At 32.5% G+C, this 115343-nt stretch carries 85 protein-coding genes, 1 tRNA gene and 2 pseudogenes (2 of these 88 cut by a window edge); 36 read left to right on the top strand and 52 right to left on the bottom strand.

Annotated elements, in window-relative coordinates; genetic code table 11:
• Both pta and corA read right to left on the bottom strand, forming a co-directional pair.
• Positions 1-1083 carry the 5' portion of a phosphate acetyltransferase gene (gene pta / locus K5V07_RS06480; RefSeq protein WP_221916841.1) on the bottom strand. Its footprint begins 1011 nt before the window's first position, so 1083 of the gene's 2094 nt are visible here — the first part of the coding sequence; the start codon lies at positions 1081-1083; the stop codon falls past the left edge of the window.
• Positions 1084-1132: 49 nt separating this feature from the next.
• Complete coding sequence (gene corA / locus K5V07_RS06475; protein ID WP_144891913.1) at positions 1133-2203, bottom strand: magnesium/cobalt transporter CorA; 1071 nt, start codon at positions 2201-2203, stop codon at positions 1133-1135.
• Positions 2204-2513: 310 nt separating this feature from the next.
• Here corA and K5V07_RS06470 point away from each other — a divergent pair, with 310 nt between their 5' ends.
• Entirely contained in the window at positions 2514-5078 is a 2565-nt protein-coding gene (locus tag K5V07_RS06470; RefSeq protein ID WP_221916840.1) for a zinc-dependent metalloprotease, read from the top strand.
• A gap of 558 nt (positions 5079-5636) precedes the next feature.
• Here K5V07_RS06470 and K5V07_RS06465 read toward each other — a convergent pair.
• Complete coding sequence (locus K5V07_RS06465) at positions 5637-6362, bottom strand: bacteriorhodopsin-like (protein WP_221916839.1); 726 nt, start codon at positions 6360-6362, stop codon at positions 5637-5639.
• A gap of 107 nt (positions 6363-6469) precedes the next feature.
• On the opposite strand from K5V07_RS06465, the gene K5V07_RS06460 reads away from it, so the two are divergent.
• A complete protein-coding gene (locus tag K5V07_RS06460; protein WP_221916838.1) occupies positions 6470-7369 on the top strand; it encodes a Brp/Blh family beta-carotene 15,15'-dioxygenase in 900 nt (299 codons plus the stop codon).
• A gap of 106 nt (positions 7370-7475) precedes the next feature.
• On the opposite strand, the gene dnaK is transcribed toward K5V07_RS06460, so the two are convergent.
• From dnaK to K5V07_RS06440, 4 genes are all read right to left on the bottom strand, one after another.
• Positions 7476-9359 carry a molecular chaperone DnaK gene (dnaK, locus tag K5V07_RS06455; protein WP_182651308.1) on the bottom strand — a complete coding sequence of 628 codons (1884 nt, stop codon included), beginning with the start codon at positions 9357-9359 and terminating at the stop codon, positions 7476-7478.
• A gap of 253 nt (positions 9360-9612) precedes the next feature.
• Positions 9613-9996, bottom strand: coding sequence for a YchJ family protein (locus K5V07_RS06450; RefSeq protein ID WP_144891923.1), 384 nt, complete (start codon positions 9994-9996; stop codon positions 9613-9615).
• Positions 9997-10024: 28 nt separating this feature from the next.
• Positions 10025-10255 carry a hypothetical protein gene (locus K5V07_RS06445; RefSeq protein ID WP_144891925.1) on the bottom strand — a complete coding sequence of 77 codons (231 nt, stop codon included), beginning with the start codon at positions 10253-10255 and terminating at the stop codon, positions 10025-10027.
• A 6-nt stretch (positions 10256-10261) separates the two neighbouring features.
• Complete coding sequence (locus tag K5V07_RS06440) at positions 10262-10411, bottom strand: hypothetical protein (RefSeq protein WP_167496932.1); 150 nt, start codon at positions 10409-10411, stop codon at positions 10262-10264.
• A gap of 256 nt (positions 10412-10667) precedes the next feature.
• On the opposite strand from K5V07_RS06440, the gene K5V07_RS06435 reads away from it, so the two are divergent.
• Both K5V07_RS06435 and K5V07_RS06430 read left to right on the top strand, forming a co-directional pair.
• Positions 10668-13511 (top strand): PAS domain S-box protein, encoded by a 2844-nt coding sequence (locus K5V07_RS06435; protein ID WP_144891927.1) that lies wholly within the window; start codon positions 10668-10670, stop codon positions 13509-13511.
• Complete coding sequence (locus K5V07_RS06430; protein ID WP_221916837.1) at positions 13508-13903, top strand: response regulator; 396 nt, start codon at positions 13508-13510, stop codon at positions 13901-13903. Before K5V07_RS06435 ends, K5V07_RS06430 begins: the two co-directional genes overlap by 4 nt.
• A 15-nt stretch (positions 13904-13918) precedes the next feature.
• Here the strand turns inward: K5V07_RS06430 and K5V07_RS06425 are convergent, their stop codons facing one another.
• Positions 13919-14461: a hypothetical protein gene (locus K5V07_RS06425; protein WP_221916836.1), complete on the bottom strand. Its 543-nt coding sequence runs from the start codon at positions 14459-14461 to the stop codon at positions 13919-13921.
• 85 nt (positions 14462-14546) lie between these two features.
• Between K5V07_RS06425 and K5V07_RS06420 the strand changes: the two genes are divergently transcribed.
• From K5V07_RS06420 to K5V07_RS06400, 5 genes and pseudogenes are all read left to right on the top strand, one after another.
• On the top strand, positions 14547-14792 hold the full coding sequence (locus K5V07_RS06420; protein ID WP_144891934.1) for a hypothetical protein: 246 nt from the start codon (positions 14547-14549) through the stop codon (positions 14790-14792).
• A 162-nt stretch (positions 14793-14954) separates the two neighbouring features.
• Positions 14955-15395 carry a KTSC domain-containing protein gene (locus K5V07_RS06415; protein WP_086455484.1) on the top strand — a complete coding sequence of 147 codons (441 nt, stop codon included), beginning with the start codon at positions 14955-14957 and terminating at the stop codon, positions 15393-15395.
• Between the two features lie 212 nt (positions 15396-15607).
• The gene (locus K5V07_RS06410; RefSeq protein ID WP_144891938.1) at positions 15608-16372 is read left to right on the top strand and encodes a DUF4369 domain-containing protein; all 765 of its coding nucleotides are present in this window, start codon (positions 15608-15610) and stop codon (positions 16370-16372) included.
• A gap of 18 nt (positions 16373-16390) precedes the next feature.
• Positions 16391-16777 (top strand): annotated as a pseudogene (locus K5V07_RS06405) (TlpA family protein disulfide reductase); the annotation flags it as partial.
• A 173-nt stretch (positions 16778-16950) separates the two neighbouring features.
• A tRNA-Tyr gene (locus tag K5V07_RS06400) sits at positions 16951-17031 on the top strand.
• 146 nt (positions 17032-17177) lie between these two features.
• Here K5V07_RS06400 and K5V07_RS06395 read toward each other — a convergent pair.
• Entirely contained in the window at positions 17178-20306 is a 3129-nt protein-coding gene (locus tag K5V07_RS06395) for a TonB-dependent receptor (protein WP_221916834.1), read from the bottom strand.
• A 180-nt stretch (positions 20307-20486) separates the two neighbouring features.
• On the opposite strand from K5V07_RS06395, the gene K5V07_RS06390 reads away from it, so the two are divergent.
• Complete coding sequence (locus K5V07_RS06390; RefSeq protein WP_182649930.1) at positions 20487-20819, top strand: helix-turn-helix transcriptional regulator; 333 nt, start codon at positions 20487-20489, stop codon at positions 20817-20819.
• Positions 20820-20901: 82 nt separating this feature from the next.
• Here K5V07_RS06390 and K5V07_RS06385 read toward each other — a convergent pair whose 3' ends face one another.
• The 8 genes from K5V07_RS06385 to K5V07_RS06350 all read right to left on the bottom strand — a co-directional run bounded on the left by K5V07_RS06385 (position 20902) and on the right by K5V07_RS06350 (position 32837).
• Entirely contained in the window at positions 20902-21633 is a 732-nt protein-coding gene (locus K5V07_RS06385) for a rhamnogalacturonan acetylesterase (protein ID WP_221916833.1), read from the bottom strand.
• A gap of 7 nt (positions 21634-21640) precedes the next feature.
• Positions 21641-22987: a glycoside hydrolase family 28 protein gene (locus tag K5V07_RS06380; RefSeq protein WP_221916832.1), complete on the bottom strand. Its 1347-nt coding sequence runs from the start codon at positions 22985-22987 to the stop codon at positions 21641-21643.
• Between the two features lie 213 nt (positions 22988-23200).
• Positions 23201-24220: a pectinesterase family protein gene (locus K5V07_RS06375; RefSeq protein ID WP_255577761.1), complete on the bottom strand. Its 1020-nt coding sequence runs from the start codon at positions 24218-24220 to the stop codon at positions 23201-23203.
• Between the two features lie 44 nt (positions 24221-24264).
• Positions 24265-25452 (bottom strand): glycoside hydrolase family 105 protein, encoded by a 1188-nt coding sequence (locus K5V07_RS06370; RefSeq protein WP_221916830.1) that lies wholly within the window; start codon positions 25450-25452, stop codon positions 24265-24267.
• A gap of 20 nt (positions 25453-25472) precedes the next feature.
• The gene (locus K5V07_RS06365) at positions 25473-26432 is read right to left on the bottom strand and encodes a DUF4861 family protein (RefSeq protein ID WP_221916829.1); all 960 of its coding nucleotides are present in this window, start codon (positions 26430-26432) and stop codon (positions 25473-25475) included.
• Between the two features lie 117 nt (positions 26433-26549).
• Entirely contained in the window at positions 26550-28205 is a 1656-nt protein-coding gene (locus K5V07_RS06360; RefSeq protein ID WP_221916828.1) for a RagB/SusD family nutrient uptake outer membrane protein, read from the bottom strand.
• A gap of 11 nt (positions 28206-28216) precedes the next feature.
• Positions 28217-31357: a TonB-dependent receptor gene (locus K5V07_RS06355; RefSeq protein WP_255577758.1), complete on the bottom strand. Its 3141-nt coding sequence runs from the start codon at positions 31355-31357 to the stop codon at positions 28217-28219.
• Between the two features lie 34 nt (positions 31358-31391).
• Positions 31392-32837, bottom strand: a complete 1446-nt coding sequence (locus K5V07_RS06350) for a glycoside hydrolase family 28 protein (protein WP_221916827.1) — start codon at positions 32835-32837, stop codon at positions 31392-31394.
• A gap of 306 nt (positions 32838-33143) precedes the next feature.
• Between K5V07_RS06350 and K5V07_RS06345 the strand changes: the two genes are divergently transcribed.
• Positions 33144-34172: a LacI family DNA-binding transcriptional regulator gene (locus K5V07_RS06345; protein WP_221916826.1), complete on the top strand. Its 1029-nt coding sequence runs from the start codon at positions 33144-33146 to the stop codon at positions 34170-34172.
• 91 nt (positions 34173-34263) lie between these two features.
• On the opposite strand, the gene K5V07_RS06340 is transcribed toward K5V07_RS06345, so the two are convergent.
• The 10 genes from K5V07_RS06340 to K5V07_RS06295 all read right to left on the bottom strand — a co-directional run bounded on the left by K5V07_RS06340 (position 34264) and on the right by K5V07_RS06295 (position 45022).
• Positions 34264-35880, bottom strand: coding sequence for a UxaA family hydrolase (locus K5V07_RS06340; RefSeq protein ID WP_221916825.1), 1617 nt, complete (start codon positions 35878-35880; stop codon positions 34264-34266).
• A gap of 27 nt (positions 35881-35907) precedes the next feature.
• Positions 35908-37353 (bottom strand): tagaturonate reductase, encoded by a 1446-nt coding sequence (locus K5V07_RS06335; RefSeq protein ID WP_370632515.1) that lies wholly within the window; start codon positions 37351-37353, stop codon positions 35908-35910.
• 186 nt (positions 37354-37539) lie between these two features.
• A complete protein-coding gene (locus K5V07_RS06330; protein ID WP_221916823.1) occupies positions 37540-38355 on the bottom strand; it encodes an SDR family oxidoreductase in 816 nt (271 codons plus the stop codon).
• Positions 38356-39036 (bottom strand): bifunctional 4-hydroxy-2-oxoglutarate aldolase/2-dehydro-3-deoxy-phosphogluconate aldolase, encoded by a 681-nt coding sequence (locus K5V07_RS06325; RefSeq protein ID WP_221916822.1) that lies wholly within the window; start codon positions 39034-39036, stop codon positions 38356-38358.
• An 11-nt stretch (positions 39037-39047) separates the two neighbouring features.
• A complete protein-coding gene (locus K5V07_RS06320) occupies positions 39048-40070 on the bottom strand; it encodes a sugar kinase (protein WP_221916821.1) in 1023 nt (340 codons plus the stop codon).
• 14 nt (positions 40071-40084) lie between these two features.
• Positions 40085-40432: a cupin domain-containing protein gene (locus K5V07_RS06315; RefSeq protein WP_221916820.1), complete on the bottom strand. Its 348-nt coding sequence runs from the start codon at positions 40430-40432 to the stop codon at positions 40085-40087.
• An 11-nt stretch (positions 40433-40443) separates the two neighbouring features.
• Positions 40444-41844, bottom strand: coding sequence for a glucuronate isomerase (uxaC, locus tag K5V07_RS06310; protein WP_221916819.1), 1401 nt, complete (start codon positions 41842-41844; stop codon positions 40444-40446).
• 16 nt (positions 41845-41860) lie between these two features.
• Entirely contained in the window at positions 41861-42646 is a 786-nt protein-coding gene (locus K5V07_RS06305) for a gluconate 5-dehydrogenase (RefSeq protein WP_221916818.1), read from the bottom strand.
• A gap of 5 nt (positions 42647-42651) precedes the next feature.
• The gene (kduI, locus tag K5V07_RS06300) at positions 42652-43488 is read right to left on the bottom strand and encodes a 5-dehydro-4-deoxy-D-glucuronate isomerase (RefSeq protein WP_221916817.1); all 837 of its coding nucleotides are present in this window, start codon (positions 43486-43488) and stop codon (positions 42652-42654) included.
• A gap of 88 nt (positions 43489-43576) precedes the next feature.
• The gene (locus tag K5V07_RS06295) at positions 43577-45022 is read right to left on the bottom strand and encodes an MFS transporter (protein WP_221916816.1); all 1446 of its coding nucleotides are present in this window, start codon (positions 45020-45022) and stop codon (positions 43577-43579) included.
• A gap of 847 nt (positions 45023-45869) precedes the next feature.
• Between K5V07_RS06295 and K5V07_RS06290 the strand changes: the two genes are divergently transcribed.
• From K5V07_RS06290 to K5V07_RS06270, 5 genes are read left to right on the top strand one after another with little or no spacing between them, the layout of a single operon-like run.
• Complete coding sequence (locus tag K5V07_RS06290) at positions 45870-46589, top strand: DUF547 domain-containing protein (RefSeq protein ID WP_144891983.1); 720 nt, start codon at positions 45870-45872, stop codon at positions 46587-46589.
• Positions 46590-46630: 41 nt separating this feature from the next.
• The gene (locus K5V07_RS06285; RefSeq protein WP_221916815.1) at positions 46631-47029 is read left to right on the top strand and encodes a toxin-antitoxin system YwqK family antitoxin; all 399 of its coding nucleotides are present in this window, start codon (positions 46631-46633) and stop codon (positions 47027-47029) included.
• Between the two features lie 4 nt (positions 47030-47033).
• Positions 47034-47723: a glycosyltransferase family 2 protein gene (locus tag K5V07_RS06280; protein WP_221916814.1), complete on the top strand. Its 690-nt coding sequence runs from the start codon at positions 47034-47036 to the stop codon at positions 47721-47723.
• 1 nt (position 47724) lies between these two features.
• Positions 47725-49206 (top strand): cellulose synthase family protein, encoded by a 1482-nt coding sequence (locus K5V07_RS06275; protein WP_221916813.1) that lies wholly within the window; start codon positions 47725-47727, stop codon positions 49204-49206.
• A gap of 41 nt (positions 49207-49247) precedes the next feature.
• The gene (locus tag K5V07_RS06270; RefSeq protein WP_221916812.1) at positions 49248-50612 is read left to right on the top strand and encodes a mannosyltransferase; all 1365 of its coding nucleotides are present in this window, start codon (positions 49248-49250) and stop codon (positions 50610-50612) included.
• Here K5V07_RS06270 and K5V07_RS06265 read toward each other — a convergent pair.
• The 4 genes from K5V07_RS06265 to K5V07_RS06250 form a co-directional block, all read right to left on the bottom strand.
• Positions 50609-51460 carry an EamA family transporter gene (locus tag K5V07_RS06265; protein ID WP_221916811.1) on the bottom strand — a complete coding sequence of 284 codons (852 nt, stop codon included), beginning with the start codon at positions 51458-51460 and terminating at the stop codon, positions 50609-50611. The genes K5V07_RS06270 and K5V07_RS06265 overlap by 4 nt on opposite strands.
• Before the next feature lie 49 nt (positions 51461-51509).
• Positions 51510-52103, bottom strand: a complete 594-nt coding sequence (locus K5V07_RS06260) for a 2OG-Fe(II) oxygenase (RefSeq protein ID WP_221916810.1) — start codon at positions 52101-52103, stop codon at positions 51510-51512.
• A 114-nt stretch (positions 52104-52217) separates the two neighbouring features.
• Complete coding sequence (locus K5V07_RS06255; protein ID WP_221916809.1) at positions 52218-53675, bottom strand: magnesium chelatase; 1458 nt, start codon at positions 53673-53675, stop codon at positions 52218-52220.
• A gap of 144 nt (positions 53676-53819) precedes the next feature.
• Positions 53820-54938: a VWA domain-containing protein gene (locus K5V07_RS06250; RefSeq protein ID WP_144891996.1), complete on the bottom strand. Its 1119-nt coding sequence runs from the start codon at positions 54936-54938 to the stop codon at positions 53820-53822.
• A 332-nt stretch (positions 54939-55270) separates the two neighbouring features.
• Here K5V07_RS06250 and K5V07_RS06245 point away from each other — a divergent pair, with 332 nt between their 5' ends.
• The 3 genes from K5V07_RS06245 to K5V07_RS06235 all read left to right on the top strand — a co-directional run bounded on the left by K5V07_RS06245 (position 55271) and on the right by K5V07_RS06235 (position 63273).
• The gene (locus K5V07_RS06245; protein WP_221916808.1) at positions 55271-55687 is read left to right on the top strand and encodes a thioesterase family protein; all 417 of its coding nucleotides are present in this window, start codon (positions 55271-55273) and stop codon (positions 55685-55687) included.
• A 269-nt stretch (positions 55688-55956) separates the two neighbouring features.
• Positions 55957-60915 (top strand): translocation/assembly module TamB domain-containing protein, encoded by a 4959-nt coding sequence (locus tag K5V07_RS06240; RefSeq protein WP_221916807.1) that lies wholly within the window; start codon positions 55957-55959, stop codon positions 60913-60915.
• A 63-nt stretch (positions 60916-60978) separates the two neighbouring features.
• A complete protein-coding gene (locus K5V07_RS06235) occupies positions 60979-63273 on the top strand; it encodes a BamA/TamA family outer membrane protein (protein ID WP_221916806.1) in 2295 nt (764 codons plus the stop codon).
• 54 nt (positions 63274-63327) lie between these two features.
• Here K5V07_RS06235 and K5V07_RS06230 read toward each other — a convergent pair whose 3' ends face one another.
• Positions 63328-65835 carry a M14 family metallopeptidase gene (locus tag K5V07_RS06230; protein WP_221916805.1) on the bottom strand — a complete coding sequence of 836 codons (2508 nt, stop codon included), beginning with the start codon at positions 65833-65835 and terminating at the stop codon, positions 63328-63330.
• Between the two features lie 247 nt (positions 65836-66082).
• Between K5V07_RS06230 and K5V07_RS06225 the strand changes: the two genes are divergently transcribed.
• The 3 genes from K5V07_RS06225 to K5V07_RS06215 all read left to right on the top strand — a co-directional run bounded on the left by K5V07_RS06225 (position 66083) and on the right by K5V07_RS06215 (position 68899).
• Entirely contained in the window at positions 66083-67510 is a 1428-nt protein-coding gene (locus K5V07_RS06225; RefSeq protein ID WP_221916804.1) for an L-serine ammonia-lyase, read from the top strand.
• A 51-nt stretch (positions 67511-67561) separates the two neighbouring features.
• Entirely contained in the window at positions 67562-68548 is a 987-nt protein-coding gene (locus tag K5V07_RS06220) for a fumarylacetoacetate hydrolase family protein (RefSeq protein ID WP_221916803.1), read from the top strand.
• A 135-nt stretch (positions 68549-68683) separates the two neighbouring features.
• Positions 68684-68899: a hypothetical protein gene (locus tag K5V07_RS06215; RefSeq protein WP_221918198.1), complete on the top strand. Its 216-nt coding sequence runs from the start codon at positions 68684-68686 to the stop codon at positions 68897-68899.
• 79 nt (positions 68900-68978) lie between these two features.
• Here K5V07_RS06215 and K5V07_RS06210 read toward each other — a convergent pair whose 3' ends face one another.
• Positions 68979-69422 carry a nuclear transport factor 2 family protein gene (locus K5V07_RS06210; RefSeq protein WP_221916802.1) on the bottom strand — a complete coding sequence of 148 codons (444 nt, stop codon included), beginning with the start codon at positions 69420-69422 and terminating at the stop codon, positions 68979-68981.
• Positions 69423-69521: 99 nt separating this feature from the next.
• Between K5V07_RS06210 and panB the strand changes: the two genes are divergently transcribed.
• From panB to K5V07_RS06170, 8 genes and pseudogenes are all read left to right on the top strand, one after another.
• Complete coding sequence (gene panB, locus K5V07_RS06205; protein WP_144892010.1) at positions 69522-70340, top strand: 3-methyl-2-oxobutanoate hydroxymethyltransferase; 819 nt, start codon at positions 69522-69524, stop codon at positions 70338-70340.
• A gap of 54 nt (positions 70341-70394) precedes the next feature.
• Positions 70395-70745: pseudogene (locus tag K5V07_RS06200) on the top strand (four helix bundle protein).
• Between the two features lie 111 nt (positions 70746-70856).
• The gene (locus tag K5V07_RS06195; RefSeq protein WP_221916801.1) at positions 70857-71546 is read left to right on the top strand and encodes an RluA family pseudouridine synthase; all 690 of its coding nucleotides are present in this window, start codon (positions 70857-70859) and stop codon (positions 71544-71546) included.
• A gap of 140 nt (positions 71547-71686) precedes the next feature.
• The gene (locus K5V07_RS06190) at positions 71687-73015 is read left to right on the top strand and encodes an aldehyde dehydrogenase (RefSeq protein WP_221918149.1); all 1329 of its coding nucleotides are present in this window, start codon (positions 71687-71689) and stop codon (positions 73013-73015) included.
• 46 nt (positions 73016-73061) lie between these two features.
• Positions 73062-73859: a hypothetical protein gene (locus K5V07_RS06185; RefSeq protein ID WP_221916800.1), complete on the top strand. Its 798-nt coding sequence runs from the start codon at positions 73062-73064 to the stop codon at positions 73857-73859.
• A gap of 895 nt (positions 73860-74754) precedes the next feature.
• Positions 74755-78051, top strand: coding sequence for a PAS domain S-box protein (locus K5V07_RS06180; protein WP_221916799.1), 3297 nt, complete (start codon positions 74755-74757; stop codon positions 78049-78051).
• Between the two features lie 64 nt (positions 78052-78115).
• Positions 78116-78976 carry a neutral zinc metallopeptidase gene (locus tag K5V07_RS06175; RefSeq protein WP_221916798.1) on the top strand — a complete coding sequence of 287 codons (861 nt, stop codon included), beginning with the start codon at positions 78116-78118 and terminating at the stop codon, positions 78974-78976.
• A 356-nt stretch (positions 78977-79332) separates the two neighbouring features.
• Positions 79333-80619: a DEAD/DEAH box helicase gene (locus tag K5V07_RS06170; RefSeq protein WP_221916797.1), complete on the top strand. Its 1287-nt coding sequence runs from the start codon at positions 79333-79335 to the stop codon at positions 80617-80619.
• 180 nt (positions 80620-80799) lie between these two features.
• On the opposite strand, the gene K5V07_RS06165 is transcribed toward K5V07_RS06170, so the two are convergent.
• The 5 genes from K5V07_RS06165 to K5V07_RS06145 form a co-directional block, all read right to left on the bottom strand.
• Positions 80800-81753 carry a phosphoribosylaminoimidazolesuccinocarboxamide synthase gene (locus K5V07_RS06165; RefSeq protein ID WP_221916796.1) on the bottom strand — a complete coding sequence of 318 codons (954 nt, stop codon included), beginning with the start codon at positions 81751-81753 and terminating at the stop codon, positions 80800-80802.
• Positions 81754-81854: 101 nt separating this feature from the next.
• A complete protein-coding gene (locus K5V07_RS06160; RefSeq protein WP_221916795.1) occupies positions 81855-84203 on the bottom strand; it encodes a prolyl oligopeptidase family serine peptidase in 2349 nt (782 codons plus the stop codon).
• A 24-nt stretch (positions 84204-84227) separates the two neighbouring features.
• The gene (locus tag K5V07_RS06155; protein ID WP_221916794.1) at positions 84228-85061 is read right to left on the bottom strand and encodes a Cof-type HAD-IIB family hydrolase; all 834 of its coding nucleotides are present in this window, start codon (positions 85059-85061) and stop codon (positions 84228-84230) included.
• 221 nt (positions 85062-85282) lie between these two features.
• The gene (locus tag K5V07_RS06150; RefSeq protein WP_086455520.1) at positions 85283-86233 is read right to left on the bottom strand and encodes a PhoH family protein; all 951 of its coding nucleotides are present in this window, start codon (positions 86231-86233) and stop codon (positions 85283-85285) included.
• 21 nt (positions 86234-86254) lie between these two features.
• The gene (locus K5V07_RS06145; RefSeq protein ID WP_221916793.1) at positions 86255-86770 is read right to left on the bottom strand and encodes a hypothetical protein; all 516 of its coding nucleotides are present in this window, start codon (positions 86768-86770) and stop codon (positions 86255-86257) included.
• 123 nt (positions 86771-86893) lie between these two features.
• Here K5V07_RS06145 and K5V07_RS06140 point away from each other — a divergent pair, with 123 nt between their 5' ends.
• From K5V07_RS06140 to dnaN, 5 genes are all read left to right on the top strand, one after another.
• Complete coding sequence (locus tag K5V07_RS06140) at positions 86894-87721, top strand: S-adenosyl-l-methionine hydroxide adenosyltransferase family protein (protein WP_221916792.1); 828 nt, start codon at positions 86894-86896, stop codon at positions 87719-87721.
• Positions 87722-87739: 18 nt separating this feature from the next.
• Entirely contained in the window at positions 87740-88036 is a 297-nt protein-coding gene (locus tag K5V07_RS06135; protein WP_158729162.1) for a putative quinol monooxygenase, read from the top strand.
• A gap of 85 nt (positions 88037-88121) precedes the next feature.
• Positions 88122-88847 carry a gliding motility-associated ABC transporter permease subunit GldF gene (gldF, locus tag K5V07_RS06130; RefSeq protein WP_221916791.1) on the top strand — a complete coding sequence of 242 codons (726 nt, stop codon included), beginning with the start codon at positions 88122-88124 and terminating at the stop codon, positions 88845-88847.
• Positions 88847-90532, top strand: a complete 1686-nt coding sequence (gldG, locus tag K5V07_RS06125) for a gliding motility-associated ABC transporter substrate-binding protein GldG (RefSeq protein WP_221916790.1) — start codon at positions 88847-88849, stop codon at positions 90530-90532. Before gldF ends, gldG begins: the two co-directional genes overlap by 1 nt.
• A 103-nt stretch (positions 90533-90635) precedes the next feature.
• Positions 90636-91754: a DNA polymerase III subunit beta gene (gene dnaN / locus K5V07_RS06120; protein ID WP_144892040.1), complete on the top strand. Its 1119-nt coding sequence runs from the start codon at positions 90636-90638 to the stop codon at positions 91752-91754.
• Positions 91755-92003: 249 nt separating this feature from the next.
• Here dnaN and K5V07_RS06115 read toward each other — a convergent pair whose 3' ends face one another.
• From K5V07_RS06115 to K5V07_RS06105, 3 genes are all read right to left on the bottom strand, one after another.
• Entirely contained in the window at positions 92004-92447 is a 444-nt protein-coding gene (locus K5V07_RS06115) for a DinB family protein (protein WP_221916789.1), read from the bottom strand.
• A gap of 124 nt (positions 92448-92571) precedes the next feature.
• Complete coding sequence (locus K5V07_RS06110; protein WP_221916788.1) at positions 92572-94344, bottom strand: DNA mismatch repair protein; 1773 nt, start codon at positions 94342-94344, stop codon at positions 92572-92574.
• 309 nt (positions 94345-94653) lie between these two features.
• Entirely contained in the window at positions 94654-95493 is an 840-nt protein-coding gene (locus tag K5V07_RS06105) for a universal stress protein (protein WP_221916787.1), read from the bottom strand.
• Between the two features lie 168 nt (positions 95494-95661).
• Here K5V07_RS06105 and mnmE point away from each other — a divergent pair, with 168 nt between their 5' ends.
• Positions 95662-97065: a tRNA uridine-5-carboxymethylaminomethyl(34) synthesis GTPase MnmE gene (gene mnmE, locus K5V07_RS06100; protein ID WP_221916786.1), complete on the top strand. Its 1404-nt coding sequence runs from the start codon at positions 95662-95664 to the stop codon at positions 97063-97065.
• A 734-nt stretch (positions 97066-97799) separates the two neighbouring features.
• On the opposite strand, the gene K5V07_RS06095 is transcribed toward mnmE, so the two are convergent.
• The 11 genes from K5V07_RS06095 to K5V07_RS06045 form a co-directional block, all read right to left on the bottom strand.
• Positions 97800-98393 carry a hypothetical protein gene (locus tag K5V07_RS06095; RefSeq protein WP_221916785.1) on the bottom strand — a complete coding sequence of 198 codons (594 nt, stop codon included), beginning with the start codon at positions 98391-98393 and terminating at the stop codon, positions 97800-97802.
• A gap of 3 nt (positions 98394-98396) precedes the next feature.
• On the bottom strand, positions 98397-100187 hold the full coding sequence (locus K5V07_RS06090) for a DUF262 domain-containing protein (RefSeq protein ID WP_221916784.1): 1791 nt from the start codon (positions 100185-100187) through the stop codon (positions 98397-98399).
• Positions 100188-100189: 2 nt separating this feature from the next.
• Positions 100190-101032, bottom strand: a complete 843-nt coding sequence (locus K5V07_RS06085) for a hypothetical protein (protein ID WP_221916783.1) — start codon at positions 101030-101032, stop codon at positions 100190-100192.
• Between the two features lie 6 nt (positions 101033-101038).
• Positions 101039-102490, bottom strand: a complete 1452-nt coding sequence (locus K5V07_RS06080; RefSeq protein WP_221916782.1) for a restriction endonuclease subunit S — start codon at positions 102488-102490, stop codon at positions 101039-101041.
• A 26-nt stretch (positions 102491-102516) separates the two neighbouring features.
• Complete coding sequence (locus tag K5V07_RS06075; RefSeq protein ID WP_221916781.1) at positions 102517-104613, bottom strand: N-6 DNA methylase; 2097 nt, start codon at positions 104611-104613, stop codon at positions 102517-102519.
• Positions 104614-105951: 1338 nt separating this feature from the next.
• Positions 105952-106875, bottom strand: coding sequence for a family 16 glycosylhydrolase (locus tag K5V07_RS06070; RefSeq protein WP_221916780.1), 924 nt, complete (start codon positions 106873-106875; stop codon positions 105952-105954).
• 49 nt (positions 106876-106924) lie between these two features.
• Positions 106925-108325 (bottom strand): endo-1,4-beta-xylanase, encoded by a 1401-nt coding sequence (locus tag K5V07_RS06065; RefSeq protein WP_221916779.1) that lies wholly within the window; start codon positions 108323-108325, stop codon positions 106925-106927.
• A gap of 147 nt (positions 108326-108472) precedes the next feature.
• Entirely contained in the window at positions 108473-109576 is a 1104-nt protein-coding gene (locus tag K5V07_RS06060; RefSeq protein WP_221916778.1) for a hypothetical protein, read from the bottom strand.
• Positions 109577-109582: 6 nt separating this feature from the next.
• Positions 109583-111106: a RagB/SusD family nutrient uptake outer membrane protein gene (locus K5V07_RS06055; RefSeq protein ID WP_221916777.1), complete on the bottom strand. Its 1524-nt coding sequence runs from the start codon at positions 111104-111106 to the stop codon at positions 109583-109585.
• Between the two features lie 61 nt (positions 111107-111167).
• A complete protein-coding gene (locus K5V07_RS06050; RefSeq protein WP_221916776.1) occupies positions 111168-114272 on the bottom strand; it encodes a TonB-dependent receptor in 3105 nt (1034 codons plus the stop codon).
• 424 nt (positions 114273-114696) lie between these two features.
• Positions 114697-115343, bottom strand: the 3' end of a protein-coding gene (locus tag K5V07_RS06045) for a two-component regulator propeller domain-containing protein (protein ID WP_221916775.1). Its footprint extends 3514 nt past the window's final position; 647 of the gene's 4161 nt are visible here — the last part of the coding sequence; the start codon falls outside the window, past its right edge — the gene reads right to left on this strand; it ends in the stop codon at positions 114697-114699.

Genomic DNA, 115343 nt, shown 5'->3' with positions numbered 1-115343 from the left:
TATTAGTTTCTCGGATAACGTATCAACATCCATATACTTCTCGAAAGTAGCGATAGAAATTTCAATTTTCTGTTTGTTGTTGGCATAAATTTTAGATTTAATACCGCCTATTTTATTCGTAATATAATACGTTCCTTCCTCTACGGCAATGATCGGCACTACGGTTGAAAGTCCTTCAATTAACTTTAAAATACTTATTTCTGGCAGAATGTTTCCAGTTAATACAATACCGGAGATTGTAGGATAGTTGACCGATTCATTGGCTTGTAAAGCTCCAAGGATTATATCGGCTCTATCTCCGGGAGTAATAACAAGACTGTTTTCTTTGAGATGCAATAAGTAATTCCTTAATTGCATAGCTCCTACACTAAAGTTTCCTGTTTGATTGTTCAAGTGAGCCTCTCCAAAAAGTACTTTTGCATCCAGCTCTTTTACAATTTCTTGTACTGTAGGATTATTTAAATGATGAATCATAGGAATACTACTCACCATCACAGTATTTGGCAAGGTTTTTAATAATCCATTGGTAACTAATGTTATGTTTTCGGGTTGCACTTTATTGGCAATTACGGCAAGAACTTCTACGTCTTTCACCTTGAAAGAATCATAGGCTAGATACAAACTGTCTAATAATTCTTCGAGAGTTTTCCCTACTCCAGATCCTACAATAATGGTGGGAATTCCAAGATTTTTGGCAATAAGCACATTCATATCGAGCTCAATTACGGTTCCTTCACCACTAAACCCCGTTCCTTCTACTAGTATAAAATCAAAACGTTCTTCTAGTTTTTTATATTTTTCGATAATTAAATCTAGGACCTCCCCTATTTTTCCTTTATTTTTTTTCTTAATTAATTTGCTTTTGGTAATAGCAAAAGCATCTTCAAAAGCGATATCAAGACCAAAATGACCTAATACGGTTTCAATATGATTGTCAAAACCTCCTTCCTCGATGTCCTCAATGATAGGTCTAAAATAACCTACTTTGGCTGTTTTCCCTATAAGCATGCTCATAAGTCCAAGAGTAACAATCGATTTTCCACTATTTTGCTCGCTGGTTGCGATATATATTGCTTTGTTCATTTTTTATTTTTTTAATTATCAAAAGGAAAACTAAAGTTATTAAACAGTATTAAAACCAACGTCTTTTTTTAAAATAAATAATCATTCCAATTACTATTAAAAACATGAAACCCATTACGGTTTGATAGCCGTATTTGTACTTTAATTCTGGTAGATTTTCAAAATTCATTCCATATACACCTACAATAAATGTAAGCGGAATAAATATTGCAGATACAATAGTAAGCGTTTTCATAATTTCGTTCATCTTATGCGTTTGAGCCGAAAAAAAGAAATTAGAGGCACTCTCCAATGAGTCCATATCCGAATCAATTTGCTCTAAAAGTTCTAAGCACTTTTGATGTAAACGAGCAAAAAAACTAAAAGTATCCGCCTCAACTACATTAAAAATAGAATCATCTTTTATGCTTTTAATATCGTACAAGGAATCTCGAAGTGGAATAATCGCTCGTTTTAACACATTCAAGTTGTCACGGTGTTTCTCTATTCGCTCTAAAATTATAGGATCGGGATTTTCTTTAGTTAGATTTATAAGCTCTTCTACTTTATCCTCTTCGCTTTCTAGTGTAATGTAAAAATTTTCAATAATGGCGTCTAGCAATATATACAATAAGTAATCAGGACCTTTTACGCGTACAAGACCTGAATGGGTTCTAATCCTTTCTCTAATGTGTGAAAAAAAATCACTTCTTTTTTCCTGAAACGAAATTAGAATTCCATCTTTTAACAAAAAACTAATTTGTTCAATACTAATGTTCTCTGAATTCTCAAGAGGTAAAAGCGATTTAATATTGAAGAATAAAAAATCATGTGATTCTTCAAATTTTGTTCTTCGTACCGTGTTTAAAACATCTGATAAAATAAAATTATCAATATTAAAATGTTTTCCTATGGCTTGCAACCAATCTACATTATTAAGTCCGTGAATGTTGAGCCAGTTTATTTTAGAAAAATCAATTAACTGATTTAATTGTTCCACTTTAAAATCAGTGTACTCTGTAAAATCAATATCATTATAAACAAACAATTGCATCTCAGACTGCATGTCCTTGTGAATACCGGTATATTCAAGATGATACGGTACTAATTTCTTGCCCTTTTTGTATTTAATTTTTCTCATTAGTATTCAGTAAACTTCTTGTATAACGGTTTGGGGTTGTTGTAGTGATTTTAAGTAAAATCGCCACTATTTCTCACTCAAAACAAAAGTAATGAGAATTAAATGACTAAGTAATAAAATGACTCTCGAAAAATAATAAAGTTTCAAAAATCAAACGAATGTTAATTTATGTTAATTATTATCGTTTGGAAATTTTAAGAGTTCATTATTAAAAATATATCAATAGATTTGGAAATTAAAGATGAATAAATACGAATGCGCTCTATTTATTTACATAAAACTAATTATTAACTATAATATGTAGAATTACATGCTTAAAAAAAAACTAACTCTAATTATTGCGTGCATCGCACTTTTTGCTGCTCCTGAGACATTTGCTCAAAGCAAAAAAAAGAAAAAAAATGACAAGACAGCTATTACTCAACCAGTAGCTAAACCAGCAGAGGCTAAAAAAGAACCTAAACCTTATAAAAAAGTTATAGACTCCACAGCTGTAACCCAAAAAGGATTAATTGATGTTCATAAAACAGATAATAAGTACTTATTCGAAATTCCGGATAGCTTACTTGGTAGCGAAATTATGACAATTACTAGATATTCTAAAACACCTGCGGGTGGAGGAATTTTTGGTGGTGAAGAAATTAACAGACAAGTAGTTCGTTTTGAAAAAGGAATGAACAACAACATTCTTTTACGATCAATTACCTACGTAATTATGTCACCAGATGAAGATAAACCAATGGCACAAGCCGTAAAAAATTCTACATCTGATCCTATAATTGGGAACTTTGACGTACTTGCGTACAAAAAGGATGAAGCTGGAAAAATTACAGGATATGTACTTGATTTAACTTCAACTTTTGATGCTGATGTACAAACTTTTTCACTTGATCCCATCAAGAAACAGTTGTTAAATATTCAAGCTTTTCAAAAAGACAGATCTTATATTTCTAAAATAAGTAGTTTCCCGATTAATACAGAAATTAGAACTGTAAAAACATTTACAACAGTACCACCTAGAATTAATCTTACTCCTACTCCACAAATTGGCGTGAACCTTCCATCAGCACTTGATGCAGGTGTAGTAACTGTAGAGATGAATACTTCTATGCTTTTATTACCAAAAAAGCCCATGCGTAAAAGAGTTTTTGATGCGCGTGTAGGTTATTTTGCAAATGAATACAGTGTTTTTGAGGAAGAATCTCAAAAATCAGAAAATAAAGTATTTGCTGTAAGATGGCGTTTAGAACCAAAATCTCCAGAAGATGCTCTAAAACAAAAAAATGGAGAATTAATTGAGCCTTTAAAACCAATAGTATACTACATTGACCCTGCTACTCCTGAAAAATGGAAAAAGTTTATCAAACAAGGTATTGATGACTGGCAAGTAGCTTTTGAAGCTGCTGGATGGAAAAATGCAATTAGAGGAGAATATTGGCCAGAAAATGACCCGACAATGAGCTTAGAGGATGCTCGTTTTTCAGTACTTCGCTATTTTGCTGCCGACATTCAAAATGCTTATGGACCAAATGTACACGATCCTAGAAGTGGAGAAATTCTAGAAAGTCACATCGGTTGGTACCATAATATCATGAGTTTATTGCGTAACTGGTACTTAATACAAACGGCAGCGGTAGATCCTGCAGCAAGAGCAAAGAAATTTGATGACAAATTAATGGGCGAATTAATCCGTTTTGTGTCTTCGCATGAAGTAGGTCATACTTTAGGATTACGTCACAATATGGGAGCTAGCTCAGCAACTCCTGTAGAAAAATTGAGAGATGCAGCATACCAAGAAAAAAATGGTCACACATCATCTATAATGGATTATGCTCGTTTTAATTACGTTGCGCAACCAGAAGATGGTGTAAAACATTTGTTCCCTAGAATTGGTGATTATGATAAATGGGCAATAAAGTGGGGTTATTCTTATTTTGAAGACAACAAAACTGAAGCACAAGAAAAAACAGTTTTGAACGATATGACTAAAGAAGCCTACAAAAACAATCGTTTATGGTTTGGAACTGAATCAAGTCCTTATGATCCAAGATATCAAACAGAAGACATTGGAGACAATGCTATGAGAGCATCTGACTATGGTATTAAAAACTTAAAAAGAATTTTACCAAACTTAATAGAATGGTCCAAAGAAGATGGAGAAAGCTATGCTGAATTAGATGAACTTTACGGAGCACTTACTGGACAATTTAGAAGATACATGGGACACGTTACTAAAAACGTGGGTGGTATTTATGACAACCCTAAAACCTATGATATGTCAGGAAATCAATTTCAAGTAGTTCCTAAGAGTATTCAAAAAGATGCAGTATCATTTCTTAATACGCAGTTATTCACCACTCCAAAATGGTTATTAGATCCAAACGTTCTTTCAAAAATCAATCCTGATAGTGGTGTTGAAGCAATTAAATCAATGCAAGATGCTACGTTGTCAAGCTTAATGACAGGAGATCGTATGGTAAGACTAATGGAAAGTGCTACAGCAAGTAAAGACAACTACAGCGTAGACGAATTATTATCTGACTTGAATAAAGGAATTTTCTCTGAACTTAAAACAAGTAGCTCTATTGATATATTTAGAAGAAATATTCAAAAAATTTATGTAGATAAAATGATTGAACTTTTAAAACCTGGTACTACAACAGTACGATCTGTGCCTGTGGGAGTTACTTACGGATTTAATTCAAGAAGAGTAAACCTAGCGCAAACTGATTTACCATCTATTGCAAGAGGTCAATTAATTGCACTGAAAAATGAATTAAAAATGTCATCTTTAAAAATGACTGACAAAATAAGTAAATACCATATTCAAGATTTAATTTATCGCATAAGTGATGCTTTAAATCCTAAACAATAAATACTAGAGGGAAACTGTGTTAATGACAGTTTCCCTTTTCATATTAGATATGAGACAAAATTGCTCATAAAGCACCAATTTTGCTCATAAAATAAAATAAGCCCATTAGTATCCCTAAAATACTTTTGGGCTTTTTTTGTGCTTTATACCATCCCTAATTAAACCATAGTGAGAAAGTAGATTACCTATAAATAACCCATCATAAACTTATATAAACGCAGTTTTAATTTTCTTAAACAGACAAAATAGCCATCAACATCATATAAAAATATACTGAAATTACATTCAATAGCGAGTTACAGTTTAAACTAAAAACTAAAAGAAATTGAATATGCTAAATATTGAGAAATCAAGTTCAAATTGTACATAAATGATCAAAAATACCAATTACATATAATTAACTATTTTTGTTAAAATAGCAAAAAGGGCAACTTTGCATGAAAAATGCAATTTTGTTTAATAATTTTCATAGAAAACTAGCACATAAAACTTATAAAAACAAAAAAACCGAGCTATTACAAGCTCGGTTTACTAACATTAAATATAAAAAAAAGGAAATTAATCTTTTGAAGATTTTACGGCAAGGTTGTAAATTACTAAACCAAATCCAATTTTATTAATTGCATCAGCAATGTTATATGCAACATCTATGTTCCCTTCTGGGATGATTCCGTTGTACCACCCTGTAGTTCCCATCATGTATCCTAATGGATAGATTGACCACCCTACAAGTACGAACCAACATAAAATTTTGTGTGCTTTTTGCACCTCAACTCCAGCTGCTGCAGCAAGTTTTGATGCCTCACCAAACCAAATTTCATACACAATAGCAAAGTATGCCGCTCCTGAAACTGCACCCCAAAAAGCAGCGCTATCTGGTGCTACAACTTCTCCTAAATAACCTGTAAATAACATGATTACAGAGTAAATAATCATTTTCCATAATAAAGACTGTTTTGCTCCAGCTACCTTTAAAATTAAGTAAAACTCTAAACACATTAATGGCACCGTCAATACCCAGTCAACATAACGGAAGAATGTTGGTGATTCACCAAATGAAGCCCAATAATCTCTCATGTAAAAATAATGCACTGCTGCAATGAAAGTAATTAAACCTGAAACTAAAACTGATGTACGCCATTTTTTATCAAACTGGCTCAGTGATAAGAAGAAAAAAGCTGATGCGGCCATCATAGCCATACAGCCTACAAAAAAAGTAAACCCTACATAATCTGTTGGTAGCATTTTTCCAACTAGTCCTGAAATAAACATAAAATTTGTCATAAAATAAGTTTTTGATATTTTGTTCAACCAAATGTAATAAAAGTTAAACGAATAAAATGATTTTTTTTAATATTTTTTTAACTATTTTTAGACAATAATTAAATTTTATGAAAAATTATTCAAATATCGTAATTGTAGCAAGCTTTTTCGGACTATGGATTGATTCTTACCTTACAAGCCAATTTCAAATAATTCTGGGTTTTTTCTTAATATTTACTTTTGGAATTTTGCATGGTGCCAATGACATTCTTTTAATTCAGCATCTAAATCCTGTCCAAAAAAAGAATTCTCAACATAAAACGCTTCTATATTATGTTGTAGTTGTACTTGTGGGTGTTCTATTATTCTATACTTTACCTCAAGTTGCCTTACTTCTATTTATTATAGTTAGTGCCTACCATTTTGGCGAACAGCAATGGCATAGTGTTAAAACCAAACTCAATAATTTGGTTTGTATTTTATTTCAGTTTTTATACGGTTTAATTTTACTGTTACTTTTATTCTATTTTCACAGCAACCAAGTTCAAGATATTGTACATAAAATTACGCATGTGACTGTTCCTTTAGCTGCATTCACTATAGTTTTACAAATCACGGCTATATTATTTGGACTTTTTATCTGTTACCTATTTTGGAAATTTGAATCCTTAAGAAGTAAAATTGCTCTAGAAGTATTCTTTTTGATATTATTTGCAATACTTTTTAAGGCTTCTAGTTTAATTTGGGGATTTGCATTATACTTTGTGCTCTGGCATAGCATTCCGTCTATTATAGACCAAATTATTTTTTTGAATGGTACTTTTACATTTAAACATTTTAAAGCGTACTGTAAAGCCGCTTTCATCTATTGGTTTGTTTCAATTGTAGGGATTGCTATTTTGTTTTTCATTTGTAAAGATGAACATTTTTTTAATGCACTCTTTTTCTCCTTTTTAGCGGCAATAACGTTTCCGCATGCAGCAGTCATTGCTAATATGTCTAATGAGGAAAAAAACAATACTTTATAAAACAAAAAAACCGAGTAATTGCTTACTCGGTTTTAATATTAGTATAATTTCAAATCAATTTGATATAACATCTAATTGATTTCCATTCATGAAATGGAATTTAAAATTATTTTACTTCTTCAAATTCTACGTCTTCTACGTTGTCTCCTTGAGTAGCTTCGCCTTGTGGTTGTTCTCCTTGTGGTTGTTCTCCTTGAGCATACATAGCTTCAGTAGCTGTTTTCCAAGCTGCATTGATGTTATCAAGAGCTGTTTGAATTGCTGGAACATCTTGAGACTGGTGAGCCATTCTCAATTCAGTTAATGCATATTCTACTGCTACTTTGTGATCATCAGCTAATTTAGAACCTAATTCTTTCAATTGAGTTTCTGTTTGGAAAATCATAGAATCAGCTTCGTTGATTTTCTCTGCTTTCGCTCTTAAAACTTTATCAGATTCAGCGTTAGCTTCAGCATCTTGTTTCATTCTTTCGATTTCTTCAGAAGTTAATCCAGAAGAAGCTTCGATACGAATATCGTGAGATTTACCAGTTCCTTTATCAGTTGCAGATACTTTGATGATACCATTAGCATCAATATCAAAAGTTACTTCAATTTGTGGAACTCCTCTTGGTGCTGGTGGAATACCATCTAAGTTGAAACGACCGATAGTTTTGTTATCAGCAGCCATTGCTCTAGCACCTTGAAGAACGTGTAATTCAACAGTTGGTTGAGAATCAGCAGCAGTTGAAAAAACTTGTGATTTTTTAGTTGGAATAGTTGTGTTAGCTTCAATTAATGTAGTCATAACACCACCCATAGTTTCGATACCTAAAGATAAAGGAGTAACGTCAAGTAACAATACATCTTTTACATCTCCAGAAAGAACTCCACCTTGAATAGCTGCTCCAATTGCAACAACCTCATCAGGGTTAACTCCTTTAGACGCTTTTTTACCAAAGAATTTTTCAACTTCGTCAGCAATTCTTGGCATACGAGTAGAACCTCCTACAAGGATCACTTCGTCAATATCAGAAACAGATAAACCTGCATCTTTTAATGCTCTAGCTACAGGAGCCATAGAACGTTTTACTAAAGAATCTGATAATTGCTCAAATTTAGCTCTAGATAATTTTTTTACTAAGTGTTTTGGTCCAGAAGCAGTAGCTGTTACGTAAGGTAAATTGATTTCAGTCTCTGCAGAAGAAGACAATTCAATTTTAGCTTTTTCAGCAGCTTCTTTAATACGCTGTAATGACATTGGGTCTAAACGCAAATCAACACCTTCTTCTGATAAAAATTCATCAGCTAACCAGTCAATGATTGTTTGGTCAAAATCATCTCCACCAAGGTGAGTATCACCATTTGTAGACAATACTTCAAATACTCCGTCTCCTAATTCAAGAACAGAAATATCAAATGTACCTCCACCTAAATCGTAAACAGCAATTTTTTGATCAGTACCTTTTTTATCTAATCCGTAAGCTAATGCAGCAGCAGTAGGCTCATTGATGATACGCATCACTTTAAGACCTGCAATTTCACCAGCTTCTTTTGTAGCTTGACGTTGTGCATCATTAAAGTAAGCAGGAACAGTAATAACTGCTTCAGTAACTGTTTGACCTAAATAGTCTTCAGCAGTTTTTTTCATTTTTTGAAGTGTCATAGCTGACAATTCTTGAGCAGTGTATAAACGACCATCAATATCCACACGTGGTGTATTGTTGTCTCCTTTTACTACACTGTAAGGAACTCTTTTTGATTCAGCCGAAACTTCACCAAAACCTTGTCCCATAAAACGTTTGATAGAAGCAATAGTCTTAGTTGGATTAGTTACTGCTTGTCTCTTAGCAGGATCTCCTACTTTGATCTCTCCACCTTCAACAAAAGCGATGATAGATGGTGTTGTTCTTTTACCTTCTGCATTAGGGATAACAACTGCTTCATTACCTTCCATTACAGAAACACAAGAGTTGGTAGTACCTAAATCAATTCCGATTATTTTACCCATTTTTATTATATTTAATTTTACTTTATACTTATTTAAAGGCTCGAAAACCAATAGTCAATCTTTGTGCCAACACTTTGTCAGTATGTAAAATGTCAGTTTAACCACTTATTGGCGGAAAAATTGCTGACAACTTGACATTTTACTTTCATTTAACCATTTATACAATAAATTAGAAGATAAACATAAGAGTCTAAAAAATTATTCACTAATAAACTTTTAGTTTAAAAATTACGAACAAAAAATGGTGCCTTTTTTAATCAAAAAAAACACCATTTTCGTAAAACCAATCTCCATTTTCATTTACAAATGTAGATCGTTCATGATGAATATGACTTTTATTATACGCATCTTTATAGTACGCCTTAAACTCTACAATAGTAGGCGTAGATTCAATTATTTCTAGTTTAAGCCAAGTATTGCTTTTAGCCCACTGCAAAATATCATTAAAAGGATGCAACACTCTTACATGAGGTACAGTAGTTGCAACGAGATAAGTAGCATTATGAGTGGCATAAGCGCTGTACCTAGATCGCATTAACTCTTCGGCAGAAATAGCTTTAACACTTTTATTCAGTATTGGTCCACAACATTTTTCAAATGATTGCAAAGTTCCACAATGACATTTAATTGTACTCATAAATCATTATTATTAAACCTCGTGAAATTTAAAGTTCAAGAGAATTATTAATTTTTTGATGCAACTGATTCAGTAAAACTTGATATTTACTAATCTCTATTAAGTCCTCGTCATCATCTGAAAAATCAAGAAGATCATCAAGAGCTTCACTTACTTCTACTAATTTGTTTTTGGCGTCAAGCATATTCTTAGCAGCAATACAATCTATAATTTCTTGAACACTTAGTTTCAAGCTAGAAAATTTATTTATGTTCTCCATGACACCTTATTGCTCTGTTGTTTTATCCTCATTAAATTTTTTGGCAATCAATTTAAGCTTTTCTTTTCGCAATAAAACAGCTTGTTTGGCTTTATCTTGTGCTTTATGCAACTTATCATTGTGCTTTTTTATATTTTTCTCGTTGTTTCTACCCATAACAATTTGTATTTTGTAAATTACAATACAAAGGTCGGATATATTTGTTAAATCAAGAATTCTTTCTTTTAAATATAACAACATCAAAATTTCGATCTCTACATTTATCTTTCAAAAAAAAAAAAAAGATTTTACTATTACTAAATATTTGGTAAGTATATTAAAGACATGTTTTTTTACTATCTTAAAATTATTTCATAATTTATTGTTATATTTATATTTTTGTTAATCATTACTTAAATTACCATATTATTAGATGATTTTAAAAAGGAAACACATAAAATTTTTAAGATGGTTTATAGTACGTCCTAGAACCAGTGGTGTTTTATCCTTTTTATTTTTGTGTGCTGTTACAATAATAATTACCATTCAACAATACCAATTAGTTAAGGAGCAAGAACAACGTGAAATGAATAATATCCTAAACGTGGTTCATCAAAACATTGATCAATCCCTAAAAAATTATTATACTGCTACCTTAACCCTTGCCTTAACAATAAATGATGAAGGCATTCCAAAAAACTTTGAGTATGTAAGTAAAAGATTGATTGAATCAAACAAATCCATTTTTTGTGTTCAATTAGTTCCGCAGGGAGTTATTAAATATGTGTATCCGCTTGCCGAAAACAAACCAGCATTAAACCTCAATATTTTAACCAATCCTTACTTAAAAAAAGAAGCCTTTAAATCTATTGCCGATAAAAAAATATATTTTGCAGGACCATTACAATTAAAACAAGGAGGATTAGGAATTGTGGGACGCTACCCTATTTATAGACATAATACTTTCTGGGGATTTTCGGCAGTGATCGTTAAACTTAACACTTTTCTAGCTACATCTGGCATTCAAAATATTGATAATTCAAAATATTACTTTCAATTTTCAAAGTACGATAGTGACAAAAAAAAGGAAAAATTTTATCTCAACTATTCAACTGATTTAAAAAGTAAATATTATATATCAACAGAAATATTAGATGGCGACTGGAAATTATATTTAATTTCAAAAAATAAATATTACCTGTATTCTGCTATTTTAATCCCATGTATTTTAGGCTTTATTCTCGCAGGTATATTAGGATTACTGGTAACTACATTATTAAAAATACCAAACGAACTTCAATCATTAGTTAAGCTTCAAGCCAATAAAATTTTGGATACCGAAATGAAGTTCAAAACAATTTTTGATCAAGCCGCTCTAGGTATAGCAAGTATAGAACCTGTAACTGGAAATTTCTTGGAAATCAATAGTAAGTTTTGTGAGATGCTAGGATATACTGAAAAAGAAATGAAGCTTAAAAACTTTCAATCTATTACCCATCCAGATGATCTTGAACAAGATATAACTAATGTAGATCACTTAAAAAATGGACGTATCAATGAATATGCTATGCAAAAAAGATATTTTACAAAAAAAGGTGATATACTCTGGGTTAATCTTACGGTAACACCTTTATTAGACACCAACCAAAATAGAGAAAATCTTATTGCTATCGTTGAAGACATCACACTAAAAAAAACTACCGAAAAAATTATAAAAAAAAGTGAAACTAGATTTAAAAGCTTATTTGATGACAGTCCGCTACCGCTCCGCGAAGAAGATTTTTCAGAAGTAAAAAAATACTTAGAACAAAAAAAATTAATTCATAAAAGTACCGAGACTGTTTTAGAGTATTTTAATCAAAACCCAAATGATGTTGATGAATGTCACTCGTTAATAAAAGTGATCAATGCTAATAAGGCATGCTTAAAACTTTATAAAGTCAAAAATATTGACGAACTAATAAGCAATAAAAACGAGCTATTTAATTTAAAGTCTAGAAATGATTTCATTAATAATTTAGTAGCCATCACTCAGGGAAAGAAGCAATTTATTATTGATACACTGATTCGCAATGGAAAAGGGGAATTTAGGGCTATTAATTTAAGATGGAATCTAGTGCAAGGATACAAAAATACATTTGAACGCGTTATTGTATCAACAGAGGACATAACTAATAGACTTGAATCTGAAAGAATTATAATCGATACAAAACAAAATGTAGAATCATTAATAAATACTATAGATGGAATTGTATGGGAATGTGATGCAACTACTTATAATTTTGGTTTTATTAGTGATAAAGTAACTAACATTTTAGGTTACACACCAGAAGAGTGGGTAAATGATCCGCATTTTTGGAGCAATCACATTTATCCAGAAGATAAAGAATGGGTACAGAGTTACTGTAAAATAAAAGTAAATGAAAATCTAGATCACGATTTTGAATACCGCATGATTGCTAAAGACGGAAAAATTGTATGGCTTAGAGATATAGTCAATATAATCTATGACCATGGAAAACCCAACATGCTACGCGGAATCATGATTGATATTACCCATAGTAAAGAAGCTGAAAATGAACTTAATACCTCTTTTGAAATTGTTAGCGAACAAAACAAACGCTTGCTCAACTTCTCCTATATTGTATCTCATAATTTAAGGTCTCATACCAGCAATATTGCCTCCATTGTTTCATTTCTCGAAAATACAGACTCTCAGGAAGAGAAAAATGAAATGCTTCAGTTATTAAAAACGGTATCAAACTCTCTAAATGAAACCATGCTTCATTTGAACGAAGTCATTAATATAAGAACTAATATTAGCTTAGTTTTAGTGCCATTAAATCTAAATGAATACATTTCAACAGCGCTAAATGTTCTAACTGAACAAATTTCAAAAAATGATATTTCAATATTAAGCCACGTTCCACTTGACACGATCATAAATTACAATCCGGCTTATTTAGAAAGTATTCTTTACAACATAATTTCAAATTCCATTAGGTATAGACACCCAGATAGAACAGCGATTATAAAAATAAGTTACCATATAGAAAATAATTTAAAATTTCTTGAAATATCTGATAACGGAATAGGAATCGATCTTATAAAAAACGCAGACAAACTTTTTGGAATGTACAAAACCTTTACTACAAATTCTGAATCTAAAGGGATTGGATTATTCATTACAAAAAATCAAATAGATGCAATGGGCGGAACCATCACTGTTGAAAGTGAACCTAACATAGGAACAACATTTAAAATTTATATTCGATGACAAATAAAACGATATGGATTGTTGATGACGATCCTATTTACCAAATAATTGTTAGTAAAATAATAAACAGATCAGCTATGTTCTCAAAAATTATTCCATTTAAAAATGGAAAAGAGGCAATTGATCAACTCCAGGAAGTTATTAATAACAATGAAGCAGTACCTGACATCATTTTATTAGATATAAATATGCCAATTATGGATGGATGGGAATTTATGGAGGAATTTAACAACTTAAAACCAAAATATCTTGATAAAATCCGTATCTATATTGTAAGCTCATCGATAGCTGTTGAAGATAAAACAAAATCAAAAAAATTTAAAACAATATTAGGATACATTTCAAAACCGGTTACAGTAAATGATATAGTATTAATTGCATCCGATGAATAATTAAAATTTCTAAAACTACTTGCACTCTTTCTTTATTTCGTCAAGTGTTTTCTCACTGTATATTAATTGCTCTACAATGTGCTTTCTCAAATCATCAATATCCGAATCAAAATATTTAGCCCATGAAGATAACTGCAGTACATTTCTAACTTGTTTGATTCGTTTTCTAGTTTCAGAGCTAGTTCGTAAAACTGCTTTTTTATCAAAATCCGGATTGTTTTTATGCTGATATTGAACAAGTTTCTTACCATAATTTACTTCAAGATAATACAATAAATCAATGTCATTATCTGGATAAAAACTTTCCCACGCTGCAAATCCTAATTTAAATTTAGAGTCCGTTTCTTGTTCCAATGACTCTAGCCTCCATTTACAATTTGCCAACCTTCCCCAATGATTGGATAAGCGATACATTCCTTTTTTAGTATAATAATACTTACTACCTGATTTGCTATCATATTGAACTTTTAAATCATTTATAGCGTCCAGTGAAGTTTCTTGGAAAACACAAAAAGTATTTTTAAAAGAATTAGGGCTAGGTCTAAAGTTGTTTTGCATAGTGCAAATATAATCAAGAAGAGTATTTACTGATAATTCAAATTAAAAATGATTAAATTTGCTCACTTAAATAAAATAGATAAAGATGACAAAAGCTAACGAAGAAAGAATGTTACAAAAAGGAATCTACACGGGAGTTATTGAAAAAGATGAAAATAATAACTTTTTTTGTGGAGAATATTTGTTAGACTACAAAATGGCAACAAAATTCAATGTAGGTGATATGGTTACTATAAAATCAATCATTGAAAACCCAAGTGACATTAGCCATAATAAATACCCAAAGAAGTCAAAGAATTTTGATAAAGCAAATTACAAGCCACAACAATAAAGATATTAAGCAGAGCTTAAAATATTTTTCATTAAAACTATTCGAAGATTTTTTTTAGACAAAATCGCAAAAAATAAAAAAAAGTGTACCTTTGCAAAAAATTTGTCCATTTAAAACAAAATTGTATTCCTTATATACAAAAAGACAAGTAGTTACATATTTATGAAAAAAATAGTTGAATACCGCAAATTGCTAAATGTAGATAAAACTGCTGAGCTGAAAGATTTGAAGACCATTTATCGTAATGCGATGAAGGAAGCACACCCAGATAAATTTCAAGGTGATGAAGCTGGATTAAAAGCAGCTGAAGAAAATAGTAAAAAAATTATTGAAGCCTACCATTTTTTGGTTAGCATCAATCCTGAAACTATCAAAGCAAACTTACCTGAATATACTGAAACTATTTCAACATCAACAATTACAGATTATAAATTTGTTGAGGGTAGATTGATTATCAATTTTTCAAATGGTAGCGTATATGAATACATTAGTGTTCCTAAAGCTACTTATGTAAAAATGGTAAATGCAGATTCTCCTGGAAGATTTGCAAAAAGACACATATTAAATGCTTTTACTTGGAGAAAAACAACCAATCAAGACTAAGCACTTATAATAAACATTCAAGCACTCCTTATGGGGTGCTTTTTTTTTAAAAAAATTGAAAAGTTGTAAAATATACCTTCTTTATTGATTACTAAACGCTATGTTTATACATAATAAATAGCACTTTATAACAAAAAATTAGGTAGTTATTATATTTGTAATTTATTATTTTTAAATACTTTTGCAGATATAACTATATTAACTAATTTATAATGAAAAAAATAATTTTATTACTTTCTGCTACTGTCGTATTAATTTCTTGTAGCAAAGTTGGGAAAGATGAATACTTGATTACAGGTACAGCAACAGGTGTTGATAATGGTAAAACAATTGTTCTAGAAACTCAAGATGCTACTGGAATGATGCTTGCAAAAGATACTGTTAAAGTTGAAAATGGTAAATTTGAAATGAAAGGTAACATCACTGAACCTGCTTTTTATACCTTACAATTAGAAGGAGCTCAAGCTAAAATACCATTTATCTTAGAAAATGCTGAGGTAACTATTGCAATAAACAAAGACAGCATTCAAAAATCTAAAGTTTCAGGGACATATAATAATGATGAGTATATGACCTTTAATGAAGAAATCACTAAGGTTCAAAAGAAACTTATGGATTTTCAAACCAAAAACATGGCAGCTATGAATACTGCTCAACAAACAAAAGATACTGTTGTGATCAATAAGTTGATGCAAGAGTTTTCTAAAATTCAGGAAGAAGTTAATACTGCTTCAAAAAACAAATATTTGACTTATGCTGAAACACACCCTAAATCATTTATTTCAGCTTTGATTATCCAAGGAATGTTAAATGATCCTTCAACTGATGTTGCAAAATCAGAAAAACTATACAATAGTCTTGAAGAATCATTGAAAAAAACAAAACCTGGAATAGCAATTAAAACTAAAATTGCTGAAAGAAAAGCTCCTGCTGCTGTAGGTGCTGCTCCTGCTCCAGCAATGCCAGGAAGTAACTGAAGAGCAGATTTTTCAGCACCAAATCCACAAGGAAAAATAATTTCTTTGAAGGAAAGTTTAGGTAAAGTTACAATTGTAGATTTTTGGGCCTCATGGTGCGGACCATGTCGTCAAGAAAACCCTAATGTAGTAGCTTTATACAAAGAGCTGCATACTAAAGGACTTAACATTATAGGTGTCTCTTTAGATAAAGATGCCAAAGCTTGGAAAGATGCAATTGCAAAAGATAATTTAACTTGGAACCAAGTTTCAAACTTAAAATTTTGGGATGAACCTATAGCTGCACAATATAAAGTAGAATCTATACCCGCTACTTTTATACTAGATGCATCTGGTAAAGTAGTTGCAAAAAACTTGCGTGGCGAGGCTCTACGAGAAAAAGTACTAGAACTTTTATCCAAATAAATATACTTTTTTGAAAAAATAAAAAAATCTCCTTTATGGAGATTTTTTTATTTAATTCACTACCAAGTGATTAAAAAAATTAGTAAAATTAAGTTCAAAATATGTTTGGAAACTTAAAAACTGTTGCTATATTTGCACCCGGTTAACACAACGAGTTATACTTGTTAAGTCTTGGGGAGATACTCAAGCGGCCAACGAGGGCAGACTGTAAATCTGCTGTGTAAACTTCGCAGGTTCGAATCCTGCTCTCCCCACTAAAGCGTTGCATTTGCAACGCTTTTTTTATGGATTGTTTTAATGTATTATTTCCTGCCTAATTTTACAATTCTTAAAAAAAAGAATTATCCATAAGTTACATGAATAATTCTGTTGGCTCATTTTAGAGTTTAAAAAATCACTCTTACAAGAAATGATAACTCACACTAAGTTGACCCTGCCATCTTGAATTTAAATTATCAACTAACCAAGGAGTACCTTTTGGATTTTTAAATTGAAAAACGGGCTGTTGATTTTCTATTCGAACAAAATCAAGCAAAGCATAACCTGAATTGTTAATATTAGGAACATAGACTTGAGTACCCCAATTTTTTGAAACTAGGTTGCCTACATTAAATAAATCAAGCGCAAACTCTACTTTATTTTTAAAAAGTTTTGTCTCATACATGAGTTTTAAATCTACTTGATGATTCCATGGTGTTCTTGCCGCGTTTCTATTGGCGTATTTACCTCTGTTTTTACTCAAATAATCATTGTCGTTGATGTATTCATTAAGCTGCTGCCATTGCTCAGCTGCTGATACAATAATAGTATTATTCCTATCTACTATATTTTGAAGTCTAATTTCCGATTGATCTCTGGGAATATAAATAATATCGTTCTTGGCTGATCCATCTCTATTAATATCTCCTTCATAAACAAATGTAAATGGACTCCCTGATCTACCGTTGTATAATAATCCTACTTTAAAACTGCTCGATTTAAAATGAATATCATAAAAATGATAGGAAACAATTTTATGACGCAAATCAAAATTTGAAGCAGTAAGTTCTGGTGAATTGGCTACTAAGGCTTGGTTCCATTCAAAATTTGCCGCATGTGAATTCCTATTGGTGCTTGAAATGTCTTTACTCACTCCATAAGTATACCCTAAAAATCCATTGTAATTGCTTTCCGTTTTAGTAAGCCCTAGAGTGAAGTTGTATCTATATCCTTTAGAAGTATTAGTCAATAAAAAAACATTTGTGAAATTAGGATTGATTTTAATACTCTCTGCTGAGGTATTGTAATACGGACGTTGATCTGCTCCTGTAAAATTACTTTTTTGATCCTCCCTCCTATTTATAGATTGAAATAACAACCCTTCTAAAGTTTTAGTATAAGTTGCCTCCAAGTTTAAGGCAAAATTATTTTTTAAAGCTACATCAAGCGCAATGTTACTTTTCCAATCACGTGGTAAATTGAAATTAGTATCTACTAAATTTACTTCGGTCAACTTTCTATTTTGCAAAGGCGCTAACTGACTTAAATCTTCGTTGATATCTAAATTTGTTGTAGGGCGGTAATCAATGTTAAAATATTTAGTTCCTGAAATGTAATATTCATAAGCATACCACACAAAAGGCATTCTTCCAGTAAACAAGCCAGAACCGCCTTTTAAAATGTATTTTCCATCTTTATCTATAGTGTAATTAAAACCAAAACGCGGATTAATTATTGGTGAACTATTAATTTTATTTTGATAACCTGCAAACTCTGGTGTACGTTGAATTTCATCAGAAACAGGAAAAGCGGTAGGCGTATTTTGCCAATCTAAACGTATTCCAGCTAAAATAGTAAACTTTTTTGAGAGTCTAATTTCATCTTGTAAATAAGCACTACCTAATACAACTCCATAATCTGCTGATGGTGTCTTTTTATTAAACTCAAAATCGTTATTCTCAATATTGTACACTCCACGAACACGATTGGGTTGATCTGCCAGGAAACTAGCTACAGAGTTGTATTGCCACCTACCATTGAAAGCAGTTAAAAAACGATATTCAATACTATTAATTTCAGATGAAACTCCAGCAGTAAATTTATGATTTCTGTGATAATAAGTAAGATTATCTGTAAACTGAATAGTATTTAAACTTAAACCGTAAATAGAAGCTTCTCTATACGTTCCTGCAAAAACAGTATTTGAGGTATTGTCAATAATTTCTAAATGCGGAAAAACACGACCTTCATAAGTCCGATCATCATTTACCGTTGATAAAGAAACTGTCATTTTATTTGAAAGCTGATTTGTGAATTTACTTTTTAGCTCTGCTACAATACTATTTGTAGTAGAATTGTGCCTGTATCCTTGATTTGTAAAATTAAAAACAGTGGGAGTCCATTCTAGATTATCAGCATAGCCTTTAACAAAATTATTTCTCAACGTTAATTTATGATCATCACTAATATTGTAATCTAACCTTAAAAAAAGTTTGGTATTCTTGCGCTCTATTTGGGCATTGAGTGCAGTTCCTGGATCATAATTATATTTTGTTTTAAGTCTATCAGCTATAAGGGCAACCGTTTCAGCAGAAATATTGGAAGTTATACTTCCAGGAGCATTAAATACCGTTTCATTTCTATCGGCCAATTCTGCATTAAAAAAATAAAACAATTTGTTTTTAACTAGGCTTCCGCCAATACTAAAACCGTAGGTATAGTCATTAAAAGCTGCTTTTTGTTTCTTAATACCATCAGCGTAAGTACCTACTAAATTTCTATTTTTCACAAAGGTGTAGGCAAGACCAGTTGTTTTATTCGTTCCACTTTTAGTAACTGCATTGATGCTTGCACCTGTAAAATTCCCAAAAGTTACATCAAATGGGGCAGTTTTTACAGAGAGTGCACTTATGGCTCCAAAACCTATCGGTTGCGTACCTGCTAAACCCCCAGGCGTTCCGGAAGCAGTTGATCCTGCTGCACCACTCGCTGGCTCTTGAAAGCCCAAAACATCATTTGTGGCGCTCCCATCAATAGATAAATTATTAAACCTATAGTTAGCCCCTCCAAATGAATTTAGGTTTGCCTCTGGTAGTAATCGCGTAGCATCTTGAATACTTCTATTTGCCGAAGGAAGGTTCGTAATTACATCTATTTTTAAACGCTTTTCATTTCCTTTTTTAGACTCAGCATTGTTTACAACTACTACTGATTGCAATACTTCTGCTTTTGCAAAAAGTATAAAATCAAGTTTGGTAGTTTTACCTAGTTGTACTTGAATAGCATCTGAAAGTAAGGTATTAAACCCTTCCGCCACAATTTTAATTTCATAATCATACGCTGGCTGTAACTGATTGAATTCATAATACCCATCTGCTTGTGATTGCGTTGCATATTTTATTCCTGTTGACTTTTGAAGAATAGAAATAGTAGCAAATGGCAAGGTATTATTTTGCTCATCTGTTATGGTTCCTTTTACTATTCCAGTAGTTTCTTGAGCGAATAATAATCCTGAACAAAACAGAATTAAAAAAGTGAAAATGTACTTCATTTTTATAAAATATAGATTTTATAAAACTACGTAACTAAATGTGTTTAAGTTTTAATAATTTATCGTATTTTTACGATTATACTTTGTTAAAATCAACATAAAATACTGAATAATAAAAACTTACACTGAATTAATATTTTTTATAATGTCCAAACTAATTATCTATAAAACACGATTAATATGAAAGGAAATAACAATTTTAACAGTTTAGATCTAGAACTTTCACAATTGGCAAAATGTTTATCCCATCCTGCAAGAATCCAAATTATAGCCATACTCTCAAGACATAAGGATAGAACCTGCAAGGAAATTGTGGCCGAGTTACCCTTGTCTCAATCTACCGTTTCTAAACATTTAAAAGATTTGCTTGAAGAAAATCTAATATGTAGAAAATTAAGTGGGACACAATCTTTATATACTCTTGAATGGAATAAGCTTGAACGTGTTTTTACCATTTTTGAACGATTTAATAAAAAAACGATGGTTCACCGCCCAAAAAGAAATTGTTGTTAAAATAAATCAAACTAATTTTTAACATCAATTCACAAGCAACACTTACTGTTATATGGGATAAAACATTACGGTTTTATCTGGTTTATTTCACTTCTTTGGATAAGCGAATGTCGAGTGCTTTTATTTGTTGCGCAGCAATTTTAGCAATTTCTGTGGCTCCTTTTACAGACAGATGCGTATTATCCTCAATTCCTTTTGGGATATAGCTATTTTCTCCCGCGGCAAAGTGTAGATGTAACTCTTTTGATTTTTCCACTCCGTAGGATTCTTCCAGAAGTTCTGTATAGTATTGCATGTCGATAAAAGGAACTCTATATTCTTGTGCAACGAGCCTTAATTCTTGTGTATAATCGCCGTGTGAATCAATCAAAACACCTTGTTCATTGAAAGTTCTTCGGGTAATAGAGGAAAACAAAATAGGAGTTGCACCTTTTTTTCTTGTTTCTTCTACAAAACGAATCAAATTGTGTCTATAGCTTGTGTGCGGGTTGGTATAACGGGTTGGGTCGGTTACTTTGCCATCGTTGTGACCAAATTGGATAAAGACATAATCCCCTTTTTTAAGTGAATTGTACACAGCGTCCCATAATTTTAGATCAATGAAACTACGCGTGCTTCGGCCATTGACGGCATGGTTTTCTATCACCACATTATCTGAAAAAAAAGAAGGTAGCATTTGTCCCCATCCTCTTTCGGGGTTTTGTTCTGGGGCTACTTTGTTGGCCATAGTCGAATCGCCAATGGTGTAAATGGTCGTTTTTTGTGCCCAACCGCTTAGGGTGATGAACACAATTACTAGGAAGTACTTTTTCATTTTAATGTTATTTTACAGAGGTTGGAACTGTAGCTTTATCTCCAATAGTGACTTCATTCAAAACAACATTTTCAGCGTTTTGGCTTGAAATGCCGTTTTTGGCCCATTGAATATGAATGTTGTTAAAAAAAATGTCTTTTATTTTTAAATCGGGATAGCCTTGAATCACAATGCCGGTTTGTGTGGCTTTGTTGCAAACGATATTCGAAAAATTGATGTTGCTAATGCTTGAAGCAAAACCATTCCCTTCGCCGTGGTAGTTGGAAGTTATATGCAAGGCATCTTCTACCTCGTCGAGTTGTAAATTGTTTACAAATACATCTTTGATATAGCCACCACGGTCTGCATTGGTTTTTAGGTAAATGCCTCTTTTGAGGTAGCCAGTTGTCTTGCAATTTTCTATAAAAATGTTTTGAATTCCAGCCGACATCTCGCTGCCCAGCACAACACCATGAAGTCCCTTAAAGTTGCAATTTCGGATGACAATGTTTTGGCTTGGAGTGACACTATTGGCTCTTCCTTCGTGGTCTCTTCCTGATTTTATGGCAATATTATCATCGGCATTATCAAAAGAAATATTTTCGATTAGGACATCACTAGCATATTCGGGATCAATTCCGTCGTTATTGTTATTGAATGCTTTGAATTTTAAACCTCGAACCGTAATGCTTTTACTTTTTAACAAATGAATGCACCAAAATGGTGAATCTTCGATTTGAACATTTTCGATAAGTATATTTTTCGAGTCGATGAATTGAATAAGTTGCGGTCTCAAGTAATGTCCTTCTCCAAAAACTCGGTCTTTGACGGGAACATTTTGATGATTCATTTCTCTACTCAAAAGTTGGTCTTTCTTTTCGAGAGGTTTCCATTTGATCCAAGTGTTTTTGGCTTCTCCATCGATAATTCCGTTTCCGGTAATGGCAATGTTTTCTATGCCAATTCCATAAATCAATGGACTGTAATTGTATAGCATTGTGCCTTCCCAACTGGTTAAAACTAGCGGATAATCTTTTGGATTAGAGCCAAATCTGATTTTGGCACCGTCCTCTAAATGCAAGCGAACATTGCTCACAAAATGAAGCGGACCTTGTAGTGTATAGACACCTTTTGGGACAATGATTGTTCCGCCGTTTTTCTTTTTACAAAGCGCCATTGCTCTATCAAAAGCGGGTTTTGCATTGCTTATTGAATCTCCTTTGGCTCCCATTGCAGTCACTTTTATGGTGAATGGAGGAATGATGGGTAAAACGATACGATTTAGGATAGCATTGACTTTTTCTATGGGAAAAGGCGCGTTTTGTGACCAACCACTTAGGCTGATGCAGACAAAGAATAACAGATATTTTTTCATTTTTGGTGGTATTTATTATTATTTTTTCACGCTGAAACCAAGAGTACAATTTCTTGGCTGCTAGCCCCTATTGCTTCGCCAGTTCGCTATCGCTAGGGTGTCGTGGAAATCTTTTTGTGCCGGTCCCGAAACTTCGGGATGGCACAAAAGATTATAACGGATAGCGGGACTTTATTTCCTGAAAAGCCCTTTGTTACCGCTCCTAGAAATTAATTATTTAACGGTTAGGTACCAATTTTTTATTTTGTCACTAAGAATGGTTTCAATAGTATACTTTTTAGCTTCTTTTTTGGTGAGTTGATGCGACCACGGGACTCTATTTTGAGGTTGAAAGCCAGAACCAGAACAGTTGTATTCGGCATAAAAGCTGGTTTTTTCGGCTACGGGTTTTGACCAATTGTGCCATCCTTGCGGGAGAATATGGGCATCCATCGTGCAATTGATGAAAACGGTTTTCGCATAGATGCGCCAAGGTCTGCCTAAATAGACTTCTTTGACACTAGCGTCGGCGGTGAGTTTGCAGTTTTTGAAAACGTAGCCAAAAGTACTGTCCTGAGGCGTTGAAGCTGCGGTGATATAGGAATCTTTTTTGCTGTGCAGCGTGCAGTTTTCGAACAAAACCGTGGCATCGCCAAAAATAAAATCGGTGGTGCCCTCGATGTAGCAATCTTTGAAATAGTTTTTGGTTCCCTCGCCTGAGGTGTAAAGCGTGTCCTGGTTTCCTAAGAGATTGCAATTTTCAATTTTTACCCGATTGGCGTTTACATGGAGCGCAACCGCTTGCCCGACCTCGCCCGAACTATTTTCGATGGTTAAATTTTGAGCCATAAAATCGTTTCCTTCTACCAAAACGGTGTAGGTGTGAAAGGTGCTGTTGCGTCCCACATTCACTTTTTTGAAGTGATCTTCAAAAGTAATGATAGTGTTCTCTTTGCTTTCGCCAATGAGGGAAATTTTGGTATTCCAAGCGTGGATTTTTACTTTTTCGTAGTATTTTCCGTTTTTGATATAGATTATAATGCGTTGGTCGGGATAGGAACGAGCCGCATTAATGGCATCTTGAATCTTGGTGAAATTGCCAGATCCTTTAGCATCTACCACAAAATAATTCTCATTGATTTTTACTTCTACCTTTACTACTGTAATCATATTTGGGATCTCGCTGGAGCTTTGAGCCAGAATATTTATATTAGAAACAAAAATACAAACCATAACATTTATAATTCTTTGCATGTACCTCATTTCAAAAAGCATTATAAAAGATTAATATGATGAACTTACTTATTCAACTCTATTGCAGCTAAAATAAAAGGCCCAGTTGCTTTTGGGTCGTTGTCTTTTTTCTTTTCGTTTACATAGTACTCAAAAGAGCCATCTCGGTAAGGATTTCCACCAAGTCCAGCCACTGCGCAGGCTTGAGTGATGATTACTTCGCCATTTGAACCAATTTTAACCAATTTTCCTGTAAGACCATTAAAGGCTTTTTGAGCAATCTTTTTGTATTTTTTAGGTAAATATCCCTTATTTGCTCCTTTTGCAAAAGCATAACTAAACATGGCTGTTCCAGAGGCTTCTAAGTAATTTCCGCCTTGATTTCCCTTATCTGTAACTTGATACCAAAGTCCTGATTCATCTTGAAAAGGAACCAATGCTGAGGCCAATTGGTTCAAATAACTTACTAATTCTTTATGTTTTGGATGATTTTTGGGCATATAATCTAAAACATCCACCAATGCCATGGCGTACCAACCCAAAGAACGAGACCAGAAATTTGGAGATGTTCCAGTCGTTTTATTGGCCCAAGGCATTTGTTTGCTTTCGTCCCAAGCATGATAAAGCAATCCAGTTTTAGGATCGCGATCATTTTTTTGAATGAGTTCAAATTGTTTAGCGATGTCATCTAAACTTTTTCCATTTTCAAAGGTCGTGGTGTATTGGATATAAAAAGGCTCTCCCATATACAATCCGTCCAACCACATTTGGTTAGGATATATTTTTTTGTGCCAAAATCCACCACTAGCAGTTCTGGGTTGTTCTTCGATTTGTTTTCTGAGCGTTTGTAATGCTTTTAGATATTTTTCCTCTTTGGTTTTATCATAAATATCAAATAATAATCTACCAGCTACTACCATATCAATATTGTACGAATCAAATTTGTAGCTATCGATAGTCCCATCGTTTTGGATGAGTTTGTCTACATATGATTTTATGTATTCGGTATATTTTGGATTGGGATGTTTTTTATTCAATTCTTCCATTGCAGTCAAAACCAGTCCGTGAACATAATCCCATTTTGGAGAAGTCGCATGATCTATCATATACGATTCTTGGTGTTGTAGCATTACGGTAGCGGCCATGCGCTCTGACCATTTTAGTTTTGGTGATATGGTTTGCGCATTCAAAATACTAGCTTCGCATACTCCTAGAACAATTATTAAAAGGGTGATAAAACTATTTTTTGTCATGATTAAATTGTTCTTTATGATTAAATTTTGCCTTTTTTGTTGAGTCCGATTAGTTTTACATCCAAGTATTTTACAAAAGCTTCTTTGTTTTTAATTCCGTCTTTTTCCTGTTCCCAAGCACCTAAAAAATAAAACGTTACGGGTTGAGTTGAAGGATTAAAAATTAAAAGATGATCAAATTCTGCATTTACTTCAGATTCTATTGTACTCACTTCGTAGAAAATGGCCATTCCTAACTGATCAGGAACAAGAGATTGTTTACCATAAGTAGCTAAATAAGCCCATCTTTTGTTTTGACTTACTTTTTTGAAGACTTCTGTGTTTTTTTGTTTAACAATTCCAGTACAAATTCCACTTATTGCTTTAGAAGCTTGGATAGTATGTTGAGTATGACGTTGATTTGGAGCAATAGTTAATCGAGAAGTGAAATCTATTTTTTCTCCCGCTGTTTTCCAACCATAGTATTGAATATATACGCCAGAAGATTTGGATTTATTCTCCACATTAGCAAGTGTAGAATCGACTTCATAAAAGTGTAATCTTTCGTTGTTTAGATATCGATCTATAGATCCTATACCGATACCTTTACCTGCTTTTAAAATATCTGAACCCCAATCACTCATTTCGTGATAAGAGTCAAAACCATCTTGACCCACTTGAGGTAAAACGACAGCATCTGTTTTTTTTCCAAAAATATCAATGGCATTTCTCCAATCTAGATACAAACGGTATCCAATTTTGTTGCTTTCCCAACCTGGACCTTCGTAACGAATATCAAACGAATGATCCGTATGTTCTGGCGCAAGTTTCAACTTTTGAACGTTTTTAAACGTACCACCGATGTATTTTCGACATTCCCATTTTCCGCCTTCTTTCACAGATATTTCAGCGTATGTTTTTCTATTTTTATGAGGATTTTGTGCTAGTGTAGAAAGGGAACTCAGTAAAAAAACACCTAGTATTATTTTTATATTTTTCATAACTGTCTTTAACTAAAAAAATGATGAAATGTAAGAGAAAAAGGAGCTTGATACAAACATCAAACCCCTTTTTTTAACAAACTCAAAAAAAATTATTGAACCAAAATCTTTAAATTATTAATAAGCTGGATTTTGTGGATAATTGGTACTTCTATTTAAATCTAATACCGATTGTGGTATTGGTCTTAAAACTTTCAAATTCCCATTTTTTCCATTAAAAACAGCAGCACTAGTTATTTTTGGGTTGTATAAAACCGTTCTAGCTACAAGAGTACCAGTACGTTTTAAATCAAACCATCGGTGGTACTCACCCAGTAATTCACGACCTCTTTCGTCAAGAATAGTATTAATATCAATAGTTGTAAGCACTGGAATTACTCCTGCAGTTCCTCCACCAGCTCTTCTTCGTACTTCGTTAAGTCGTTGTAAAGCTGTTGCAGGATTACCCGCTTTCAAATACGCTTCGGCAGCAACTAAATACGTTTCACCTAAACGCGATATGATAAAATCTCGGGTACTTACTCTGTTATTAGTAGCTGTTCCGTAAGGTGCCGTTGGATCATCAAATTTACGAACTGGAATTGTCGCATAATCCGCACTAACATTAGATGAAGATGCGAATGTTCCCCAATTGTGGTATCTAAATGTAGCTGCATTTTGATATCTTGGAGTATTCGCAGTTTTCCAAGCAGCTCTGTCAGCTAATGTGAACCAGCTAGGCTCATAAAAGTCAGTTATTTTTAAAGTTGATTTATCAGTCACCTCATAAAAAGCATAGTATCGCGTATAAATTTCGGTCATAAAAGAACCTTCCCAACGACGATCGCCTTTTTCGAATAAAGATAATGCATATGGTGTAGGTAACAAGGTGTAGCTTCTGTTAGGATATGGATTCCCAGTTGCTGCAGGTCCTAAATAAGGTCCAAAATAATACCCTTGGGCATTTCCTAAAGTTGTAACTCCTGTTGAATTTGCAAGTGGTGAAAATTGAACCGAAAAAATAGTTTCAGCATTCATTTCATTTCCTGGTCGAACAACGTTATCAAATGACACATTTAACTGTTGACCACTAATTACTTGGTCAGCTAATGATGCAGCTGTTGCAAAATCATTTGAAGCTCCAAAAGTTTCATAACCTCGTGTCAAATATACTTTTGCAAGCAAATTTTGAACTGCTCTACGATTAACCCTTCCTGTGTATCCGCCAGTAGCTACTGCAGGCAAAGCCTCTGTTAAATCCTTTAAAATTTGTGTATATACCTGTTCAGCAGTATTTCTATCAAATGATTGAACTGGACTTTTAAAATAGTTAAGAACAAGAGGTACACCACCATAGGTTTGAACTAATAAAAAATAAGCATTAGCACGTAAAAACTTCAATTCTCCTACTCTAGCATTTAAATTTGTGTTTGGAGCAGTTAATGGAGCAAAGTATAAACCTGCATTGGCTTGCTGTATTGCGGCATAACACGTTTTATATAATTGATCTACTCCATCCGATGTCGAATCTAAATTAGCATATTTACTCAAACCATCAGGTTCCATATTTCTTCCTTCAGAATATAAGTCGGTACCCGCTTCAAACAACCACGGATTACCCCCATAAATATCTTTTAGCATGAAATAATTGGTATTTACTAAAGCTTCAAATCCAGGATTGGTTAAGTAAAACTCTTCTGGATTTCCCAAAGATCTGTTGTCTTCCTCAATAAATGAGGAACAAGAATTCATTGATAATGCTAGAATCCCTATAATTACTATAATTTTTTTCATTTTAATTTAATTTAAAATTTTAAACTTACTCCCATTTGAATAGTAGTAGATGCTACACGATTGATTGCTTGTGACGCTGTAGCCCACTCTGGATCATATCCCTCATAATTTGTAAACACAAATGGATTTAAAACATTTACATACAATCTTAAATATTTAATTTTCAATTTTTCTAATAATTCATCATCAAAACTGTAACCAAATGACATGTTTTGGATTTTAACAAATGAAGCGTCTTTATAAAAAGCAACATCATTATTAGTATAATACACACCAGCAGCTCTTGGCAAAGGATTCGTATTTGAAAATTGTTGAGGAATACCCGCACCGTTTGCTGGTACGTACCAATCTTGAAGATCTAATTTTTGGCGACCACGATCATTCACATCTGCAAAGTTGTTGTGAAAATCACTAAAAACAGTCATCCCTTGATTTGCTATTAAAGACAATCCAAAATCAAATTGATGCACTTTTAATGAAGTAGAAAAACTTCCTGTCCACTTTGGATCAAAATTACCTAAAATCGCTCTGTCATTGTTCCCATCTATTCTTCCGTCATTATTTAAATCTTTTACACGTGCTTCACCCGGCAATTGATTGTAAATTGCTGCTTGAGCTCTTTCGCTCTCTTGCCAAACACCATCAAAAACAAAATTATAATATGAATTAATATTTTCACCTATGAACAAATTATTTCCCACATCACTCACCTCTTTTTGGTTGTAAATAGAAACCAATTTGTTTACGTTTTTAGTGAAAGTAAAACTTGTCTCCCATGTAACATTTTTAGTTTGAATATTTTTAGTAGAAAGAGCAACCTCTACACCTTTATTGCTTACAGATCCTACATTTGAAGTAATGATAGGAATTCCCATTTCTAAAGGAAGCGCTTGTTGAAACAACAAATCATCCGATAATCTATCATAAACATCTACACTTCCCGAGATTCTGTTTCTTAAAAACCCAAAATCCAAACCAAAATTAGTTTCTCTTGTTCTTTCCCAAGTAAGCTCTGGATTTCCTAAACTTGAAGGAATAAAACCATTGCTTAAAGTGGTACTATTGTAATCATAAAAAGTTGAATTTCTTAGTACACTCAAACTTGAATAAGGTGTAACATTATCGTTACCTGTGTATCCTAAACTGGCTCTCAATTTTAAATTACTAATGAAAGAAACATCTTTTAAGAAACTTTCTTCATTTACCTTCCATCCTACTGCAACCGATGGGAAAGATGCCCATTTGTTACCTTTGGCTAATACTGATGAACCATCGGCTCTTATAGTACCAGTTAATAAATATCGTCCTTTGAAGGTATAATTCAATCTCGCCGCATACGAATTCAAAGTGTTTTTAAAGAAGTTTGAACGAACATTATACGTGTTTTGAGGACCTGATCCAAGATTGTTAAAATCAGTATCAAATGGGTTTTCACGAGAAGATAAAAAAGAAGTTTCGGTTGTATTACTGTATAAACTTTGCAATCCTAAAAAGTTGAAAACATGATCCTTATTTAAGGTATAATTAATATTGAATTGATTATCCCAAGTATAATTGAAATTTTGAAGATTGTCAATTTCTCCTGAAAGTAAATTTTTATTCGCTATTCCAATATTAGTTAATGGACCAAAAGCTTTACCTCTTTTTGAATCTAATTTACCAGCTGAGAATGTAGTTTTGAAGGTAAGCCAACTAGTAGCTTTGTACTCTGCAAAAACATTACCTATCGTTGTCCAGTTAACACGTTGATCTGTTGAATTTTCAATTTCAAGCAATGGATTTATAGATCCTGTTTTATTGATAGCCAAAGTACCGTTTGGATATCTTAATGTTCCTGGCTGTAACGCCAATGTTCCAATGATTTCATTACCTGCCGCATCAATTGCCCAAGGTGAAGTAAATGGATTTTGTCTAAAAGCTTCTTGCATAGCGGTTGGGCTACCTAGTTGCTCATCTGTTTTTGATAAAGTTAAATTTACCCCTAAACCAAATTTGCTATTAACTTGATGATTTATACCTGCTTTGAACGTATATTTATCAATACTTTCATTTTGAACGTTTCCTGTTTCTTTTTGTTGTCCTATTGCTAAGTTGTAAGCCATCCCCGACTCTCCTCTACCTGAAATAGATAAGTAATTATTTTGTGTCATAGCACCTCTCAAGACCGCATCAGTCCAGTCAAAAGTTTGGTTTCTAGCAACTCTTTGTAATAAAACATTGTTTGTCCCAGTAGCTCCTACATTAGCAGTCAATAAAGCTGGAGTTATACTAGCATAGTTAGGTACTGTTGAGGAAAGTGATGTAGGCAAAAAAGCCGCTTGATGGTAGCTCCACCATTTTTCCCCACTCATAAATTGTGGTAATCGTGCTACTTGCTTGTTTCCATATGAAGTTTCATAAGAAACATTGATTCCTGATTTTGCACTAGCGCCACCTTTTGTAGTAACAATAATTACTCCACTAGCTCCTCTTGAACCATATATTGCTGCAGAGGAAGCATCTTTCAAAACATCCATTCTGGCTATGTCCTGTGGATTCAAAAAATCCATATTGTCAGTAGGAACACCATCAATAACAAATAAAGGCTTTGAACCGTCTTTATTAATAGAATTAGAGCCACGAATAACAACATTAAAACCATCCCCTAATCTACCTGAGTTTGATGTTACTTGAACTCCTGCAATTCCACCTTGAATAGCCTCTAGAGGATTAGTAACATTTCTTTCAGTAATTTTAGCCGATGATAGAGTGTTTACTGCACCTGTTAAATCCGTTTTTTTTACGCTACCATACCCCACAATCACAACTTCTTTCAAAGATTGAGATTCCTCAACTAGAGTGATTTTAACAGTACTTTTTCCTTTTACATTTACTTCCTGAGTAACAAAGCCTACAAAACTAACCTGCAACACTGCAGTTTCCTTAGTTAATTTTATATTGAAATTTCCAGAAAAATCTGTACTTGCGCTATTACGTGTTCCTTTTTCAACCACATTTACACCAGGCAATGTCAATCCAGCAGCGTCTGTAATAGTTCCTGAAACAGAGGAAGGTTGCTGAGCCTTCATCTCCTGAACTGTAAACAAGCTCAGTAATAAGAAAAAGGCAACATAACATGCAGAGCCTTTTTTTAATAAATGTCTGAAATTCATAATTTAATAATTTGGTTAGTTAGTATAATAAAATTTAAATCTTTGTTGGTGTGTTTACTTTTACACCATTGATATAGGTATTGGTTAGTTTAAGCCCCACCAGATTCTCTATGGAAAAAGCTTCTTTTACTTTTATAATTTTTACATTTTTAAAAGTCACATTTTTTATAGGAGATTGTTCATATCCTTTGGCAAGTATACCATACATTCCACCGTTTTGGACTATTATGTTTTCTAAATGTATATTTTGAATTTGAGGAATAAAAGTGCCTGGTTTAGCGCCATAAACCTCATAAAACATGTTTAATTTTAATACTGCCTCTTTAACTTGTCCTATTTTTAAGTTTCTTACAAAAACATTTTCAATAAGTCCACCACGATTTGAATTCGTTTTAATTCGGATTGCTCTGTCTAAATTTGGACTGTCCATCACACAATTTTCAACAAAAACATTACTCACTCCTCCGGATATTTCACTGCCTATAACTACACCACCATGTCCATCAATCATCTTACAATCTTGCACAATTATATTTTGACTTTTCATTGCTACACGCCTACCATCAGCATCTCTTCCTGATTTTATTGCAATACAATCATCTCCTGTATTAAAAACACAATTCTTAATTAATACATTCTTAGAATATTCAGGATCACAACCATCATTATTAGGACCATCACTCTCTACCGTAATTCCATCAATGGTAACATTTACTGATTTTATAGGATGCACAATCCAGAAAGGAGCATTTATTATTTTCACATCTTTTAAAAGCACATTTTTACAATCAAAAAATTCGACAAAACTAGGTCTTAAGTAATGGCCTTCGCCAAAAATACGCTCTTCAACAGGCACTCTTTTTTCAGCTAAATCAATCAATCGCAAACGGTTTAGAGGATCGTTTTGATTGGGTTTTCCTTCTTTCCATCCATATTCTTTTTTAGAACACCACCACCACCAATTTTCATTATTGGCTTGACCATTTAAAACTCCTTTACCCGTCACGGCAACGTTCTTTTTTTGATATGCATAAATTAATGGAGAATAATTAATTAATTCAGTTCCTTCCCAAGAGGTATGCACCAGCGGATACTCTTTTGGGTTTGTACTAAACACTATTTCTGCACCTTGCTCTAAGTGTAAATTAACATTATCCTCAAGATGAATAGGCCCCGTTAAAAATTTACCCGCAGGTACAATTACTTTCCCACCACCATTCTTTGTGCAAGCACCAATTGCTTTTTTAAAAGCCTCACTTGCATTCATTACCCCACCAGATTGAGCACCAAAATCAGTAATACTGTAATTTTTATTTGGAAAATGAGGAACCTGAATACTATCTAATATAAAAGCCATTTCTTTCCATGGATTTAAACCTTCAACTTCTTTTGTTTTAGTTGTGGAACAAGAAATTAACACTATACTCACTAAAACGATAGATAAGAATAACTGAACTGTATAAGAGTGTTTTACTGTCATTTTATTTTTAAAAATTAAAAAATGCGTATACTTATTAAATACTGCAATCAAGTAATGCAATCGATTACACAAACGTATATATTTATTTTCATTTTACCAAAATTAAAATCATAAAAATAGCAGTACTATAAAAAAAAGATTGTTTTTATTTACTTAATGCAATATATTATCATTTAAATTACATTATAAACAGGTGTACATTCGTGAAAATGAAACTAAATTTGGATTTATACAATCGATAACATAGCTGTATTATTAACAAAAAAGTATTAGTTTTACAGCATCAATATAAACTACTGATTCCCAATGAGTGAGAAAATAACAATTTACGATATCGCAAAAGAGCTCAACATATCAGCAGCCACTGTATCAAGAGCGCTAAATAAAAACCCAAAAATTAGTGAGTCCACCATTATGCTTGTTCTAGATACTGCCGAAAAAATGAACTACAAGCAAAACCGACTTGCACTTGCTCTACGAAGTGGAAAAAGCGGAAATATTGGTGTAATTGTTCCTCGTATCAATACTAATTTTTTTGGATCTGTTATTCGTGGTATCGAAGAGGAGCTTCACCCTAATAAATACAACGTCATCATTTGTCAAACTCATGAAGATGAAAATAGAGAAATTGAAAATATAAACACCTTACTTGACGCACAAGTAGATGGGATTATGATTTCTATTACAAATGAATCAAAGAAAAATGAAAAAATAATTCATAGGGTTTTAGAAAAAAATGTTCCGCTAATCTTTTTTGATAGAAAGAAAAATATAGATGGCGTAAGCTCCATTACTATTGATGATTTCAAAGCGGGTTATATGGCTACTAAACATTTAATAGATCAAGGCTGTACGAAAATTGCACATTTGAGTGGTGATCAATCTCTTGAAATTTATGAAAATCGTTTTAAAGGATATCAAAAAGCATTACTAGACCATGGATTTCCTTTTATAGAGGAATATGTTATTCGTTCTAAAAGTAATTTAGAAGAAGGAGCATTGGTAACCAAAACATTATTACAACTAGAAACACCTCCTGATGCTATATTTTCGGCGAGTGATTTTGCTGCATTAGGAGCCATACAAGAGTTAAAAAGTCAAGGTTTTACTTTGCCACAAGATTTTTGTGTGGTGGGTTTTGGAAACGAACCCTTTACAAAATTTATGGAACTTTCTATCACAACTATAGATCAATCCCCACAAGAAATGGGAAAAATGGCTGCAAAAGTATTTTTAGAACAAATGAATTCTTCAGATAATTTTAAAATTGAAAAAAAGATTGTTCTCAATCCAATATTACACATCAGAAAATCTTCCTTAAGAAATCCAGAATAAAAAACGGGTCTTGCTATTGAGCAACACCCGTTTTTAATTAATTCTATTTAGTATTCAATTAAAAATAATTGAATAAAATTTATACTTTGATTTACAAGGAAACGCCTCTCTTCCAAGGTATAAAATCATTCTGATTTAGTAAGGCAGCTTTTGTTTTTATGTCGCCGCTTGCCACTTGAATAATAAATTCCAGCATTTCATCGGCCATTTCATCAATTGTTTTTTCACCTGTTATAATACCTCCCGTGTCAATATCAATAATATCAGACATCTTTTGTGCTAAATCAGTATTAGAAGAAATTTTTACAACTGGTGCAATAGGATTCCCTGTTGGCGTTCCTAAACCTGTGGTAAAAAGAACCATATTGGCTCCAGATCCTACCATAGCAGTAGTACATTCAACATCGTTTCCTGGAGTGCAAAGTAAATTCAAACCTGGTTTTGTAATATATTCTCCATAATCAGAAACACCAACAATAGGTGAAGTTCCACCTTTTTTGGCTGCTCCAGCAGATTTCATTGCATCTGTAATCAAACCATCTTTAATATTACCAGGTGACGGATTCATATCAAATCCTGAGCCTGCATCAACTACTGTTTTTTCGTACCATTTCATTAGTTCCAAAAATCGAACTCCAGCCTCATCATCAACACAACGGTTCACTAATTCTTGTTCTACTCCACACAATTCTGGAAACTCTGAGAGTATGGTAGTAGCACCAAGAGCCGTCAACAAATCTGAGGTAACTCCCAAAGTTGGATTTGCTGATATACCTGAAAAACCATCAGATCCACCGCATTCTAAACCAATAGAAAGTTTAGACAAAGGAGCGGGTTTTCTTTCCAATTCATTGGCTTTTTTTATTGCTTCAAAAGTATCTTTAACAACGCTACTCAACATAGCTTCAATAGTACCTATTTGTTGCTGATCATAAATCAAAACCGGTTTTGTACTCGTAGGATTTATTTCGTGTAGCGCATCTTTAAAAATTTGGATTTGTAAATTTTGACACCCTAAACTTAAAACAGTTGCACCAGCAACATTAGGATTATTTACATAACCAGCTAATAATTTAGCTAAACTATGTGAATCTTGACGAATACCACCGCAACCACCCTGATGAGTTATAAATTTCACTTCAATATTTTGAAACAAATCTGAATTTTGTGTCTTTGAAATCGTTTCGTTTTCCCCGTTTTCAGCACTTACTAATGACCTTAATAACAATTGATAATCATTCTCTTTTGGCTTCATAAGTTCTTTTTCAAAAATATCTTTTAAGATTTCAATATTTCTGTTTTCACAAAAAACAAGCGGAAAAAACAGCCACACATTTTCGGTCCCTACTTGACCGTCTTCTCTGTGGTACCCATTAAAAGTTCGACTTTTCCATTTATCAATATTAGGAACTTCCCAACCAATAGTTTCTGTTTTTCCAGATACAGCGTCACTTTCATGCTTAACATTAGCAGTAGAAAGTAACCCACCTTTTTCTATAAATGCACTCGCTTTACCAACTAAAACTCCGTACATGATGATTCTATCCCCTAAATTTAAATCATTTAAAGCAATTTTATGCTTCATTTTTACTGCAGCAGTAATGGTAATTGTATCATTTTCAAAATTGATATTTTCACCAGCTGTAAGATTAACTAATGCAACTGCTACATTATCTGATGGGTTTACTTTTATTAATTTCTTTTGCATAATAAAAAATGTAGTTCGTTGATGAAGTTATTTTTTTTGACTGAAATTAGCATAGCCCTTTTCAATCCCATTTTTTTCAATTTCCGTCAATGCTAACACTAAATCATTGGATAATCCATTAATTGCATTTAGATCTTGCCCCCAAAAACCAATATTTGAAAGCGTTTTTTGAACTACTTCCTCTAAACTATTTGTTTTCCAAACATCCTCAAAAAAAGTTATAATTTCGGGATTGTCATCAAGGGGCAGTTTTTCTCCGTTCCAAGTTCCTTGATAAAAACGAATGAGACAAGCAAAAGAAAACGTAAGATTTGTAGGTGTTTTATCAAACTTTTTAACATATCCCACAATACTTGGTAGCACTCTAACTTTAAATTTATCAATAGAATTGAGCGCAATACTTGATAAATTATGTTTTATGAATGGATTTCTAAAACGGTCTAAAACGTCCTCTGCAAAAAGATCAAGTTCAACCTTGTCCATTGCTATGGTTTCATTTATTTCTTTAAAAATAGCATCATTGACAAAAGAGCCTGTAAAAATATGGTCTACAGTTTGTTTTACAGTTTCATTACCAAATAGCAATGAAAATGGAACCATTGCAGTATGAGCACCATTTAAAATACGAACTTTTCTCGTTCTATACGGCTGCATATCATCTACAATTTTTACATCTAAACTGGTTTTGTGAAAAGGTAATTTAGCTCTTAAAGCGTCACCACCTTCAATAACCCACAGAAAAAAGGTTTCAGCAGTTACAATTAAATTGTCGGTATACTCTAATTGATTGTTGTATTCTTCAATTTCAGTTCTTGGATAACCAGGTACAATCCTATCAACTAGCGTATTATGAAAACTATTATTTTGGTTTACCCAATCCATAAAATCAGTGCCTAAATTCCAATCATTACTGTATTTGATAATGAATTCCTTAAGCGTATCTGCATTATTATTAATTAATTCACATGGAATAATACACAAACCTTTACTAGGATCACCGTTAAAAAACTTAAATCTTTCGTATAAAAGAAGTGTTAACTTAGCGGGATAAGAACTAGGTGGTTGCATTGAAGGAGTGTCTGATGAGACATAAGCAATTCCAGACTCAGTAGTATTAGAAATCACAAATTGAAGCTCCTTTTCTTTGGCTAAAGCCAAAAAATCCTGAAAGTTTACATATGGATTAATCCCTGTAACCAAGTTTGTAATTAATTTTTTCTCTTGGATTTCTTGTCCTTTAGTTAATCCTTTCAAGAATAGCGTATACAAACCATCTTGATTATTAAGCAAGTCGACCATACCATTCTCTATGGGTTGAACAACTGCAATTCCTGCATTAAATTCTAAAGAATCATTAAGCTCTTGAAAAGCATAATCAACAAAAGCTCTTAAAAAATTACCTTCGCCAAATTGCACCACTTTTATAGGATTTAAGACCTCTAGGTTTGTATTTTTTCTATTTAAATTCATGATTTTAAATTATTTAAAACTCTTTTACGACACTTGTAATACCCCTAAAAAAGTAGAAATTTTATGAAAGAGTATTATAAACGACTTACTTTTATGCTTACATCCTTTTATTCTCTATGAGGAGTTAAGAATAACGATCAAAAAAACACGGTATAAGTCGCTTATTATACCTTTACTATAATACTATATTTATACTCCACTAAAAATTGTAAAGCCACCATCTACTGTAATTTTAGAACCGGTGACAAATTTTGAGGCGTCACTTAACAACCATATTAATGCTCCTGCAAGTTCATCAGGATGACCAAAACGTTTGAAAGGAGTGCTTTGCAATACTTGATTTCCTCTATCAGTAAGAGTTCCATCTTGGTTTGTAAGTAAGGTTTTGTTTTGTTCTGTTAAAAAAAAACCTGGCGCAATAGAATTCATTCTGATGGCATCTCCATACCGTTTGGCAAGTTCTGTTGCAAACCATTTAGTGTAACTGTCTATTGATGATTTAGCTAAACTATACCCTAAAACTTTAGTTACCGCCAGTTGAGATACTACAGATGAAATATTAACTATACTGCCCGATCCTGCTTGTTGAATACTTGCACCAAAAACCTGTGTAGGTAAAATGGTTCCCAGTAAATTTAACTGCATCACTTTTTCTAAGGCATTGATGTTAAGACTAAAAATATCCTGATCTGGTTGCACAACGGCATCTGGAATATTTCCTCCTGCAGCATTTACTAAACCATCAATCCTACCAAAAGCATCTAAAATTTTATCCCTAGCCAAAAGCAATTGGGCTTCATTTGTAACATCTGCAAGTAAGGCAATGGCACTTCCACCTTTATCTTGTATTTCTTGAACTCTTTGATTTGCTATTTTTTCATTTCTGCCTAAAATACCAACAATACCTCCTGCGCCAACAATACTTTTTATAAATGAATACCCTATAATTCCAGTTCCTCCAGTGACTACAATCACCTTCCCTTTTAATGAAAAATTAGTTTCCATTTACTTTTTATTTTCGTCTCGAATTTGTTTTATATTTTCAAGGGTATTTCTTACTTTGTTTTCAAGTCCAATAAAATCTTGATTTTCTATAACAACTTGTGATATTAATTGAGAACCAATACCCACACAAGTCACACCTGAATCAAACCAACTTTTTAAGTTTTCTTTATCTGTAGTTACACCGCCAGTAGGCATAATACTAGTCCAAGGACAAGGACCTTTGATTCCTTTGACAAATTGAGGACCGTATACATCTCCAGGGAAAAGTTTTACAATTTCACATCCTAATTCCTCTGCACGAGCAATCTCTGTAAGGGATGCGCAACCCGGTGACCATAGCACTTTCCTACGATTGCAAATAAGTGCAATATCTTCCCGCAATACAGGCGTAATAATAAAATTAGCTCCAAGTTGCATATACAGCGATGCTGCAGCAGCATCAGTAACAGAACCAACACCTAGAATCATTCCTGGCAGTTCTGATAATGCGTATTTACTCAAGGCTCCAAAAACTTCAAAAGCAAAATCACCACGACTGGTAAACTCCATCAATCTGGCACCACCATCATAACATGCTTTTATAATTTTTTTTCCAAGTTCTACGTCATTATGAAAAAACAATGGGACTAAACCCGTTGATTCCATTGCATTTGCTACTTCAATTCTAGAATATCGTGCCATATATTACTATTTTATCGTGAAACTAAACCAGATCCGTCTCCATCTAGCATGTTTTCTATTTCTTTTATTGTAACCAAGTTATAATCTCCAGCAATGGTATGTTTTAAACAACAAGCTGCAACTGCAAAATCTAAAGCACGTTGATTACTTAATGGAAAATTCAATAATCCATAAATTAAACCACCCATAAAAGCATCCCCACTACCCACTCTATCCACCACAGGCGTTACTTCTTTTACCGCTGCATTACTTATATGCTCACCATCATATAATATCCCTCCAATTCTTTGGTGAGATGCACTCACAGAATAGCGGAGTGTTGTAGCTGCAATTTTTAAGTTAGGACATAGCTGAAATAATTTACCGTATAAGGACGGCAACGAAACTAAGTCTTGATAATTAGGTTGCACTTTAGATAAACCCAACATAAAATATGCTGTATCAATATCACCTAAAATTACATTACTGTATTTAAGAATTTCTGGCATAACTTCACTAGGAGTTTTACCATATTGCCACAATTTAGATCTATAATTTAAATCACATGAAATAGTTAATCCCAATTTATGAGCCACAAGAACAGCCTCTAAGCAAGCTTCTGCAGCACTATTAGAAATTGCTGGAGTAATACCACTCCAGTGGAACCATGTTGCACCCTCAAAAACCTGTTCCCAATTAATTAACCCTTTCGTAATTGTAGCCATAGCACTGTGTGCCCTATCATAAACCACATTACTACCTCTTGTTCCTGCTCCAGTTTCTAAAAAATAAGTACCCAAACGTTCTCCACCACGAAGAATGTTTTTAGAACTTACGTTCATTTTTCTCATTTCTTTCTCTGCACAAACTCCTATCTCATTATCAGGAATTCTAGTAACAAATTCAGCTTCAATTCCATAATTTGCCAATGATGCCGCTACATTAAATTCACCTCCACCGTAAGATGCTGTAAAAGTTTTGGCTTGTTCAAAACGCAAATGTCTTTCTGTTGAAAGTCTTAACATTATTTCGCCAAAAGTGACTACTTTACTCATTCAATATTCCTTTACTATTTAATAAAATCAGCTCTCATAGGACTAAAAACATCAATCAAAATACCTTCTTCTAAGCATAAAACACCATGCAAACTATTAGAAGGAACCTGAAATGAATCCCCTTTTTTTAAAACACAGGTATCAGATTCAATGGTAACCTCAAATTTACCCTCGGCTACATATGTCAGTTGTGTATGTGTGTGCTTGTGCATAGGTCCTATAGCGCCATCTTTAAACCTAACATTCACCATCATAACACGATCATCAAATCCTGTTAGCTGTCTTAAAACACCAGTACTAGCAATTTCCCATTGCATTTCATCTGCCAAGAAAAATAATTGATTGGAACTATTTTTAGACATAAGCTTTTGAATTACAAATTAAAATACTCTTTTGCATTGTGATAGCTAATGTCTGAAACCATTTTACCTATCCATTCCATATCTGGTGGTAACTCTCCCCTTTTAATTTCATCACCTAACAAATTACACAAAATTCTACGGAAATATTCATGTCTTGGAAATGATAAAAAACTTCTAGAATCAGTCAACATACCTATAAAACAACTTATTAACCCCATATTAGAAAGTGCGTTCAATTGTTTTGTCATTCCATCCTTTTGATCTAAAAACCACCATCCTGAACCAAATTGCACTTTTCCTTTTACGCTACCATCATTAAAATTACCAATCATCGTAGCCATAACTTCATTATCAGCAGGATTCAAATTATAAATTATCGTTTTAGTTAATTTATCTTGGCTATCCAAAGCATTTAAAAAACGAGAAAGTTTTAACGCTTGCGGATAATCTCCTATAGAATCCCATCCTGTGTCTGGCCCTAAAATACGGTGCATTCGCTCATTATTATTTCGTAATGCTCCTAAATGAAACTGTTGAACCCAGCCATACTTGTGATACGTTTCGGATAAAAACAATAAAATCGCTGATTGAAATTTAAAAGCCTCCTCAGTAGTTATAGACACGTTTTCTCTTTTCTTTATAAAAATACGATTTACTTCAACCTCAGTAAAATTTTCGAAATAAATCTGATCCAAACCATGATCACAAAGTTTACAACCGTTCTGATCAAAATAATCAATTCTTTTTTCTAAAGCTACGCACAAATCAGCATACGAATCAATTGAAATACCTGCAGCGTCACCTAATGAATTCATATAAGCATTATACCCATCGTTTAAAATAAGAATAGCTTTATCTGGTCTAAAAGCGGTACTAACTTTAGTTTCAAATGGGTTTTTAGTCAAAAACTGATGGTGTTCTAGAGTGTCAATTGGATCCTCAGTTGTACACACAAAACTGGCATTTACTTTTTTTAACAAGTTTTGAGTACTGTATTCTTTTGAAGCTATTTTTGCCGATGACTCCTCATAGATTTTTTCGGCTGTTTTTTCATTTAATAGCTCATGAATATCAAAATATCTAGCAAGTTCTAGGTGTGTCCAATGAAACAATGGATTACGCATAGTATAAGGAACCGTTTTAGCCCATTGTAAAAACTTATCTTTATCGGTTGCATTTCCAGTAATAAATTGTTCCTTAATACCCAGAGTTCTCATGGCACGCCACTTGTAATGATCTCCATTTATCCAAACTTGAGTTATGTTTTCAAAAATTTTATCTTCAGCAATATACTGTGGTGACAGGTGATTATGATAATCTATAATAGGCTGATTTTTAGAAAAATCATGATACAACTCTTCTGCATATTTATTTTCTAATAAAAAATTATCGTGTATGAATGGCGCACTCATTTTTTTAATTTTTGAATTAATTTTCGTTTGTAGGTTTCCCAATAGTGGCCAAAATTCCACCATCTACATATACAATTTGACCATTTATAAAGTCACTAGCTTTTGAAGCCAAAAAAACAGCTGTACCTGCTAAATCTTCAGGATTTCCCCAACGTGCAGCTGGCGTTCTATTGATTATAAAATCGTTAAACGGATGACCATCTACGCGTATAGGTTCTGTTTGTGTAGTGGCAAAATATCCTGGACCAATCCCATTAACTTGAATATTGTACTTTGCCCATTCTGTAGCTAAATTTCTAGTAAGCATCTTGAGTCCACCTTTTGCAGCAGCATAAGCAGATACGCTATTGCGTCCTAGCTCACTCATCATAGAACAAATGTTGATTATCTTGCCTTCTTGTCTTTCAATCATTTGTTTAGCAACAAGTTGAGACATAATAAACGGACCAACAAGATCTACATCAATCACCTTTCTAAAATCAGCAATAGGCATATTAACAGCTAATTCTCTCTTAATAATACCCGCATTGTTTATTAAAATATGAATATCACCTTGCTCTTTTGTAATGCGTTCAAGATTTTCTGCTGCTGCATTCTCATCCGTAACATCAAATAAATAACCCGAAACGGTATATCCTTTTTGTGAATAATAAGCAAGAGCTTCTTCCATTTTTGAGGATGTAGTTCCTGTGATAACAAGTGCTGCACCAGCTTGAGCGAGACCTTCGGCCATAGCCAAACCTAATCCGTGGGTTCCACCGGTAATCAAAGCTCTTTTTCCTTTTAAATCAAATAAATTCATAGGTATTATCTTAGTTCATTAGGTGCTACAATATCCATATCTCCATAATCTAAATTCTCTCCAGCCATACCCCAAATGAAAGAGTAATTACTTGTACCCGCACCTGAATGTATAGACCATTCCGGTGATAAAACTGCTTGGTGATTTTGCATAAAAAGATGCCTTGTATTTTGTGGCTCTCCCATAAAATGACACACTGTTTGCGGAGCTTGAATATCAAAATAAAAATAAGCTTCCATTCTGCGATCATGAGTATGAGCGGGCATGGTGTTCCAAACATTACCCGGTAACAACTCTGTTAGTCCCATTTGAAGTTGACAGGTTTGTACAATACTATTTACTATCAACTTATTTAGAATGCGTTTATTAGCTGTAATTTCATCTCCCAGCAGAATGATTTCTGCATTTTCTCTACCAATTTTTTTAGTTGGATAACAAGTATGCGCTGGTGACGAATTAATATAAAACAAGGCTTGTTGTCCATCAGCATTTGCAAAAAAAACCTCTTTACAACCTTGACCTACATAAAGTGCTTCCTTAGTATTCAATTCATAGACAACTCCATCAACGGTTACAACTCCGGCTCCACCTACATTGATTATTCCCAATTCTCTCCTATCTAAAAAGTTTTCAGACTTTAAATATGGAATTGTTTCTAATTTTAAGCTTGATTTTACTGGCATAACTCCACCAACAACATACCGATCATACATGGAATACGTAAGCTGAATTTCATCAGGAACAAATATATTTTCTATTAAAAACTGTTCTCTCAATTCATCGGTTCCATACTTTTTAAAATCAGTAGGATTGGTAGCGTATCTAAAAGAAAAATTTGTCATGTATTATTTTTTTATGTAATCGATTGCACAAAGGTACTTGATAATATAAAACTTTGGCAACATAGTTTATAAATATTTTGAATTTGAACTACAGAGAGGTAATAGGACTGTATTTAGGAACCAACGACTTCATTACTATCCAGCCCGTTAAATAACACACAGCACAGATTGAAAAAATAATAAAATATCCAGCCTCAATACCTTTGAAACCCATAAAAATCATATTCGTTTCTTTTGAGTAATCAAATAAAACTCCAGAACCTTTATTTATTAATGTCGATCCAATTCCACCTGCAAGACCACCTATTCCTGTTATGGTAGCAATGGCTTTTTTAGGAAACATATCTCCCACAGTTGTAAAAATATTAGCAGACCACGATTGATGTGCCGCTCCTGAAATCCCAATAATAATTACTGGAAGCCAATAACTAATATGCCCAAGTGGTTGCGCTATGAGTGCTAAAAGTGGAAAAAAAGCAAATATAAGCATGGCTTTCATTCTGCCCTCATAAGGATTCATTCCTTTCTTTTCTACGAAATAAGTAGGCAACCAACCACCAATAATTGATAATAATGTAATCATATAAAGCACAAACAATGGCAATGCTGATTGTGTTGAATCCATATTATAAACAGAACTTAAATAGGCTGGTGTCCAAAATAAGAAAAACCACCAAACTCCATCAGTCATGAATTTGCCAAAAGCAAATGCCCAAGTTTGCTTGTATTTAAAACAATCACTCAAAGAAACTTTTGTTGTAGTCTCAGGAACATAGCCCGCTAGTTTACTATCGGCAATATCATCTTGTTGAATGTATTCTAACTCTGATTGTGAAACTTTAGGATGCTTTTCAGGTTTATCATACATAAAAACCCAGAAACCCATCCATATAAAACCAAGTGCACCAATAATTATAAAAGCCATTTCCCAACCAAATGCTTTAGCAATAAACGGAATTGAGATAGGAGCTGCTAAGGCACCTACTGTTGCACCAGCATTAAAAATACTGGTCGAAAAAGCTCTATCTTTCTTAGGAAAATACTCTGCCGTAGTTTTTATTGCAGCAGGAAAATTACCAGCCTCACCCACCGCTAAAACAAATCGGGCAAAAATAAATAAGGTTACACTAACATTTATAATTAATCCCGTGTCATTGACTGTTTTTAAAGTTTCTTTTGCGCCTTCAAAACCCACAAACCAATTGCCAGTGATAATTCCCGAAGTGGCAATACCACAAAATGCATGCAAGCAAGCACCAAATGACCAAATCCCGATTGCCCACAAAAAACCTTTTTTGGTATCCATCCAGTCTACAAAACGACCTGCAAACAACAATGAAACTGCATAAAAAATAGAGAATAACGCAGTTATGTTTCCGTAATCATTATTAGTCCAATGAAATTCTGGTGCTATAAATTCACTCCAAGTTAAGGATAAAACTTGTCTGTCTAAATAATTGATTGTTGTTGCAAAAAATAGCAATCCACAAATAGACCAACGATAGCTTCCAATTTTATTACTTTTTTGATTCATATTGTTGTAGATATGATTTATTATATTAATTCCTGACTATTGAGCGATGAAACATTTTACCAATAACTATTTAAACTTAAAAAAAGATAAAAATATAAAATGTAATCGATTGCACAAATATAGATGTAAAAAATGATTATCCAAATTAATTACATATAATTTTAAATAAACAACTCAAAAAAATGTATTAATTAAAAATAACAATAAACAAATACATATTTTATAAGTTAACTGTTAATAAAGGTAAAAAACAACCCTTTCAGCAACATCAATATGCTTTAGAAAAAAACCAAATAGTGATATTTTATTTGAGTATTTTTATAACTGCCCAATACATTAAAATACAAAGCAATAGCGTACTAAATACTTTAAATAAATAAGTATTTGCTATCACAAATAGAAAATGAAAAAAACTAAAAATGTCAAACTCTCGTAAATGAACCTATAAAGTGAAACAGTAATGTCCACTTTGTCAAATTGGATCCATTAGTACATGTTATCATTTAAAGAAAGTGAATGTATTGATAAATAAATGAGTATTTGATTACTATAAGTTCATTGAAATATTGGGAATTGTCGAATTAAAAGCTAAATGAACAATATTTTAGATTGTCTATATAATTATTATATCTTTGCGCAAAATTTGGAATAGAGTTTGAAGTACTGAATTCTAAATTGTAAAATGAATTGCATCTTCATAGTATTATTTTTTAGTTATATATGTTAAAACATTTATAATTAATAAGTTAATAATAACACGTTATTGATGAAAATTCACTGACAACATTAAAAATTAAATTTTAAACTAAATAGATTTTATAACCAATACTAATTAAAGAATTTCAAAATGAAAAAAATTATTTTAACGCTTTGTTTTTTTGGCTTGACATTGATTTCAAAAGCTCAAACAACAGAATTATTTTTTGAACAGGCAACGATGTTCTTGAAGAAAAATGTAACTCCAGAGGGTAAAGTAGATTACTTTTCAATCAAAAAAAGTCCTGGAGAACTTGTTTATATTTTGAGCAATATAGAAAAACTAGACACTAAATTTAGCGATAAAAAAGTAGCAAAAGCATTCTGGATTAATGTATACAATTTACGTGTCATTAAAAGTGTAGTTGATAAATTCCCAATTGAGTCAGTTGAAAAAGTTCCAGGATTTTTTAGTACTGAAACTTTTTTAGTAGGTAATCAAGAACTAACTCTAGATGATATTGAAAATGTAATCTTGAGAGATTTGTTTTTTGACCCTGCTATTCATTTTGCATTAACAAGTGCAGCAAATGGTGGAGCGCCACTATTAAACACTGCTTATTTACCTACAACAGTAGACGAGCAAATTAAATCAAGAGCCACATTAGTAATTAATTCAAAATATTACTTTTATGTTGACAAAGAAAATAAAACAATTGAGTTACCAAAAATATTCGAATGGTACAAAAAAGATTTTGCAGTAAACTATTTTAATGAAATTGATTTTATCAATCTATTTTTAGAGAAGAAAATTGACAATAAATTAACTGTAAAAACTTACGATTTTGATTGGAATTTAAATAAAATATAATCCTATATGGCCCTACCGCTGTGTAGGGCAAATAGAATTATATGAAAAAAATATATTATATTATTTCAGTACTTTTTTTACTATGTTTAACACCTGTACAAGCACAAAAAACATATTTAAAAATTTATTACGATAATGGAAAAATAAGTTCTGAAGGTTGGATCAACCTAAATAAAAAAACAGATTACTGGTTCTTTTACCATAAAAACGGTAACAAAAAAGAAGAAGGACATTACTTTAATGATAAAAAAACAAAGTGGTGGATTGTATATGATGTCAACGGCAAAATTCAAAGAAAAATTGAATTTAATAACAATCTTGAAAATGGTTTAAGTATTTTTTACAACGATGGTAAAATTTACAAAGCAGCAAGATACAATGCCGGAGTAAAAATAAAAGAATGGACATCAATAGCGAGTTATAAAAAAGACAATCCATAAAACAATGAAAATAATTAAAGTAATCATACCCGCATATAATGAGGAACATGCTATTGAACATGTTATTAATGAAATTCCAAGTTATGTGTCAGAAATTATTGTAGTCAATAACAACTCCACTGATCAAACAGTAGCGGTAGCCCAAAAAGCTGGCGCTACTGTATTATCAGAAAACAGAAAAGGATATGGTCATGCCTGTTTAAAAGGTCTTGATTACATAAATACTACTCCCAACACACCCGATATAGTTGTTTTTCTTGACGGTGACTACTCAGATTATCCTGAAGATCTTTCAAAATTAATTGCTCCCATCTTAAATAACACAGCTGACTTTGTCATTGGCGCAAGAGTCCCTGAGTTAAGAGAAAGTGGATCGATGACACCGCAACAAATTTTTGGAAATAGACTAGCCACTGTGTTAATGCGTCTTTTTTTTAGATCTAAATTTACTGATTTAGGACCGTTTAGAGCCATAAGATATGATACTTTACAGTCACTCAACATGGTAGACAAAACCTATGGTTGGACTGTTGAAATGCAATTGAAAGTGCTTAAAAAAAATATCCGTTATACTGAAATCCCTGTTCGCTACAAAAATAGAATTGGAGTTTCAAAAGTATCCGGTACTGTAAAAGGGACTATTATGGCAGGAGTTAAAATTATTAGTTGGATCATTAAATACGCTTTCAAATAATATGTTAGTACTATCTTACATCATCCTATTTTTTTATAGTGTATCTATTATATTGATCTTCTTTTACGGCCTTTCTCAATTGAACTTATTGGTTAATTACCTTAAAAGTTCCAAGAAAATTTTAAAATCGAATCAATTTGATTTTAATAACCCAAATGAAATTCCAAAAGTTACCATTCAACTACCTATTTATAATGAAAAATATGTGGTAGAACGCTTGTTGCATACTATTTCTAATTTAGAATATCCAAAAGAAAAATTAGACATTCAAGTATTAGATGACAGTACTGACGAAAGCTTAACCGAAAACATACATATTGTAAATGAATTAGCTGCAACTGGTTTAAATATAAAACACATTACCCGAATCAATAGAATCGGTTTTAAGGCAGGTGCATTAAAAGAAGGTTTAAGAACTGCTGAAGGCGAATTTATTGTGATTTTTGATGCTGATTTTGTGCCACAAAAAGAGTGGTTGTTGCAAACTATTCCGCATTTTAAAGATCCAAAAATTGGAGTGGTACAAACTAGATGGGGACACCTAAATAGAGATTACTCCATATTAACAAAAATTCAAGCCTTTGCACTTGATGCACATTTTACATTAGAACAAGTAGGCCGAAATTCACAGTCTCATTTTATAAATTTTAACGGCACTGCAGGTGTATGGCGTAAATCTTGTATTATTGATGCTGGAAACTGGGAAAGTGATACTTTAACCGAAGATTTAGATTTAAGTTACAGAGCACAATTAAAAAACTGGAAATTCAAATATTTACTTGATGTTGTAACTCCTGCAGAGCTTCCAGTTATTATAAGTGCTGCCCGTTCTCAACAATTTCGTTGGAATAAAGGTGGTGCTGAAAATTTTGTAAAAATGAATCAGCGTATTATTAGCGCAAAAAATATCAATTTTAAAACAAAAATTCATGGATTACTACATTTGCTAAATAGTTCTATGTTTTTATTTGTTTTTACAATGGCACTGTTTAGTGTACCGGTTTTGTTTATAAAAAGTTGGTTCCCGCATTTGGAAGTATTTTTTAAAATTTTAGCATTTTTTGTATTTACCTCAGTTGTTTTTTTTACATGTTATTGGTTTACTTACAAAAAAATATATGGTGGAGGATTTGTAAATTTCATCAAATACATTGGTTTATTTTTTACTTTTTACAGCATTGCCATGGGTTTTACGTTTCACAATACCATTGCTGTTGTTCAAGGACTTATTGGAAAAAAAAGTGATTTTATCCGTACCCCTAAGTTTAATATCGAAAATTTAAAAGAGAAATGGAAACAAAACAGTTATATCAATAAAAAAATATCAAAAAATATAATCATTGAAAGTCTGCTACTCCTCTATTTTCTTTTTGGAATTTACAGTGGAATTCAATTAAAAGACTATGGATTACTTCCGTTTCATATTATGCTGTCCTTTGGATATGGGTTTGTGATTGTTAATTCTTTCCGACTTGGAAACTAAAAAGTAATTCCATTATTTAAAATTTTATTCGCTTACGCAAAATGAAAGCACTTAGTAACTCATGTAAACTTTATACACTATTGAGCGCTGTATGCTATACCTACATAGGCTATTTCATGGAGCGAAAAGATTTTGTTGTTTTACTTTTATTATTTGGTGTTTTATTTTTCTCGTTTGTAAAAATCATCCAGGAGCAAAAAGAAAACACCAGCTATTTACTTGGTTTAGGCCTTTGTTTAAGAATCATATTTGCATTTGCCTTACCTAATCTTTCTCAGGATTTCTTCAGATTTATTTGGGACGGGCGCATACTCTTAGAAGGATTTAATCCTTACACCAATTTACCCAATGATTTAATTGTTAACCCCAATTTTAATATTGCTCAGGCACAGGAATTAATTAAATCTATGGGGAGTCTCAGTGCGTCTCATTTTTCAAATTACCCGTCTATTAACCAACTTTTTTTTGTGATAGCCGGGATCTTTGGTAACCAATCCATAGTTGTGGCAACCGCTGTTTTGCGATGCATTATCATTGCAGCCGATTTTGGTACAGCTATTTTTGGAGCAAGATTATTACAATCAATGGGTTTCGAAAAGTATAAAATATACTGGTACATATTAAATCCATTGGTACTTATAGAACTCACAGGAAATTTACATTTTGAAGGTGTTATGCTGTTCTTTTTTATATGGGGCATCTATTTATTGCACGAAAACAAGTGGAAAACGGCTGCAGTAGCAATAGCCTTATCAATTGCAACTAAACTCTTGCCACTTATACTACTTCCATTATTTTTTCAAAAATTAGGATGGAAAAAAAGTTTTGTATTTTATGCCTTAGTTATTGGCATTAACATACTGCTTTTCTTGCCGTTTTTATCAACCGCAATGGTTGCGAATTATTCAAATACAATTGCTTTATGGTTTGTAAATTTTGAATTTAATGCCAGTTTCTATTACATCATCAGAGAAATAGGTTTTTACTATAAAGGGTATAATATCATTCATAGCACCGGAAAAGTAATTCCAATTCTAATAGTATTCTTTATCATCGTACAGTCCTTTTTTGGTAAAAACAAAACCACACCAGACTTACTAAAAAGTATATTACTTGTGCTAAGTATTTACTTTTTTGTATCTACAACAATACATCCGTGGTATGTGATAAATCTTGTTCTAGTCTCGGTTTTCACAAAATATAAATTCCCAATTGTATGGAGTTTTACAGTTGTATTGAGCTATTTTGCTTACTCTGGTCAAATATTCAAAGAGAATTTAATGCTTATTGCTATTGAATATTTAATTGTTTTTTGGTTTATGTTTCGTGAATTAAACATTAGACCCTTAGAAGTTTATAAAAGATTACAATCTAAATTTTCAAATTCATTTTCTATAAAAGCTTAAGATTGCTGGGATAACACAATTAAGAGTATCGCAATTAAAGCAATAAGTAAACCTAGATAATTTTTTACAGACAACTTTTCTTTGAAAAAAACAACACCTATAACACTTCCTAAAATTATAACTCCTAAATTCATTCCTGCAAAAACAGTAGATGGATTTGCAGTAAATACTTGGTGCGCCTTGAGATAAAAAAGGATGTTCCCAAAATTAAACACCCCCACGAGACCACCTAACAAAATGTTTTTTAGAGTTATTTTAGATGAGTTTACAACTGTATCATAACATACCACCAACAGCATAATAACTAATGCTATCGAAAAAACGACAACCAATGAACTGGTAAAAGGCATCGTTGTATAAAGTGCAATTTTCTTGAAAAGAATATCGATGATTCCAAAACCTAGTAAAACTAATAATGGGTAAGTCCAATTTGTTTTTTCTTTTGATACAGGTTTCATCAATATCATAAGTATAGCTGGGAAACCAATTATTAGCGCTACAAGTTTGTACATATTAAAAGTTTCCTCAAAAATCAACCACGCTGCCAAAATAGGAATAAATAAAGAAAGTCTTTGAGCTGCATCTGTTTTTACAATCCCCACTTGTTTTATTGAGGTTGCCAAAAACAAAAAAACTGTTGGCAATAAAAAACCGATACTAACATACAATGCCCATGGAGCAGTGGATAAAGAAGTAAATTTAAAATCGAAAAAAAAGAAACATAAAAGTATGGCAACCGCATAGTTGGTTGCTACCATTTGTATAGCACTAGAGTTGTATTGTCTAGATAATTTAAAAATCACACCTACAGTAACACTACAAACTACACTAAGTAAAAGATAAATCATGTTTTTTCCTCAAAATTACTATTTAAGTACCAATTTTAAAAATAGCAACCTAATCTCTTTTGAGCCATCCTGTAATACTCATGCGGGGACAGTTTGTTTCCAATACTTCATGAACCAACTCATCACTCTTAAAAAAAACTGTTTTTCCCAGAGTAGGAGCAATTTTTTGAGGAATATCGTTTTGATGTATCATTAGCTCGCCGCCATCTGTAAGTTTCCAGTCCGCATTTAAATAAATGATCATGCTGAATTTTCGGCTAGGATTGCTTTTAAATTGATCCAAGTGCTTTAAGTAAAAATCTCCTTTTTCATACAGGGAATAATGAAATTCATAACCTGTAATTCCAGCATAGCAACTTTGATTCAAGTATAAAATGAAGGCTTCAATTAATTTAAAAAATTCATTCTCAAAAACATTATTGTGCTTTTTATCCAACCAATAAATAGAATCGCTCCGTATGGCACCATCATAAAGCAGTTTATCTGAGTTGCCAATGCCAGCAGCCGTAAGCAAACTTCGTTCATTTAAGTTAAGAATGTTTTGTATTAAATGATCTGAAAGTTCTGGAGTCAAAAAATGCTCTGCTATACCTACTTTATTTTCAACATAACTTGATATCAAATTCTCAAAGGAATTTTCCATTTTAATTTTGGGAAAGACTGAAAATACAGTCAACGTAGCAAGGTAGATGAAATAAAATTACAAAGGCTGTTTTTATAAAAAAAAGGGTTTAGTAAAAACTAAACCCTTTTGCATTTATAGTTTACTGATAAAACTACCGTAAATATCTTTGAACTGATATCCTTCGGAAAAACGATCTTTACTTAGTTTCTTGTATTCTACCAATCCCCAAAGTATAAATTCCATCATGAAAAATTTATCTTCTGAACTTACTTGCGGTTGGTATTTTTTTATCAAAACTTCCAATGGTGCTATTCCGCCTAGAATTTTTTCATACTCTTCATCTGAGCAATCATCAAGTAATTCAAAACCACTTTCGGCAAAGAACCATTCTATGATATCGGTGTACGCATTTTTGACACCTTCTTTTTCTAGTTTTTCAATTTTAGGAAAATAAGCTGGAAAGAAAGTATGAATGGCATCACCCAATAAGTGTTGTGCTACGGCAGCGGCTCCCTCCTGCTCTCCTTCATAAACCAACTCTACTTTTCCAGTAATAGCTGGAATAATTCCCATAAAATCAGACAAACGCAAAGTAGTTTTGTCTGCACCAGCTTTTAATGCTCTTCTTTCTGCAGTGCTTAGTAAATTTTCAAAAGCTGTTATACTCAATCTAGCACTCACCCCACTTTTATTATCAATATATTCACTTTCTCTAGCTTCAAAACTTATTTGTTCTAATAAATCTCTTGCTAATGAGGGTACATAAACCATGTCATTTTGCGTAGCATCCAGTTTTGCTTCTTGCTCTGTGATAGTTCTGGCAATTTTGATGGTTTCAGGATAATGCGTTAGGATTTGTGAACCTATTCTATCTTTTAATGGAGTTACAATACTACCACGATTGGTATAGTCTTCAGGGTTTGCAGTAAAGACAAATTGCATGTCCAGCGGCATTCTTAATTTAAATCCACGAATTTGAATATCTCCTTCTTGTAGAATATTAAACAAGGCTACTTGAATCCTGGCTTGTAAATCAGGTAACTCATTGATCACAAATATGCAACGATTCGCTCTTGGAATCATTCCAAAATGAATCACGCGATCATCAGCATACGATAATTTTAAATTTGCTGCTTTTATAGGATCTACATCGCCTATTAAATCGGCAACCGTTACATCTGGAGTGGCTAGTTTTTCAAAAAAACGTTCGCTTCTGTGCAACCAAGATATTGGGGTTTCATCTCCTTTTTCGTCGATAAGATCTTTGGCAAAACGTGATATCGGCTGCAACGGATCATCATTGATCTCAGAACCTGTTACAAACGGAATGTACTCATCTAGCAATTCAATCATCTTGCGAGCCATTCTCGTTTTGGCTTGACCGCGAAGCCCTAATAAATTGATGTTATGACGGGATAAGATAGCCCGCTCCAGCTCTGGAATTACGGTATTCTCAAAACCATGAACTCCTTCAAAAGTGGGTTTCCCTGATTTTATTTTTTCTCTCAAGTTCGATCTCAATTCATCTTTAATGCTTTTGCTTTCGTATCCTGATTTTTTTAATTCTCCTAATGTTTTTATAGTATTCATCTATTTTTCTATTGAAATTGATATTGATTATTTGTTGAGGTTTGCGTTAGGGATAGCAGTGTAAATCCTTTTTTGAGTCCCGAAATTATCGGGACTTAAAAAAGATTGAAACGAATAGCCCGACCCGCAGGGAAACGCCCAAAATTACTTTATTCTCTTTTTTCTATTGGTCTCGTAGTCTTCAAAAATCATTTCGCCCAATCCTTTTAATCCTGTATAAAAGGCTTTTCCTTGATTTGACTCTGTAAACTTGTTCACAAATTTTTGCAAATAAGGATCATTAGCAATCATAAAAGTAGTGATGGGGATGTGTAATTTTCTGGCTTGTTGCGCTTGATTGTAACATTTATCCACAATATATTCATCAAGACCGTTGCTGTTCATATAATACGAACCATCTTTTTCACGAACACAACTTGGTTTTCCGTCTGTAATCATGAAAATTTGTTTGTTTGTATTACGCTTTCTGCGCAGAATATCCATGGCTAGTTGCAAGCCCGCAACCGTATTGGTGTGATACGGACCCACTTTTAAATAAGGTAAATCTCGTATGGCGATAGTCCAAGCATCGTTACCAAAAACAAGAATATCCAGGGTGTCTTTAGGATAACGCGTGGTAATCAATTCAGCCAGTGCCATGGCAACTTTTTTAGCGGGCGTAATTCTATCCTCGCCATACAAAATCATACTGTGACTGATGTCAATCATTAAAACCGTACTCATTTGCGACTTAAATTGAGTTTCCTCAACTACCAAATCATTTTCGGTGAGCATAAAATCGCCAACACCATTATTGATTTGAGCATTACGTAAACTCTCCGTCAAAGAAATGCGTTCGAGTCCGTCACCAAAATGAAATTCTCTAAACTCTCCTGTATGCTCATCGCCATTACCTACATGCTTAGTTTTGTGATTGCCACTGCCAGAGCGTTTAAGATTTCCAAAAATGTTATCCAGAGCTTGCTGCCTAATGGCGCGCTCCGTCTTGGCTGTTATCCCCAATCCAGAACTTCCATCCTCTTTCAACTCTTCCCGGATATAGCCTTTCTTCTTTAAATCTTCAACAAAATCATCAATGGTATAGGACGCATCAGTAAGTTTATACTCTACATCTAATTCTCGCAACCAGTCAATTGCCTCATCAAAATCTCCCGAAGTATGCGTGATTAATTCCTTGAAAATACCAAAGAGTTTATCAAACGGAGACTGGAAAGGTGCTTCGTATTGCTTGAAATAAAATCCTTTTTTATTATCGTTTTTCATAGAACATAAAATTACATCATTTTCAAAGGACAGCTTACAAACGTTTATTAATTTTTAGTTAAAAGCAATTTCAAGAATATAAACGTTACAAAAATGATTTGGGCGTGCCCTCACCTCCACTGTCGTTGCGGTGAGGTCGTGCTGTACGTTCTCAATCTCCCGAGAAAAACGGGAGGATTTCCACTACCATCACTCACGCAAAACCACTTAAAAAGAACGTATTTCCTAAAAAAGTAAATTCAGAGTGTAATTGTAAAATAAGAATATGAATACTCTAAAAACTTTTTCGCACCTTAGCAATCCATTTTAAAAACAAAAACCCCCGATTAAAAATGAGCGTATTTATAAAAGAATTGTCCTTTCGTTGGTCTGATCTTGATCCTAACTTTCATGTAAGACACAGTGCATATTATGATTTTGGAGCACAACACCGTATTGAAATACTGGAAAGTCTAGGCTTAACCATGAAAGTAATGCAAGCACAGGGCTTTGGTCCAATTTTGTTTAGAGAAGAATGTGTTTTTAGAAAAGAAATCAAACTTTCAGACAAAATTGTCATGCATACCAGAAGCTCACAAGTCAATGAAGATGCCTCAAGATGGTCTATTATTCACGAGTTTAGAAATGATGCCGATCAAGTTTGTGCAACCATAACCGTTGATGGTGCTTGGATGGATATTAAACTGAGAAAACTTGCTTTGCCTACACCTGAATTGGCCAAAAAAGCTTTGAGTGTTTTTCCAAAATAAGTATACATTCTTATCAAACACACTTATTTTTACTTTGGGTGAAATACATTCTTAAAATATTTCACCCAAAGTATTTAAGCATAACGAATTACTTCTTCTTCTTGAAAATAAAAATAAGAACAATTGCCATACTATTTTTTTGAAAGAATTATATAACTATTTTATACAATTATATAATGGTAATTGTTGTTTTGTAGCGATATTTGTAGACATTTATGTTTCTGCATTAGCACATACATCACATGGTTTTGATAGATAAAAAACTTCGTTTGAAAAAATATTTACAGCTTCTTTTAAAAGTGTTCCTCTGGACAGTTGGCTCCTTGATATCCCTATTTTTAATACTGTTTTTGGTGATACAAATTCCATCCGTTCAAAATTATGCCAAGAACAAAGCGGTGAACTATCTTGAAGAAAAAATCAAAACAAAGGTTGTGATTGACAGTCTAGAAATAGGGTTTCCAAAGAAAGTTATTTTAAAGGGCGTATACTTTGAAGACCAAAAAAAAGACACTCTTTTTGCTGGAGATACTCTTGCTGTAAACATCAGTTTATTTCAACTTATAAACAATAAAGTAGCCATAAATAGTGTTGATTTATCAGGTATTACGGCGCACATAAAAAAAGACAGCAAAGGAACTTTTAATTTTGACTACATTATTAAAGCCCTTGCATCTCAAGAAAAACAAAAGACTGATTCAGCCCCAATGGAATTCTCAGTAGAAGAAATTCAGTTGGATAGAATTAATTTTCACTATTCTGATGCTATTTCAAATAATGAAATTGCAACCTATCTCAATCATTTCAAAACTAGCATTAAAACATTTGATTTAAATCAAATGAACTTTGACATTCCTAAAATCAAGGTTAATGGTTTGCAATTCAAATTAATTCAAGGCATTGCTTCTACAAAAAAATCAGGCAAAGTAACAGAGAATAATGCAACAGAAAATCCTTTGAAATTAAAATTTGGTGATGTAGACCTTGGTAAAATAAAAATTGAATACAAAAGCCATGAATCTAAATTGGCTACCAATATCTACGTGAAAAAATTGATCACCAAAGTAGATAAAATAGACTTGAACAATCAATATGCTATTTTAGAAAACTTAGAGTTAACTGGTGTTGAAGGTGCTTTAGAATTAGGTAAAATAAAAAAAATAGTTACCCAAAATACAATGCCTTCAAAAACCGCAAACAATTGGGATATTAAAGTAAAAAAGAGTGTTTTTAAGAGAATCCATTTTAAATATGATAACAATAACGTTGCTTTTACTCCAAAAGGATTAGACTACAATCATTTAGATATCAAAAACTTGAATCTAGACTTAGAGGTTCTCAATTACAACGCTGAAAACATATCAGGCGAACTCAAATCTTTTTCTGCAAGAGATAAAAGCGGATTGAATATTACGGCGCTAAACGGTGACTTTTTCTATGGTAATAAAAATGCTTTCATCAAGAATCTGTATTTAAAAACTCCTCAAACCGAAATAAAGAATGAAATACAAATAGGATATACATCTCTTGCTACTATTTCAAAAAATATTGGAGATCTGAGTTTGATAGCAAACCTTACCAAAAGTAGTATTGGTTTTCAAGATATTCTGTTATTTGTTCCTAATTTAGCTTCTACAAATCCATTTAAAAGTAATCCAAAAGCAGTCATTTCTATAAACGGAAAGGTAAAAGGAAAAGTAAAAAATATAATAATTCCGTCAATGGAAATCAGCGGAATAGGCTCAACCTCACTGGCAGCAAGCGGTACAATAATTGGTTTACCAAATGTTGATAAAACCTATTTTGACATTAATATTAAAAAATTTCAGTCTGGTCAAAAAGACATCAATAATTTTGTACCCAAAGGAACTATTCCTAACACCATTCAACTACCTGCAAGAATGACTGTTACAGGAACTTTTAAGGGAACTATTGCTACTTTCCTGACTGATTTAAAATTAGTTAGTAGTTATGGAAATGCGAATATTAAAGCTAAATTTGATCAAAGTCGCAAAAACTTTGAAAAATATGATGCCAAAGCTGATTTTGTAAACTTTGATCTAGGGAAATTTATTAAGAACGACTCCATTGGTAAAATTACCCTAAAAACCACTATCAAAGGCACTGGTTTCAACCCAAAAACAGCTACAGTAGCTCTTAATGCAAGTATTCAAAAAGCGTATTTTAACAAGTATACGTATAAAAATATAGCTGTAAAAGGAACTATCCAAAAAGGTAATTTTAACGCTACTGCAGTGGCTAGAGACCCTAATTTGACATTCAATTTAGTGGGTAATGGTAGATTTCAAGATAAATATCCATCCGGAAAAATAAAATTAAATGTAGATATAGCTGATTTAGAAAAACTGAATTTACATGCTGGACCTTTAAAAATTCGTGGTATTGTAGATGCAGACATCCAATCGGGGGATTTAGATTATCTAAATGGTTCATTAACTGCTCATCACATTAATGTTACCAATGCCAAAGAAAACTGTACTATTGATTCTATTCAAGTTCATGCAATAGCAACCGCTCAAAAAAATTCTATTGAAGTTAAAGCACCTTTCATGGATGCGTTTTTAGAAGGGAAATACAAATTATCAAAAATAGGAACTGCTATTACCAATTCGATTACTGCTTATTACGATACTACTCCAAAAAAAGCGAAAAAGAAAACTAAAGAAAATCAGCAATTTGATTTTAAGGTTCAAATCAAGGATAGTCCTATTGTGATGCAATTGATTCCACAAATTAAGAGCTTAGAACCTATTTCTATTACAGGTAATTACAACAGTGTAAATGATTCTATTGTGCTAAATGGTGCAATTCCAAAACTAGTTTACGAAAGTATAACGGTTACTAATGCTACCTTAAAACTGGATACACAAGATCAAAAGTTGCTTTATAATTTTATTGTTGATGATATTCAAAACGAACAGTTTGAACTTCCGCATACAGAACTAACCGGGGATATTCAAAATAACATCATAACGTATGCACTTCAGTTAAAAAACACTAAAGAAGAAGAACGCTACCTCATTGCAGGTACTGTTCAATCTCAAAATGGTGGTACCGAAATACGATTGAATCCTGAGAAATTAATATTAAATTATGAACCGTGGACCATTGATAAAGATAACGTAGTTAGCAGTTTAACTAAAGGCTTGTTTATTAATAATTTTAATCTTAAAAACAACGGAAGTACTATTCAAGTTCAATCAGAATCAAATTTGACAAACGCACCAGTGAAAGTCAATTTTAAGGAGTTTGATATCAACACTATTACAAGTTTTGTGGAGAAAAAGGACTTACAACTTAGTGGAAAAATCAATGGAACGGCAGAAATAAGAAATTTAAACACATCACCCCTTTTCACTTCTGATTTAAGTGTAGAGAATTTTACCTTCAAAAAAGATACTATTGGAAATGTAAAACTCCAAGTAAAGAACACTATTACAAATCAGTATGATGCCATCGTAGAAATCACAGGTCAAGGGAATCAAGTAAATCTAGAGGGGAATTATAAAACTACCAACAGTAGTTTTGATATGAATTTAATTATTGACAGGTTAAACCTTAAAAGCATACAAGGATTTACTTTAAATAATCTAACGGAAAGTACTGGTTTTTTAAACGGAAAATTATCGATTACGGGAAGTGCAAGCCAACCTAATGTACAGGGGGAAATCGGTTTTAACGATGTTGGTTTTAAGGTAACCCCTCTTAATGCTAGATTCAAATCTATTAATGATAAAATAGTTTTTCAACCCAACACAATTGTTTTTGAAACCTTTACCATAAAGGATGAAAATGACAATGATTTGAACGTTAACGGTACAATTGACACCTCCACTTTTAGTAATTTCGGATTTAATCTAACCGTTGATGCTAAAAATTTTAAAGCAGTAAATTCAAAAGCAAAAGACAATGATTTATACTACGGTGAATTATTTCTGGATAACAACATCAGGATAGCTGGTAGTATTGATAATCCAATAATTGATGGTACAATAAAAATCAATAAGGACACCAAGTTTACCATTGTATTACCACAATCTGATCCATCCATTGCTGATCGAGAGGGAATTGTTGAATTTATAGATCAAGATAATCCTCAAATAATTACGAATACAAATCTTGAAACTATAAGCAGTGAATCAACCGTAAAAGGTATTAATGCATCAGTAAATATTGAAATAGATAAAGATGCAGAGCTTTCACTGGTTATTGACAAAGCAAATGGAGATTATCTAAAATTGAAAGGCGAGGCTCAATTAACTGGTGGTATAGATGCATCAGGGAAAACGAACTTAACAGGTCGATATGAGTTGAATGAAGGAAGCTACGAAATGAATTTTAACGGTATTAAACGAAAATTCAATATCAAAGAAGGCAGTTATATTTTATGGACCGGCGAACCAACTAGTGCAGATATTAACATTACAGCTATTTATAAAACTAATGCTGCGCCTATTGATTTAGTAAACGATCAATTGGGTGACATAACACCTACGGTAAGAAATACATACAAAGAAAAAATTCCTTTTGAAACAGCCCTAAAAATGAATGGCGAACTAATGAAACCAAACATTTCATTTGATATCATTTTACCTGATGGCAACAACAATGTTTCTACTGAAATTATTAATACCACTCAAGCTAAACTTAGTCAATTAAGAGAACAACAAGATGAGTTGAACAAGCAAGTTTTTGCATTGTTATTGTTAAATCGTTTTATTGGGGAGAATCCTTTTACTAGCGAAAACGGTGGTACAACCGTTTCTTCATTAGCTAGAGAAAGTGCTAGCAAAATTTTATCGCAACAACTCAACAACTTGGCAGGAGATTTAATTCAAGGAATCGAATTGAATTTTGATTTAAACTCAACTGAAGATTTCACATCAGGACAACGTCAAAACAAAACTGATTTGAGTGTAGGTGTTTCCAAAAAACTACTCAATGACCGACTCAAAATTACCGTAGGAAGCAGTTTTGGTATTGAAGGTTCTCAACAAGCCAATCAAAATGCAAATAATATTGCTGGTGATGTTTCTATTGATTATCAACTTACAAAAGATGGAAGATATAAAGTAAGGGCTTATCGTGTCAATAAATACCAAGTAGCACTTCAAGGTGAAGTTGTAGAAACAGGAGTTGCATTTGTAATCACAATGGATTACAACAAGTTCAGTGAATTGTTTCGAAAAAATGCATCAAAAAAATAATTTCAAATAATAAATAAAGCTGATTTATTTCAAATGACTTTATTTACTTCATACCCTATCACAATGAAAAGCAAAGGTGTTTTTAACTTAATAATTTTATTTTTTTTACTTCAATCGTGCAGTAACACTCGCTTTTTACCCGAAGGTGAATTGTTGTATACAGGTGCCGATGTTACTATTGAAAAAAATGACAGTACTAAGAAATCCAGAAAAGAACTCAAAAACAATTTAGAAGCACTAGTAAGACCCAAACCCAATAAATCTTTATTAGGATTAAAACCAAAATTATACATTTATAACCTTGCAGGAACTCCAAAAAAAGAAAAAGGCTTGAGATACTGGCTTAAAAATAAAGTGGGAGAACCGCCTGTATTATATAGCCAAGTTGATTTAGAGTATAACAAAAGTGTCTTGCAAAACTACATTGAAAATAATGGATACTTTAACGGAAAAAGCAGAGCCGATTCAACACGTGTTGATAAAAAAGCTAGCGCTACATACACGGTAACTACAGGAAAACAGTATACAATTAATGAAGTTAAGTTCCCAATAGACTCCTCAAAAATAGGAATTGAAATACGCAATACGCAACGACGATCCTTATTAAAAAAAGGAGATCCATACAGTTTAGAGGTCATAAAAGAGGAAAGAATTAGGATAGATGCAAGATTAAAAGAAAAAGGTTTTTTTTACTTTAATCCTGACAATATTATTGTTCAAGTAGACTCAACTGTTGCAAAAAATAAAGTAGACCTCATAGTCAAAATAAAATCTGATGCATCAAAACTTGCAACAACACCTTACAAAATAAATAAAATAGTAGTGTTTTCTAATTATACTCTTGATGCTGAAAACAAAGCCCTAAAAATTGATACCATTAAAAAACAAAATGGACTAGCTATTATTGATCCCGAAAATTTATTTAAACCCCGCATTTTTGATAGAGCTTTGTATTTTAAAAAAGAGGATTTATACAACCGTACCAATCATAATCTATCCTTAAACAGACTAGTTAATCTTGGTGTTTTTAAATTTGTAAAAAATCAATTCAAAGTTTCGGATACTACAGGAAATTATCTCGATGCTTATTATTATCTAACACCATTACCTAGAAAATCTATTCAATTAGAGCTTTTGGGTAAAACCAATTCAGCCAATTATACCGGGACAGAATTAAACCTAAACTGGAGCAATAGAAACACTTTTAGAGGTGCTGAATTGCTAACTATTTCAGCATTTGGTGGTGTTGAAGTGCAAGTATCTGGACAAAATAATGGCTTTAATGTATATCGTTTTGGTACTGAAGCTAATTTAATTTGGCCCAGAATTATCGCTCCTTTTAAATTTAAATCCCCTTCAGGTTTTGTACCAAAAACGAAAGCAACATTAGGCTATGAGTTTCAAAACAGAACAAAACTATATTCTTTGCAAACCTTCAAAGCATCTTTTGGATACCTTTGGAAAGAAAATGAAAGAAAAGAACACCAACTTAATGTTAGTGAAATAACATACGCAAGTCCTCAGAATGTTACCGAATTGTATTTAGAAAAAATTGCAGAAAATCCATCTTTAAATAAAGTAATCGAAAAACAATTGATTTTTGGTCCTACCTATTCGTATACGTATACCAATACTACTCAAAAACGTAGAAAAAATACGTTCTACTACAAAGGTACCGTTGATTTAGCTGGAAATATTGCAGGATTAGCCACAGGTGCAAATACAAAAAAAGAAGACCCAATCACCGTATTTGATGTTCCTTTTAGTCAGTTTATCAAAATAGAAAATGACTTTAGGCACTATTATAAATTTTCAGAAAATTCCCAATTGGCAACCAGAATCATTGCGGGCGCAGGTATTGCATACGGAAATTCAAGAGAAATGCCTTTTATTAAACAATTCTTCATTGGCGGAACCAATAGTTTACGTGCTTTTAGAGCTCGATCTGTAGGACCAGGAAGTTTTAAAAATGAAAACCAAAATACAAATTCTTTTTTACCCGATCAATCAGGTGACATTAAGCTCGAATTTAATACAGAATACCGTGCACAAATTTACGGACTCGTAAAGGGAGCTTTATTTATTGATGCAGGAAACATTTGGTTATTACGTGAAAATACAGAAAAACCAGGCGCTAAATTTTCGAATAAATTTATGAGTGAAATGGCCGTTGGAGCGGGTGCCGGATTACGCTTCGATTTGTCTTTTTTAGTATTGCGTACGGATCTTGCTTTTCCTTTACGAAAACCAAATTTACCTTCAGAGAGCCGTTGGGTTATAGACCAAATCAATTTTGGTAGTGGCCCTTGGCGAAAAGAAAATTTAATTTTCAATCTAGCCATTGGTTATCCATTTTAAAAACAAAAAAAGCACGAATTAACGTGCTTTTTTTGTTAAAAGAAATTCTTATAATTAATCCACAAGAAATAATGCATTACTAAATAAGAGAATTCCATTTTCCCAAAAACCTCTAAATAAGGGATTATCAATCATGTAAACAACCGATCCAGCCCCTTTTGATTCTACTGCAAAACTTACTGTATTATTTAGTTTTTTCTTGATTTTACTACCTACAAATCCGTAACTTTTGTAATCAGTAGGAACATATATTACATTAGATGCATTTTTTAATAATGAATAGCGTTTATCATCTGTTTTTAAACTAAAATAGCGATCTCCTAGTCCAAAACTTAAAGGATGTGATTGATCTAATTTATTTTCAATAATTGCTCCTGGAATTGCTTTAGAAATAAACCTACGCTCTGCATTTTGATAATCAAGTGTTCTTTCTAATAAAACATCCTCATCAGCCTCTTTTTCTGCTAAAAGTTTTTCTTCTTCTGAAGCAAATGGCGTCAAAGCGTAACCTTCTTTTCCATCAAAAAGGGAAATAGCATTATTCATGGCAATCACTTTTCCGCCATTGTTAATCCATTCTGATATTTTTTTCTGCTGTGCCTCAGTAAAATCATAATAGCCATCTGCTAAAATCAATGTGTTATATGAAGCTAAATTCAATCTGTTAAAATTATTGGTTTCAACTACGCTTACCGGATAGCCCAGTGTCTCTTGCATATAATACCAAGTGGCTCCAAACTCTGTAGGACTCACTCCTTTTCCAGAAAATAATACCACTTTCGGAGCTTTTAAAAGACTAAAATTTTCACCGCCAACATCTCTAGCATTCGATGAAAAACCAGTTGAAATAGTATTAAAATCAGATTTGTCTTTGATTAAATTAGAAATGGTTTGTTCAAAATTTGGTATTTGAGGATTGTCCGTTTTGGTCACTATTAATCCTCCTGGAGCTACAGTAACAGCGCCAAAAATGGCTTCTTTTGCAGCTGTCCTAACTTTAATATTATTTTGATGTAAAACTGATAAAACTTGCGCTGAAACTCTATTATTCCAAGGAATATGAAAAGCATATACATTTTTTGAAACTTCACGAACTGGAGTTTCTACAGATGTCTTAGTTGAAATGGCAACCTCATTTTTTACAGCATAACCCTGAACTCCGTATGCAAGCGGTAAAGCCCAAGCGGTAATGTCATAGGACAAACTATCATTTAATTTTTGATTGGGTTCAAAAAGAATTTGTGTCAATACCGCCTTTGGTTGGTCTACTTTTACAATTAAATCATTAGGCTCTATTGTAAAACTGGTTTCCTTCTTTGTGGAATAATTGTAACCTGATGTTTTTGCACTTGCTGCAGCAAAACTAAACTCAATTTTGTTTTTTGAAAGTAAATCAGTCATTTGAACTAATTTCGGATTGCTTTTCATGACATAGGTTTTGTAAGCTCCCTTAACTGTTTTTCTGGAATTGTTCATAAATCCACGAAAACCATTGAGCAATTCTTCTGCTTTGTTAGAAGCAGACTCAACCACTGTTAGAACCGCAGTTGCATGATGCGCTACTCTATCTTTAATGGTCAATATAGATCCATTACTCATTTGTACCGCGCGCCCAGCTCCTATTCCGCCCTGTTCTAGCGTCATACCCACAGCTCCGTTGTACGTAGGATAAGTATCGCCGTAACTTGGGTAAAACAAGTCAAAACGTTCTCCGGTGTTGTACATCCAGTTTTGCGCATCAAATTTTTTAGAAATATTTTGACCTAAAGTTTGGTGAAAATCCCGCTGATATTTTTCAATAAATTCATGCAAAGGCTCAGCTGACGGAGGAAAAAAATAAGGAGAGTCATACCCCATTTCATGCACATCAGTATGAACTTGAGGCATCCACTGGTGGTACAAAGCAATGCGTTGTTGCGACTCCAGCTGAGTTTGCCAAGCCCAATCTCTATTCAAATCAAAAAGATAATGATTGAATCTTCCGCCTGGCCAATCCTCCATATGTTCTCTATCGGATAGTTCAGGATGTGTTTTCTTTCCGGAAATTTCTCTTAGCCAATTCCCGTATCGAGAATATCCATCGGGATTAATACACGGATCTAGAATTACAATGGTATTCTCTAACCATTTTTTGGTTGTTGTATTGGAAGGATTTAGCAATTCATAAGCAACAGTCATCGCACTTTCTGTTCCAGCAAATTCATTGCCATGAACATTAAAACTCAACCAGACAATTACTTTATCACCTACAGTTTGATTTTTCTTTGGCGAAAGCCCAATTGATGCCAGATTATTTGTCCTGATTTCTTCAAGATTCGCTAAGTTTTCTGGGGTTGAAATATAGTAAACATTTAAATCTCTTTGCTCAGCCGTTACTCCGTATTTATGTTTTACAATGGCAGAAGAATTATCAATAAGCTGTTTGAAATAGTTTTCAACTTGATGGTAATGCGAAATTTGCTTGCCATAGTTAGGTAAAAATTGCTCAGGAGATTGAATTTGAGCATACGATTGCAGCACCATTGCTGCGCTGAACAAAACTGAAAAAACGATTTTTTTCATAGAGTTAAAATTAGTTATGCTCCAAATTTAACTATAAAATTGGTTTTCTACAATGCACCTTTAATTAAGGAAATGAAAAAATTGAAAGTACTATTGCTCCAAAAGATATCGAAATTTAGGATGTTTCAATTTTAATAAAAATGAATAAAAACTACATTCTCATTGTTAAAAAAGCACTTTTAGGAGTTCAAAAATTCGTTTCGTTGCAACATTCTATTATATTTGCAGTAAACAAAATTAAATCTAGATGGAAGAATGTATCTCTGTTTTTGACATGCTAAAGATTGGTGTTGGTCCTTCAAGTTCTCATACATTAGGGCCTTGGAGAGCAGCTGAACGCTTTTTAGAAGAACTAAGAACTGAAAATTTACTCTCAGCTGTGACTCGTGTACAAATAGATTTATACGGTTCACTTTCCTTAACAGGAAGAGGCCATGCAACAGATTTAGCAGTCATGCTAGGATTAAGTGGCCAAGATCCAGAATACATTCCCGTTGAGAATATCGATAGCATCATTAAATCCATCGAAAATAAAAACGAAATCAATTTAGGGAACGAAAAAAACATTCCTTTCTATTTTTTACAAGACATTGTTTTCAATAAAAACTTCCTTCCCTTTCATGCGAATGGATTGACCTTTACAGCATTTCTTACTAACGATTTAAACTACACAGCTACATTTTATTCCATAGGTGGTGGTTTTGTTGTAAAAGAAGAACGTACCAATGCTAAAAAGAAAACACAGGTAAAATGTGCTTTTCCCTATCCGATTGATAAGGCATCTGAATTGCTAGAAATTTGTACCAAAGAAAAAAAATCAATCTCAGAAATAGTATTTGAGAATGAGAAATCAATGCGTACTGAAGAGGTAATTGATCATGAACTCATGCGTATTTGGAAAACCATGCTAGAATGCATGTACATCGGTTGCCACTCTGAAGGGATTCTCCCAGGCGGACTCAATGTGCGTAGACGCGCCTTTGATATGCATCAAAATTTAATTGGATTGGCAAATTATGATTCGCCACAATCTTGGTTGGAAGAAATCAGAAAAACGGAGGTGAAATTTAGACAAATTCTAAAATGGGTTTCTTGTTTTGCACTGGCTGTTAACGAAGTTAATGCAGCTTTAGGTCGCGTAGTTACTGCCCCTACAAATGGTAGTTCTGGAGTAATTCCTGCAGTTTTAATGTACTATTTAGTAATTGAAAATCACAACGCGGGCAATAAAGAAATTAAACAATTCTTGATGGTAGCTGGCGAAATAGGCAGTATTTTCAAGAAAGGTTCCACAATATCAGCTGCTATGGGTGGCTGTCAAGCAGAAATAGGAGTATCATCAGCTATGGCAGCGGCGGCACTTTGTGAAGTAATGGGTGGCACACCTGAGCAAGTACTTATGGCTGCCGAAATTGCAATGGAACATCACTTAGGTTTAACTTGTGACCCAATAGGAGGCTTGGTTCAAATTCCGTGTATTGAGCGCAATACTATGGGAGCCATAAAAGCCATTAATGCTGCTGAACTAGCTCTTGAAACTGATCCAAAGAATGCAAAAGTTCCATTGGATAAAGTAGTTGACACGATGTGGGAAACTGCCAAGGACATGAATAATAAATACAAAGAAACATCTGAAGGTGGACTTGCCATTGCGGTAAACATGGCCGATTGTTAACCTTGAAATAAATATTTAAGCTACAATAATAAACTCATAAACAAAATCTAAATGAAATTAGCTTCAATTGACAATAATACCAGAGATGGACAATTAGTTGTTGTAAATAAAGATTTAACAAAAGCAGTTACAGTACCAGAAATTGCAGCAACAATGCAATTCGCAATTGATAATTGGAAAGAAACAGAAACTAAATTAGAAAGCGTTTATAATGACTTAAACTCTGATAAGTTGCCTAATGCGTTTCACTTTTCTTCTGTTAGAGTCTTAGCGCCAATTCCTCGAGCGTATCATTGGGCTGACGGGAGTGCATATGTAACTCACGTAGAACTAGTCCGCAAGGCTAGAAATTCTGAATTACCTGAATCTTTTTGGACAGATCCTTTAATGTATATGGGAGCTTCTGACGCATTTATTGGAGCGAATGATGACATTGAAATCGAAAATGAAGATTGGGGTATTGACTTTGAATCCGAAGTAGCTGTTATTACTGATGATGTTCCGGCAGGAACTAATTCAGAAGATGCTTTAAAACATATTAAGTTAATCACCATTATTAACGATGTGTCTTTACGTAATTTAATACCAAATGAGCTATCCAAACAATTTGGATTCTATCAATCTAAACCTTGGACATCATTTGCTCCCGTGGTTGTAACTCCAAATGAACTTGCTGATAGCTGGAAAAATGGAAAACTTCATTTGCCACTACATTCAACCTTAAACGGCAATCTTATTGGTTCGCCAAATGCTGGGATTGATATGACTTTTGACTTTGGTCAATTAATTGCACATGCTTCGAAGACTCGTTCATTAATGGCTGGAACAATTATTGGCTCAGGAACAGTTGCAAATCAAGGAAGTCTCAATGGTTCAAGCTGTTTAGCAGAGGTTAGATGTTTAGAAATAATAAAAGACGGAAAAGCATCTACTCCATTTATGAGTTTTGGGGACAGAATAGAAATTGAAATGAAAGATAATGATGGAAAGTCAATTTTTGGTAAAATAAATCAAATTATAAAAGAGTATAAAAAATAACTGTTGTAAAAAGGCATTTGGCAAGTTTGGGTTTTAAAGATGATTTTTTCTTTCAAGTTTAGTTTTTCATTTTAAAAAACAGGTTTTCATAATTCCAAACTTGCCAAGCGCCGAAACAGTGCGTTACTTTTTGTGATGATTTTAATTATACTTTCTCATAAATTAATCCCTATCAAGATCATGAAAATCAACTGGACAATACTTATTGGATTAGCTATTGTGATTCTAGTTTTAATTTGTTTTTTGATAAGAAAAAACAATAAAGACAAAAAAGACTATACTGATTTCTTAAACCAAGATTTTAAAAAACAAGAAGAACAAGAATCAGACTTAAACGATGAAAGTTACTAAGTTTTAAAAAAAAAAAATTTAATTGATACTACTTTCTATTTGAGTACCATTCGACCAGAAAAATTCTCAAAAATATCTGTTATTTTCGGCGAGTATCAATTAAATGAATGATTTTCCAATTTGAAGTTTCTTCAACCTGATCTTTAAACAAGGTGAATGAATTAACTCCTTTGTGACTCAGTTTGCCGTTAATATAAAATTCATAAGGTGTCCACACGTGCGCTAAACTTCCTTCTATTTGAACTGCATAAGTCAATATTTTTTCATGAAATACTGTTCCTTTTGGAATACTAGCTATTGATTTAAAAAACGTATCTGGATCACTATTTTCTAATTTAGCACTTCCTTCTTTTTCTGAAATGGTTTGTAAAATCATTTTTTTATCACAAAGAGATTTCAACGTCATCGTATCTTTGGCATGAAAAGCCAAGAAAAATTTTTCAATTGCATTTTGCGCTTCCTTATTTTGTGCTTGAATACAGTTACTTACAACTAGAAAAAATAATACAATAATAGTTCTCATAGCAGATGATTTAAGAGTTTTTGAATAGAAAAACTTTAGTTAGACATTAAAGAATAAAAATATTCATTTTAGTACCTTTACAAACTTAAATATAAAATTATGTCTGTAGCTAAAAAAGATTATAAAAGAATTACAACTAAATCGTTGATTGAAATGAAAGCCAATGGCGAAAAAATTTCAATGCTAACAGCTTATGATTTTACAATGGCAAAAATTGTAGATACAGCAGGAATTGATGTGATTCTTGTAGGTGATTCGGCATCAAATGTAATGGCGGGTCATGAAACTACATTGCCAATTACACTTGACCAAATGATTTACCATGCTTCATCTGTAGTGCGCGCCATAGAAAGAGCACTTGTTGTGGTTGATTTACCTTTTGGAAGTTATCAATCAGACCCAAAAGAAGCCTTACGATCTGCTATTAGAATCATGAAAGAAAGCGGTGGTCATGCCGTAAAACTTGAAGGTGGTAAAGAAATAAAAGACTCTATAAAAAAAATATTGAATGCTGGGATTCCGGTTATGGGACATTTAGGTCTTACGCCGCAATCTATTTATAAATTTGGTACATATACCGTTCGAGCAAAAGAAGAAGAAGAAGCAGATAAACTAATAGAAGATGCTCAATTACTTGAAAAATTAGGCTGTTTTGCATTAGTTCTTGAAAAAATACCAGCTCATTTAGCCGAAAAAGTAGCGCAAAGCATTTCTATTCCTGTAATAGGGATTGGTGCTGGTGGTGGTGTAGATGGCCAAGTACTTGTAATTCATGACATGCTAGGGATGAATAACGAATTTAGTCCACGTTTTTTAAGACGCTATATGGATTTATACAAAGAAATGACAGCTGCTATCGGGCAATATGTTGCTGATGTAAAGTCAAGTGATTTCCCTAATGCAAACGAACAATATTAAGTAGAGACCACATAGATTATCAGACTATTTAGATTGTTAGAATAAAAAAATGAAATGCATCGATTTAAAGATTTAGAAATCTGGAAAAAAAGTAGATTTTTTTGTTCAAAAATTTACGCAGTGACTTCGTCTTTTCCTAACGAAGAAAAATTTGGACTAACAAATCAATTAAGAAGAGCTTCTGTTTCTATTCCTTCAAATATAGCCGAAGGATCGTCTAGGTAATCAAATAAGGACTTTGCACGATTTTTAGAAATTGCCATCGGTTCAGCATATGAAATTGAAACACAAATTCTTATTTCATCCGATTTGGGTTTCATCACTCCGCAAGATTTAATAGAATTAACAAATATGTTAGAGGAAATTATTAAGATGACTTCAAGGTTTAGAGCAACTATATTATAGTCTTTCTTAATTTTTATTGTTTTTAGACGGTAAAAATTGTTTAGAATCTAAACATCTAACAAAGTCTAACCTGTCTAAAAATCTAATAATCTAACAATCTAAAAAATCCAAATGAAAATAGTTTCTGATAAAAATAACTTACAAATTCTACACGAAGACAACCATTTAATTGTGGTGAACAAACGTGTAGGCGATATTGTTCAAGGAGATAAAACGGGTGACAAACCATTATCTGATGTGGTTAAAGAATACATCAAAGACAAGTACAACAAACCAGGTGAAGTATTTCTAGGAGTGGTACATAGGCTTGACAGACCTACAACAGGAATTGTAGTTTTTGCAAGAACCAGCAAAGCATTGACTAGAATGAACGAGCTTTTTAGCAATCGAGAGACTCAAAAAACCTATTGGTGTGTGGTAAAAAACAAACCCTTACATGATACGGATAAACTCGTGCACTATCTTAAAAGAAACGAAAAAAACAACAGCTCAAAAGCACATTTAAAAGAAGTTCCTGACAGCAAACTAGCTAGTTTAGATTATAAAATCATCAAGGAACTCAATAATTATTATGCGTTAGAAATAAATCTTCATACCGGCAGACACCACCAAATTAGAGCGCAACTCGCTGCCATAAATACACCCATAAAAGGAGACTTAAAATATGGTTTTGACAGGAGCAATCCAGACGGTGGAATTCATTTGCACGCCCGAAAATTAGTATTCACTCACCCAGTCTCTAAAGAAGTAACCACTATTATTGCTCCCACACCAAATGATGTAATTTGGAATGCCATTTAATGAGTACTTCATGAAATTTAAAGCGTAACAAATTTGATACTTATGCTACTAACACAAAGAGAAGAATTTGTAGATTTCTATGGTAAAGACCTCTTGCGATATTTTGTTTCTAAAATAATACTGTAATATTTAAAATCTAAATTGTGAATCAATCCGACATAAGTACTCGTAAAGAATCTTTGAAAAAATTATTGCAAGTCATCATAAACCATGAAGAGGCAATAATAAAAGCTTTGTATGATGATTTTAAAAAACCAGCTTTTGAGGCCGTTTTAACAGAAACAAATTACGTTATCAGCGACTTAAAAGAAACTATTAAAAATATTGATTCTTGGGCTAAGCCAAAAAAAGTTAGGTCCTCTTTACTTAATTTTCCTTCATCAGATTATGTATATAGTGAACCCTATGGACATGTTTTGATTTTGGCTCCGTGGAATTATCCTTTTCAACTCGCATTGTGTCCTCTTGTAGCCGCTGTAGCCGCCGGAAATAAAGTAACACTAAAACCCTCTGAGCTTACTCCTAATACTTCACACATCATTTCAAAAATTATTAGCGAAACTTTTGCCGCAAAAGATGTCGTTGTCATAACAGGTGACGCCACCGTGGCAACACAATTATTGAGCAAACGTTGGGATTATATCTTTTTTACAGGAAGCGTTGCAGTGGGAAAAATCATAGCACAAGCCGCAGCAGTTCATCTTACGCCGGTTACCTTAGAATTAGGAGGGAAAAGCCCTTGTATTGTAGATGAAACGGCTGATTTACAACTTAGCGCACGCCGAATTGTATGGGGAAAAATCATCAATGCTGGACAAACCTGTGTAGCACCCGATTATATTTTAGTTCACCAAAAAGTAAAAAAAGAATTCACAACTTTCCTGATTCAAGAAATTGAAAAAGCATTAGGTTCAAATCCTGAGGAATCACGAGACTTTGCTCGAATTGTAAATTTAAAAAACTGGCAACGTTTAAAAGATTTATTAGATAACGAATCCATTATATTCGGAGGACAAACAAATAAAGATTCCCTATACATTGCCCCTACTTTACTAGATGAACCTAAAAGTACAAGTCCAGTAATGAATGAGGAAATTTTTGGTCCAATATTACCTATCCTATCTTACCAAACTACTTCAGATATGGAAAGAGTAATAAAAAGTTATGAAAAGCCTCTAGCTCTTTACATTTTTAGTACTAATAAATCATTCACTGATGAAATACTTCAAAAATATTCATTTGGTGGAGGTTGTGTCAATGACACCGTTGTACATCTGGTAAACAATAGATTGCCATTTGGTGGTGTAGGTCATTCAGGAATGGGTGCCTATCACGGTAAATTAAGTTTTGATATTTTTTCGCATAAAAAAGCAATTGTAAAACGAGGAACATGGCTTGACTTACCTTTGCGCTATGCTCCTTACAATGAAAAACTAAAAACGATTCGGAAATTTTTAAAACTGATGTAAAATTTTTAAACTTTAAACTAATTAATAACCAATAACCTATTTTAAAATGAATGCACCTGTTAAAAAACGTATGGACGAAATTAAATCACAAGGCTACAACATTGATTTTGGCGATGTATTTAATCAAACTATAGAAAACTATAAAAAAATTGCTATGTATGGCGGTCTAGTACTCTTTATGTTTTTTGTTGTTTTTATATTGGGACTTGCTGGAATTTTCGCAGTAATTTTTGGAACCGATGAAGCGTTAACGATTTTAAAAGCCGAAGATTTTAAACCTGAAAACTTAGACCTTTACGGGTTATTGATTTTATCCTTAATAAGCATTGCAATAGGTACACTAATAAGTCCTTTTATAGCTGGATTATTTAAAATGGCTCACAACGCAGATATAGATGAAGAATTTCATGTATCAACTATGTTTCATTATTACAAAACACCTTATGTTCAAGAAATTATAATTGCTACATTTTTAATTGCTGCAGTAGATAGTTTCATTCGTGGAGTAATAAACTATGCAGAAATACCCGTTTTAGGCGCCGTATTATCAGCTATATTATCATTTTTCACTTTTTTAACTATTCCTTTAATAATTTTTGGAAATTCAAAAGCGTTGCACGCCATAGAAACTAGTATAGTTATTGTTGCTAAACAACCATTTATATTGTTTGCACTCTTAATTGTGGGTGTTATAGCAGTTTTCTTAGGATTTTTTGCGTGTTGTATTGGGATTCTTTTTACTATTCCGTTTATTTATTCCATGAGCTATATCATTTACAAATACATCATTGGTTTTCCAGAAAATAAAGAAGAGGAAGTATCTACAAATTTTGAAACTCTGTAATAAAAAATAAAGCCAAAATTGATTTTGAAATTGATTTTGAAATCAATTTTGGCTTATTCAAATAAAAGTAGTAATTTGTTGTTTTTTATTTAATAAAATAACTAACTCAATTTAAGAAAATTTGAATCATTACTGCGGATACTTACCCTCAATCCCATTAAGCTACCTTTCAACAAGTTGGTTCACAACAACTATTTCAAGTAAATTAATGATGCTTTTTGATAAATTAGCAGTAGATAATAATTTATTTCGGGTAATCAATCCATTTATTTTTTTATTGTTTTTTTTGCTAATTTTTAAATTCTCAAAAATTAGAACTTTATTGTATCCGGGATATATTAAAAATTACCCTCTTAAGGATTCAAAGAGTGAAGAATACCAACTGTATTTTTTATTTTTGGGTTTAGTCATACCCGTTTTAGAAATTGTATTCGAAATATTTAAAGTAAGAACAAAAAGTCTTTTAATACCTAACTTAATATTAGGAATCCTTTTATTTTTGATTTATTTCCTAAGTCTTAAATCAAAATATATTTACCAATACATCCAAAAAATTTTTCGAGTAGTTTTCCTAATTTCATTTATTTTCATTTCTCGAAACTTAATCGCATTTCCAAATGATAAAATTCCGTTTGTTGCTTACATAATTACATTCTTTTTCTCCTATTCTATTATAAAATCTCAAAAATGGTATTGGTTTTTTATTAGTTTAAATTTTATCTATATATCTACTCTTTTATTATTTGAAATCATCCCTTTTGACTCAGCTGTTCTACTCTTTAATTATTGCATTATAGTTGTTATGATTAATTATATTAGACATCTTTCAATAATCAACTTAAAAAGTAAACTGTCATTTCACAATCAAATTATAAACAAGGGAAACTCTCTGGTTTTGGCAACAAATGTAAAAGGAGAGGTTGTTTTTTGTAGCGAGAATATAGTTTCTATTTTAGGATATACTGTAGAGGAAGTATTGGGTTATGGATATTGGGAACGCACTGGTGACTATGATTTATATAATGAAAAAGAAATTCAAGACTTTATAGATGATAAAATATTTGTAAGAAAATTAAGATGTAAAAATGAAGAATACAAATACATTCAATGGAATGATAAAAAATTCTCAAATAATTTAATCATAGGAATTGGCCAGGATGTTACAAAAGAAGTTCTGATTCAAGAGCAATATAAAAATGCAATTGAAGGGGCTATTGATTTAATTTATGAAGTGGATTATAAAGGTTATTTAACTTTTGTTAATGATTTCACAATCAAAGCTCTGGGTTTTGATTCAAATGAACTCATTGGACAGCATTTTTCCAAATTCATACATACTGACTATTTAAATGAAATAGTTCAATTTTACTCTAGATTAGATAAATTTGAAAATCATTTTCCTACTATCGAGTTTCCTTTATTCAAAAAGAATCAAAAAAAAATATGGATCTCTCAAAAAGTAACAGTCCGAAAAAATAAAGATGGAAGAATAGTAGCTTTCTCTGCAATTGCGCGAGACATTACAATACTAAAAAACATTAAAAAAAATACAAAAATAAGACATAAAAAAGTAAACGAATATAACAGAACAATTACACAATTGTCTACTACCAATTTTAGCAGCTATGTCAATTTAGAAACTCGATTAATGAAAGTACTAGAAACTGCATCTATCGTGTCTAAATGCGATCGCGTGAGTTACTGGAAATATGAAAAGGACCAAATTAAGTGTCAAAATTTATACAATTTAGAAAGCCAAACTTTTGATAAAGGTACTATATTAGAAAAAAAAGATTATCCTATTTACATTGATTCCATTCAAAGTAAGAAACAAATTTGTGCATCTAATGTTTTTAAAAAGCATGAATTATCAGAGTTTATAGAAGAGTATTTTTTAGTATTAAATATAAAATCTGTACTCGATATTCCATTTTTTATTGATGGTGATTTAATAGGAATAGTATCTTTTGAAACCATAAAAAATAAAAGAAAATGGGATAATGAAGATATAAATTTTGCAAGAGCAATTGCAGACATCATATCATTAACATTAATATCACAAAGTAGATTTGAAACAGAAAAAAAATTAGAGTATAAAAGTGAATTACTATCTGCAATGACACTTTGTACTGAAAAGTTTTTAAAAAGTAATAATATTGATGCTATTTTCTCTGATGTTTTAGTGATTATGGGGAAAGCGACAAAATCACACAGAACTTATTTTTATGAAAATAATGATATAACAAAAACGATCAGTCAAAAATACAGATGGATTATAGAAAATGACACATTAAATGAAGTCAATCAAAAACTACAGCACCTGCCTCATGAATATTTTGAAGAATTACTAACTCCCTTGTTATCCAATAGCATTTACACTGCTGTAGTACCCCAAATTGAAAACACATCTCTCCGACAGAAATTAGAAAGTATTAACGTTTTTTCCATCATTCTTTTTCCAATTTTTGTGCGGGATAAATTTCACGGTTTCATTGGTTTTGATGATACAGAGACTGAAAGATTTTGGTCTGATGATGAAATAAATATTTTGCAAACATTAGCTCAAAACATTAGTTTTTCATTAGAGAGAATTACAAATGAAAATGCAATTTATGAAAGCGAAGAAAAATTTAGGTTGCTTGCCAATAATATTCCAGGAACTGTTTACCTCTCTAATTATGATTCTAAAAGTACAAAAATTTATATTAATGATGAAATAGAGAATCTTACAGGTTATGACAAGTCAGATTTCTTAAGCAATAAAGTTTTATTTATAGATTTGATTCATCCAGATGATAAAATTAAAACTATTGAAGCCCAAAAAAAAGCAATAGACTCAAAAAAACCAATTCACCTTACCTATAGAATTATTCATAAAAAAAACCATATTGTATGGGTTGAAGAGTTTGGCGATACTATTTATAAAAACGGAAAAATTGCATTTATTGAAGGTATATTTATTGATATCACCGAAAGAAAACAAGCAGAAACAATTGTTAAAGAAAAAGAACTTGCCGAAGCAGCAAATAAAGCTAAATCCGATTTTTTAGCCAATATGAGCCACGAAATAAGAACTCCCTTAAACGGTATTATAGGTTTTACTGATTTGTTAATGAGTACAAATCTAGGTGAAACTCAGGGAAAATACATGACCACAATAAGTCAATCAGCACATTCATTACTAAATATTATCAATGATATTCTTGATTTTTCTAAAATTGAAGCTGGAAAACTCGAGTTGTATTTTGAAATTTGCAATTTAAAAGATATGCTTTTGCAAGTTTTTGATTTGATACACTATGAAGCAAACCAAAAAAAACTACACCTAGATTTAATTTTAGACAAAGATATTCCTTTACATTATTTGATAGACAGTGTTCGATTAAAGCAGGTACTTATCAACTTACTTGCCAATGCAGTAAAATTTACTGATACTGGATCAATAAAATTAATTGTTTCTGCAGTAAAACCTATAAGTAACGGATACGCAACAATTCGTTTTGCAGTAGTTGATACTGGTATTGGGATATTAGAAGAAAATAAAAAGAAGATCTTTAAGGCTTTTTCACAAGAAGATGGATCCACTACTAGAAAATTTGGAGGTACAGGACTTGGATTAACAATATCCAATCAATTATTAGGTCTTATGAACAGTCAATTAAAGCTAGAAAGTGCTGTCAATGCAGGAAGTACTTTCTATTTTGACCTGAAGTTAAAAGTTACTGATAACGTCATTAAACATAAATATTTAGTAAAAAACAGCCCTAATATTAATAACAATCCCAAATTAGTAAACGATTTAAATATTAAGGTAATACATATTTTGATAGCAGAAGATAACAAAGTAAATATGTTACTCTTAAAAACCATTTTAAAAAATGAACCCTATCAAACTCAAATCCATGAAGCAATCAACGGTTTAGAGGCTGTTAAAAAATTTGAAAACACTCCAATTGATATTATTTTTATGGATATACAAATGCCTATCATGAATGGATACGAAGCCTCTCAATGCATTAGAAACTTACAAAATGGAAAAACAGTTCCTATAATAGCCATAACTGCAGGTACAGAAAAAGAAGAAAAAGAAAAATGTATTGCTTCTGGGATGAATGATTACATATCAAAACCAATTATAAAAGGAATAATAGGCGACACTATTACAAAGTGGATAATACAAAATAAAAAGTAATGTTGATAATGTTAAAATAATATGTAATTTTAAATTTTAAATCAATTAATTAAAAAAATAATTTATGAAATGGAGTGGCAGACGTTCAAGCGAAAATTTTGAAGACAGAAGAGGAATGTCTTCTGGTGGAAAAACTATAGTAGGCGGGGGAATAATAGGTATTGTTATCCTTTTACTAAATACTTTTGGTGGAGAAAATGCTCAAATGATAACACCTATTCTTGAGCAAATGAATCAAGGACAAAGTGCACCCACAGAAAAAAGAGCCTTAACCGCTGAAGAAATAGAAGAAGGAAAATTTGTTGAAGCTGTATTAGTTGATTCAGAGGATGTATGGGATAAAATTTTTAAGGAAAATAATATGCAGTACAAAAGACCTAAATTAATTTTATTCACACAAGGAGTAGATACAGAATGTGGAAGCGCAACCTCGGCCTCTGGACCATTTTATTGTCCTGCAGATCAAAAAGTGTACATGGATTTAACATTCTTTAATGAGTTGAAAACTAAATTTGGTGCTCAAGGTGGTGATTTTGCAACAGCCTATGTAATTGCGCACGAGATTGGACATCATGTACAAACCTTACTAGGAACTTCGTCTAAAATGAGACAAATGCAAGAAGGCAAAAGTCAAGCTGAAGCAAATGCATTATCTGTGGCTCTAGAATTACAAGCAGATTTTTATGCTGGCGTTTGGACCCATTACAATCAAAAAATGAAAAATATTCTTGAAGAAGGCGATCTAGAAGAAGCATTAAGCGCCGCTCACGCTGTAGGTGATGATGCTATTCAAGCAAAAATGCAAGGCCATATTGTTCCGGAAACCTTTACTCATGGGACATCGGCTCAAAGAAAAGCTTGGTTTATGAAAGGTTACAAAACTGGCGATATCAAACAAGGTAATACTTTTGAAGAAATTAATTAATTTATTGTGGCATGTAGTATTACAACTGCATGCCATATTTTTTTTATTGGACTTGATCCAAAAATAAATTGGCAGGTTTGACTCAAAAATGTTCTTATTAGTGAAAAGAGCATCATTTTTAAGGAATTGTTATCTAATTATTGTTTTCATTTTCATCATTATATAGTGTTTTCACAAGCAACAAAGTGATTAAAAAGCCTATAAAAAACCCTCTTTGTACTGTAAAACAGTACTTTACACAAGTATCTTGAACAAAGAAAACCTATCAATCAAGAGATATCCAAAATAATGACATACCTTTGCACCAAATTAAAGGAGCAAAATATATAAATGTGTTTGCTTCGTAAATACAATTTATGTCATTCAATTCATTAGGTTTATCTGATTCTTTGCTCAAAGCAATCAGCAAAAAAGGGTACACTACCCCATCTCCAATTCAACAAAAAGCAATACCTCCAATACTTAAAGGCCAAGATGTTTTAGCATCTGCTCAAACTGGAACAGGAAAAACAGCAGGTTTTACGCTCCCAATATTGCAATTGTTATCTCAAACACAACCCGTTCGCAATCGTCCAATTCGATCGTTGATATTAACACCTACAAGAGAATTGGCAGCTCAAATATTAGCAAATATCAAAGAATACAGCGAATTTTTAGATTTAAAAAGTACGGTTATTTTTGGTGGAGTAAATCAAAATCCACAAGTAACACAATTACGTCAAGGCATTGATATTCTGGTAGCAACACCAGGAAGACTTATAGACTTACACAATCAAGGTTTAATTTCACTTGCAAAAGTTGAAATTTTAGTACTTGATGAAGCCGATAGAATGCTGGATATGGGATTTTTACGTGATATTGAAAGAGTATTGAAAGTTTTACCTCAAAAAAGACAAAACTTACTTTTCTCTGCAACTTTTTCAAAAGATATCAAGAAACTAGCAATGGGAATTCTTCAAAATCCTATTCAGGTTGAAGCAACTCCTGAGAACACTACTGTTGATGCCATAACCCAACTTATTTATCCTGTTGCCAAAGAGAAAAAAACGGAATTAATCATAAAACTGATTACCGAAGGTAACTGGAAACAAATTTTAGTGTTTACAAGAACCAAACAAGGCGCTAATAAACTAACTGAGTTTATGAACGATGCTGGTATTAAAGCTGCCGCAATTCACGGTAATAAAGGTCAAGGCGCTAGAACAAAAGCTTTGGAAGGTTTTAAAAATGGAAGTCTTACAGCTCTTGTTGCAACAGATATTGCAGCTCGTGGATTAGACATTCCTTTATTACCGCATGTTGTAAATTTTGAACTACCTAATATCCCAGAAGATTACGTTCATAGAATAGGTAGAACTGGTCGTGCTGGTGCAAATGGAAAAGCAATTTCATTGTTTAGTCCTGATGAGACTGTTTTTTTAAGAGATATCGAGAAATTAGTTGGGTTAACAATCCCAAAAGAAAGTATCAAAGGTTTTGAGCCGGATCCCAACGCATCAAAAGAGCCTATAAAACAAGGTCAAGGTAGAACACAACGTTTTTCTGCACCCAAACAACCTAAACTAGATGCAGCCAAAAAAACAAATAATTTTGGAAGTAGACGTACTACTAACTCAACCAACGAAAGACGAGTAAATAGGTAATTAATATAGATACAAACTATAATTACTAAAAACAATAGAGACCGTAAATCAAAACATGATTTACGGTCTTTTTATTTGAGTAAGCTGATAATCTTTAAGAATGATCAAAAATGATTTTTTATAAAAATTATTGATACAAAAAATCCGCTATTCAAAACAGCGGATTTTACATTTTGATCGTTATTTACGAGACAAATAGTCTATTACATTAGCTTCAATTCTTGCATCAATGTTAGTGATATCTGCTTTTATAAACTTTTCACCTAATATATTTTCGTATAATTCGATATACCTTTCAGATACGGATTCTATATACTCATCTGTCATTTCAGGTATTTGTTGTCCTTGAAGTCCTTGAAAACCATTTTCTATCAACCATCTTCTTACAAACTCTTTTGACAATTGTTTTTGCTCGTCACCATTATTTTGACGGTCTTGATATCCATCTGCATAAAAATAACGAGATGAATCTGGTGTATGTATTTCATCAATCAACACAATTTTACCTTCTTTAGTTTTACCAAATTCATATTTGGTATCAACCAAAATAAGACCTCTACCAGCTGCAATCTCTGTCCCTCTTTGGTACAAATCTCTAGTGTACTTTTCTAAAACAAGGTAATCTTCAAGAGATACGATACCTTTACTTAAAATTTCTTCTCTTGAAATATCGGCATCGTGCTCTCCGTTATCTGCTTTGGTAGTAGGTGTAATTATTGGTTCAGGAAATTTATCGTTTTCTTTTAAATCATTGGGCATTGAAACACCACAAATTTCTCTTTTACCAAGAGCATATTCACGAGCCGCATGTCCTGAAAGATAACCTCTAATAACCATTTCTACCTTAAAAGGATCACACAATTTCCCAACAGCTACATTTGGATCTGGTGTATCAAGCAACCAATTTGGCACAATATCCGATGTTAGTTCCATAAATCGGGTAGCAATTTGATTTAAAATTTGACCTTTGTACGGAATTCCTTTTGGTAAAACCACATCAAATGCAGACAGCCTATCAGTAGCAACCATAACCAATAGTTCATCATTTATAGTATATACTTCTCTTACTTTACCGCGGTAAACTGCTTTTTGATTGGGGAAATTGAAATTTGTAGTTGTAATTGTGTGGCTCATTTTTTTAGTTGTGTGTGTTTATATTGTAGCTGCAAATTTAAAACTATTTCATAAAGTATAGCAATGAATACCTCATTCAATTCTTTGATATTACAGGAAAACTATTTTTTGAGTAAGGTTTGATTGAATAAATCTAATATCCTGCTGTACTCATCAACCCATGAATACGTTTCTTTGAATCCGTGTGCTTCAACGGGAAAACTAGCTAAACTCCATTTTTTCTTACCCAATTCTATAAAACGCTGAGACAAACGAACAATATCCTTATACTCTACGTTATCATCAACCATTCCGTGCAACATCAATAAATCTCCTTGAAGATTATCCGCAAAATATATTGGAGAACTTTTTTTGTACGCATCTGGATCTGTTTCAGGAAAATTTAAAATATTACCTGTGTAGCCATGGTTATAGTGTGCCCAATCTGTAACTGATCTAAGTGCTGCACCTGATGCAAACTCTTTTGGCGCTGTTAACATTCCCATTAAGGTAATAAAACCACCATAAGAACCTCCATAAATACCCACTTTTGAAGCATCTATACCATGATTTTCTACTAAGTATTTTTTACCATCCAAGTGATCTGATAAATCTTTACCTCCCATAAAACGGTATATTCCGGTTCTAAAATCGCGTCCGTATCCATCACTGCCTCTGTAATCAATATCAAGAACCGTATATCCTTGATCTACTAACATGTTGTGAAACATATACTCTCTATGGTAGCTACTCCAATAATTGTGCGCATTTTGCAAATAACCTGCTCCATGTACAAATAAAATAGCTGCTTTATTAGCATTTGCTTGTTGAGGCTTGTACAATCTGGCATGAACCGTTGTTCCATCTTGAGCTTTAAAGGTAATAACTTCGGGTTCACGCCAAGAATAGGACTTAAAACTTTCTGTTAACGATGCTGTAATTTGGTCCAAAGAGGTATTGGTCTTGTTACTTGCAACATATAATTCCCAAGGTTTGTTTTTATAGGAATAGCGTACCAACAACGAACTTTCATCCGGAGATATATTTACTTCATGAGCACCATCATTAGTTAAAATAGGTTGCATTTTTTTTGTCGAAATATCAAGCTTGTAAAAACTTCTATTTCCTGGATGTGTAGTTGTGGTTGTTAGGTAAAATGCTTTTCTATCTTTAGCCAAAGCTACTGATCGTACTTCCCAATTGCCTTGCGTCAATTGAGTTTTAAGTTTTGATTTTAAATTGTATGTGTACAAATGAGAATAACCTGTCTCTTCAGATTGGAAATAGACAGTCTCATTATCAGCTAAAAAACCAAGAGTTCCTCTCCCGAAAGAACTTGATGGAATTCCTGGACCACCAATCCATGCTTCGTCATGCTGATAATCAATTTCTTCAAAAGTATTTTTTTCAAGATTCAAACGTACTATCCAACGGTCTTTGTTATCTTGACTTCTTATCTCAGAAACAGCATAGCTACCATCATCATTATATATTGGCTCTTGAACAATAATTAATTTGTTCTTTTTCTCCACATTTTTATTTTTCTCATACAATTCAAAATATTTTGGTAAATCTTGAATGTGGGTCAAAGTAGAAAAATTGATAAAATAAACAGAGTCTTTAGCAACATTATAAACACCAAACTTTGAAGGAATCAAATTATTTACAGAAACTTTTTCTTTAGTGTCAACAATATCATTGTAGCCACTTGCGGTAATAAAAGCCTCCATTTTTTCTCTTTTTCCCTCTACTTCTTCTAGTAATCTAAAAGTGGCATAACCCCCTTTAGGATCCATTTTTAAACCTCCAAAAGTATTTTTTCCATAAAAATAAGGTTTTGGAAAATCCGACTTAGAAAGTTTAGCTTTTTCAGCATTCCATTTTTTTAACGCCTCTTGATCTCTTACAAATTGGAATAGTTCTTCTTGCTGGGTCTTTAAAAAAGTTTCTTTTTGAGAAGCAACCTCGTCCGCTTTTCCTTTTCGGAAATTTGTAAGCTGAATCAAAGAACCTTCGTTGATGTTGTATTGAAAAATATTGTCATTCTGTCTAAAAAACAACAAACCCGCTGTTGCACTTACTTGCAAATTTGAAATTGGACTGCTGTGCTGAAACAACTTTTTAGAAATTTTATTTTTCAATGAATACGAATACAAACGGCCTTTGTCAAGATAAAAATACACATCTGGATTAGATGATTTTCTTAAATCTAATCTTGAAAAAAGAGCTTCACTAGCAGGTGCAAGTTCTGGTTTCGGCATGCCTTTTTTCCAGAAATACGTACTATTTCCTAATTCATTATTTGGGTTCCAGTCAAAATATACTTTTTGTCCATCTATTGACCATCTTTCATTTTCTGGTTGCGCACCAATGAAAGCATTTCCTTTCATGATTTCCTCTAGCTTTAAGGTTTGGCTGTAAATGGTTACCGAAAAAAATATACAAAGAAGAAGTATTACATTTTTATTCATTTTAATTTCATTTAAGTTTAGTAGTTATTGTTGCAGTTCTAGTTTAGAGTTGATTATTTTGTTGGTGATGTAGTTTGCAACTCCGTCACTATCATTGGTCGATGTGATTTCAAGTTGCGGTAACAAGTCTTTCAAACTTTGAGGAGCATTCTCCATAAGTATGCCTATTCCTGCCTCACGGAGCATGTTTTCGTCATTAAAGCCGTCCCCAAAGACTAGCGTTTCTTGAAAACTAAAATTCTCAAGTTCGAGAATCTTAGCAATAGCCACACTTTTATCAACTGATTTATCCATGAATTCTAAACAAAAAGGCAAACTAAAGGCGTGATTAAATAATCCTTCATGGTTTTCTAAAATCTGATCTCTAACTGCAAGTAGTTTTGAGTGATTGTCGTGAGTAAACAATAATTTAATCCCAGCATAGTCCTCTAATTCATTAAAATTTACTAGCTCAGGACGATACATGATTTCAGGTTGAAAATCATTTAACTTCTTGTTGTATTTATTGGTAAACCAAATATCCTCTTTGAATAAAACCGTTGTAATATCTGGATCGATGTCAATGCTTAGTACTGATTGAATGTATTCACTTTTTAAATCAAACGAATAAAGTAACTTTTTATCAGGGGAATGAATTCGAGCACCATTCGAAGAGACCAAATAAACGGGAAATCCTAGTGAATCAAGTATTGGCATAGCATCAAGATGATGACGCCCTGTTGCAACAATGATTACATAATTATGCCGGTGAAGTTTTTGAAAAACAGAAATGGTTTTATCTGAAATTGTATGATTTGAGTTGAGTAGAGTCCCATCTAAATCACTAATTATAACTTTAATATTCTTGTTTACAATCATTTTTTTTCTAAAAAATTCATACCCTCAAAACTATTCTATTTTTTAGACAATGAAAAGAGAACGTACTTTTTTTTGGTGTAGCATTATGTTAAAATTAAATGCCAATTTCAATACAAATCCTTTTACAAACTATTCTTTCAAAAAAAAGACAGATTCTTTAAAAATTAAAAATCGGGGATGGCATTGTATTGCGATCCCCGATTTCAATATTAAATAAAGTTCTAGTCGTTATTTTCAATCATTTTGTAAGCATCAATAACTTTCTTAACCAGTCTATGACGTACAATATCTTTATCATCCAGGTAAATAATTCCTATTCCATCAATATCTTTTAAAACTAACAAAGCTTCTTTAAGTCCAGATATGGTTCGCCTTGGTAAATCTACCTGACCGGGATCACCTGTAATCATAAACTTGGCACTTTTACCCATACGCGTTAAGAACATTTTCATTTGGGAATGTGTTGTATTTTGAGCTTCATCTAAGATTACAAAAGCATTATCAAGTGTTCTACCCCTCATGAAAGCAAGTGGAGCAATTTGAATAATACCTTTTAAAATATAATCTTCTAATTTTTCATTAGGCAACATGTCTCGTAGTGCATCATACAATGGCTGCATGTATGGATCCAGTTTTTCTTTCATATCGCCGGGTAAGAAACCTAGATTCTCTCCAGCTTCAACCGCAGGTCTAGTCAAAATGATTCTTTTTACCTGTTTTTCTTTCAACGCCTTCACAGCCATGGCAACGCCGGTATACGTTTTTCCAGTTCCTGCTGGACCTACTGCAAATACCATGTCGTTTTTTTCAAGAGTGTCAACTAGCAATTGCTGGTTAGGAGTCATGGCTTTAATTATTTTGCCCCCCACACCATGTACTAAAATTTTGTCACTCCCTTGAAATTTGCGATCTTCTTGTGCATCTCCCATAATAACTCTTTCAATGACATTATTATCTATGTTGTTGTAACGCGTAAAATGAAGCATCAATCGTTGAAATCGTTTTTCAAATTCGTCTAAAACTTCCTTTTCTCCAAAAGCCTTGAGTGTAGTTCCTCTTGCAACGATTTTTAATTTTGGATAATATTTCTTTATGGATTCAAGATGAGTGTCTTGAGCGCCCCAAAAGTCTTTTGGAGCGATGTCTATGAGCTCAATTATTCTTTCGTTCAAATGATAGTATGTTTAGTTGTTTTATTTTAAAGTTAATCGAAGTCCTACACCGTTTGAATTGGTTATCAAATCTACTTTGGTGCTTTCAAACTGCTTGTTACCTATAGCGTTCTGGTTGTTATAGTCAGTCACTACATTTTTAATTTTCTTTGAGAAACCAATTTTGACAGGAATGGTTATTAAAAGAGCTGCAAGACCTGTTCCCATAATTATTATAGGAATACTTTTATTGGGTTTACCCTCAAATTCTGGATTCATACCCTGATCAAATCCTGAAATTACGTAAGCCATTGTACCTGTAAATAAAAGCACCGGCCCCGAAATAAGCAATATGTTACCTACTGTTTTCTTTGTTCTCCCAATATTGTAATCAGCTAATAATTGTTGATTATCTTTTAACAATTCTCTTACTTGATTGGGTGTGATTTTTTCCCTTTCAGAATCTAAAATATTTCCGTTAGACTTATAAACTATTTTTTGAGAATATGATTGAAAGGTGCTAAAAAAAATAATAAGAACAAAAATGCGTTTGATCATAAGTTTTGTTTTAACTCAAATTGAAATTTCTATTTAATTTAAAGCTTAAAATACTTTAGCTTTGCGTTTCTCAAATTTAGTGAAAATTAGGTTTACAAAACAGCAATAGTTATAAACAAATTTATGTCAATAATTACCCTTACTACCGATTACGGCTTGAAAGACCACTTTGTAGGTGCGTTTAAGGGAAAAATTTTATCTCAATATGCTGAGGCAACAATTATTGATATCTCACATGAAATTGACCCCTTTAATACCGTAGAGTCCAGTTATTGTGTAAGTGCAGCATACAGCAGTTTCCCTAAAGGTAGCGTACACCTTATAGGAGTAGATATGGAGCGTAATAAAGAAAATCAACATGTTGCAATGCAGTGGAATGATCATTATTTTATTGCTGCTGATAATGGTATTTTGAGCATGCTTTCGCAAAAAATAAATCCGCAAGAAATTGTAGCCATAGACATTCATGATCAATTAGACCAAGATGCTGTTGACCTTGACGCATTTGTATTCGTAGCATGTCATTTAGCTAAAGGTGGCGCTCTAAAAACCATAGGCACTCCCATTGATACACTAAAAGAAGTAACAGATTTAAATGCGGTTTTAGCTGTTGATGGAAATTCGTTAAAAGGGCATGTAGTTTATATAGATCATTTTGGGAACGTTGTTACTAATATATCCAAAGAATATTTCAATCAAGTAGCACAAGGAAGATCTTATGAAATTGTTTTAAAAACTAAAAATATTAAAAACATATTGCCAAATTATTCTGCTATTGCAAAAAATGACAAATATCCCATTAAATCCTATGAAGGTGAAAAACTAGCTATCTTTAATGAAGCAGGCTACTTAGAAATTGCTATTTTTAGAAGTAATCCTTCAAAAGTTGGATCGGCAAGTAGTTTGTTAGGACTTAATTATAGAGATGTTATTATTATAAAATTTATATAAAGTTTAAACCAAAATCTAATGTTTGTACGCATTGTAAAATTAAGTTTTCATGAAGAGCATATTCCGGCATTTTTAGAAAACTTTGAGTTAATGAAAGATAAAATACGAAATGCGCCTGGAAATCGTTTCTTAGAATTGTATCAAGATAAAAATAACAAAAGTATTTTCTTTACTTACAGTTATTGGGAAACCGAAGCCGATTTAGAAAATTACAGAAATTCTGAACTATTTTACGAAGTGTGGACTTTCACCAAAAAATTATTCAACGACAAACCCGAAGCGTGGAGCGTAGATAAATTAGTAACTTTAGAGTAAAAAATAGTTTAAAGTTTAAGGTTTAAAGTTGTTGGATTTGGAACTTTAAACATTAAACATTTAAAACTTTAAACAAAAAAAATAAATGAAATCAATAGTTTTACGAGAAATAAAATCCTTTTTCGGTTCGCCAATAGGTTATTTAGTAATTGCCATTTTTTTAATCATTAACGGATTATTTCTTTGGGTTTTCGAAGGAGAGTACAACATCCTTAATTCTGGTTTTGCTGATTTGACTCCCTTTTTCACTTTGGCACCTTGGATTTTAATTTTCCTTATTCCAGCAGTAACCATGCGCAGTTTCTCTGATGAGAAAAAACAAGGAACCTTAGAATTATTACTAACAAAACCATTAAGTATTTGGCAAATTGTAAACGGGAAATTTCTTGGAGCCTTACTTTTAATTCTAATAGCCATAATTCCAACCTTTATTTATGTTGCCGTAATTTATGATCTAGGAATGCCTGAAGGCAATATCGATATGGGAAGCACAATAGGTTCGTATTTTGGGTTAGTGTTCCTAATCGCAGCTTATTCTTCGATAGGGATATTCACCTCTACATTATCAGACAACCAAATTGTTGCTTTTATTTTGGCCGTTTTTATTTGCTTCTTTTTTTATTTTGGGTTCGAAGGTATAGCAACAGTGGTTCCAAGTTTATCTCAAATTATTGCTTCATTAGGTATGCAGGATCATTTTAAGAGTATGAGTCGCGGAGTACTAGACACGAGAGACATTCTTTATTTTACAAGTATTACCGTTGTCTTTCTTTCATTTACTGTTTATAATCTAAAATCTTTCAAATCGTAATGACTACTTCTAAGAAAAAAAACCTGAAATCAGTATTGATTATTCTTGCCATTGTATTGGTTGTAAATGCAATAGGAAGTTCCGTTTTTCATCGTTTTGATTTAACAAAAGATAAGAGATACACCCTTTCCCCTACCTCATTAAAAATTATTGATCAGGTTCAAAATCCGCTTGTTATAAAAGTATACATGCAAGGCGATTTACCTCCAGAATTCAGACGCTTACAACAAGAAACAAAGCAACTTTTAGAAGAATTTCAAGCTTACAATTCTAATTTAGTGTTTGAATTTGTAGATCCTTTGGAAAACAAGGACGCAAGTATGGACAACATCAAAGAATTATATCGAAAAGGCTTAACTCCTGTAAACATAACTGTTGACGACAAAGGAAAACAGTCACAAGCTATGGTTTTCCCGTGGGCAATTGCTGTTTATGATAACAAAGAAGTCAACATTCCTTTGCTAAAGAATATCATGGGAGCCTCAACTACTCAAAAAGTGATAGGATCTGTCCAACATTTGGAATATTCTATTGCCGAAGGTTTGAATAAAATTACGAAAGCCAAGCAGAAAAAAATTGCTGTTATCAAAGGGAATGGCGAGCTACAAGATATTTTAATGGCTAAATTTTTATTACAAGTAAGAGAGAGCTACTTTATTGCTCCTTTCACACTTGATTCAGTAGCAAAAAATCCGTTGAAAAGTTTAGAATCTCTTAAAGAATATGACCTAGCACTCATTGCAAAACCAACCGAAACGTTTACCGATCAAGAAAAACAAGTACTGGATCAATACATAATGCATGGCGGTAAAACGTTATGGCTTGTAGACCAAGTTGCTGCAGAAATGGATAGTTTGTACAATCCAGCGGGAGCTACCCTAGCCTACCCTAGAGATTTGAACTTGAATGATATGTTTTTTAAATATGGCTTTCGTATTAATCCAGATTTGATAAAAGATGAACGAGGAAGCCCTATAAAACTTGCAACTGGCGAACAAGGAAGTGCAACTCAATTTCAGGAATTCAACTGGAAGTTTGCACCGCAAGTTTATCCTACAAGTGTACACCCAATTGTAAAAAATCTTGGAGGTATCAAATTTGACTTTGCTAATCCTATTGATACTTTGAAAAACGGCATCAAAAAGACAGTACTGCTACAGTCCTCACAATATTCAAAAAAGATAGGAACGCCATCAGAAGTAAATTTAGAAAGTGTTACCGAAGAAACTTCGCCTGCTGATTATGCTGCAAAAGGTAAACTTCCTTTATCAGTATTACTCGAAGGTAGTTTTGAATCGATGTATAAAAATCGAGTTTTGCCTTTTGAACAAAAAACATTTTTAGACCAAGGAAATGCAAATAAAATGATTGTCATAGCTGATGGAGATCTAATCAAAAACCAATTGGATAAAAACTTTCAACCTGTTGAACTAGGTTATGATCAGCGTTCGGGAAATTTATATGACAATAAAGATTTTTTAATAAACTGTGTTAATTACCTCCTAGATGATAATGGACTTATTAACATTCGAAGCAAGGATCTAGATTTGCCTTTATTAGACAAAGAAAAGGTTTATGAAAACTATAGCAGTACCCCAATACTAACTATCGGGTTACCAATTCTTATTTTAGGGATCTTCGGTTTTGTGTTTACTTTCATTCGTAAAAGAAAATACAGTAAATAGATGTTAATAAAAAAGTTTCCAAACTAGAATAGTTTACGATATATTTGTAACATGTAACGTATTTCACAAATAAAGAAATACCTTAAAAAATAAAATAAAACAGATGAAATTTATAGTATCGAGTTCATACTTATTGAAACAATTACAAGTTTTAGGGAATGTAATCAACAGCAGCAATACATTACCTATTTTAGACAATTTCTTATTTGATCTAGATCATAATGTATTGACCGTATCTGCCTCTGATTTAGAGACTACTATGTCTGCAACCTTATCAATCGATTCAGAAAGTAAAGGTAGCGTTGCCGTTCCTGCAAAATTACTTTTGGAAATTCTTAAAACATTTCCAGAGCAGCCCTTAACATTTACTATAGAAGATAATAGTACCATAGAAATAAGTTCTAACTCAGGTAAATATGCTCTTGCGTATGCTCCTGGTGAGGAATTTCCAAAATCAGTAAACCTTGAAGATCCATCTGTAACACTTGTTCCTGCTGATGTTTTAGCTACAGCTATAAGCAAAACTATTTTTGCTGCAGGTAATGATGATTTAAGACCTGTAATGTCCGGAGTGTTTTTTCAATTCTCGCCAGAAGGTTTGATTTTTGTGGCAACTGATGCGCACAAACTTGTAAAATATGCTCGAACTGATGTGACAGCCTCTCAAGTTGCTGATTTTATTATGCCAAAAAAACCATTGAACATCTTAAAAAATATTTTAGGATCTTCAGATGCAGAAGTTAAAATTGAATATAACGATTCGAATGCTACTTTCTCTTTTGACAATTACATCTTAATGTGTCGTTTAATTGATGGAAAATATCCAAATTACGAGGCCGTAATACCAAAGGAGAATCCAAATAAGTTAATGATTGATCGTACTCAATTTTTAAGCTCTGTGCGTCGTGTAGCTATCTTTTCAAACAAAACTACTCACCAAATTAGATTGAAAATCGCTGGTGCTGAGTTAAACGTATCTGCAGAGGATATCGATTATTCAAACAAAGCCGAAGAAAGATTGACTTGTGATTACCAAGGTGATGATATGCAAATAGGATACAACTCTCGTTTTTTAACTGAGATGTTGACCAACTTACAATCGGATATGATTATGCTTGAAATGTCTTTACCTAACAGAGCTGGAATCTTAACTCCAGTTGATGGATTAGAGGAAGGTGAAACTGTTACCATGCTTGTAATGCCAGTAATGCTTAACAGCTAAGATTACCATTTAACATACGCTATTAACCAAACCATTTTTATATTGAAAGAAACCGTCTCTATTTGGAGACGGTTTTTTTTCTTACGGCTGTTTCTGATTTTTATGAGTTTACTTTTTCACTACTTATAGATGTGGAGGATTAAAGAAGTCTAAACTTTCAGTTAAGTATTGACTTTACATATATAAAATCAATATTTAATTAAACCAAGATCCCAATCGCAACAAACTCCTTTTGGACGATTGATTTTCTTATTCATATTCAACTATTTGTTTTAAATGATGTTCTAAATGGTCAACATAGTCTGCAATCAAAAATTTTAAGGTGAAAATATTTTCCCCTATTTTTATTTCTCTTTTTAAGTTGTCAATAGGTATTCTTTTAATAATTTCAAGAAGTTGTTTATTATATATTGTCCAAAATGAAATTATCTGTTCTGCATTTATTTGTTGGTAAAAACTAAATTCATTCCACTTATTTTGGTTGTAAATAATTTCAGGAGTTATTTCAAATTGTCCACGAACAAATCTTTGATGATTATTTGTTGCACTGTCAATTAAATGGCCTATAATTTCTTTTTTACTCCATTTATCTTTTGATATTTTTAAAGAAAAACTTTCTTCACCCATTTCAGTTATAAGACTTGGAATTATATCAGTTAAATATTCTAACCTTTTTATTGATTGCTCCACCATTTTATTCTGTTTTAGTTTCCATTAGTACAAACTGTCGCCAAACTTTGAAATTATCAAACTTAAAATCAAATTTAATTGATTCTTTTGTAAGACTGGTTTTAATCTCGAGTAGATACTTTTAATTTTAAATCACTCCCATTTTTTTCATTAAAAAAGTAGCGCTTTTGTTTTTACAAATTCCGTCACGAAGTTTGTAATCAAAATTGAGCTCATCATTAACAATCTCTACTTCAAAACATTTATTTACTAAGGTTTCAGGATATTCATTTGTAGTAAGGCAAACTTCAATATCATGCGTAGCAATAGCACCAATAGCATTTTTAGCAATCACTTTCTTAACTACTTCTATGGTACCGTTTCGCTTGTCATCAGAATTTGTACCGCGCAAAATCTCGTCTAGTAAAATAAAAGCTGGTGTATGATGCAATTCGTCCATGATTTGTTTTAAGCGTTTTATTTCAGCAAAAAAATACGATTCACTATCAGCTAAAGAATCAGACAATCTCATGGATACTAGTACCGGTAAGGGATGAATATTAGCTTGTAATGCGCATACAGGGGAACCAATTCCTGCAAGAACCATATTGATACCTAGACTTCTTAAAAAGGTACTTTTGCCTGACATATTTGATCCAGTCAATATCATAAATGATTGTGGATAAAAACAAACGTCATTGCCAATTCTAGTTTTTTTGTTCAACAAAGGATGACTTAGTCCTTTAAAATCAACTTCATACTTGCTATTTAAACTTGGATAAATAAAATCTGGATTGTTGTACCCAAAATTTGCTAAACTGTTAAGCATTTCCATTTCGCCAATAACGTTTAACCATTGCTCTAGCGCGGCACCATTGTTGTTTTTCCATTTTAATAAAGCTTTAAAAACATGCAAATTAAAAAGAAAAGTTCCGTTAAAAACGGTTGCAGTTACAAAATTTCCAATACTATCCATATTAGAAAACAATTCAGATAATTTTTTTAAATGCGCGCTGGCATTTCCATTTTCAATTTTTAATTGCTGTTGCAACTGAATTAGTTTTTGAGATGTAAACGGCTCCTTTTCAATTTTTTCTAATAGTAAACTGTATTGGTGAATTGTAATATCAATATTTGTTGAGGTGGCTACTTCGGCTAGAATTCGTTTGACAAACCTTCCTAAAACCATCAAATTAAATATAAAAACATAACCCAGAATTGAGGCGAAAATAAGTTTTGAAGTGACAGCATACAATATCAAAAAAGTAATAAAAAGTAGCGGTGATAGGTATGAAATTAAAACAGTAATTCGCGAAAGCGGTGTACTATTAAATGTAGTCCAACGCATTAAATTTTCGTAACTAGTTGCCGTGTCCTCTCCTACTTTGGCCACAGCCAAAAACTCTTGACGCCACTCTATTTTAGAAGACAACTCCTTTACTGCCTCTTGATTTTGCTCAATCTCAGTATTGGGTGCTATAGATAACAATCGTTTTGCAAACGTTTTTTTTCCTATGTAAGTTGCTGTTCTATTTAAATTTTGGAACAAAGAATGCGCACCAAAAATATCCAAATCATACGCATACGGATGATGAAAATCATTAAATTCAATTCCATTTTCAAACGGAATAGCTTTACCCTCTAAATAAGAAATCTCATTAGTATTAATGTCAATTAGGGCCTTATTTATCTTTCTTTTAGTATTTATAGACGTATGCAAACGCATTAAAATAATAAACAAAACCAGAAAAAAAACAGCTGCCAGACTGTACAGTAAAGCATTCGTTTTTAAATAGTAATAAATTGAAACAAAAAAAAGCACCATAGCCAGTAATCTACTTATACTGATGCTATTGTACTTTTTTGTTAAGGTTGATGCTACTTGAAAAAATTGAGCAACTCTTGATTTATAAATTTCCATATTTTAATTGATGATTTACAAATATAGTAAATTAGTTCCCTATCCATCTCAATTAAAAGCAATGGAGCCGCTATACTACAAGTCGCGCAATATCTATAACTTTAGAAGCTCCATTGCTGCATTATTGAGTTGATTTCAATTGTAATTTATGTAAACGTTTATAAAATCAAAAGGCTTTAAAATATGATACTCTCATAAACTGCTTCGTTTTTATAACTTTCATTGGATCAAACAATTCCTGTCGAACCATTTTAAATTCGAAAAACAATACAAGCAACTATTAAAATTATACCACAAAACCACTCTTTTCTATTCTATATCAGCAGGAATGGCTAAAATTGGTAAATCAGTATAATTGGCCATTTTTCGGGTTAAACTCGAATTGAAAATACCCGCTAAAAAGCTTCTTTTGTAATGCAACAAAGTGAGTATATCAATGTCTTTTTGCTGAATAAAATCGTAAATAGAACCCTGAACGTCATCGCTAATCATAACGTGGAATTCTACTGGGTCGGCACTAAACTCATCTTCCCACGCTTTAATCGTATCTTTGGTAACATCAGAATTAGCTGTTTTTACATACAAACATTTTACTTTGGCTCCTGTTTTGCGCGCTATAGCTAAAACTTGTTTTAAAGCTTTTTTGTCTTTTTTTCTAAATCGAGTAGTAAAACAAATTTGGTGAATGGGTCTGTATTCAGCATCCCCAGGAACGCACAATACGGGAACAGTTCCGTTTGTAATAATGTTTGCCGTATTGGTGCCCGCAAAAAAATCGTCCCAACCTTGCACTCCATTTGTTCCCATGACAATAAAATCAATATCTTCGTCTTGAGTAATATCAAAAATACAAGAAGTCAAATCGCCTTCAGTCAATCTATGCGATAATATAATGTGCTGCAAATTGAGCCCTTCTGCAATGGCTCGTAATTTAGGAACCTCATCCTTAAACTGTTCAAATTTACTCAACTCTACTGAGTTGTATAAAATGGTATAATTAGGAGGAAAAAACGAACTGTCATAACTAGGCGCATCAAAGGTGTGCAACAATACGATTTCAGCTTTTACTGTATTTGCAAACTTTAAGGCATGTACAAAAGCATTTGTGGCAACAGGAGAAAAATCGGTAGGGAAAAGAATTTTTTTCATAGCATGTGTAGTTAAAAGATTAGTTGTTGTAACAAAGATAAGCTCTTACTTGCGCTAGAAGTATGATATTTGTCATACTAGCATCACTATTTTCAATTTTTTTTTCAGTAAGGCAGTTGTCTTGCGCTCCCACCAATTTTGGTTACTTTTGTATAAAAATAAATCAAAATGATTCCTCAAGACTCCATTGTTGCCCTTGCCACACCATCTGGTGCCGGAGCAATTGCCATAATACGAATTTCTGGTCAAGATGCTATTCCTATTGCTGATAGTGTTTTTAAATCCATAAAAAATAAAAACTTAGTCACTCAAAAAACCCACACCCTACATTTAGGTCATATTGTAGATGGTTCCAAAACGCTCGATGAAGTATTGGTTTCTGTTTTTAATGGACCAAATTCCTATACCGGCGAAAATACCATAGAGATTTCTTGTCACGGATCAACGTATATTCAGCAGCAAATTATACAATTATTGCTCAGAAAAGGATGCCGAATGGCTGATGCGGGTGAGTTTACCCTACGTGCTTTCTTGAACGGAAAACTCGATTTATCACAAGCCGAAGCGGTAGCCGATTTGATTTCGTCAGACAATGAAGCCAGCCACCAGATTGCGATGCAGCAAATGCGTGGTGGTTTCTCGAACGAAATTGCCAAATTGAGAGAGGAACTTTTAAACTTTGCTTCGCTTATTGAACTCGAATTAGACTTTGCCGAAGAAGATGTAGAGTTTGCAGACAGAACCCAGTTTCACGAATTATTGAATCGAATTGAGTTTGTCCTAAAACGCTTGATTGATTCCTTTGCGGTGGGTAACGTTATTAAAAACGGAATTCCTGTTGCCATTGTGGGTGAACCCAACGTAGGAAAATCGACGCTTTTGAACGCTTTACTTAACGAAGAACGCGCCATTGTATCTCACATTGCGGGAACAACGCGTGACACCATCGAAGACGAGTTAGTCATTGGCGGCATTGGTTTTAGATTTATTGACACAGCTGGTATTCGAGAAACCAAAGACTACGTAGAAAGCATCGGTATTCAAAAAACTTTTGAAAAAATAGAGCAAGCGCAAGTGGTTTTGTATTTGAGCCCGCTAACCCCCAAAGGAGGAACTCTTGATGCTGAAAATATCAAAGAGGTTCAGATTGAATTTGAGAAAATTAAGAACCAATTTCCCTTGAAGCCCTTGATTATTATTGGAAATAAAAAAGATTTATATTCTGATAATGAGATTGAGCATATTAAGAAAGAAATTCCAGAAATACTACTTTTGAGCGCCAAAAATAAAGAAGGGGTTGACGAACTCAAAAACCAATTGCTTTCCTTTGTCAACACCGGTGCGTTGCGTAACAACGAAACCATTGTGACCAACACCCGTCATTATGATTCCTTATTAAAAGCTCTTGATGAAATTAGCAAAGTAAAATACGCACTTGAAACCAACCTTTCTAGTGACTTGATGGCACTTGATATCCGCGAAGCATTATACCATTTCGGGATGATTACCGGTCAGGTGACTAATGATGAATTGCTGGGGAATATATTTGCTAATTTCTGTATTGGGAAATAATTTCATCAACACTTTACTCCCAATATTCTGGCTGCCTATTCCTGCTATTCACTACAAGTCCGCGGGAATCGCCTTAAAAACATAAACCCAAAACGAGCTTCCGTTGGTCGCTCTTTTGGGTTTTGTTTTTATTAGGCTCCTACCCTTGCGGGCTTTTCGTTGCTATCATGGGCAGGGAGAGTTAACTTCGTTAAGAAATTGAACTAGAGATGACGAGTAGCCTTAGCTGATGATATTGGATCTATAGTCTCATTCCTTTGTTCAGATGAATCTCAGTGGATCAACGCACAACGCATAGAAGTTTCGGGTAGATTTGAATTGACTGTTTCAAATGTAAATTATAATTAAATCCCAATGAACTAATTCTAATTAAAAATAATTTTAAAAATGAATCCTGTTAATTGTTTTCTTTCTATTTCCCATAAGTTTTTTCTACTTTCTTAAAATATTTATCTACAAAATCTTCTACTTTTGACCATTCATAAACGCCTACATCATCTAAAATGGCATTAATTTCTTGTAACACATTTACATCTGTGGCTTTGTTTAATGATATTGTTTATGGCTAAAATATCGATCTCCAATGGTAAGTGGTTTTATATTTGAAAAATAGCGACGTTTTTAAGCTACAAGGTTATCGGCATTAATCTACAATTTTTAGTTAATGTTCATTTGCAACATACCATTTACTGTTTTCATTCTCTATTATTAGTACTTTTAAACCTAAATTATAACTACTCAATTAGTAGATAATACCAGCCATTGTTGCTAACCCAATTGCAAACGACATCTTTTTTAAAAATAATTGGTTTATCTCTTTTTACTTTCCATTTACCTGTCCATAATGGGACAATTTCTTCGTTTACTTTATAAATAGTCCCATTTCTTAATGTGACAGAACTGGCCATCCCTTTTTGTACTGTTTCTGAATAATATTTATTATCTGTTAAACAAAAGAATTTTTTAATGTCAAATTCTTCAAATGATTCTAAACGTTCTATGTCAATTAGCGCATCATACATATCTAAATCTTTTGCTCTATTAGAAGATTTCATAAAACATTTCAATTCAATGGCAGCTTTTACTTCTCCCAAATGGCAAGTGATATCAATATTTTTTCCATTATGACCTGTTTCAAGTTCTAATTGAAAAGTCTCATTTGGTAAAATACAATAAGCGTTACCTAAATCATTAAGAATACGGGCTAATTGTAATTGTAAAGAAGCCTCTTTATTGATTAATTGTTTGCCCGAAACTATTCTTTGAAAAAGGATTTGCCAAGATTCATTAATTAAATAGGATAGTCTTTCTTGTGGTTCAAAAATCATTCATTAATAATTAAAATTCCATATATCATCAATAATACTCCTTATCAAACTTTCTCTTTGTTCTAAAAACTCAAAGGGATTTAATGAAAATTTATATTCCATTTCAGGAATGTAATAATTAGATTGAAGGAAATTAATTTTATCTTCTGCATTTAAGCCTATATAATGCAAATGTCTATTTCTATTAATTAAAAAATGATTTGCTACCGAATATAGACTTGGATAGTATAATTGGTCATTTTCAAAATCTTTTAAATCCTTCTCCTCAAAAACTCTAACAAGAATTAAAGATGATTGCTTTCTACTTCTCAATAGATTTTCAAAATCTATGTCATTGTCTCTTGTAAAAAAATGAATAATTCTAGAATAAAAATAGTGATAATATCCCCAATTATTCATCATATGTAATCTTGATAATTGAAAATGACGGCCTTCTGAAATTTCATCAATCTTTTTTGATAAGACATTATGAAGTTCATCTATTGAAAGATTTCTGATTTCTTTTATTAGATCATAAATATAGTTTCTTATTGTACTTTGAGTAATGGTTTTGCTTTGAAGTGACCTAAAGTTTGTAAAAATATCAATGAATTTATTTATAATCTTTATCTTTTTATCTATTGTATATATATCATCAATTTTAGATATGGGAGATAAAAACAATGGATAAGAAAGTGAATCAGCAATAGTAAAAAAACTTGATACATAAAGATTTTCAAAATAAAAATCACATTTATTTCTGAGTCTAAATATTTTTAAATATAAATCCGAATAGAAGTCAAAGTCTGAACGAATGAACAAATAATAATCATCTGATTTATGAAGAAACAATCTATTTGAATTGTTTTTTACCCATGAATGAAATTGAGTTCCGATTTGTTCAAAATCTAAATTCTCAGCACCTTTGATTGTAGCTCTTTTAGATTCTGCATATTTTGAACGTAACCAATTTCTAAAAAATTCTAAATCACCATCTGAACCAATTTGAGACTTTATATCGAATATTCTATCTTTCCAAAATTCATTCATCTCTTCACTTTTCTTCTCATCTTCAATCATAGAAAGTAGATAACCTTTAAGTATTTCGGTAGGATTAAGACTCATTCCTCTATCATTCATGGTCTCAAAAATTGTATAGGCACTTTCCATACTAAACGCCTTAATTTCAACTAAGATAACATTGTTTAATAACCATTCTATAAATATTGGTAATTTATCGATTGTTGTTAAATTATCAGGGAATAATTTTGTTATATCTTCATATCGCTCAATGATGTTGTGAATTGATTCATCTTTAGTTTTTAAAGTAATACTATTTTCCAGTTCTTCAGCCTCAGAAAATATTGTTTCAGGATTTTTAATGAGATGCTCAATAATTTTTGTTCTAGTTTCTACATTTAAAACTAGAGTTGTTTTACCACCTCGTCTAACATATAAATATTTTTTTATGTCAACTAACAAATCCTCACTTAAATTTAATTTAATTTGAGCATGATGAATGTATATAAGCAATAAAGTAAATGAAGTTAATCGTTGTTGACCGTCAACAATTGAAAGTTCTTTTTCATCATCACATAATACAATTGGTCCCATGTAATAACTACCATAATTAGAATATGTTTCAACAGTGTCACCTTCTTTGTAATACTTCTCAAAATTAGTAGCTAAATCACTAATTAATGCCTCAATATGTTTTCTTTGCCAGCGATATTCTCGCTGAAATGAATCAATTCTAAATCTATTATCAACTAATATTTGTGATAAACTTCTATCTTTTGCTTCTAAAAATTTCATAATTAGATTAGTTCTTTAATTAAAATATTTTGAATCTGATATGCATATTTGTAAATTCCTAAATTTGCTGATATAGGATGTAATTCTCCGTGAAACAATTTACATCTTAGGTCATATAGAATTTCAATAATTACTCTACTAACAAGTTCATAATTATTTATAAAATATAAATTTTTATTTTTGTCAATTTCAATTGAAGAGCTTGGTTGAATATATACTCCTTGTGAATTAGTTGTTGGGTTTAGAATGATAATCTCTGGTTTTTTTGGATTCATTTCTGCAAAACATGCATCTAAATATTGTTTCTTGTCATTTGGAATTGCAATATAACTTGGATTTTCGTGCAATTCTTTTAATGACCAATTAAATAAATCGATATAATGTATAGTGTTATTTGTTCCTCTTTTTGAGATTATTTGACAAATCCATCTTTTTGTGGTTCGTGGTTGAGTATGTCTAAATTCTACTTTATAATCATGATGTCTAAATGAAACTACATGGGAAGGCAAATTATTTCTATTTAAGTTAGTATTATTAAATGAAATTCTTTCATCTTCATTTGGAATTGGATGTCTCTCTAATTCAAAATGAAGATTACTTAACAACATTTTAAACTCATTAGAATGCTCATCATTTGACCTTAACAATGATATAATTTTATCTCTATATCTGTTACTATTATCTTTAATAAAATCAATTATTTTTCTATCAGTAGTTCTTGGAATTACTTCATCATAAAAATTATCCATATACCAAGCGTTAAAGGGAATCCATGCTTTAACAAACATAGTATAGTAATCTAATTCAGATTTATTTATCCATTCTTGTAAATATATACTTGCCATATTATTTTATATTTTATTGATAAACTCCATAGCAACTTCTTCACTCTCCTCAATAGCTATCTCAACCGCTTTTTTAGCAACTTCTAGCAAATGCTCACTTTGTTTTTTGAGTAAGAAACTTTCTTCGATTAATTGAGCTATTTCTTGTTGTTTTTTGTAATCAATTATTGGAACTACCACATTTTGAATTTCTCCAACTCGCCAATGTAGAATGATTGAACCACCAGCATCACGTTCTGCTTGCATTTGTACTAACTTTGAGTTTAACGCTAATGTCAAATACTCTGGAATGACTTCTTTTTCGTTTCTAACTTTTAGATGAAGTATTGCGCTTGATGTAACTCCGTTAAAATCTTCTCTTAAATGATAAGCTATTCCAACACTTCCATCTTTAGAAAATAGAATTGTTCCTTTTTTGGGTTTTAAATCATCTATTTTATCTTGATTATCTTTTACAAAATCAGAAGTTAGTTTTTTGTTTGGTTCAGATAATCCAAATTTGTTATAATCTGCAACTCGCATAAATGGTAAACCCGTTTCATCATCTGAATAATAATTTGAGCCAGGCTCAATAGATTTATTTATTTCAGTAATACTGTGTAATGTATCATGTTTTTGAGATTTAATTTTCTCAATAACTACCTCATATTTCTTTTGATAATACTCTGCATCCAATCTACCTGTAACTCCAAAACTTGCTGCAAAACTTTTTACATTAGTGTTTGTGACCTCGACTGGATTCAAACTTGCAACCTTTTCATCTAAACCAATTTCTTGGAGTAATAGGGTTTCGGCTTGGGTGTATTTTTCTTTAGAATTTGTTCTATCACTTTCTGATTTTTGAATAATGCTCTCAATCTTTGATTCAAATTTATCATCAAAATTTGGAATTAAAAGGCTTTTTATCAAAGACATATTAATATTAGGTTGACCTGTAGTAGTTCTATATCTATTGATTTGATTTTGACCATGTTTTGAATTTAAAAATGATGAAATCATATATGGATTTTGTTTTTCTTTCAAAGTTACCTTTGCTATTGCTTGATTAGAACTAGATACAAAATCTTTATCATAGACTGCTACTCTTCCTAAATATTCACCAGCCATAGTAACTAAAACTTGATTTTTGCTGCAATGTGATTTATAAAGCATTTCGTGGCTCTTTATATCTACGTACTTTTGAATATTCCACTCAATATAATTGTGTCTTATATTCTCAGTCATTAAAAAAGGAATACCTTGTTCTTGAAAGTTAATAAAACTACATAATGAATATGCTCCAAAATTTTGTACAGATTTAGAAATTGATTCTATTGAATTTGTTTTAATTTTAGATAGAACTTTTTCTGTATTTAAAAAATCCTTTCTGTATGTATTTGAATCTATTCTAAAATCAATTATTTTTTTACAATCTGACAAATTAATTTCTACCGCTTCCAGCCGTTCCAACAATTCCAAATATTTGGTTTCGTTGAAACGGCTTTTTACTTTCCCACAAAAGACAGTTTTTCTTTTTTCGCAAATTCTATAAAGGCTTCGGCTATACCGTCTTGGGTTAGTCGGTCGTGGTTGTATAAATCGTGTTTAACGATTAAGTGCCCATGAGAATCTAAAAGGTATTCATCAAGGTTTTGTGGTAATTCATCGTACCTATCAACTGGTTCAGAAACTTGTAAATCGGTACTGTGTGTTTTTTTATTTTGGTTTGGAAAATCTTTTTTCTTCACAAATATTTTTTCGCCACTGTTGTCTTTACTGGGTTCTTGCATTGTAGCAAAGAAAATTGGGTAATCATCAACTTTTGGGCATAAGTTATCATCCCATTTTTGTACTAACAACACAGAGGTTTTAGTTCCTGTATGTGGTTTAAAAACATTTCCATGAAAACCAACAACAGCCAATATTCTACATTTTTCAGCTATATAATCTCTAATTGCTTTGTCGCTACTGTTATTAAAACGCCCTTGGGGCAATACTACAGCCATTCGTCCACCAGATTTTAAAAAATCAAGGTTCCGCTCAATAAATAAAATATCACGACCTACAGCGGTTTGGTATTTTCCATTTGGTTTTTTGCCCAATTCGTATTTTGCTAAAACTCGACTTTCTTTAATATCTCCTGCAAATGGAGGATTTGCCATTAAAATATCAAACTCAAAATCACGGTTTACATAACTTTCATTTTCTTTGGTTTCGGTTTTAATTTTGCGAAGTTTTTTAATATTTCTCCAACCTGTTCCATAAGTATCTAACCATTCTTCATCTTTTGTTTTTTCGTGCCAACGTTCATAATCTAATGTATTTAAGTGTAATACATTGGTTTCTCCATCACCAGCAATCAAATTTAAACAACGAGCGACACGAACTGCTTTTTCGTCAAAATCTATGGCAAAAACTTTGTTTTGTACGTAGTCCTGAACTCTTGGCTCAGGTACTCTTGTGGTCATCATTTCATCATCTTCAATACCTAAATCTTTATGTATTTGATTTTTTACATAAAAGAATGTATGCACTGGGAAACCACAACTTCCAGCAGCTGTGTCAATAACGGTTTCATGTTCTTGCGGGTTTAACATTTTTACACACATATCAATTCCATAACGTGGTGTAAAATATTGTCCTTTTTCGCCTTTACTACTTTTGTTAATTAAGTATTCAAAAGCTTCATCTACTACATCTAGATTACTATTGAATAGTTTTACTTTTTCAAGTGAACTCACACAAATAGCCAAATGCGATGGTGTAAGCATTAATTTGGATTCATCAGGAAAAACGCCTTCCCATTTACGGTTAGCTTTATTAAATAAATCTTGTATTTTTTCTTTTAATTCTGTTTCTGTATCACCATTGTTTCTGAATTCAAGATAGCGGTTACGATTACGTCCGCTCTCCATTTCATCATACAACTTGGTGAAAATTAGTTTAAATAATTCTTCAAATACATCTACACCTGCATTTGCCAATACTTCATCTTCCATTTCAAGAATCAAATCTTTCAACGACTTTTTCTCTGTAACTAACTTGTCTTTTTTAATTAAATCTTCAAGCGACCAAGGCTCATTAAGAATATCAGCTAATTTTTGAGTTGCTTTAGGGATGCCTGGAATATCTTCAAAATAGTTTGGATCTTTTCTGTGATAATAAGAAACTGAATCTCCATTACTCCAAATACCAATTTGAGCGCCCGTAGCATTACAATAGGAATGAAGTTGTTCTTTACCATCTTTTAATTTTGGCTTTTTAACTTCGACTATAATGTTAACGGCTCTGGAATCAATTTTATCAAAAATAACAATATCAGCACGTTTCTTTTCACGTCCAAAACTTACTGCATATTCTAACTCCATTCTTTCAAATGAATATCCATAATCTTCATTCAAGACCATCAAATATAATTGACGAACTACTTCTTCAGGATTTAATCTAATTTTCTTTTCTCTAACTAAACAATTGAAATAATAAATTGATTTTTCATTTTTGTCAATTTCGGTTTTGATATTGTTTTCAAGTGCATTAATTTTTTCTTGAGAAAACTGAGTTAGTTTATAATTTGAATCTTTAAGGATATCAGTTAGTTTCATATTTTGTATCGTAGAAATATTATTTGCTCAAATCTAATACTTTAAAATCATTTTTCATACTTGTAAAAATACCTAGTCTTAACTAATTAAGCTCTTTTACGACTAATCACTGGTAACTAATTCAAATATAGGGTCTATAGTAATTTTTTGGTAAATTGTAAGAAGAACTTTAAAAATGGTTTAAGCTATTTTTTTTTAAATTATTAATTAATAAAAAAAGAATTTTTCTAATTACTTAACGGGCTGTTTAATTTTATTATAATATTGAACACCTCCAGTAAAGTTATTAGATTATTAAAAAGTACGGCTTCTTTATTTCTATCTATATAAAAACATTGGTCTTTCTACTCCAGATAAGTTGGCCAGCTGGAGTTGTATCAATCCAGTTCTTTCAATTATCTTTTATTAAATCACCTATATCAAAACCATCCATTTTTTACTGTTTAAGAGGTAAAACACATAATTTAATGACAACTTTGGCTTAAATTATTTAAAACTGAATATTGTTACTGTTGTGACGGTAAAAAAATACTAAAACCAAACAAAGAAAATAATCCTAGAAAAATGCAATTATTACTGTTAAGGCAGTAAAAATTAATTACAAAATAAATTTTACAAACAATTCATTCTCTGCATCACGTTTCAATGTTTGCAATTCCTAATTATAGTCTTAAATTTGACGCTGCGGTAAAAAACCAACTTAATCATAGCATTTTTGCGGTGACTACTAAAACATCCCTACCCAACTTTCCAATAATTCCAAATACTTCTCTTTCATTTCATCATTAAGAAAATAAATTTCAAGCAGCTCCTTCCATTCAGAAGTTGGTTTTTCATTTGTTCTAGAATACTTGCTATCGTTTTTTCGTTTAGTTCTAATCTCTCCTTACCATAGTACTCTATAAAATCAGTTGCTTTTAAATTACTTTTTTTTCCCTTTAAAGTCAGTGCAATTTCGGCTGCTGGATTTTTAATTACTATGGTAGAATTTAGAAAGTCGTAAATTGGTGCTAGTGTTATTTTTCCATTTTTGCTAATTAGCGAGAAATCTTCTGTAAGAAATATTAATTATTATGAGGGCAATAAATTAAAGGTTATAATTTATATATGTTAGTACACAATTACGGCAACAGCTGCAACTCACAATAGAAAATTCTCTAAGATACATTCAAAAATAGGAAAATAGGAAGAGATAAAATTGATATTAAAAAAGAGGCCTTCCCAAAAGGAAAAGCCTCTTTCTAAAGTCGTATTTTGAAGAATTCAATTCTAACTATCACTGCTAGCTACAACATAAATTGCTGTAATTTTTCGGAATCTGCTTTCTCCACTTATCAATTAGATTGGTCTTTTGTAAACCGTCACATCATCTACCCACATCATTACTGATGAAAATAGGTTAATTTTATTCGGGTTGATAAAATTAGAGTCGTTAGATCCTACATTCATATTGAAAATAATAGAATGTGTCCCAAAATTATTGAAATTTAGATTCGCAGCGCTACTGTTCGTATAAGTTGCAACAGTTGCATTGTCAACCTTTATGGTTACTGTTACCACATTGTTTTTCATTCTCCAGAAGGATTCATATAAATGCCATCCGTTGTTTCCGTTGAGATTAAAAGTACTCGGATAACTTCTTTCGGCAGCGTTACCTAGTAAGTTTGTTCCGACAGTAGTTCCGTAAAAAATATTTGATGTATAACGGCTTGCATTAGGTGCAAAAGAGTAGCCTTCTAGAATATCAATTTCTCCTTTGGTTGGCCATCCATTTCCTTGCACAGTCCAAAAAGCTGGCCATGCACCATAAGTATCAGAGAAAGATTTGTATGTTCCGCCATCCATCGCTACCAATTTAATATTAGCAGAGAGCATATACTCTGTATTGTTCTCTGGTTTGTATTGGTATTTAGAAGAAATGAAACCAGATTGATATTTCAAACTACTTAATTTGGTTGTTTTGATTTCTAGACATTGTTTTCCATCTCTTAACTGTGTAGTAGGTACTGAACTATTATAGTCACAATATTTGGAGTTATAATCTGTTCGTTGTTCTTTAGTCCATTGTGCCAAATTTGAACCTACATTAAATGTATCTTCAAATTGTTTCACCCAAGGGGCAGCGGCTATTTTACTTGTACTTTCAGAGGTAGTAACGCTTGCCAATTTTTCTTCTTTCAATTCAGAAGGTGTATTGTCTGAGCAAGATGTAAGTACTAAAACAGATGACAATACTGCTGATAACAAATTTAATTTTTTCATAATTTTTTGTGGTTAATTAATAGTATAAAAAAGTGTTATGCTTTAAAATTTAATCTAAGCCTTCTAGAAATCCGGTATGCGAACTTTTGATAGCAAAATTTGAGTCATACAATAACGGCCAATCATTTCCTGGATGGTTCAACTCAGTACTAAACGGAATCCAAGATTCATTATCTTTCATTCCCCAAACGGTTAAGGCATATTTATTTGCTTTAGGTAATGCATTGTATATTTTAACAATCTCTTTATACTTAGCTTTTTGAGCTAATCGTAATTCGTTTGTAAAAGTTGCGGTTAAGTTTGATTGTGCATTACCCGGATTTACTTGCATATCCAACTCTGAAATGTGAATTTTTAAACCTTTAGTAACGGCTCTATTTAGATCTTTTTCAATTTGGATTTTTGAAGGAGCGAATATTGTATTGTGCATTTGAAAACCAACTCCATCAATCAATTTATCTGTAATCAGTTTATCAATAAGCGTGTAAACTGCATTTTGCTTGTTGCTGTTATCTGAAGTTGCATAATCGTTATAAAACAATAATAATTGCGTATCTGCTGCGGCGTTTGCTGCTTCTCTGGCCCATTTAAAGCAATCGTTAACATAATTTGGTCCCATTCTTCTCAGGAATACTGTATTTCTCATGGAGCCATTATCTGCTATAGACTCATTAACAACGTCCCAAGATTTCACTTTCCCTTTATAATGGGTTACGACATCTGTAATGTATTTTTTAACTTCTAGACTAAATTCTGCATCAGTACCAGCATAGTTTGCTAACCAAGATGGAACAGAATTGTGCCATACAAGCGCATGCCCGTGCACATTAATATTGTTAGTATTACCGTAGGCTACAATTTTATCTGCTACAGTCCAATTGTAAACACCACTAGCAACAGAAATTTGATCCATTTTCATTTCATATTCTGCTGAAATGCTGCTAAACTCATTTTTTAAAATAACGTCATATGGGCTACCGGCATTCAACTGATTCGCTTTGACTGCCATACCTACAAAAAATGGATTTGCTAGTTTATTTACTTTTACTTTTAAAAAAGTAGGATCCTCAGGAACATTACTTGTACCCGTAGTTACAACACTTATCACATTAGAATAACCTGAAGTTTGGGTCTCAGATTTGGCTCTTACTCTGTAATAATACTGCGTACCTCCTGTTAAACTAACTACAACTTCATTTAAATCAGTGACTTCTTTTGAATTGTAATTGGGTACCAATGCTGAAAAATTCTCTGTTGTAGAAACATCTAGCAGATAGCTTTTTGACTTGGATACATAATTCCATTTGGCTCTAAAACCATTATCATTAACATCTTTGGGTGCGTTTGCAAGTGGATTTTCTAAATTTTCGATTACTGTACTGTCCTCTTTAGAACAGGCATTTAAAAAAAAGAAGAGACTGCTGAGCAGCAGTAAAAATTTAATTTTCATACTGTTTTTTATTATCGAATATTTTCTGGTAGGGAAAACATTCCTATTTATAATTTCTTTTATATTGTTTTTACTTACTTAATTCTAAAAAAAGGTTGCTTTTGATAACAACCTTTTTTAAGAACCTAAGTAGAACATAAACCTTTATTATTGGTAGCGAATTTTAATATTGTCAAATTTTATTACGCTAGGATTTGGCGTATCACTTTGTACAATTCCTACTTTAATTTCGTTAACTTTAGATGCATCAATTGCACTGGCATTATTTGCTCCGAATCCATAATTATCTTTAAAATCAGCTAGAGATATGGTTTTTGTTGTCCAATCTACATTGGTTACTTTAAAATTATAACCATAGTCTTTGCCATCAATAGTATTTAACTGGATCGCAAATTGAGCACCTATAACATTTGCGCTTACATCAATATCAATAAATGTTTTTGTAGCATCATTGTTAGAGGTACTTAAAAAACTTGTTCCACCACCAGCGCTACTACCATTGTATCCATTGGCATTTGAACCTGACCATGCAAGTGCAGCATGATTCCCTGTTGGTCCGCCCGCAGTACTTGTACTAAAAGAAGCTACATCACCATAAGAGTTCCAAGATTCTCTGGAGCCACCTCCATCAAAATTAGATACAAGAACTACTGTAGCAAAATTTATGGTTTTTTTTGCTACACCTCCCGGAGTTGTAATAGCTATTTCTGATCCCGAGACTGCATCTGTAGGCAAACCAATAATAATTGCAGAAGAAGATTTTACGGTATAACTCAGTGCTTTTCCGCCCAAAGTGATTGAAGAAATATTAAAAAACCAAGTTCCTTCAATTTCTAGTGGAAATCCCGGAGTTGCCACAGCTGGAGTTGTTTTTGTAATAGTAGGAACGGGTTGTAGTATCTCGATATTTTTGGTTACAGATCCGTTTCCAGTTATAAAAGTGATTGGCTGTACCCCAAATCTGCTTCCTAGTTTTTCATCAAAGGGAATCGTAAAAATAAACGACTTATCTGAATTGTAGTTGGGATTAAAACTGATATCAATTTTGTTGTCAAGTGTGATTTTTTTTAATCCCATTAAACCCTCACCTTCTACTCTCACTTTATTTTGAGGAAAAGCCTGATTCAACAGATCTCCTGGTTCAGCAACCATTGCCTCTATATTTGCAGTAGGTACATCGTCATTTTGACAAGCTGTAAAAGAAGCCAATGCTAAAAGAATTATAATTCTATATTTTATTTTATTGATCATAAAAATTTAATTAAAGTTAAAAGGAACCGGAGGCTCTAATAATGATGGATTTGTATCAATAGCAGACTGAGGCAATGGCAATTCAAAATAATTGGCTCCTGGAGTGATTTTTCGAGAAACTAAAACTGATCTTTCATCATCAGAATAAAAACCAACTTCTTGCTGCGACATAATTGCTGTAGCTTCTGCGAGACCACGGCGTTTTAAATCAAAGAAATATTGTCCTTCAAGTGCAAATTCAACTCTTCGTTCATTAAATAAATCGTTTCTGGTAAGTATTGTTTTAGGAGGTAATCCAGCTCTATTTCTTACTTCATTAAAGGCATTTAGTGCTGATCCGTCTGCTGTAGAATTGGCTCCAGCCAAAACCGCTTCGGCATGCATTAATAAAACATCAGAGTATCTTAGTATAATGGTGTTTTGTGATGTTCTCATAAAAAACACATCGTTTCTTTCAGCCGCAGATCCTACAATGTACTTCCTGAAATTAGCGCCTGTAGATGAGAGTATTTTTTTATACCTAAATCCTCCTTTGTCTTTTAACAGTTCTGGGTAAAAGTCACCCTCGGTCATGATCGTATTCCTCTTTCTCTTATCGTTTGGTTCAAAGCCGCTTTGCAGTGAAATTGATGGCAGGTAAACTCCCCAACCGTCACCACCACCTGTAATGCCTGTACCATTAGGAACGATGTAAGCTTGATTGGTATTTTGCGTCCCCCACTCTGTTGCAATAGCTTTCCATTGTAGCGCAAAAATACTCTCTGCACTATTGTTATTTTCAGGGCTGCTGAATAAGTTACCGTACTCCTGAATTAAAGTATATTGATTTCCGATAATTTTTTGTGTTAACGCAGCGCATTCTCTGTATTCATTTAAAGTTAAATGTACTTTTGCAAGAATACCCATCGCTGCAAATTTGGTAACATATCCTTTTTTTACTGAAGTTTCAGGCAAATTTTCGATAGCATATGTTAAATCTTGTTTTATGAATTTATAAACATCTGTAACAAGATTTCTTTTTGGCTGTGCAGCAGAACCCGCTTTGCTAATAATAGGAACAGCTCCAAAAGTTCTCACGAGATAGAAGTAAGCATTTGCTCTCATGAACCTGGATATTGCGATAGCTTTTTTATAGGATGCTTCTGGTAATTCGCTTTTTCTTTCTTCAACCAGACTCATTAAATTATTGGATTGATCGATCACCGAAAATAACGCAACGTAACCTTCTGTAAGAATTGGGTTTTGGGAGGTTACTTGAGCATCTTTAAATTGAGAATAAGCACCATCAAATGTAAAAGCATTTCCTGCATACATGTCACCTACTGCAATCAGAAATTTATCATTAACCAAAAACCACGGCTTAAAGTACAAGCTCTCAGCGATTCCGTCAAAAGCTGTAACGCCTTCGGGTAAATCGCCCGGCGTTAATTGATTTTCAGATGGTGCATTCAAAAAATCATCTGAACAGGAAAATAAAGACAGTAATGGTATTAGCATTCCCATCATAAAAAGTTTAAAAAGTTTTTTCATAACTATTATTTTTATTTAATGACTGTGAATATTTAAATTAATTTGTGTTGTTGCATAAATTTTAAAATTCTATGTTTAATCCCATTGAAGTCGTTCTAGGTACTGGATATCGCCCCAGATCAATTCCGCTTAGGGTGATGTTTTGATCTAAATTTCCTAAAGCTGGATCAAAACCGGAATATTTAGTCCACGTATATAAGTTTTGGACATTTACATACAATCTCACTTTAGATATGATAGATTTTTCGAATATTTTCTTTGGTAAATCGTAACTCAAAGAAACATTCTGAATTCTTAAATAAGAACCATCTTCCACAAACCTACTTGAGATTCTGCCATTCCCATTTGGATCATTTAGACTAATTCTTGGTTCATTTGTATCTTCATTCACCCCCGGTTCAAAGGAATTTAAAGCTCTTGCGCTTATATTGGCGAATCGATCTCCAAATCCAGGATAAATACCGTCTGTGTAATGACGGGTAAAATTATAGATTTCATTGCCCTGACTACCAGTTAAAACAACTGATAAACTCATGTTTTTATACTTAAAGTTATTCGTTAAAGAGTAGGTAAAATCAGGAATTGCGCTTCCCAATGCTGTTTGGTCTTTGGCATCGATTTTTCCGTCGTTATTCAAATCCTTAAAACGGATATCTCCAATTCCTGTTCCTGTTTCCTGAATTGGTCCTGCCGTTAATTCTGTAGCATTTTTAAACAAACCATCAGTAACATATCCATAGAATTGTCCAACTGGCTCGCCTTCTGTTGTTCTGGTCACGTTATATAAATCGAATTGTACTTTACCCAATAACGATTTACCCTGACCTTGAAAACTAGTTAGCTCATTATTATATTTTGAAAAAATAATAGTACTGTCCCAATTAAAATTTTCGGTTGAAATATTTCTAGTATTCAAGGTAAGTTCGATTCCTTTAGTTATAATTTCACCTGTATTCAAAAAATAATTAAGCGCGCTTTGATTTGATTCATCATTGATTTGTTTCGTCAGGAAATTAGAGGAATTTTTAACGTAATAATCAAAATCTAATTTTACTCTGTTATTTAGCATGCCTAATTCAAAACCTACATCAAAAGACTTTAGCGATTCCCATTTAATATCTGGATTTCCTAAATTATCAATTGTTGGAGATACGCCTCCAAATGGAGATGCCGTCAGGGAAAGAATAGTCTGGTATCTATTCGCTGGAATATTTTGATTTCCGACTGAACCGTAACCTGCTCTGAATTTTAAATAATTAACGGTATTCGATAAAGGCTCAAAAAACTTTTCGTTACTTACTGTCCAACCTGCAGCAAATGATGGAAAATAACCCCACTTATTATTGGGTCCAAAGTTGGAAGACGCATCTGCCCTTAAAGAAGCCGAGAAAGAATACTTGTCTGAAAAACTGTAATTTAATCTCGAAATATAAGATGCCATAGACCATCTGCCAGAACCATTTCCGTTAATGGCAGTATCAATATCACCTATGTTTAAATTGGTAAAATTCTTGTTTAAAAATTCACCCGTTCTGTAACCACTTAGATATTCATATCTACTTTCTTGGGCTTCCTGACCTAACAAAAAGGTAAAATTGTGTTTTTCATTAAAGGATTTATTATAGGTTAAATAATTTTTTAAACTCCAATAAAAGCTTTGATCCTGCTGTTTGAATGATTTGTTTAAAAGTTCAGACACATTTCCTAAAGTATACTTTGGTACAAAAGAGCTACTTTTTGCAAAATTCAAATCATATCCCAGTTCTGATCTAAAAACCAGACCTTTTGTAAGAGTGAAATCAGCAAATAAGTTACCATTGATTTTATATCGGTCTGATCTTGCATTATTGTATTCCGCCAAAGCTATTGGGTTCGTTGCTTCAGTGGCCGAAGTACCTAAACCAGTTGTAGGACCAGCAAAAGAACCATCAGGAGTTCTTACTGGCAGTTCTGGCGATTGTCTTAAGGTATTCATGACTAAACCGCCTCTGTCGTCGTTTCTAACTACTTGTTGAGATGACTTACTTATGGACATATTGTTACCAATTTTTAACCATGATTTTACATTTGAATCTACATTGAGTCGCAAAGACATTCTGTTGAAATCTGAATTCAAAACAATTCCTTCCTGATCAAAATAATTTAAAGACGTGTAATATCTTGTTCCTTCTTTTTCGCCTGAAAATGATATTTGATGGTTGTACATAGCAGCATTTCTAAAAAGTTCGTCCTGCCAGTTTGTACCATTTCCTAATAAATCAGGTTTTTGATATTGAAACGGAATTGGCTCGCCATTAAGTTTGAAAATTTTTGCCTGATAAGTCGCATATTGAGGTAAGTTTAAAACATCAACTGAATTGGTCACTTGCTGCGTCCCTAAATATGATTCATATGAAAAAGTCGATTTTCCTCTCTTTCCTTTTTTGGTTGTAATCAAAACAACTCCATTTGCACCATTTGCACCATATATTGCTGTTGAGGATGCATCTTTTAAAATATCAATAGTTTCGATATCCGAAATATTCAATCCCGCCAAAGCAGAATTTTTAGTTTGTCCGCTTCCTCCTCCTAAAGCGCTAAACGAAAAGGAATCGTTATTTTTGTCCGCAAAAACAGGTGTTCCGTCAATTACATATAAGGGCTCGTTACCGTTAATAGACGTAATTCCCCTAATTTGAACAGAAATTCCACCTCCCGGCGTTCCTGAATTTTGAGTAACATTTACACCTGCAGCTTTACCTACGAGGGCCTGATCAATAGAAGTGAAGGGTTTGTCCTGAATTTCGGATGCTTTAATGGAAGTGACGGCACCATTTATATCTTTTCTTTTTGAAGTTCCGTATCCTATAACAACGACCTCATTTAACTTTTCAAGTTCACTGACCATGTTGATTTTCATCACTGATTTTGTATCTGCTAATAGGGAAACCTTTTTATAGCCTATATAGCTAAAGATCAATGTACTTTTTGGATCTACATTGTTTAAGATAAAACCTCCGTCAAAATCCGTGACTGTTCCGTTTTTTGTTCCTTGTACCAATACACTAACACCCGGCAGGCTCATTCCGTCTGATGATACTTTTCCTTTAACAGTTTGAGCAAAGAAAAAATTTCCCCACATACACACTATAAAACACAATAGTATTTTTATTGTTCTTTTCTGCATAAAATTTGGTTTAGAGTTGAATTATATAATTAGTTTTTTTTAGTTTCTTAAAAATATTTGGTGGATTGTTTTTTTTCAAGCCTAGTATTTAATTCTTGATAAAAAAACTATTTCTTAAATATTTCTTAACGAAAGTAAAATCTACAGCAATAAAACTGTAGCACAGATGAAGCAAATCATGCATCATTTGATGCAAAACAGCATTTGAGACCACTGGTTTTAGTTAATACTAGCCAAACAACAATAAAGTATTAGCAAAAAATTATCCTTTAAAATATATTTAGCAAAATTTTATAAGAGTATTTTTATTAGAATAATAATTTTAGGTAAATCCAAAAAAATAAGTTCCACAAAAGGTCAAAAAAAAGCCCCGATTTAAAATTGAAGCTTTCTAAACTGCAGTATTTATGAATTCTTTTACTTTCTACTCTTTTGATCCTGCTTGCTGAGTTGGCAAATGACCGTATTTAATTTTATAACATTTGGCAAAATAGGAAGGCGATGTAAATCCTACTTTATAACTAATCTCATTGATATTTACATTTTTATTGCCTTGTTCGAGCAATTGTTTTGCTTTTTCTAATCTTACATTTCTAATAAACTCATTTACTGAAACACCTGTTAGTGTTTTTATTTTTCGATACAATTGACTTCTACTTAGGAAAACTTTAGAAGAAAGCAACTCTACACTTAACTCAGATTCACTCAGATTCTCATTAATAAAATGAAGAATTTTTTGAATGAAATCATTATCTAAAGATGTTGTTTTTTCCTTCCCTTGTTTGGTGATGCCTGTATAAAACTTTTTAAACATTATTTGCCTACTTGTAATAAGCTGTGCTAGGCTAGATTTTAAAATATCCAATTCAAAAGGTTTACTCAAATATATATCTGCGCCAGAATCGATACCTTCAATTCTGTCCTGTACCATTGCTTTTGCAGAAAGCATTAATAATGGAATGTGACTTGTTTTCAAGTCTCCCTTTATAATTTTACACAACTGTAATCCATCCATAACAGGCATAATAACATCTGTAATTATGATATCTGGTAATTTATGAACGGCCAGTT

Source organism: Flavobacterium sp. CHNK8, assembly GCF_019774515.1.
GTDB lineage: Bacteria > Bacteroidota > Bacteroidia > Flavobacteriales > Flavobacteriaceae > Flavobacterium > Flavobacterium tiangeerense.
The sequence above is the reverse complement of the archived record's forward strand: the minus strand, read 5'-3'. Positions and strand labels throughout refer to the sequence as shown.

Excerpts from the sequence above, each read along its gene's own strand:
- corA (WP_144891913.1), bottom strand. The coding sequence starts at position 2,203 with ATGAGAAAAATTAAATACAAAAAGGGCAAGAAATTAGTACCGTATCAT.
- K5V07_RS06470 (WP_221916840.1), top strand. The coding sequence starts at position 2,514 with ATGCTTAAAAAAAAACTAACTCTAATTATTGCGTGCATCGCACTTTTT.
- K5V07_RS06465 (WP_221916839.1), bottom strand. The coding sequence starts at position 6,362 with ATGACAAATTTTATGTTTATTTCAGGACTAGTTGGAAAAATGCTACCA.
- K5V07_RS06460 (WP_221916838.1), top strand. The coding sequence starts at position 6,470 with ATGAAAAATTATTCAAATATCGTAATTGTAGCAAGCTTTTTCGGACTA.
- dnaK (WP_182651308.1), bottom strand. The coding sequence starts at position 9,359 with ATGGGTAAAATAATCGGAATTGATTTAGGTACTACCAACTCTTGTGTT.
- K5V07_RS06450 (WP_144891923.1), bottom strand. The coding sequence starts at position 9,996 with ATGAGTACAATTAAATGTCATTGTGGAACTTTGCAATCATTTGAAAAA.
- K5V07_RS06445 (WP_144891925.1), bottom strand. The coding sequence starts at position 10,255 with ATGGAGAACATAAATAAATTTTCTAGCTTGAAACTAAGTGTTCAAGAA.
- K5V07_RS06440 (WP_167496932.1), bottom strand. The coding sequence starts at position 10,411 with ATGGGTAGAAACAACGAGAAAAATATAAAAAAGCACAATGATAAGTTG.
- K5V07_RS06435 (WP_144891927.1), top strand. The coding sequence starts at position 10,668 with ATGATTTTAAAAAGGAAACACATAAAATTTTTAAGATGGTTTATAGTA.
- K5V07_RS06430 (WP_221916837.1), top strand. The coding sequence starts at position 13,508 with ATGACAAATAAAACGATATGGATTGTTGATGACGATCCTATTTACCAA.
- K5V07_RS06425 (WP_221916836.1), bottom strand. The coding sequence starts at position 14,461 with ATGCAAAACAACTTTAGACCTAGCCCTAATTCTTTTAAAAATACTTTT.
- K5V07_RS06420 (WP_144891934.1), top strand. The coding sequence starts at position 14,547 with ATGACAAAAGCTAACGAAGAAAGAATGTTACAAAAAGGAATCTACACG.
- K5V07_RS06415 (WP_086455484.1), top strand. The coding sequence starts at position 14,955 with ATGAAAAAAATAGTTGAATACCGCAAATTGCTAAATGTAGATAAAACT.
- K5V07_RS06410 (WP_144891938.1), top strand. The coding sequence starts at position 15,608 with ATGAAAAAAATAATTTTATTACTTTCTGCTACTGTCGTATTAATTTCT.
- K5V07_RS06395 (WP_221916834.1), bottom strand. The coding sequence starts at position 20,306 with ATGAAGTACATTTTCACTTTTTTAATTCTGTTTTGTTCAGGATTATTA.
- K5V07_RS06390 (WP_182649930.1), top strand. The coding sequence starts at position 20,487 with ATGAAAGGAAATAACAATTTTAACAGTTTAGATCTAGAACTTTCACAA.
- K5V07_RS06385 (WP_221916833.1), bottom strand. The coding sequence starts at position 21,633 with ATGAAAAAGTACTTCCTAGTAATTGTGTTCATCACCCTAAGCGGTTGG.
- K5V07_RS06380 (WP_221916832.1), bottom strand. The coding sequence starts at position 22,987 with ATGAAAAAATATCTGTTATTCTTTGTCTGCATCAGCCTAAGTGGTTGG.
- K5V07_RS06375 (WP_255577761.1), bottom strand. The coding sequence starts at position 24,220 with ATGCAAAGAATTATAAATGTTATGGTTTGTATTTTTGTTTCTAATATA.
- K5V07_RS06370 (WP_221916830.1), bottom strand. The coding sequence starts at position 25,452 with ATGACAAAAAATAGTTTTATCACCCTTTTAATAATTGTTCTAGGAGTA.
- K5V07_RS06365 (WP_221916829.1), bottom strand. The coding sequence starts at position 26,432 with ATGAAAAATATAAAAATAATACTAGGTGTTTTTTTACTGAGTTCCCTT.
- K5V07_RS06360 (WP_221916828.1), bottom strand. The coding sequence starts at position 28,205 with ATGAAAAAAATTATAGTAATTATAGGGATTCTAGCATTATCAATGAAT.
- K5V07_RS06355 (WP_255577758.1), bottom strand. The coding sequence starts at position 31,357 with ATGAATTTCAGACATTTATTAAAAAAAGGCTCTGCATGTTATGTTGCC.
- K5V07_RS06350 (WP_221916827.1), bottom strand. The coding sequence starts at position 32,837 with ATGACAGTAAAACACTCTTATACAGTTCAGTTATTCTTATCTATCGTT.
- K5V07_RS06345 (WP_221916826.1), top strand. The coding sequence starts at position 33,144 with ATGAGTGAGAAAATAACAATTTACGATATCGCAAAAGAGCTCAACATA.
- K5V07_RS06340 (WP_221916825.1), bottom strand. The coding sequence starts at position 35,880 with ATGCAAAAGAAATTAATAAAAGTAAACCCATCAGATAATGTAGCAGTT.
- K5V07_RS06330 (WP_221916823.1), bottom strand. The coding sequence starts at position 38,355 with ATGGAAACTAATTTTTCATTAAAAGGGAAGGTGATTGTAGTCACTGGA.
- K5V07_RS06325 (WP_221916822.1), bottom strand. The coding sequence starts at position 39,036 with ATGGCACGATATTCTAGAATTGAAGTAGCAAATGCAATGGAATCAACG.
- K5V07_RS06320 (WP_221916821.1), bottom strand. The coding sequence starts at position 40,070 with ATGAGTAAAGTAGTCACTTTTGGCGAAATAATGTTAAGACTTTCAACA.
- K5V07_RS06315 (WP_221916820.1), bottom strand. The coding sequence starts at position 40,432 with ATGTCTAAAAATAGTTCCAATCAATTATTTTTCTTGGCAGATGAAATG.
- uxaC (WP_221916819.1), bottom strand. The coding sequence starts at position 41,844 with ATGAGTGCGCCATTCATACACGATAATTTTTTATTAGAAAATAAATAT.
- K5V07_RS06305 (WP_221916818.1), bottom strand. The coding sequence starts at position 42,646 with ATGAATTTATTTGATTTAAAAGGAAAAAGAGCTTTGATTACCGGTGGA.
- kduI (WP_221916817.1), bottom strand. The coding sequence starts at position 43,488 with ATGACAAATTTTTCTTTTAGATACGCTACCAATCCTACTGATTTTAAA.
- K5V07_RS06295 (WP_221916816.1), bottom strand. The coding sequence starts at position 45,022 with ATGAATCAAAAAAGTAATAAAATTGGAAGCTATCGTTGGTCTATTTGT.
- K5V07_RS06290 (WP_144891983.1), top strand. The coding sequence starts at position 45,870 with ATGAAAAAAATTATTTTAACGCTTTGTTTTTTTGGCTTGACATTGATT.
- K5V07_RS06285 (WP_221916815.1), top strand. The coding sequence starts at position 46,631 with ATGAAAAAAATATATTATATTATTTCAGTACTTTTTTTACTATGTTTA.
- K5V07_RS06280 (WP_221916814.1), top strand. The coding sequence starts at position 47,034 with ATGAAAATAATTAAAGTAATCATACCCGCATATAATGAGGAACATGCT.
- K5V07_RS06275 (WP_221916813.1), top strand. The coding sequence starts at position 47,725 with ATGTTAGTACTATCTTACATCATCCTATTTTTTTATAGTGTATCTATT.
- K5V07_RS06270 (WP_221916812.1), top strand. The coding sequence starts at position 49,248 with ATGAAAGCACTTAGTAACTCATGTAAACTTTATACACTATTGAGCGCT.
- K5V07_RS06265 (WP_221916811.1), bottom strand. The coding sequence starts at position 51,460 with ATGATTTATCTTTTACTTAGTGTAGTTTGTAGTGTTACTGTAGGTGTG.
- K5V07_RS06260 (WP_221916810.1), bottom strand. The coding sequence starts at position 52,103 with ATGGAAAATTCCTTTGAGAATTTGATATCAAGTTATGTTGAAAATAAA.
- K5V07_RS06255 (WP_221916809.1), bottom strand. The coding sequence starts at position 53,675 with ATGAATACTATAAAAACATTAGGAGAATTAAAAAAATCAGGATACGAA.
- K5V07_RS06250 (WP_144891996.1), bottom strand. The coding sequence starts at position 54,938 with ATGAAAAACGATAATAAAAAAGGATTTTATTTCAAGCAATACGAAGCA.
- K5V07_RS06245 (WP_221916808.1), top strand. The coding sequence starts at position 55,271 with ATGAGCGTATTTATAAAAGAATTGTCCTTTCGTTGGTCTGATCTTGAT.
- K5V07_RS06235 (WP_221916806.1), top strand. The coding sequence starts at position 60,979 with ATGAAAAGCAAAGGTGTTTTTAACTTAATAATTTTATTTTTTTTACTT.
- K5V07_RS06230 (WP_221916805.1), bottom strand. The coding sequence starts at position 65,835 with ATGAAAAAAATCGTTTTTTCAGTTTTGTTCAGCGCAGCAATGGTGCTG.
- K5V07_RS06225 (WP_221916804.1), top strand. The coding sequence starts at position 66,083 with ATGGAAGAATGTATCTCTGTTTTTGACATGCTAAAGATTGGTGTTGGT.
- K5V07_RS06220 (WP_221916803.1), top strand. The coding sequence starts at position 67,562 with ATGAAATTAGCTTCAATTGACAATAATACCAGAGATGGACAATTAGTT.
- K5V07_RS06215 (WP_221918198.1), top strand. The coding sequence starts at position 68,684 with ATGATTTTAATTATACTTTCTCATAAATTAATCCCTATCAAGATCATG.
- K5V07_RS06210 (WP_221916802.1), bottom strand. The coding sequence starts at position 69,422 with ATGAGAACTATTATTGTATTATTTTTTCTAGTTGTAAGTAACTGTATT.
- panB (WP_144892010.1), top strand. The coding sequence starts at position 69,522 with ATGTCTGTAGCTAAAAAAGATTATAAAAGAATTACAACTAAATCGTTG.
- K5V07_RS06195 (WP_221916801.1), top strand. The coding sequence starts at position 70,857 with ATGAAAATAGTTTCTGATAAAAATAACTTACAAATTCTACACGAAGAC.
- K5V07_RS06185 (WP_221916800.1), top strand. The coding sequence starts at position 73,062 with ATGAATGCACCTGTTAAAAAACGTATGGACGAAATTAAATCACAAGGC.
- K5V07_RS06175 (WP_221916798.1), top strand. The coding sequence starts at position 78,116 with ATGAAATGGAGTGGCAGACGTTCAAGCGAAAATTTTGAAGACAGAAGA.
- K5V07_RS06170 (WP_221916797.1), top strand. The coding sequence starts at position 79,333 with ATGTCATTCAATTCATTAGGTTTATCTGATTCTTTGCTCAAAGCAATC.
- K5V07_RS06165 (WP_221916796.1), bottom strand. The coding sequence starts at position 81,753 with ATGAGCCACACAATTACAACTACAAATTTCAATTTCCCCAATCAAAAA.
- K5V07_RS06160 (WP_221916795.1), bottom strand. The coding sequence starts at position 84,203 with ATGAATAAAAATGTAATACTTCTTCTTTGTATATTTTTTTCGGTAACC.
- K5V07_RS06155 (WP_221916794.1), bottom strand. The coding sequence starts at position 85,061 with ATGATTGTAAACAAGAATATTAAAGTTATAATTAGTGATTTAGATGGG.
- K5V07_RS06145 (WP_221916793.1), bottom strand. The coding sequence starts at position 86,770 with ATGATCAAACGCATTTTTGTTCTTATTATTTTTTTTAGCACCTTTCAA.
- K5V07_RS06140 (WP_221916792.1), top strand. The coding sequence starts at position 86,894 with ATGTCAATAATTACCCTTACTACCGATTACGGCTTGAAAGACCACTTT.
- K5V07_RS06135 (WP_158729162.1), top strand. The coding sequence starts at position 87,740 with ATGTTTGTACGCATTGTAAAATTAAGTTTTCATGAAGAGCATATTCCG.
- gldF (WP_221916791.1), top strand. The coding sequence starts at position 88,122 with ATGAAATCAATAGTTTTACGAGAAATAAAATCCTTTTTCGGTTCGCCA.
- gldG (WP_221916790.1), top strand. The coding sequence starts at position 88,847 with ATGACTACTTCTAAGAAAAAAAACCTGAAATCAGTATTGATTATTCTT.
- dnaN (WP_144892040.1), top strand. The coding sequence starts at position 90,636 with ATGAAATTTATAGTATCGAGTTCATACTTATTGAAACAATTACAAGTT.
- K5V07_RS06115 (WP_221916789.1), bottom strand. The coding sequence starts at position 92,447 with ATGGTGGAGCAATCAATAAAAAGGTTAGAATATTTAACTGATATAATT.
- K5V07_RS06110 (WP_221916788.1), bottom strand. The coding sequence starts at position 94,344 with ATGGAAATTTATAAATCAAGAGTTGCTCAATTTTTTCAAGTAGCATCA.
- K5V07_RS06105 (WP_221916787.1), bottom strand. The coding sequence starts at position 95,493 with ATGAAAAAAATTCTTTTCCCTACCGATTTTTCTCCTGTTGCCACAAAT.
- mnmE (WP_221916786.1), top strand. The coding sequence starts at position 95,662 with ATGATTCCTCAAGACTCCATTGTTGCCCTTGCCACACCATCTGGTGCC.
- K5V07_RS06095 (WP_221916785.1), bottom strand. The coding sequence starts at position 98,393 with ATGATTTTTGAACCACAAGAAAGACTATCCTATTTAATTAATGAATCT.
- K5V07_RS06090 (WP_221916784.1), bottom strand. The coding sequence starts at position 100,187 with ATGAAATTTTTAGAAGCAAAAGATAGAAGTTTATCACAAATATTAGTT.
- K5V07_RS06085 (WP_221916783.1), bottom strand. The coding sequence starts at position 101,032 with ATGGCAAGTATATATTTACAAGAATGGATAAATAAATCTGAATTAGAT.
- K5V07_RS06075 (WP_221916781.1), bottom strand. The coding sequence starts at position 104,613 with ATGAAACTAACTGATATCCTTAAAGATTCAAATTATAAACTAACTCAG.
- K5V07_RS06070 (WP_221916780.1), bottom strand. The coding sequence starts at position 106,875 with ATGAAAAAATTAAATTTGTTATCAGCAGTATTGTCATCTGTTTTAGTA.
- K5V07_RS06065 (WP_221916779.1), bottom strand. The coding sequence starts at position 108,325 with ATGAAAATTAAATTTTTACTGCTGCTCAGCAGTCTCTTCTTTTTTTTA.
- K5V07_RS06060 (WP_221916778.1), bottom strand. The coding sequence starts at position 109,576 with ATGATCAATAAAATAAAATATAGAATTATAATTCTTTTAGCATTGGCT.
- K5V07_RS06055 (WP_221916777.1), bottom strand. The coding sequence starts at position 111,106 with ATGAAAAAACTTTTTAAACTTTTTATGATGGGAATGCTAATACCATTA.
- K5V07_RS06050 (WP_221916776.1), bottom strand. The coding sequence starts at position 114,272 with ATGCAGAAAAGAACAATAAAAATACTATTGTGTTTTATAGTGTGTATG.